Consider the following 114,058-nt stretch of genomic DNA (forward strand, 5'->3'; position numbering starts at 1 on the left):
GGTAACGAAGCCGGCGCCGTTGTGCTGCTGGATGAAACCGGCGATCCTGCGGCCGGCACGTCTGCGATCCGGGGGGTGTCGGGGGCTGCGCCGGTTGCCGAGGGCGCATCGGGTGCACGAGGTGCGACGCGCGCCGCGCGTGCCGCCAGTCGTGCTTCGCGTTGCGCCTTGTCCTTCGCGAGCCGCGCCTGGTGCGCCTCGAAATGGGCGCGGGCTTCGTCGGCCTGCGTCTGTGACCAGGCGTCCCAGCCGGTGCGCTCGCCAGTGACCGGCACCATGTCGATGCAGTCGACCGGGCAGGGCGGCACGCACAGGTCACAGCCGGTGCAGCGGTCTTCTATGACCGTGTGCATCAACTTGGCGGCACCGACGATGGCGTCGACCGGGCAGGCTTGCAGGCAGAGCGTGCAGCCGATACACAGCGATTCGTCGATGACGGCGCGTGGACGCGGGCGTGCTGCGCCGTTCTCCGGATTGAGCGGAATCACGGGGCGGCCGAGTAGTTTGGCGAGACGCTCGACGCCCTCGGCACCGCCCGGCGGGCACTGGTTATAGCTGGCTTGCCCGCTGGCGATGGCGTCGGCATACGGACGGCAACCGGCGTAACCGCACTTGGTGCACTGCGTCTGGGGCAATAGGGCATCGATGCGCTGCGCGAGCGCGCTGACTTCGGACACGTCTTATGTGGGGGATTCAGCGGAAAGTCGAATTATCCTGCATTTTGCGGAAACACTGAAACCGTTGTGCCATAATTCCGCCCGTTGAGAACGACCGTCCGATCATGACAACACCAGAAACCAAGATCAAACGGGACCCCGAACGCACCCGGCAGCGCATTCTCGCCGCTGCGATCGAGGAGTTTGCCGAACGTGGTTCGAGCGGTGCGCGCGTGGATAGCATTGCACGCCGAGCAGATATCAATGAACGCATGCTGTATTACTACTTCGGCAATAAGGACCAGCTCTATCTGGCCGTGCTCGAAGAGGTCTATGGCGAATTCAATCGCGCGGAACACGCGCTGAAGCTGGACGTTCTCGCTCCGCTCGATGCGGTGGCCGAACTGGCCCATTTCGTTTGGGATTATTACGCCGAGCATCCGGAACTGATTCAGCTCATCAACAACGAAAATCTGCACGAAGCGAAGTCGATGCGTCAGTCGACGGAGATTCGCCAGCAGGTCTCGCCGATTGTCGAGTTGCTTGCGCAGACGCTCAAGCGCGGCGAAGCCAGCGGCGAAATCCGTGTGGGCGTCGATCCGGTGGATCTGTACGTGACGATCTCGGCAATGGGTTATTACGTGATGTCCAACCGTCACACGCTATCCATTGTGATGGGGCGCGACGTGATGGCCGCCGATTCGCGCAAGACGTATTCGGCTTTCAATACGCAAATGCTGCTGGATTCGCTGCGTACGCGCTAAACGCACAGCCGCGACCTACGTCGACTGTACGACCTGTCAAAAACAAAACCGCCGCGTGGGCCTGAGCCCTCGCGGCGGTTTTGGTATGGCACGCCGGAAAAGCGAATACTGTTCAGGCGTGCTTGGCGATGAAATCGCGGATCTGCGGATAGATCACGTTGCGCCAGCGGCTGCCGGAGAAGATCCCGTAATGCCCGCACGACGGCGCGGTGAAGTGCAACCGGCGCTTGGCAGGAATGCCGGTACACAGATCGTGTGCAGCCTGCGTCTGGCCACTGCCCGAAATGTCGTCCAGTTCGCCTTCGATGGTGAAAAGCGCGGTCGTCTTGATGTCCTGCGGACGCACACGCTGGCCGGCCACGTCCCAGGTGCCGCGCGCGAGGCTGAAATCCTGGAACACCGTTTTGATCGTGTCGAGGTAATACTCGGCCGCCATATCGAGCACAGCGTTGTACTCGTCGTAGAAACGGCGGTGCGAGTCGGCATCGTCGTTGTCACCGCGCATCAGATCGAGATAGAAGTCCCAGTGCGACTTCAGATGGCGATCCGGATTCATGGCAACGAACCCTGCGTGCTGAAGGAAGCCCGGATAGACCAGTCGACCCGAGCCCGGATAGTTGGCCGGCACCGGATGGATTACGTGGTTTTCGAACCACTCGTAGGACTTGTTCGTCGCGAGCGAGTTGACCGACGTGGGGCTCTTTCGTGCATCGATCGGGCCGCCCATCATCGTCATGGTCTTGGGCGTCTTTTCGCCATTCGACGCCATGAGCGAGATTGCGCCGAGCACCGGCACCGTTGGCTGACACACCGAGATCACGTGCAGGTTTTCCGCGCCGATGTGGCGAATGAAGTCCTGGATGTACGCGACGTAGTCGTCGAGATGAAACTCGCCGTCTTCCATCGGCACCATGCGGGCATCGACCCAGTCGGTGATGTAGACCTTGTGATCCTTGAGCAGCGTCGTGACCGTGTCGCGAAGCAGCGTGGCGTGGTGCCCCGAGAGCGGTGCGACCACCAGCACGACCGGATCGTCCTTGAGTTGCCCCACGGCGCTCGCGTCGTCTGCGTAGCGCTTGAATCGCAGCAAACGGCAGAACGGTTTCTCCATCGCCGTCATTTCCACGACGGGGATGTTGTGACCGTCGACCTCAACGGCCTTGATATTGAACTCAGGTTTTTCGTAGTCCTTGCCGAGCCGGTAGAGCAATTCGTAACCGGCGGCAATGCGGGGCGCGCCCGGCATCATGGCAAGCAGGCTGCCCGGGTTGACGAAAGTCGTCGCCGCTGCCTTTGCCCACGTGGTGAGGGGATTCAGCCACGCGCGGTTGTACTCATGAATCTGATACAGCATGTTATGTGCCCTGGGGCGGATGATGAGGGAATTATGCAACCGTTTATCGCGGCGGTGCAACGCAGCATAACCCTGATATATGGCATTTCCGCATCAGATCGATAGTTTTAGCTTATTCCGGCGATTGTTATTAACTATCGTTGCTGCGTTGCAACAATTCGAGCGCAAAAAAAGCCCGCCGGAGGGGCGGGCTTTTTCAGCGTTGACGCCAGCGGCGATCAGCGAAGCACTTTGGCGATGGCCGCAGCGACGACGTCGATGTTCTTGTCGTTGAGCGCGGCCACACAGATACGGCCGGTGCTCACGGCGTAGATGCCGAATTCTTCGCGCAGACGCTCGACCTGATCGGCCGTGAGGCCCGAGTACGAGAACATGCCGCGTTGCTTGATCACGAACGAGAAGTCGCGTTCCACGCCGTGGGCGCGCAGCTTCTCGACCAGTGCCAAACGCATGGCGCGGATGCGCTCACGCATTTCGGCCAGTTCCTCTTCCCACAGGGCGCGCAGTTCGGCGTTGCCCAGCACGGCGGCGACGACCGAGCCGCCATGCGTCGGCGGGTTCGAGTAGTTGGTGCGAATCACGCGCTTGAGTTGCGAGAGCACGCGGGTCGATTCGTCCTTGCTGCTCGTCACGATGGACAGGGCGCCGACGCGCTCGCCATACAGCGAGAACGACTTGGAGAACGAGCTGGACACGAAGAAGTTCAGGCCGGCGGCGGCGAACAGGCGCACCACGGCCGCGTCAGCGTCGATGCCGTCACCGAAACCCTGGTAAGCGATGTCGAGGAACGGCACCAGCTTGCGGGCCTTCACGACTTCCACGACCTGCGCCCACTGATCCATCGTGAGGTCAACGCCGGTCGGGTTGTGGCAGCACGCGTGCAGGACGACGATGGTGCCTTCCGGTTCCTTGCCAAGCATGTCGAGCATGCCCGGCAGGTTCACGCCGTGCGATTCGGCGTCGTAGTACGGGTACGAGACGACGTTGAAGCCGGCTTGCGTGAACAGGGCGCGGTGGTTTTCCCAGCTCGGGTCGCTGATCGCGACGGTGGCGTTCGGGTTGAGTTGCTTCAGAAAGTCGGCGCCAATCTTCAGGGCGCCGGTGCCGCCCAGTGCCTGAGCGGTGATCACGCGGCCTTCGGCCAGCACGGGCGATTCCTTGCCGAACAGCATTTCCTGCACGGCCTTGTCGTAGGCAGCAATGCCTTCGATCGGCAGATAGCCACGCGGCAGACCGGCGGCCACGCGTTGTTCTTCCGCTGCCTTCACAGCCTTGAGCAGGGGCAGTTTGCCTTCCGCATTGAAATACACGCCGACGCCCAGATTCACTTTTTCGGTGCGGTGATCGGCGTTATAGGCTTCGTTCAGACCAAGGATGGGGTCGCGCGGGGCGAGTTCGACAGCGGAAAAGAGAGTCATTTCGACGGCTCGAGGCAGGTAGTAGGAAAATGCAGCGGGTCGGCTGCAACTGACGCAGGATCGGCCCAACGAAGCATTTTAGCGAAGATTGCCCGCGCTTGTGGGAAACACCGCCTCGCAAAACGCGAATTCGTGCCATTTCGGCACGAAAACTGCCACGTATTGCCAGAATTTGACGAAATTTCAGCGAGCTGTGCCGCACAGAATCGTTGCTGCCGGTTCGCCATGCCGCCGATGGTCAGGCGGTCACCCATCGGACTCAGGGAATCGTCCGACGCGCTAGAATGCCAGATTACGTCTCTCGCGCTCGCACCTGCCATGACCCCTGCGGCTGAACACGTCCTGGACGAAAGCAAGTTCCTGACGTTCCCGGATTCGCCTTACCAGCTCTACTGCCCATTCCCTGCCGCCGGCGACCAGCCCGCCGCCATTGCGCAGTTGACCGAGGGGGTGGAAGACGGGCTTGCGTTCCAGACCTTGCTCGGCGTAACCGGGTCGGGCAAGACGTTCACGATGGCAAATGTCATCGCGCGGCTTGGCCGCCCGGCCATTGTCTTCGCCCCCAACAAGACGCTCGCCGCCCAGCTCTATTCGGAGTTCCGCGAATTCTTCCCGCGTAATGCGGTGGAGTACTTCGTGTCGTACTACGACTATTACCAGCCGGAAGCGTATGTGCCGCAGCGCGATCTGTTCATCGAGAAGGATTCGTCCGTCAACGAACACATCGAGCAGATGCGCCTCTCGGCAACGAAGAGCCTGCTCGAACGCCGCGACGTGGTGATCGTCGCCACCGTCTCCGCCATCTACGGTATCGGTAATCCGAACGAATACCACCAGATGATTTTGACGTTGCGCCAGGGCGACAAGATGGGGCAGCGCGATATCATCGCGCGCCTGATCGCGATGCAATACAGCCGTAACGAGACGGATTTTGGACGAGGTACCTTCCGCGTTCGCGGCGACACCATCGATATCTTCCCGGCAGAGCACGCCGAACTCGCGTTGCGCGTGGAGTTGTTCGACGACGAAGTCGACACGCTGCAACTCTTCGATCCGCTCACGGGGCGCGTGCGTCAGAAGGTGCCGCGATTTACGGTGTATCCGTCCTCACATTACGTAACCCCGCGAGATACGGTGTTGCGCGCCATCGAGACGATCAAGGACGAATTGCGCGACCGGCTCGATTTCTTCTACAAAGAAGGCAAGCTGGTCGAGGCGCAGCGTCTGGAGCAGCGCACCCGATTCGATCTGGAAATGTTGCAGGAGCTGGGCTTCTGCAAGGGCATCGAGAACTACTCGCGGCATTTGTCCGGCGCAGCGCCGGGAGAGCCGCCGCCTACCCTCGTCGACTATCTGCCGCCCGACGCGCTAATGTTCCTCGACGAGTCGCACGTGCTGATCGGTCAGTTCAACGGCATGTACAACGGCGACCGGGCGCGCAAGGAGAACCTTGTGAACTACGGCTTCCGTCTGCCGTCGGCTTTGGATAACCGGCCGCTCAAGTTCGCCGAGTACGAACGCAAGATGCGTCAGGCCATCTTCGTCTCTGCCACCCCTGCGGATTACGAGGCGAAGCGTACGGGCCAGGTGGTGGAACAGGTGGTGCGGCCGACCGGGCTGATCGACCCGGTCATCGACGTTCGCCCGGCACGTACGCAGGTAGACGACGTGCTCTCGGAAATCAACAAACGTGTGGCGGTGGGAGAGCGTGTGCTTGTCACCACGCTCACGAAGCGCATGGCGGAGCAGCTCACCGACTATTTGTCCGATAACGGTGTGAAGGTCCGCTATCTGCACAGCGATATCGATACCGTAGAACGCGTAGAGATCATCCGCGATTTGCGCTTGGGCGCATTCGACGTACTCGTCGGGATCAACTTGCTGCGTGAGGGGTTGGATATTCCGGAAGTGTCGCTTGTGGCAATTCTCGACGCGGACAAGGAAGGTTTCCTGCGTTCCGAGCGGTCATTGATTCAGACGATCGGGCGGGCGGCGCGTAACGTCAACGGGACGGCCATTCTCTACGGCGACAAGATGACCGACTCGATGGCGCGCGCGATCGGCGAAACGGAACGTCGCCGCGCGAAGCAGATGGCGCATAACGAGGCGCACGGCATTGTTCCGCAAGGGGTCAAGAAGCGCATCAAGGACATCATCGACGGGGTCTACGATCCGCAGGACGCCAAGGCGGAACTGGCTGAAGCGAAGGAGCAGGCGCACTACCAGGACATGTCGGAAAAGCAACTGGCGCGCGAGATCAAGAAGCTCGAGAAGCAGATGCAAGAGCATGCGCGCAATCTGGAGTTCGAGAAAGCTGCGAAGGTGCGCGACCAGTTGCTGCATGTCAAGGCGCTGGTGTTCGGCACCGATGGCGCGAGCGAGGCAGAACTGGGGCCGAAACTCTGATGGCCGTTCGTCTTCCGATCGGCCGTGAACCAGAAGAGGTCGTCGGGGCGTCAGGAGCGACGGCATTTCTACAGCGCTGACTATAGCGCTGACGTTTGCGCGCAGGCGTTGGCCGGTCGCGTCATAAGCATTCCATAAGCGATTCGTTCCCATCGCGCCGGTGGCCGATTAGTCTGGATGGCACTGTCACCCTCGACGGACTTGCCATGTCTGCACAATTCTCTGCCCCTCGCCGCCGCCTGCTCACGACGGGTGCTGCCGCGCTGGCCTGCGCGCTTGCCGCGCCGGCGGTGTTGGCGCAATCGGGCGCAACCAGCGCAACCAGCGCAGCCGGGGGCGGGCGGGTGCTGCGAATTGGCCATCAAAAGGGCTTGCTGACGCTGCTCAAGGGGCGCGGCACGCTTGAGCGGCGGCTGGCTGCGCTTGGCGTGCATGTGACATGGACCGAATTCCCCTCGGGCCCGCCGCAGCTCGAAGCCCTCAACGTGGGTTCCATCGATTTTGGCGACGTGGGCGAAGCACCGCCGGTGTTTGCGCTCGCCGCCGGTGCGCCGTTCGTCTATTACGGGCAAAGCGTGCAGCGCCCCAGGAGCGAGGGGTTGCTCGTGCCGAAGGGATCGGCGATTGCATCGTTCGCGCAGCTCAGGGGCAAACGGGTGGCGTTCACGAAGGGTTCGAATACGCACTATCTGTATGTGCGCCTGTTGCAACAGGCGGGACTCAAGCCGCAGGACATTACGCCGGTGTTCCTGCAACCTGCCGATGCGCGTGCCGCGTTCGAGCGCGGCTCGGTCGACGCGTGGCTGGTGTGGGACCCGTTTCTCGCCGTCGCGCAGAAGTCGCTCGATGCACGCCTCGTGACCGACGGCACAGGCCTCGTCGGCAATCGCTTGTATTTCTTCACGTCACGAACCTATGTGCAGCACAACGAAGACGTGCTGCGTGCGGTCATTGAGGAACTCAACACCGTCGACAAGTGGGTTGAGGCCAATCGTGCGGACGCTGCTTCCGAGTACGCCCAATTGTGGGGGGTACCGCGCGACGCCGTCGAATTGGTACTGTCGCGTCAGCGCTTCGGCATCGAACGCATCACGCGTGCCACGCTGGCTGAGCAGCAGCAAATCGCCGACGCATTCCTTGAACTCAATTTGCTGCCCCGGCGCATTGACGTCGTGCAAGCGGCGCCACCTTCGCTGGGTTGAGCGCGGCACGGCAGACGTTTTCTGAGAAGTCTTGCGTTCAACCTGCCGCGTGGGGACTAATGAGACAATCGTGAGCGTTCGATACGGTGCTGCAAGTCACCGATCGGATCGGACCCTGTGAGAGGCTTGTTCCTGTCTCGTGGGGTGGTTTTCCGGATTGTCACGTTGATTTCCATGAGAAAAACCTCCGTCTTGTTCGTCTGCATGGGCAATATCTGTCGTTCGCCCAGCGCGGACGGCATTTTTCGTCACCGTCTGGCCCAGAGCGGGCTGGCCGACGTGGTCGCCGTGGATTCGGCGGGCACGCAAAGCTATCACATCGGCCACGCGCCCGACGCCCGCACGCAAGCGGCGGCGCTGCGGCGCGGGTACGATTTGAGCGAACTGCGCGCTCGACGCGTCGAGTCTGCCGACTTCGAGCGCTTCGAATGGATCGTGGCGATGGACGACGCCAATGTCGCCGAGCTCGTGGCGCGCTGTCCGGCCGAGTTTCGCCACAGGATTGTGCGGCTGATGGACTTTGCAACGCGTCACGACGCTACCGAAGTGCCCGATCCGTATTACGGCGGTGCGCAAGGTTTCGAGACCGTGCTCGATTACATAGAAGACGGCCTCGACGGCCTGCTCGCACGACTGGAAAAAGACGCCTGAAGCAGGCGTCCGCACGTGTCACGCGCGGCCGGGCATCTTTCGCGACAAGCACCGTTGGGGCTATCATTCGCCCCAACGCCGGTGCAGTTACGCCGGTTCGGCGCTCCCCCCGGTCTTGCCTCACCCCGCCTGTTTCTCTTCACCCGCTTTCCAATCGATGCTCAATTCGCTCACTTCGTACTGGCGTAAATGGCGCGCCTCGCGTCACGCCGGCCATCAACTCGACGAACTGCTCGCGCACGCCGATCCGTCGGCCTCGCTGGGCGTACGTAACCAATGGTTGATCGAACTGGCGCATTGGGTGCAAAAGCGTGGCGCACTCGTCAACGAGGTGCGCGAAGCGGGCGAGGCGGCCCGCTATCGTCCGCACACCCGTTTGCGCTATCTGCTGCAGATGCTTGAGCGCAATCCTGCTTGGCGTCTGCCTGTTGCGCGTACGTTGCGCAGTGTCATCAACGAGAGCGATGCGATCTCGCTGCTGTGCGACACGGGTATGCCGGTTCGCCCGGGGTTCTGGGGGGCGCTGGTCGAGCGCATCGAGAAAGCGTTGATTCCGCCGCCGCCGACGCGGCGCGATCTCTCCGCGTTATGCTCGCTCATGTTCCCCGACGGCGACGCGGCCGATTGGATCGCCGCCATGCCGCCCGAACTGCTGACCGATCTCATCGCGCTGCTGCATTACGGCGAAGCAGAAGATGACGACGCCGACTGGAATCCGTTCGCCGAAGATCTGCTGGCTGCCATGCATCATCTTGTCGACCAGATTGCGTCGACCGGCCTGTCGCAGGCGGTGCGTTCGCGTTTGCCGTATCCGCGCGTGACCGAATCGCCGTTCTACCGGCTGGGACGCGCCATGCAGGAACTCGAGGAGGCGGGGCAGGATTTTGCCCGCGGCGCGCCGCCGTCGCAGAACTTCGTGCAGCGCATCAATGTGTTTCGTGCGCTGCTCGACGATTGTGGCCACGCTGCGCGTCAGGTGTACGCGCACCTCGACGAGAACGGCGTAAGCGTGGACATTGTGTTTCAGGTGGAGCGGGCCAAGTCGCGCGTGCGCCGCCTCGAGCGGCTGCTGGAGGCGTGGCTGACACAGGGCGACGACGACCGTGCCACGGCGCGCGTGCGACTGTTCGCCGATCTGGTGCGAGCGAATCAGGCGAGCCAGAGCGTGGGCGAACTGGCGCGCACCTCGTTCGGGCTGCTGGCGCGCAAGGTGGTGGAGCGCAGCGCGGAGACGGGCGAGCACTATATCGCCCGTAATCGCAGCGAATACTTCACGATGCTGAAGATGGCCTGCGGCGGCGGCCTCGTGACGGTAGTGACCGTCTACGTCAAGTTCCTGATCGTCAGTGCGCATCTGCCGAACGTGGTGGAAGGCTTTCTCGCGGGCGCCAACTACGCGATTTGCTTCCTGTTCATGCATTTCTGTCACTTCACGCTGGCGACCAAGCAACCCGCCATGACCGCGCCTGCCATTGCCAGCAAGCTCGACGACGTGGATACGCCCGCGGGCATGGACGCTTTCGTCGGTGAGGTGATCGCTCTTGTACGCACGCAAGCGGCGGCTATCTTCGGCAATCTGGCGATGGTATTTCCGTTCTGCTTGCTAGTGCAATGGGCGGCCTCGGCGGTGCTCGGTATGAATACGATTTCGCCCGAGAAGGCCCACGCCACGCTCAATTCGTTCTCGATTCTTGGCGTGACGCCGCTCTTTGCTATCTTGACCGGGGTGTTGTTGTGGTTCTCGAGTCTGATATCCGGCTGGGCGGACAATTGGTTTGCGCTGCATGGCATTGGGGATGTGCTGGCCTATAACCGTCGCCTGCGCTTTGTCTTTGGTCGCAGCGGGGCGGCCCGTCTGGCGGACTGGTGCCGTCGCCACATCGCCCCGGTGCTTGGCAACCTGACGCTCGGCTTCATGCTGGGGCTGGTGCCCGCAGTGCTCACGGCGTTTGCGTTGCCTTTCGAGGTGCGTCACGTAACGCTCTCCACAGGCTCGATCGCGACGTCCATCGGCGTACTGGGCATGCCGGTGCTGCGTGATCCGGCCCTTTGGCTTGCGGTGGCCGGTGTCGGATCGATGGGCCTGCTCAACGTCGGCGTCAGTTTTGCGTTAGCATTCCACATGGCGCTTCGATCGCGTCCACTACGATTGGGCGACCGTCGGCAAATCCATCGCGCCATCTGGCGCGCCGTGCTGCGCAACCCTCTGGTGCTGCTGTTTCCTCTGCGTTCCCCGCCGATGGAAGCTCGTCCCGAAAAATAAGAAATTTCTCAAACGGACGAGGGAACTTCCGCAAAAAATGGGCCAGAAGTACTTGACTAAATTCGTAGGGAATTTATACTTGACGAAAATAGTCGAGATTAATCCCCTGCATCATCATGAGACTTACCACGAAAGGCCGTTTCGCCGTTACGGCGATGATCGACCTGGCCCTGCGCCAGGACGCGGGTCCCGTGACGCTTGCGGGCATTAGTCAGCGTCAGCGGATTTCCCTGTCTTATCTGGAACAGCTGTTCGGTAAGCTGCGCCGCCACGAAATCGTGGAGAGCGTGCGCGGCCCGGGGGGCGGTTACAGTCTTGCGCGTCGAGCGGAAGAGGTGACGGTCGCTGACATCATCATTGCGGTCGACGAGCCGCTTGACGCCACCCAGTGCGGCAGCAAGGGCAACTGCGAGAAAGGCCAGGACGGCCATCGCGGCCATTGCATGACGCACGAGCTGTGGGCGACGCTCAACCAGAAGATGGTCGAGTATCTCGATTCGGTTTCGCTGCGCGACCTCGTCGAGCAGCAGCGTAGCAAGCAGGCCCAGCAGGCCGTCCTGCGCGATACCCGCGAGTCTGGCGCCAGCAGCCAGACCATCGCTACGCGCATCCCCAATTCGGTCTTCGATATGGCCCGTTCATAACAGGCGCCACGGCACGATCCTGGAGCACCCCATGAAAAACGACACCCTCAACCTCCCCATCTACATGGACTACAGCGCCACGACGCCGATTGACCCGCGCGTCGTGGACAAGATGTTGCCGTACCTGCGCGAGCAGTTTGGTAACCCGGCGTCGCGCAGCCACTCGTTCGGCTGGGCTGCCGAGCAAGCGGTGGAAGAGGCGCGCGAGGAAGTGGCCAAGCTGGTGAACGCCGATCCGCGCGAGATTGTGTGGACATCGGGCGCCACCGAGTCGAACAACCTCGCCCTCAAGGGCGCCGCTCACTTCTACCAGGGTAAGGGCAAGCACCTCATCACGGTGAAGACTGAGCACAAGGCGGTGCTCGACACGATGCGCGAGCTTGAGCGTGAAGGCTTCGAAGTCACGTACCTGGATGTGAAGGACGACGGTTTGCTCGATCTGGAAGTGTTCAAGGCAGCGTTGCGCCCGGACACGATCCTCGTTTCGGTCATGGCGGTGAACAACGAAATCGGCGTGATTCAGGATATCGCAACGATTGGCGAGATCTGCCGTGAGAAGGGCATCATTTTCCACGTCGACGCCGCACAGGCGACCGGGAAAATGCCGATCGATCTGAACACGCTGAAGGTCGACCTGATGTCGTTCTCGGCACACAAGACGTATGGCCCGAAGGGTATTGGCGCACTGTACGTGCGTCGTAAGCCGCGCGTGCGTATCGAGGCACAGATTCATGGCGGCGGTCACGAACGCGGCATGCGTTCGGGCACGCTGGCCACGCACCAGATCGTCGGCATGGGCGAGGCGTTCCGTCTTGCGCGTGAAGAAATGGCAGCGGAGAACGAGCGCGTGCGTATGTTGCGCGACCGTCTGCTGCGCGGTCTGACGGAAATGGAAGAGGTGTATGTGAACGGCGACATGGAGCACCGTGTGCCGCATAACCTGAACATCAGCTTCAATTTTGTCGAAGGCGAATCGCTGATCATGGCGATCAAGGATGTCGCGGTGTCGTCGGGTTCGGCGTGCACGTCGGCCTCGCTGGAGCCTTCGTACGTATTGCGGGCGCTGGGTCGTAACGACGAACTGGCGCATAGCTCGATTCGCTTCACGGTGGGGCGTTTTACGACGGAGCAGGAAGTCGATTACGTGATCGAACTGCTCAAGGGCAAGATCGGCAAGCTGCGCGATCTGTCGCCGCTGTGGGAAATGTACAAGGACGGGGTCGATCTGAATTCGATCCAGTGGGCCGCACACTGAGCATTCAAGGAGTTAGCCATGTCGTACAGCAAGGAAGTTCTGGATCACTACGAAAACCCGCGTAACGTTGGCTCGTTCGAAAAGGGCGATGACGCCGTCGGTACCGGTATGGTCGGCGCCCCGGCTTGCGGTGACGTGATGAAGCTGCAGATTCGTGTGAACGAAGCCGGCGTGATCGAAGACGCCAAGTTCAAGACCTACGGCTGCGGTTCGGCGATCGCTTCGTCGTCGCTCGTGACCGAGTGGGTCAAGGGCAAGACGCTGGATCAGGCGCTCGACATCAAGAACACGCAGATCGCGCAAGAACTGGCGCTGCCGCCGGTGAAGATTCACTGCTCGATTCTGGCTGAAGACGCCATCAAGGCGGCTGTGGCCGATTACAAGCAGAAGCACGGCCAGTCGGCCGAGCCGGCAAAGGCCGCCTGAGCGGCGCGACGGATAAAGGAATCAGGCAAGATGGCCATTACATTGACCGAGAAGGCCGCGCAGCACGTTTCGCGTTATCTGACGCGGCGCGGCAAGGGCGTGGGCCTGCGGCTGGGCGTGAAGACGACCGGTTGCTCGGGCCTGGCCTACAAGCTGGAATACGCCGACGACGTTGCGGGTGAAGACACGGTCTTCGAGAGCCATGGTGTCAAGGTGATCGTCGACCCGAAGAGTCTGCCGTACATCGACGGCACCGAGCTGGACTTCGCTCGCGAAGGCCTGAACGAAGGATTCCGCTTCAACAATCCGAACGTCAAGGATGAGTGCGGCTGCGGCGAGTCCTTCCGCGTCTGACACCGCGCCGTTGCGCGAGATCGCCGGTTTTCGGCTAGACGACGAAAACCAGTGGGTCGCGCGACTGGTGTGCGGGCATGGGCAACATGTCCGGCATCTTCCCCCGTGGCAGATCCGGACATGGACGCAAACCCCCGCAGGCCGTGACGCGATGCTCGGCACCCGCCTGCCTTGCCGCAAGTGCGAGCGAGGCGAGCCGCCGGACGCATGAGGTGCATTGGCACGCCGGCACTTCAGACACCGTTTGCGATGCAGTGTGATCGCGCCTGACGCGCCCGGTGAGGGCAAACGGGGCGAGCTTGCCGGACGGTGAGTAGCAGCGTAGGCAGCAAGGCGGCGCGAGCCGCTTTTTTTACGGGCCGAAGGCGGGCCGGGGCGGGCGAAAGCACGCGATGAGCTATCGCATCGACGTCCGTAACGAATAAAGAGTGCGATGAGTGCGTTGACTGACAACTATTTCACGCTGTTCGATCTGCCGCAGCGCTTTGCGCTCGATATCGAGGCGCTAGAAGCGGCTTATCGTGCGGTGCAATCGCGTGTGCATCCGGATCGATTCGCGAGCGCGAGCGACGCCGAACGGCGCGTGGCCATGCAATGGGCCGCGCAAGCGAACGCCGCCTATCGCACGTTGCGCGACCCGCTGCAACGCGCGACGTATCTGCTCACGCTGCAAGGCATCGATGTGGGCGCGGAGAACAACACCGCGATGGCCCCCGATTTCCTGATGCAGCAGATGGAGTGGCGCGAAGCGATCGACGATGCAGTCGCGGCACGTAATATCAACGCGCTCGAGGCACTTGCCCGATCCTTGCGCGACGACCGTCGCGTGCGGCTCACCAAACTTGGCGACTGGCTCGATAGCGGCGCTTGGCAGCCGTCGGCGGAAGCCGTGCGGCAACTGATGTTCATTGCGCGCGCGGAAGAGGATATCGCGCAGCGCATCGAAATGCTGGAAAACGCGTGACGGCCCGGTGCGGCGCCGCCACATGTCATTGAGAACTGCTTGAGAACAGGGCGCGCGCGCCAGCGCGTCGCCCGCATTGCAAAGTCATGGCCCTTCTGCAAATTTCCGAACCCGGCATGTCCCCCGCGCCGCACCAGCGGCGACTCGCCGTGGGCATCGACCTGGGCACGACGCATTCGCTCGTGGCCTCCGTGCGCAGCGGTGTGGCCGAAGTCCTCCCCGACGAACAGGGCCGCGTGCTGTTGCCGTCCGTTGTGCGTTATCTGGGCGGCCCCCGCACGCAGATCGGTTACGACGCCAAGGCGGCGGCGGCTACCGACCCGCGTAACACCATCGTCTCCGTTAAGCGCTTCATGGGCCGCGGGCTGGCCGATGTCGCTCACGCCGACAACGCGCCGTACGATTTCGTCGATGCACCCGGCATGGTGCAGATGAACACCGCCGGCGGCGTGAAGAGCCCGGTGGAGGTGTCTGCCGAAATTCTGGCCACGTTGCGTCAGCGCGCGGAAGATACGCTCGGCGACGATCTGGTGGGCGCGGTGATTACCGTGCCCGCGTATTTCGACGACGCTCAGCGTCAGGCGACCAAGGACGCTGCGCGTCTGGCCGGTCTGAACGTGCTGCGCCTGCTCAACGAGCCGACGGCGGCGGCCATTGCGTACGGCCTCGATAACGGCGCGGAAGGTCTTTATGCCGTCTACGATCTGGGCGGCGGTACGTTCGATATTTCGATTCTTCGTCTGACGAAGGGCGTGTTCGAAGTGCTTGCGGCGGGTGGCGATTCCGCGCTCGGTGGCGACGACTTCGATCAGGTGATCTACCGCTGGGCGCTGGACGCCGCGGGGCTCGACGCGGCATCGCTCACGCCTGAAGACGTGCGCGGCCTGCTCGATCACGCGCGCACCGCGAAGGAAGCGTTGACCGACGCCGAACAAGCGCCGATCTCGCTCGCATTGTCCGGCGGGCGCACCGTTGCGCTGCAACTCACGCGCGAGCAATTCACGGCGCTGGGCGCACCGCTCGTGCAACGCACGATCGGCCCGATGCGCAAGGCGTTGCGCGATGCAGGAATGGGGCAGGAAGACGTGAAGGGCGTCGTCCTTGTGGGCGGCGCGACGCGCATGCCGCAAGTGCGCGAGGCCGTGGCGAACTTCTTCGGTCGCGAGCCGCTGGTCGATCTCGATCCGGATCAGGTCGTGGCGCTCGGCGCCGCCGTGCAAGCCAACCTGCTGGCGGGCAATCAGGCGGAAGGGGAAGACTGGCTGCTGCTCGACGTCATTCCGCTCTCGCTCGGTGTCGAGACGATGGGGGGCCTTGTCGAAAAGATCATTCCCCGTAACGCGACCATTCCGGTAGCCCGCGCACAGGAATTCACCACCTTCAAGGACGGCCAGACGGCGATGGCCATTCATGTGCTGCAAGGTGAGCGGGAACTGGCATCCGATTGCCGCTCGCTGGCCCGCTTCGAGTTGCGCGGCATCCCGCCGATGACGGCAGGTGCGGCACGTATTCGCGTGACGTATCAGGTGGACGCCGACGGTCTGCTGTCCGTCTCCGCACAAGAAATGCACTCGGGGGTGGCCGCGTCTATCGAGGTCAAACCGTCGTACGGTCTGGCAGACGACGACATTTCACGCATGCTTCAGGACAGCTTCGGCTCGGCCGAGCAGGACATGCGGGCCCGCGCACTGCGCGAGCAACAGGTGGAAGCCGAGCGCCTGCTGGTGGCGATCGACAGCGCCCTGCATGCCGACCCGGAATTGCTCGACGCCGACGAGCGCGCAAAGATCGACGGCCTGCTGGCCGATTTGCGCCAGAAGGCTTCCGGCGACGATCAGACCGCGATCAAGGCGGCGACCGAAACGCTCTCGCACGCGACGGACGAGTTTGCCGCACGCCGCATGGACAAGAGTATCCGCGCAGCGCTGGCCGGCCGGCGCGTGGCGGACATCGACAAACTGTAAGACACACACGGAAACCGAAAGCCATGCCTCAAATCGTTGTATTGCCTCACGTCGAGCTGTGCCCCGAGGGCGCCGTGCTGGATGTTCCGACGGGCACTTCCGTGTGCAGAGCGTTATTGGATAACGGCATCGAGATCGAGCATGCGTGCGAATTGTCGTGCGCATGCACTACGTGCCACGTGATCGTGCGCGAGGGCTTCGAGTCGCTGGAGCCGGCGGAAGACGAGGAAGAAGATCTGCTCGACAAGGCGTGGGGCCTGGAGCCGACGTCGCGGCTGTCGTGTCAGACCTTGGTGCCTGCCGATACGGATCTGGTCGTTGAGATTCCGAAGTACACGATCAACCACGCCAAGGAAAACCATTGAGCAACGCCACCGGCGTTGTGGTGACAAGTCAGGAGAAAAGGAGCCTGCCCCATGAAATGGACTGACATTCAGGACATCGCGATTGCGCTCACCGAAGCCCATCCCGATGTCGACCCGCAGTACGTTCGCTTCACCGACCTGCACAAGTGGGTCATGGCGCTCGACGGTTTCGACGATTCGCCGGACCGTGCCGGCGAAAAGGTGCTGGAAGCCATTCAGATGGCGTGGATCGACGAAGTCTGACGATTGCGTATCGCGCGGATATCGCGTTGATCGATGCCAAGAGGAGGAACCTTCTTCGTGTCTTGGCAACGGTGCAGGCAAAACAAAAGCCGCTCGAAAGAGCGGCTTTTGTACTTTCTGCGGTGCCCGTCACGGCGAATGCAGGGATGACAGCGGCTGGCACCCAACCCCCCAATCATCCGGCTCGCACCAACCCGTTGTTCTCAAGACGTACGCGGTCTCCCGGCTGCACGCCAGGTGCCGATTGATACGTCCAGTAGCGTGTCTTGCCCGTGTCCATGCGGACATACACGCGATAGACGGTCTCGGAGCGGACGCGCTTTTCGACTTCGTTGCCCGCCAGACCACCGCCCAGCGCGCCCACTACGGTCATTGCAGTACGGCCGTTACCTGCGCCGAACTGATTACCCAGCAGACCACCGGCGACCGCTCCACCGACGGCGCCAAGACCCGAGGCGCTACCCTGCGTGCGGATCGGCTCGACCGACTGCACGGTGCCGCACGTCGAGCAGGTCGCTGCCTTCTGCTGCGAGGGCGCGGCCGAGGTTTGTGCATACGAAGGCTGCGGGGCAGGGGCGCGCTGTACGGGCGCTTGCGGTGGCGCATATTGCGCTTGCTGCGGGGCTTGCTGCTGAGCCGGCTCACCTTGTTGCGAGACTTGCGACTGCCCCTGCGGGGATTGCAGCGACGACGACGATTGTTGCGTCGACGTCAATGCGTACTGCGAATTGTTGCCGGTCGGCGCGGGGCCGTCGGTGCTTTTGGCCACAGGCAGCACGCCCGTGATCGCGGCGACACCGAGCAGACTGACAACTACGATGCTGCCGGCGGCGGCAGCGATCAGCGGATGCATGCGACGCGGTTGCAGATCGTTATCCATATTGTTTTCTCCATCGTGCGGTTGGCGCGAACCCCTTTCTGCGTGCTGGCGTGCACGGGGGCTTCGCATGGGAAAAGTTTCCTTCACCGCAGGCGCGGCGTACGTTTCATTTTGTAACGCGATGTAAGATGTGCGTCGCAGCGACACCTTGCGCGCGTGCTGCAATGGCACGATAAATCCATGAAAAATATAGATATTTGATTTGTTTGGCCTCATTCCTCGCGCCATTCGCACGAGGGGGGCTTAACAAATGAAACAAGTCGTGCGGGAGGGCAGACGTGGGTCGTCGGGCAGGGTCATCCGTTGTGCCGCTGGCATCCGAGAGCGTTGGCTCAGGCCGCCCTGTCGTGTCGCGTGGCGTCGTCGTGGCGGCGAGCGTCGTCATGTTTGCCCAGTGGTTGGCGTTGGGCGCATGGGCCGTGAGCTGGTTGACGGGTCTCGCCACTGGCGTGCAAGGCATGCCGCCGCTGGGACACGACTTACGCGTTTTCTGGACCGTATCGTGGCTCACCCGTCATGTCGATGCGCTTGCGGCATTCGATCCCGCGACGTTCGTGCCCACTATGCTCCGGTTCTTTCCCGCCTATCCGGAGGCTGGATACTGGCTCTATCCGCCCACATTTCAATGGCTCATCCAGCCACTGTCGTGGGTCACCTATCCGTGGGCCTATGCGGTGTACGTGATCGTTAGCGTGACGGCATTCGCCGTGGCGGTGCGGGAGTGGCGGCGGCGGGCGCGTTGGCCCTGGGTTGTCGCGATGGCGTTTCCGGGGTTATGGGCCGCGTTACTCGCCGGTCAGAACTCAATCGTCACACTGCTGTTGATGACCGTAGCGCTTACCTATTCGGGCTCTCGGCCGCTGCTGGCGGGATTTTGCGGCGGGTTGCTGGTCATCAAGCCGCAACTGGCGATATTACTGCCGCTGTGGTGGCTTTGCGCGCGGCAATGGCGCGCTTTGGGGGCGATGGCCGTGAGCGGCGGTCTCTGTTGCGTGCTCTCGTTGGCCTGGTCGGGATGGCCATTGTGGGCCGCATTCTTCGCCGCCGTGTCGCAGTTCAATGCGGAGGTGGTGCAGCGCGGCGCAGGCGGCATCTGGCACGCGATGCCAACAGTGTTTGCGGCGGCGCGCCTGCACGGTGCGTCGTTGCCTGTTGCCTACGTGCTTTACGCCTTCGTGGCCAGCCTGTCGGTGTTGCTCTGCTCGTGGTTGTGGGTGAAGCGTGCGCCGCTGTCGTTGCGAGTTGCCGCCGGTATGATGGCAACGCTGCTGGTTCAACCCTATCTCCTGTATTACGAACTGGCGTGGCTGATCGTGCCGCTGATGTGTCTTTCGATGTTGCGCGACGCGGCACGCACGAGCGAAGGTCATGCTCCCGGTGTGCGACTCGCCGACGGACTGCTCGCCGCCATGTGGCTGCTGCCGCTGCAAGCCTATCTGGCGGTGCTCTGGATGCCGCTGGGGCAGTGGGGTGTCGTACTGTTGCCGTTGACGGTGCTACTGATCGCCGCGCATGCGCGGCGATGGTGGCGCGCGCATAATGGCACGCATTGCCTGTGAACGTCGTCTTTGTCGACTCGTCCAAACCTCATGATCGATACATTGCCCCCGCTGGATACACCGCTTGATGCTGCCGCCCATCTGCACGTCTACCCGTACGTAGTGTCACGTCCCTGGGTCGATGCGCACGATCCGGAGGGCGATGTCAGCGAGCCATTCTCCGATGATGTCTTCGTCACGCTCGTGCTCGATGGCCCGGGAGGACTACGCAGGCTGCAATCGCAGGATCTGCACGAGGCGGGTCTGACGTTCGAGGCGACGTTCGCACAGGCGGCGTCGAATCTTTCGCGGGCGTGGTCGGCGCGTCACTTCGAGTTCGGCATTGCGCGGCTGGACGACGGTACGCTCATCGGTGGCTGCCGTGGCAACTGGATGGCGCCTGCCGGTGGCCTGGTGCTGGGGAATCTCTACCAATCGATGGTCGAGCATTTCCAGGTGCCGGAGTTCGCTGCCGTGGCCGTCAACCGTACCTTTCTTCTCGCGTTTCCGACCGACGAGAAGACACTATCCTCGCTGGCACTGCGCCAATTGGTGGAGGAGGGGGCGAGCGGCGCGATCCTGCCCATTTCGCGTAGCTGGCTGCGACTTGATGGCGACTGGCCGTCCGCTTATCACGGTGAACCGGCATTTTAAGCCGGGTGTCAGGTCGCACACGGGGAGGCGACAAACGTGGGGCGTTGGCGTTTCTCGTCTGCTAGACGGCACAGTCCGCTGCTGTCACAGGAGAGAACACATGCTTGCCTCGGCCCCCATATTCGATGGGTCTTATCGTTGAGGGCAGTCGCCAGACGAAAAATGCCGCAGCCCTTGAAGGAACTGCGGCATTTTTGATTCTCTTGTGCCGTAAGGCACGAGGCGAGGCTACTCGCCTTGCACGCTGGGCTCAGTCTTCGCGGCGCAAGTGCGGGAAGAGCAGCACGTCGCGAATGTTCGGACTGTCGGTAAGCAGCATGATCAGACGGTCGATGCCGATACCGCAGCCGCCCGTCGGGGGCATGCCGTATTCGAGCGCACGAATGTAATCGGCGTCGTAGTACATGGCTTCTTCATCGCCAGCGTCTTTTTGCTCGACCTGTGCCTGAAAGCGCGCGGCCTGATCTTCGGGGTCGTTCAGTTCCGAGAAACCGTTTGCGATCTCGCGGCCCGTGATGAACAACTCGAAGCGCTCGGTGATGCCCGGCAGCGTGTCTGACGCGCGTGCCAGCGGCGAGACTTCCACCGGGTAATCGACGATGAAGGTCGGCTCCCACAGTTGGCTCTCTGCCGTCTCTTCGAACAGCGCCAGTTGCAACGCGCCAAGACCGGCGTTCTTGAACTGGGGTGCATCGACCTTCACACCGTACTTGCCTAGCGCACCCCGCACGAAGTCGATGTCGGCGAGTTGCGCATCGGTGAATTCCGGCGCGTACTTGCGGATCGCTTCCACAATCGTCAGACGATGGAACGGCTTGGACAGATCCAACTCGCGGCCTTGATATTCGATGGTCGCGGTGCCGCGTGCGTCGACGGCGGCGTTACGGATCAGCGCTTCGGTGAAGTCCATCAGCCAACGGTAGTCCGTATAGGCCGCGTAAAACTCCATCATCGTGAATTCCGGATTGTGACGCGGCGACACGCCTTCATTGCGGAAGTTACGATTGATCTCGAACACACGCTCGAAGCCGCCGACGATCAGGCGCTTCAAATACAGTTCCGGTGCGATACGCAGATACATCTGCATGTCGAGCGCATTGTGATGCGTGATGAACGGCTTGGCCGCGGCGCCGCCCGGAATCGGGTGCAGCATCGGGGTTTCGACTTCCATGAAGTCGGCGTCCGTCATGTGCTTGCGGATCGAGGCGATGGCCTTGGCGCGTGCACGGAACGTGTTGCGGGTTTCGGGCGAGGTGATCAGATCGACATAGCGTTGGCGGTACTTCGTTTCCTGATCCGACAGGCCGTGGAACTTGTCCGGCAGCGGACGCAGCGCCTTGGCGAGCAAACGCAGTTCCTTCACCTTGACCGACAGTTCGCCGGTGCGGGTGCGGAAGAGCGTGCCGGTCGCGGCAATGATGTCGCCGATGTCCCAGCCCTTGAAGGCCGTCATGGCGTCAACGCCGACGTCGTCGCGGCTGATGAAGAACTGGATCTGACCGCTGCCGTCCTGCACTGTGGCGAACGCGGCCTTACCCATTACGCGCTTGAGCATCATGCGCCCAGCCACCGACACCGGGACGGGTTCGGCTTCGAGCGTTTCGTTTTCCACGTTCTCGAAACGCGCTTGCAGATCGCCGGCGTGATTCCCGGGGCGGAAGTCGTTAGGGAACGCCACGCCGTTGGCACGCAGTGCCTGCAACTTCTCGCGACGCTCTGCGATGAGCTTGTTTTCGTCCTGCGGCGGGTCGCCAGCCGGAGTGGCCGCTTGGGCCGGAGTGTTTTGATCGGTCATGATGCGAGCGATGAGGTTATTCGGTAAAACGCAGCGTGTGCAGCAGGGCATTCTTGAGCGAGCCGTCGGGCGCGCCCAGCCAGATCAGTTCAGTGCGATCCTGACGCGGCCCGGCGTTGGCCGCCGCACTCGGGTCTCGCACGAACAGTGCCGCGATCGCCTGTGAGCGCGGCTCATACAAAATGTGGACGTACTCGCTAGGGCAGTCGTGCGGCTTGCAGCTCTGTACCAGCAACCACGGCTTGCCTGCCACGCTCACGCGTTGCGACGGCGTGGACGTACCCCCCTGACGCACCCACGCGGGCACACCGCGCGGCGCGACGATGCGCGCATAAGCGCCTGAGAAGTCAGGGCGCTTGAGCAGTTCATGCAGGTACGGTCCCGTCTCGGGATTTGCACCGGGTGCGCCCGGCGTGCTGGCCGGAGCGGCAAAGGCGGCGCGCTGCATACACAGCGCGCTCACCACCCACACGGCTAGCGTGCGGACAAACGCCATTCCTTACACTCCCTGCTTGAGACTCGCGGAGATGAAATCGTCCAGATCGCCGTCGAGGACCTTGCCGGTATTGCCGGTTTCCACGCCAGTGCGCAGGTCCTTGACTCGAGACTGGTCGAGCACGTACGAGCGAATCTGATGGCCCCAGCCCACATCCGTCTTGCTCGACTCCAACTTGTCCTGTTCGGCGCGGCGCTTGCGCATTTCGTGTTCGAACAGGCGCGAGCGGAGCATGTCCCACGCTTCGGCGCGGTTGCGGTGCTGCGAACGGTCGTTCTGGCAGGCCACGACGATGCCGGTCGGGATGTGCGTCAAACGCACGGCGGAGTCGGTCTTGTTGATGTGCTGTCCGCCTGCACCGGAGGCGCGATACGTGTCGGTACGCACGTCGGCCGGATTGATATCGATCTCGATCGAATCATCCACTTCCGGGTACACGAACAGGCTGGCGAACGACGTGTGGCGGCCGCCCGACGAGTCGAACGGCGACTTGCGCACCAGACGATGCACGCCGGTTTCGGTGCGCAGATAGCCGTATGCGTAGTCGCCAGTGACCTTCAGCGAAGCGCTCTTGATGCCGGCGACGTCGCCGTCCGACACTTCGAGTACTTCGGCCTTGAAGCCTTTGCGTTCGCAGTAGCGCAGGTATTGGCGCAGCAGCATGCCGGCCCAGTCGTTGGCCTCGGTGCCGCCGGCGCCGGCCTGGATGTCGATGAAGCAGTTGTTCGGGTCGGCCGGATTGTTGAACATCCGGCGGAACTCCATATCGCCCACGCGCGCGGCGAGACCCTGCGTGTCGCTCTCGAGCGCCAGCAGCGAGTCTTCATCGCCCTCGTCGCGAGACATTTCGAACAGTTCCTGCGTATCGGAAAGGCTGGCGTCGAGTTCGGTCAGATTGGTGACGATGCTGTCGAGCGCCTTCTTTTCCTTGCCCAGTGCCTGCGCACGCTTGGAATCGTTCCAGATGTTGGGGTCTTCGAGTTCTTTGTTGACTTCAATCAGGCGAGCTTGCTTGACATCGAAGTCAAAGATACCCCCTGAGCTCGCCAACGCGAGTGCGCAGGTCGGCGAGCAGGGATTCAAGTGCGTTAAGGCGTTCGGCTTCCATGAGCTATGACGATTGCGAATTCGGGAAAACCGCAATTATAGCGCAGCGAAGCCCCCGTTCCCCCTACATTTCAGGGATGGCTCAGCGTGCAGCGTGACGCAGACCGAAGGCGTCGCGGGCATAGCCGACATCGGCGAGCGAGGTGTCGTCCAACGAGGCGAGGGCTTCCGCCTGCAGCGTCTGTTCATAGTGCAGGCGCCATTGATCGATGGCGCGGAAGAACAGGCCGAGTGGCGTGACCGGCGCGGCAACCACCGGGGCGGGGGCGTTGACTTGAGCTGCGGCGGACAGAGGGCGGAACATGATGTGACTTCCTTCGGAATTGGCGCGTACTGACCGAGGGGCGGGATGCCGTGGCAGACGTCGCACTAGGGATAACCCGGATCTTATGCCTTTCCGTTGTGCTAAAAAAGTGAAATATTCAGGCTGTTTAATTCACTATTATTGAAGTGTTGCCGCTCGTCGCTTAACATTCTTCAGTTCACTCCCTCTCTTCACCTTGTTTTCGCGATCCGGCCCGGGAGACGCTCATGGATTTTCTGCAACTTCAGACCTTCAAGGCCATCGTGGACGAGGGCAGCGTACTGGGCGCGGCCGAGGCGCTGCATTGCGTGCAGTCGAATGTGACGGCCCGCATCCGGGCGCTCGAGCATACGGTGGGGGTAAAGCTCTTCCATCGGCAGGGGCGGCGTTTGCAACTCACGCCCAGCGGGCGCACGCTGCTTGGCTATGCCGATCGGATTCTGGCGCTTTCGCGCGAAGCCAGCGCCGCGCTCAATCCGGCAAGCGAGCCGTCCGGCGACTTTTCGCTGGGTGCCATCGAGTCGTCGGCCACGTCGCGGTTGCCGGCGGTGCTGGCGCGGTTCCATGCGGCGTATCCGAAAGTCCGGCTCAATCTGGTGACGGACACGTCGCTCAATCTGCTCGACGAGATCCAGCACGGTCGCGTGGATGCGGCGCTGATCGCGGGGACCGCCTGCCTCGAAGCGCAGGCGCAAACGGTGGTCGTGTCCGACGAGGTCTATCGAGAGCCGATCGTACTGGTGGCGCCGGCGAGGGCGGGAGAGGTGCGCCAAGCATCGGACCTGTCGGGTGCAACACTTCTGATGTGGCCGCTGGGTTGCCCGTATCGCGCCACGATGGAGCAATGGCTGGCGGCAAATGCCGTTACGCCGGGGCGCATTCTGAGCTACGGCAGTTACGCCACCATCGTGGCGTGTGTCGGCGCTGGCGTTGGTTATTCGCTCGTGCCACGCGGCATCTATCAGCGGTACCGGCAGGAGGCGAACATCGTGGGGCACGCGATGGAAGATCTGGCGGCCGTGCCGAACTTCTTCGTCCGGCATCGGGGCGTCGACGTGCACCCCGCGCGCGACGCCTTCTTGCGCGTCATGCATGAGTACGTTGCCGAAGCGCAGCCCGCTTAGTTTTCCCGCCGGACCGGAACCCAGGCGACACATTGCCTAAATCGGATCATAAAATGATAATGTGTCTCATTATCATTTGAGTTGAGGATGATCCGGAGATGGTTGATGCTCAACCTTGGCGGCACGTCGTCGATATCGAAGGGCTGTCGCTCGTGCGGGGTGTGGTACGCCCGCAGGCGGGCGAGTCGGTGCGCGAAGTGCTCGCCGGAGGCGATATCAAGATCGTGTTTCTGCTCGACGGGGCGTTGCAGTGGGGCGCAGGTGGCACACCGCTCCTGAGCGCGGAGGGAGGGAGCGTGAACGTCTGCTTCGGTGCGGCTGCGCTCGATATCGATAACGTTTATGGCGAGTCGGACACGTTGCGCTACTGTAGTCTGCGGCTCTCGGAGCGTTACCTGCAAGCGACCTGCGGGCTGGATGCACATTCGCTGACCCGCCGGTGGCGCGAGGCGGTGAGCGGCGGGGCGCGCGTAAAGGGGAATCCGGGGAATCCAGGGAATCGGGGGAATCGGGGCGATTGGTGCGAGAGCGGCGCGGTGCTCTCGCGCGCGATGAGCGCGCACGAGTGGCAGTGGGCTACCGCAATGACTTCGCAAACGGACGACGATGGCGACGCATCGTGGCAACGCCTGGCGCTTGTGGGGCAGACATTCGATGCGTTGGCGCGATGTGCGGCCTATATCCCCGATTCGGCAACGTTTCCGCATGCCCGGCATGCCCCCGGCAAGGCGCGTGGCCAATCCGCCTTCTCTCCTGCGCCAAAGATCGCCGCCGAGTCTGCTCGCGAGCGGGTCACGCGCCGCGCAGTATTGGCGGCGCGCGATGTGCTCGACGAGCGTTTGCAGACGCCCCCATCGCTGCCCGTACTGGCGCGTGAGGTCGGCATCAACGTTAATAAACTGTGTGCCGGTTTTCGCGCGCAATTCGGCACGACGGTACACGGTTACGTGCGTGAGCGGCGTCTCGCGACCGCGTTCGAACTGCTTAGCGCACGACGTATCAGTGTGAGTGAGGCGGCGTGGCAATGCGGCTACACCGATTCGCATTTCGCGAAGGTTTTCCGTGCACGCTTCGGCATGTTGCCCAACACCCTCGCGCGCGATGGCGTTTCGGCGAGATAGTCCATCGGAACGACGAATGTGCCGACGCCTCACTTTGTGATGCCATCGCCAGCGTTGGTGATGCAAACGCGAGTGGCGGCGACGCACCCCCGGCACGATAACGAGATCGATTCTCAGTCTCGTTTGTGTGTTGCCGATGTCTTCCAATATCAAAAATCGTTCTTGCGTCAACTCTCGGGAATCTCTGGAATCTCGATTTTCGACGGTCGTGCCCGGGGTGTGGCGCGCCGTCGCCATCGCGGCGGTTGCCGTCGTCGCGGGCGTGGCTGTGACGCCAGCGCTCGCACAAAGCGCTTCTGCGGCAGCTGTCGCTTCGCCGTCATCACCTTCGCCCGACGCGTCCGATTCGTCGCCGCAAACGGCGGCGTTACCCGTCACGCAGGTCAGCGGCACGCCTGAGCGCGACGCCGCCACGCAAGGCTCGTTGCTTGGCAGAGTGGCGCCGTCGGTGCGCGACATTCCGCAGACCGTTACGGTGGTCGACGAGAAGCTCATGCAGCAACAGGGCGCGCACTCTATCGAGGACGTCCTGCAAAACGTCCCCGGTATTACTGTGCAGCCCTACGTGTTGCTCACCACGGCGTTCTACTCGCGTGGCTTCAAGCTCGATGCTTTCGAGCAAGACGGCGTTCCCGTGCTCATGGCGAACACCGCGGCCGGGCCGCAGGATATGACGCCCTACGAACGGGTCGAGGTCATTCGGGGCTCGACCGGGTTATTTCACGGCACGGGCAATCCCGGGGGGCTCGTCAACCTGGTACACAAGCGTCCGGGCAAGACGTTCGCTGCCTCCGCCGCCGTCACGCTGGGCAGTTGGGACCGCTATCGAGAGGAGGCCGACATCGGCGGCCCGCTCAACGCCAGCGGATCGTTGCGCGCTCGCGTGGCAGTGTCCGACGATCGGCAACGCATGGCCTACGATGTCGGCCGGCAGCATGCCACGACCGTCTACGGGGTGGCCGAAGCCGATCTCACGTCGTCAACGCTGCTGCGCGTGGGCGTGCAGCATCAGCGCACGACATCGACGCCAAACCTTGCCGGCGTGCCGTTCTCGAACACCGGTGGCGATTTGCACTTGCCGCGCTCGACCTTCCTCGGTTCGTCGTGGGACACCTTCGACTGGACCGAGACCCGCGTGTTCGGCACGCTCGAACAGCAACTCGGCAACGGCTGGGCGGCCAGGCTCTCGGCAAATTATCTCGATGCGGGCGGCGATCTGAAGTACGGCGTGGCGTTCGGGGCGATCGATCCTGCAACGGGGGCCGGCAGCCAGCTGACCGGCGCCGCGTATCGCTTCGACAACACGCAGACGGGGGTGGATTTGCAGGTCGACGGCCCCGTGAGGCTGTTCGGTCGCGAACACCATCTGCTCTTCGGATTGCAACGCCTCGAAGCGACTACGCAGCAGCGCAGTGCCGCGTTGATCCCGTCGGTGAACGGCAAGCCGGTCAACATCTTCCGTTGGGACCCGAATGCCGTGCCCGAGCCCGCCACCGGGCCATTTTCGAACGTGACACCCACGCGTACCGTGCAGAACGGGGCCTACGCGATGGGGCGCATACGTTTGGCGCAGCCGCTGACCCTCGTGCTCGGCGCGCGGGTGTCGTGGTGGGATCAGCACGCGCCGTCGAGCCGCTATCAAACGGGCGCGAAGGCTACGCCCTATGGCGGCGTGGTGTTCGATCTCAACGACAAGTGGTCGCTGTACGCGAGCTATGCGGACATCTTCCAGCCGCAAACCGTACTCGATGCGGGCAACAATTTGCTCAAGCCGATCACGGGGGCGAGCTACGAGGCCGGGGTCAAAGGACAGTTGTTCGACGGCGCGCTGGACGTCTCGCTCGCGGTCTTCCGCATTCGCCAGAAGAATCGGGCGCAAACCGATCCGAGCGTGCCGTGCGTGGGCACGACGTGCCGCTATATCGCGTCGGGCGAAGTGCAGAGTCAGGGCGTAGAGGTGCAGGCCAACGGCCAGATTACAGACGCCTGGAACGTGTTCGCAGGCTACACCTTCAATACCACGAAGTATCTGCGCGACGCCACGATGCAAGGTCAGTCGTTCGCGGATTTCGCGCCGCGTCACTTGCTGCGGCTGTGGACGAACTATGACCTGCCGTTCGATGGGCGGCGCTGGAGCGTGGGCGGCGGTGTCGACGTGCAGAGCGAAACATCGGCGACATCGAACGGCATACAGCTACGGCAAGGCGGCTATGCGACGGTAAATCTGCGCGCGGGCTATCGCTACAACAAGCATGTCTCGGCGTCGCTCAACCTGAACAATCTGTTCGACCGCAGCTACTACCAGAGTCTGTCGAATACGAGTTGGAACAACCACTACGGTACGCCGCGCAGTGTGATGCTGACCTTGCGCGCCGATTACTGACCTCTTGGGCGAGCGCGCAGGAGATTCCGGTCGCGTTCGTCTCTCATTCTCGAAGGAGTGAATACATGAACAAAACAACGATGTTGACGCGGGGCGTGCGTGCAGCGGCAATGGCGATGACGATGATGATGATGGGGGCGACCGGGTTGGCAGGTGTCTCGATGGCGCAGGCGCAGGTGGCGTCGCCTGTCGCCGGGGCGAGTCTGTGCGAGGCACCGGCGACGGTGTTGGCGCTGCGAGGCACTTACCAGCTTGACGGCGAAGGGCCGCTGCCAATCGAGCTGGTGCTCGTGCCCCGTGAGGGCGCGTCGGCCCGGCTGTTCGAGGTGACGGGGCTGGTCTCGGAGGGCGAGCACCGGTTTGGCGTGACCGGCATGGCGTACTGCACGGGGGCCGGGGATGCCACGCTGGCGTTCGACGTGACGATGAGCGGGGGCTTTCACGACACGCCGGTCGACGATGAGTTGCGCCGCGCGTGGCCTGCCGGCAAGGCGCCGAAACGCGCCAGTTCGGCGGGCACGAGCGTGGTTCACGCGGAGGTGGCGCTGGCGTCGATGCGCGGCTGGGCAGAAGCCATGCGCACCATTGTGCTCACCGGTCAGCGGGTGATGGGACCGCGCCATGTGTCGGCGACACTCGTGTTTAACGGGGCAAGTGCTACCGGGGAGGCCGGCCGTGGACACTGATGAAGGAGACGGCGCGTTGGGTGCGCGCCTGCCCTGGATCTGCGGGAAGGGCCGCGATGCGCTCGTCGGCCTCTATGACGACGGCATGCTTGCAAGGCTTCCCACCCGTGGTGGCGCCCGTCGCATGATCGGCATGTTCGATGCACCGGACGATGCGTCGGTGCACGCGGACATCTGGGAGTGCCACGACGCGGGCGACGAATTGCTGATGGTCGCGCGGGGAACGCTGGCCGTCGATTACGTGGACCAGGCGGGCGTGTCGAGAACGCTAGAGATCGTGGGGCCGCGACTAGCGGTGGTGCCATCGCGCTGCTGGCACCGAGTGCGGGTGCTGGTACCCGCCGTGCTGGCCTTCGTCACGCCGACAGGGCGAACACGTCGCGCGGCGCAACCGTTTGGGTGATTCCGGGATTGGGCTTGCCGGGAAACGGCGATGTGGAGGAAGGCGACGGTGTGTGCCGATAGGGCATGAACACCGTCGCCGCGAGGCGCGTCAGGCCTGAGCGTGTTCCACGATCATCTGCACGCGCGAGACGCCGTTGAAGGTGTCCGCCGCCAATCGATACGCGAACTGCGCGCGACTTGGCAACGTGTCCGCGTGATTGAACCAGATGGCATTGAAACGCATACGTCCACGACCGAGTTGCAGCTTCAGATGCTTGTCCTTGAGGATGGCTTGCGAGAGGACGTCGAATTCGCCCGAGAACACCGGGGGCGGAAAGCCTTGCCCCCACACCTGCGCGTCGAGCAATGCGACGAACGGCGGCACGAAGCACTCGTCGCCGATATCGCCATCGGTTTCGATCACGCGTGAGAGCGTCTTCTCGTCGAGCCACGCCTGTCCGACCGCCTCAAACGCGGCTTGAAAGCGCGGCAGGGCGTCGGCGGCAATCGTGAGGCCCGCTGCCATTGCGTGTCCGCCGAATTTGGCGATCAGACCCGGTTCGCGCTTGGTGACGAGATCGAGCGCGTCGCGCAGGTGGAAGCCTGGAATCGAGCGGCCGGAGCCCTTGATCTGGCCGTCGTCACCAGGGGCGAACACGATGGTCGGACGGTAGAACTTCTCTTTCAGACGCGCAGCCACAATCCCGATCACGCCTTGATGCCACGTCTCGTTGAATGCGCAGAGCGTGGTCGCGGCCCGGGGATCGAAGCGTGCCAGGTCGGCCAGCGCTTCCTGCTGCATGCCCGCTTCGATTTCGCGGCGTTCGCGATTCATCGCGTCGAGTTCTTGCGCAAGCGTCCACGCACGGCCGTCGTCGTCCGTCAGAAGACATTCGATGCCCAGCGACATATCGGCGAGGCGTCCGGCGGCGTTCAGGCGCGGCCCCAGACCGAAGCCCAGATCGAAGCTGCCCGCCTGCCGGGCATTGCGGGCGGCTGCACGAAAGAGCGCGTTGATGCCCGGGTGCATGCGACCGGCGCGCATCCGTGCGAGTCCTTGCGCCACCAGAATGCGGTTGTTGGCGTCGAGTTTGACGACGTCCGCAACCGTTCCCAGCGCGACCAGATCGAGCAGCGTGTCGAGACGCGGTTGTTCGCGTGAATCGAACGCACCGCGTGCGCGCAATTCGGCGCGAAGCGCGAGCAGCACGTAGAACATCACGCCGACACCGGCCAGATGCTTGCTCGGAAATTCGCAGCCGGGCTGGTTCGGATTGACGATGCAGCGCGCGTTGGGCAATTCGTTGCCCGGCAAATGGTGATCCGTCACCACGACTTCGATGCCGAGCGTCTGCGCGGCGGCCACGCCATCGAGGCTGGCAATGCCGTTATCGACCGTAATCAGCACGTCGGGCGGCCCTTGCTTGCCTTGCGCGGCCAACGCTACGATTTCCGGCGTCAGGCCGTAACCGTATTCGAAGCGGTTCGGCACCAGATACTCGACTTTGGCGCCAAACATCCGCAGGCCGCGCACGGCCACGGCGCACGCGGTCGCGCCGTCGCAATCGTAATCAGCCACCACCAGCATGCGCTTGCCGGCGGCAATGGCGTCCGCAAGGAAGGCGGCGGCGTCCTGCGCCCCCTTGAGTTGCGTGGGGGGAATCAGACGGGCGAGGGCTGTTTCGGTCTCTGCGCTCTCGGCCACGCCGCGCGCGGCGAACAGGCGGGCGAGTACCGGGTGGACACCGTCGCGCGAGAGGGCTTCGGCCGTCGCGTCGTCGACAGGGCGGGTGACGATGTCGGTCATGCCACTTCCTCACCCAGCCGGGCGAGCGGCACCATGCGGGCTTCGAGCGACTGGCGGCGCCAGAACTTGCGCAGATCGCTGCTGCGCGAGCGGATCGTCACGCTGTGGCTGTCGCCGCACAGGGTGAGGGCGACTTCGCGTGCCTGGCCCTTGGTCACGCGCTCCAGCGCGGGCGCCAGCCAGTTCTGATCGATGGCGACCAGCGCATCGCGCCAGCGCGCCCAATCCTCCATGAGGAAATGCGGCGTCAAGGTGTCGATTTGCACGAACGTCCGCCCGTTTGCCGCTGCAAGGCCTGCCTGCGTGCCGTGCAGGGCGATTTGCAGATGGTTTGCCAAACCGCGCGTGGCGGGGTCGTCCGCCAGAATGGTCACGCACGGCCGGTTCAGGCGCGGGGCGGCGATGCGCTGGCCGCCCGCATATAGCCAGATGGCGTTGACGGGCGGCAGGCGGCGCGCTTCGCGAGCCTGATTGGCCGGATGGTCGTACCAGGCCATTTGCACTTCGTTCTGCCACTTACGCCACGTTAGTTCGGCCTTGCCTTGCGGCAGCCAGATATCGACGTTACGGCCGGCGGCGCGGGCGGGCGATGCCGTGAGCAGGTCACCCAGCGCCGGCGCGCTCAGATACCACCGGTCGGCACGCGGAGCGATCAACTCGCCGCCTTCTTCAGCGAACAGCGCGCGCGCCGTGGCGAAGAGGGCGGCCGATTCCTCGGTGCTCAGTTCCAACTCGGCCGGGTTCGTCAGTACCAGGTGATCGGTGGCGATATGGATGTGCGCGGGCTGCGCGCAGTACCAGAAGCGGGTGTCGAGCGAGCCACTGTCTTCGAACAGCATGAAGGGGGCCAGCGGCGCGCGCGAAGGCACGCCGGGCAGGCCAAAAGCGTCGGCCAGCCAGCGTTCATGCGGTAGCGTGGGGACAAACGGGTCTTCCGGCACGTCCTGCGCCGACTGAACGCCGCGCGCGAGCAACTTTTCGAGCGCGGGCAACTCCAATCCGGCCAGCAGTGCGGGCATATGGGCCGACGCGGGCAACGCGAACGGCAAGAGAAAGTGCAGGGCAGGTGTATCCATGTCGAGGCGAATTGTATGGCAAACTTCGCGCTGGCAGTTGGGTGACCCTGACGTCAGGTACGGAACGTACCGTCCTTCGCGCCGGGCAGGGGCCGGGCGCGGGGCCCGGGCACCGGTGCAGACCGGTGCCGCTACGCTCCGATCGATCCTTATCAAGAATCAGGAATCCGTTTGAAATTCCCATACGAATGGCAGATCGGCTGGCGCTATACGCGCACCGGCAAGCGATCATCCGGCAACGGTTTCATTTCCTTCATTTCCTTCATCTCCATGGCCGGCATTGCGCTGGGTGTGGCGGCGCTCATTGTGGTGCTCTCGGTGATGAACGGCTTTCAGAAGGAAGTTCGGGACCGCATGCTCTCCGTGCTGGCGCACATCGAGGTCTTCGCGGTTGACGGCAATCTGCCCGACTGGCAGCGCACGGCCGCCGAAGCGCTTCAGAACAAGAATGTGATTGCCGCCGCGCCCTACGTGGGCGAGCAGGCCATGCTCACGCGCGAGGACAACGTGCGCGGGGTGGTGCTGCGCGGTATCGTCCCCAGTGAGGAAGCCAAGGTTTCCGACCTTGGCAAGCAGATCACGGACGGCACGCTGGCCAACCTGACGCCAGGCAGCTTCGGTATCGTGCTCGGGCGCGAACTGGCGCGGGCGCTGGGGGTAACCATCGGCGACAAGATCACGCTCGTGGCGCCGCAAGGAACGATCACACCCGCCGGGGTGCTGCCGCGGGTGAAGCAGTTCACCGTGGTGGCGATCTTCACGGCGGGACACTACGAATACGATAGTTCGCTCGCGCTCATCGATCTGCACGATGCCGAGACGTTATTCCGTCTCGATGGGCCGACGGGGGTGCGTCTGAAAATTCAGGATATGGAGCAGGCGCCGCTGGTGGCGCGCGATCTGGCGAAGACACTGACCGGCAACATGTGGGTACGCGACTGGACACAGCAGAACAAGAACTGGTTCATCGCGGTGCAGACCGAGAAGCGCATGATGTTCATCATTCTGACGCTCATCATTGCGGTGGCTGCCTTCAACCTGGTGTCCTCGCTCGTGATGACGGTGACCGACAAGTATGCGGACATCGCCATTCTGCGCACGCTCGGGGCCCAACCCGGCTCGATCATGAAGATATTCATCGTGCAGGGGGTGACCATCGGTTTCGCCGGGGCGTTGCTCGGGGTGGGGCTGGGGTGTCTTGTGTCGGTCAATATCGGCACCATCGTGCCGTTTATCGAGCGTCTGCTTGGCATTCACTTCCTGCCGCAAGACATTTATTTCATCTCCGAATTGCCTTCGGATCTGCAATCGTCGGACGTGATCCGCATCGGGGTGATTTCCTTCATCCTTTCGGCGCTGGCGACGATTTACCCGAGCTGGCGTGCTTCTCGCGTCAAGCCGGCGGAGGCCCTGCGCTATGAGTAACCCAAACCAATCCCTGGCGCCGGTGCCGAATCTTGCCTACGACGGTCCGGTGCTGCGTGCGCGCGACCTGCACAAGACCTTCCGGCAAGGCCAATTGAATGTGACGGTGCTTAGCGGCGCGAGCCTCGACGTGATGGCAGGCGAGAAGGTGGCGATCGTCGGTGCATCGGGATCGGGCAAGAGCACGCTGCTGCATGTGCTGGGCGGGCTCGATGATCCGTCGCGCGGCGAGGTGTCGCTGCTTGGTAAGCCGTTCTCGTCGCTCAAAGAGCGCGACAAGACAACGCAGCGCAATCAGTCGCTCGGCTTCGTCTATCAGTTTCACCATCTGCTGGCCGAATTTTCGGCGCTCGATAACGTGGCGATGCCGCTGCGGATTCGTCGCTTGCCGACCGAGCAGGCGCGCAAGACGGCGCAGGCAATGCTCGAGCGTGTCGGGCTGGGCTCGCGCATGAAGCATCGTCCGTCGGAGTTGTCGGGGGGCGAGCGTCAACGTGTCGCCATGGCGCGAGCGCTGGTTACGCAGCCCGCATGCGTGCTCGCCGACGAGCCGACCGGCAACCTCGACGGGCATACCGCCGAGACGGTGTTTGAACTGATGCTGGAGCTGTCCGAAACGCTGAAGACCAGTTTCGTGATCGTGACGCACGATATCGATCTGGCCCGTCGATGCGACCGCGCGTTGCGCCTGCGTGACGGGGTGCTGGAACCGGCGTGAGCGGACGACCGTAAGCACTTGCCCGCCAACGTTGGGCGATATTGGCGACGCGCCGGGGGAAACCCCGGCGTTTTGCTTTTCGGCCACGTCCTAGACCGTAACGCGGTGTTGTCCGATGGTCATCGACGGCGCGGCGTGCGAGCCTTGTCATCGTAGAATTGACGCTCAAGGACACCTGACCATGTGGATTGATACCCATTGCCATCTCGATGCGGCCGAGTTCGACGCCGACCGGGCGACTGTAATTGCCGACACTGCTGCTGCGGGCGTGGCGGGCCTGGTGGTGCCCGCGGTCGAATGCGCGACGTTCGATAGCACGCGTGCCGCGGCGGGAGCCATTCCCGGCGGCGCTTACGCGCTGGGGATTCATCCGCTCTACACACCACGGGCGCGAGACGAGGATCTTGTTACGTTGCGCCGTGCCGTCGAGCGCGCGATGAGCGATCCGCGTTTCGTCGGCATCGGCGAGATCGGGCTCGACTTCTTTGTCAGGACACTGGACCCCGAGCGCCAGCAGTGCTTCTATATCGAGCAGTTGAAGATTGCCCGCGACTTCGATTTGCCCGTCATTCTCCATGTACGGCGTTCGCAGGATGCTTTGCTTAAGCAACTGCGAATCTTCACGCCGCGCGGTGGCATCGCTCATGCCTTCAACGGTAGCCGCCAGCAAGCGGAAATGTTTGTCGAGCGCGGCTTCTGTCTCGGATTCGGCGGGCAGATGACGTTCGACCGTGCGCTGCAAATTCGTCGTCTTGCGGTCGATATGCCGCTCGATGCCCTTGTGCTGGAAACCGACGCCCCCGACATCGCACCGGAATGGCGCTACAAGCAGCGCAACAGTCCGGTCGAACTGCCACGTATTGCGCATGTGCTGGCCGAGTTGCGCGGTGTGTCGCTTGACACTCTGTCGCAGGCGACGTGTGCCAACGCGTGGCGGGTGCTGCCGCGGCTGTCTGGGGCCATGGCCATGACACCCGGTGACGGGCTTGCCAGCAGCACTTCCCTAATCTCCAACGAACCTGCGCGCTAACGCCGCGGCGTCGTGCGGTCTTCGAGACATGACGTGGAGACGTCATGAGACTAGTCCTGCTTGCGTGGGTCGCCGGGGTCTGGTGGCTGCAACATGCTTCGGCGCTCCCCGGCGGAGGGCTATTCGCACTGGCGATCGGCGTTGCCGGGGGCGTGTTCGCAGCGTGTGCCTGCTGGGCACTAACGCGAGCAACGCGAGCAAGGCGAGACGGAACGGGCGTGTCGGTGCAGTTCGGCGGCGTTGACTACACCGGGGGCGGCGCGCGTGCAGGCAACGGATTGCGTCAACGGTGCGTGGTGATAGTGCTTGCCCTTTGTGCCGGGGTACTGGGGTATTCGTGGGCGGCGCTTCGTGCGGACGCGCGAATGAGCGATCGGTTTTCGGTCCAGCTTGAGGGGCGAGACCTGATGGTCGTCGGTATCGTGGCCGAGTTGCCCGTCTCGACAGGCGACGGATTGCGATTTGCGCTCGACGTGGAGCGCGCGTATGTCGCTGGCGGCGCTGGCGACTGGTGTGGGGTGTCGTCGTCGGGAGCGACAGCGGCGACATATGGGGCCGGCAGTCGGGTGGATTCCAAGACCGGTTTGACGCCGTGCCCTGCGGTGCATGTACCGAAGCACATCGAATTGGTCTGGCCAGGGCGCTCGTCTTTTGGACGTCGATCGGACGCGCGCATAGACCCCGTCGAGCAAGCACAGCGATTATCGACGCAGCGCACGGGGCCGGCAAATGCCCGGCGTCCGCGGGCAGGCGAGCGATGGCGATTGCCGGTGCGATTGACGTCTCCCAGAGGCTTCGCAAACTGGCACGGATTCGACGCCGAATTGATGGCGCTGGCCCGGGGTATTCGTGCCACGGGATACGTTCGCGCCTCCTTTGGCGGAAGCCAGGCGTCGAAGGCGGGCGGGGCGCAGCGGTTGCAATCCGGGCCACTGCCGGGATACCGGTTTGCCGCTTGGCGAGAGCGATTGCGTGACGACTTCAGGGCCGCTCTTGGGCCATCGGCACGATATGGCGGCGTGTTGATGGCGCTCGCGCTGGGAGAGCGCGGCGACATTGCCGATGACGACTGGCAAGTGTTTGCCGATACCGGGGTAAGCCATTTGCTGGCGATCTCGGGATTACACGTCTCGCTGGTTGCGGGAGTGTTCGGGGCGCTCGTCGGAACACTGTGGCGACGGGCATGCGGGCGGCGTTTCAGTTTGCCGCTGTGGTGGCCGGCGCCGAAGGCTGCCGCGATTGCGGGGCTGCTTGCCGCTGTGGCGTACGGTGCGGTGGCCGGGTGGGGCGTGCCTGCACGTCGGGCGGTCGGCATGGTGGCCATTGTGGTGCTGGCGCTGCTTAATGGTCGATTCGCCGCGCCGTCTTACGTGCTCATGTGGGCGCTGGCCGTCATTGTTACGCTTGATCCGTGGGCCGTCGTCGCACCGGGCCTTTGGCTCTCATTCGGTGCCGTGGCTGCGCTGGTCATGGCGGCGAGACGTCGCGAGCGAGGGCAGGCTGCACAGCGGCGCGTGCCATTCGTGGTCCTGTGGCAGGCGGCGCGCGCGCAATACGCGGTCACGATCGGGCTGGTGCCGTTGACGCTTGCGTGGTTCGGCGCGGTGCCGCTGCTGGGACCGCTGGCGAACGCTGTCGCTATTCCTGTCATGACGTTGATCGTGACACCGCTGGCGCTGGCTAGCCTGCTCCTGCCCGCGACGTTGGCGCATTGGGCCTTGGCACTCGCCCATGGTGTCGTCGTCTGGCTGGCGGAATGGCTCGGCGTGCTGGCGGCATTGCCCTGGTCTGTGTGGCGAGCCGCGGTTGCGCCTCCTTGGGCCCAGGCGGCTGCCGTCGGAGGGGTAATCATGTGTCTCATGCCGCTCCCCCTTGCGGTGCGCCAGACATGGGCTTGGCGGGTCGGCATTCGCTTCGCGGGGTTCGCGCTGATGGGGCCGGCATGGCTGGCGTCCTCTCCCCGGCCCGCAGCGGAAGGGTTTCGCGTCACCATGCTCGACATCGGACAAGGCAACGCCGTGCTTGTCGAAACGGCAACGCGTACGGTGCTCTTCGACGCCGGACCGCCTTTGGGGCAGCGCAGCGACGCGGGACGCCGCGTGATCGTGCCCTATTTGCGAGCGCACGGCATCAGCCGGCTCGACCGTCTGGTCGTTAGCCACGCTCACGACGATCATTTTGGGGGTGCGCTGAGCGTGATGAAGGCATATCCCGATGCGCAGGTGTTTTCTTCGCTACCGGTAACGCACCGGGTGCGTCGCGCTGCGGGGGCACATCGAACTTGCCTTGCGGGTCAGCAATGGACGTGGGACGGCGTGACGTTCCGCTTCCTGCATCCCGACACAGCGACGCTGCGGGAGGGGTGGGCCGGTCGCATTGGGCCGAACGGCGTGAGCTGCGTGTTGCGCGTATCGAACGGGAAGTACAGCGCGTTGCTCGCGGCAGATGCCGAGGCGCCCCAGGAGCGCGCCATGCTTGCCCGATTCGGGGAGCGCTTGCGTGCGGACATTCTGCTCGTGCCCCATCACGGGAGTTTCACTTCTTCGACAGCGGCATTTGTAGCCGCAGTGTCGCCCGCCCACGCAGTGTTTCAAACGGGCTATCGCAATCGATTCGGGCATCCGAGGTCCACTGTCGTTGCCCGTTATCGGGCAGCAGGCGCGCGGATCTGGCAAACCGTGGCGCACGGCGGCATCCGGTTTTCGATCACTCGGGATGGGGTCGAGCCACAAGCGTATCGTGAACATTACCGGCGCTATTGGCACGAGGACTTGCCAGATGTATCGAGCCTGTCGAACGTCCCGAACGTCCTGAACGTCCCGAATGCCTCGACAACCTCAACCGAGTCGGAACTCGACAGCGCTTCGCGGGGTATCGGCGGCGTGTGAACGTGCCGGCGGATCGTCGCCGCCGTTGCGATTCGACGGAAACCTCTACCGGCGCGTGACAGGCGGTTCGATAGAATGGTCCGGCAAACGCTGCGCGGCGGGATCTTGTAACGCTTGCTTCAGGGGACTGGGCCGGGTGAAACGGGCTGGGGAAACGGACCGGTGAAACGGACCGGTGAAGCGGACCGGTGAAGCGGACTGGGGAAGCGAGCAGGGGATATGGCGGCAACGAGCTTGCCGTGCCGGGCGAGACCGGAAAAACACCGGCCGGGGCCGTGTGGCAACACAAAGAATTCCATGACAAGAGACATCATCCATTTTTCGCACGGCAATGGTTTTCCTGCTGGCGTCTATCGCAAGATGCTCGGCGCATTGGCCGACGAGTACGACGTGCGCGCCATCGACCGTATTGGTCACGATCCGCGCTATCCGGTTACGCCGGGCTGGCGCTATTTGCGCAACGAATTGGTCGACACGCTGGAGCGCCAGTACCAAGGGGAACCGGTCTGGCTCGTCGGGCATTCTCTCGGCGGTTTCCTGAGCCTCATGGCGGCGCTCAAGGCGCCCCAGTGCGTGCGCGGTGTGGTGATGATCGATTCTCCTATCGTCACGCCGGGCTGGCGCACGCAGATGCTGCGGCTGGGCCTGCTCACGGGGCTCTACGAGCGTCTCTCGCCCGCCGGCGTGACCAAACGGCGGCGTGATCGCTGGCCCGACTGGGAGGCGGCGTGGCAGCACTTCGCCAGCAAGCCTGCTTTCGCCAGTTGGGATCCGGACGTGCTGCGTGACTATATCGATTGCGGCACGTTGCCGACGGGGGACGGCGAGGCCCGGCGTCTGGCGTTTGCTCGCGAAATCGAATACCGGATCTACCTGACGCTGCCACCGCTGCTCGCCGTTCGGGCATTGCGCGGTGTGCCGGTGCCCGTCGGCTTTCTGGCCGGCACAGAATCGCGCGAATTGCGGCAAGCGGGTATCGGTGCCACACGTCGAATTGTTGGCACCCACTTGCGTTATGTCCACGGCACCCATCTTTTCCCGATGGAGCGCCCGCTGGAGACGGCCGGCGCTGTACGGGACATGCTCGCCGAGCTGCGCGGCGAGCACCGCCGCCCGCTCGCGGCATGACGCTCGCGCGGGCTGCCCGCGCGCCGGGATAGCCAAGCCGGGCAGATTCGCGTCGGGGCGCGCGATGCCTGTCAAGGCCAAAATTTGCCGCGCCGCACGTCGAGGGCGGGGCGGCTTTCGGGTATAATCCGGCTTTCCCGCGAGCAATTACTGCGATGACCAAATTCGTTTTTGTCACGGGCGGCGTGGTTTCCTCTCTTGGTAAGGGAATTGCTGCCGCATCTCTGGCCGCGATTCTCGAATCGCGTGGCCTCAAAGTCACCCTCCTCAAGCTTGATCCCTACATCAACGTCGACCCGGGCACGATGAGCCCGTTTCAGCACGGCGAGGTGTTTGTTACTGAGGATGGTGCGGAAACCGACCTCGATCTGGGCCATTATGAGCGCTTCATCAGCGCCAAGATGCGTCGTGCGAACAACTTCACGACGGGCCAGATTTATGAATCGGTGATCCGCAAGGAGCGCCGTGGCGAGTATCTCGGCAAGACCGTTCAGGTCATTCCGCACATCACCAATGAAATTCAGGCCTTTGTCGAGCGCGGTGCGCGTTCGACGTGGGATGGCCATCCGGATGTGGCCATCGTCGAAATCGGCGGTACGGTCGGCGATATCGAGTCGCTGCCGTTCCTCGAAGCCGCACGTCAGATGAATCTGCGCCTGGGCCGCAACAGCGTGGCCTTCGTGCACCTGACGCTCGTGCCGTACATCGCGACGGCAGGCGAACTCAAGACCAAGCCGACGCAACACAGCGTGCAGAAACTGCGCGAAATCGGTATTTCGCCGAACGTGCTACTGTGCCGTGCCGACCGTCGGATTCCGGAAGACGAGTGCGCCAAGATCTCGCTGTTCGCGAACGTTCCGCAGGACGCCGTGATCTCGGTCTGGGACGTCGACACGATCTACAAGATCCCGCAGATGCTCCATGACCAGGGCATGGACAAGATCATCTGCGACGAACTGAAGATCGAAGCCAAGCCGGCGGACCTGTCCATGTGGACGCGTCTGGTCCATGCTGTCGAAAATCCGAAGCACGATGTCACCATCGGCATGGTCGGCAAGTACGTCGATCTGACCGAATCGTACAAGTCGCTCATCGAAGCACTGCGTCACGCCGCGATCCACACGGAAACGCGCGTGAACATCGAGTACATCGACTCCGAACAGATCGAGAAGGACGGCACCGATGCGCTCAAGCATCTGGACGCCATTCTCGTGCCGGGCGGTTTCGGTCGCCGTGGCACCGAAGGCAAGATCAAGGCCATCCGTTACGCTCGCGAGAACCGTGTGCCGTATCTCGGCATCTGCCTCGGCATGCAACTCGCCGTGATCGAATTCGCCCGCGACGTGGCCAAGCTGGCCGAAGCCAACAGCACGGAGTTCGATCCGTCGACGCCGCATCCGGTGGTCGCCCTCATTACCGAGTGGCAGGATCGCGATGGCAAGATCGAGCAGCGTACCGAAGATTCGGATCTGGGCGGCACGATGCGCCTGGGTTCGCAGCGCGTGCCGATCAAGACCGAAACGCTCGCCTCGCGTATCTATGGCGACACGGTCAACGAGCGTCACCGTCACCGTTACGAAGTCAACAACCACTACGTCCCGCAGCTTGAAGCTGCCGGCATGGTGATCTCGGCACGTACGCCGACCGAAAACCTGCCGGAGATGATGGAACTGCCGCAGCAGGTGCATCCGTGGTTCGTGGGCGTTCAGTTCCACCCGGAATTCACCTCGACGCCGCGTGACGGTCATCCGCTCTTCAAGGCTTATGTCGAAGCGGCGCTGGCAGGTCAGCAAGCGCGCAAGAAAGCTGCCTGATACTGAGCCGCCGCGAGCGAGAGACAAGGAGTTCCCATGAAACTGTGCGGTTTCGAGGTTGGCCTGAATAAGCCGTTTTTCCTGATCGCAGGCACCTGCGTCGTCGAGTCGGAGCAAATGACTATCGATGTCGCAGGGCAGCTCAAGGAAATCACGAGCGCGCTTGGCATTCCGTTCATCTACAAATCGTCGTTCGACAAGGCGAATCGCAGCTCGGGCAGGTCGTATCGCGGCCCCGGGCGCGAAGCTGGCCTGAAGATCCTCGAGGAAGTGCGTCGTCAACTCGGTGTGCCGGTGCTCACCGACGTGCACACCGAAGAGGACGTGGCTGTCGCTGCGCCCGTCGTCGATGTGCTACAAACGCCCGCGTTCCTGTGCCGTCAGACCGATTTCATCCGTGCCTGCGCCCAATCGGGCAAGCCGGTGAATATCAAGAAGGGACAGTTTCTCGCACCGCACGACATGATCAACGTCATCGACAAGGCCCGCGACGCCGCGCGCGAAGCCGGTCTGCCCGATGATGTCTTCATGGCTTGCGAGCGCGGTGTCTCGTTCGGTTACAACAATCTGGTCTCGGACATGCGCTCGCTGGCGATCATGCGCGAGACCGGTGCGCCGGTCGTGTTCGACGCCACGCACTCGGTCCAACTGCCCGGCGGTCAGGGCACCAGCTCGGGCGGTCAGCGCGAGTTCGTGCCGGTGCTCTCGCGTGCAGCCGTGGCCGTAGGCGTGTCGGGCCTGTTCATGGAGACCCACCCTGACCCGGCCAATGCGCTGTCTGACGGCCCCAACGCCGTGCCGCTCGGGCGCATGCGAGAACTGCTCACCACGCTCAAGACCATTGATGCGGCGGTGAAGCAGGGTGATTTTCTGGAAAATAACTTCAACTGAAATGAGACACGCCGTCCTTGGGCCAATATCAGTACGCCCACAGGACGGGTATAGCGCTTCGACGCCTTGGCAGTACGGCGTCGAATCGTTAAGCTTGTCGCGCAGCGGTCGTCAGTGGCCGCGGCAAGGGCGAGCCCTCGAGGAGATGCCCGTGTGCCGTACGCCGAGCGCACCGTCCATCGATGTTACCCACAGGCCGCCGTGCCTCATTTCGAGGCGCCGTTGTTTCCCCGTCCATGTATTGACCTGCCGGTGCACGCGCGAGCGCGGCATCGGTGCTCACGTCAGGATTCGGCGCGTGCGCCCGACGTGCGCGCGGCATGTCACGGGCTGCGGCGCGATGCAGGATCCCTTTAGCGTTTTTGTCATTCAGTTACCGAGGAATACATGAGTGCAATCGTAGATATCATCGGGCGCGAAGTGCTGGACTCGCGCGGCAATCCGACGGTCGAGTGCGACGTGCTGCTGGAGTCGGGCGTGATGGGCCGTGCGGCAGTGCCGTCGGGCGCGTCGACCGGCTCGCGCGAAGCGATCGAACTGCGCGACGGCGATAAGGATCGCTATCTTGGCAAGGGTGTGCAAAAGGCAGTCGAGCACATCAATACCGAGATTTCGGAAGCGATCATGGGCCTGGATGCAGCAGAACAAGCCTTCCTGGACAAGACCCTGATCGAACTCGACGGCACGGACAACAAGTCGCGCCTCGGTGCGAACGCCATGCTGGCCGTGTCGATGGCCGTGGCCAAGGCCGCAGCCGAAGAAGCCGGTCTGCCGCTGTACCGCTATTTCGGTGGTTCGGGCGCCATGCAAATGCCGGTGCCGATGATGAACATCGTCAACGGCGGTGCGCATGCCAACAACAGTCTCGACATTCAGGAATTCATGGTGATGCCCGTCGGCCAGACGAGCTTCCGTGAAGCCCTGCGTTGCGGCGCTGAAATCTTCCACGCGCTCAAGAAAATCATCGCCGAGAAGGGCATGAGCACGGCCGTGGGCGACGAAGGCGGTTTCGCCCCGAACTTCGCGTCGAACGAAGAGTGCCTGACGACCATTCAGCAAGCGGTCGAGAACGCGGGTTACCGTCTGGGCGACGACGTGCTGCTGGCGCTCGACTGCGCGTCGACCGAGTTCTTCAAGAACGGCAAGTACGAACTGGCCGGCGAAGGCCTGTCGCTGAGCTCGGAAGAGTTCGCCGACTACCTCGCCAACCTGTGCGACAAGTTCCCGATCGTCTCGATCGAAGACGGCATGTCGGAAGACGACTGGGCCGGCTGGAAGATCCTGACCGAGAAGCTGGGCAAGAAGGTGCAACTGGTCGGTGACGATCTGTTCGTGACCAACACGAAGATCCTGAAGCAGGGCATCGAGCAAGGCGTCGCCAACTCGATCCTCATCAAGATCAACCAGATCGGCACGCTTACCGAAACCTTCGCCGCCATCGAAATGGCCAAGCGCGCCGGTTATACGGCCGTGGTGTCGCATCGTTCGGGCGAAACCGAAGACTCGACGATTGCCGATATTGCCGTGGGCACGAACGCCGGTCAGATCAAGACCGGTTCGCTCTCGCGCAGCGACCGTATCGCCAAGTACAACCAGTTGCTTCGTATCGAGGAAGATCTCGGCGATATCGCTTCGTATCCGGGCAAGGAAACGTTTTACAATCTGCGCTAATTCCGTTTCCCCGGGAAGTTGAGTCGCGACGTCGGTCGTGACACACTTCCCGGAATTCTTGCCAGGCGAAAGCATGCGAATGGTGACCTTGGTACTGGTGCTGCTTCTGTTAGCGATCCAGTATCCGCTCTGGTTCGGCCACGGTGGTTGGTTGTACGTGCACGAACTGCGCGACGAGTTGAGCGCCGAACAGCAGAAGAACGAGCAGTTGAAGGAACGTAACGATCGCCTTGCCGGCGAAGTGCAGGATTTGCAGGAAGGCACGGCGGCGATCGAGGAGCGCGCTCGTTTCGAACTGGGCATGGTCAAGGACGGCGAAGTGTTCGTGCAGTTCGTCGCCCCTGACGGCACGGGTGGTCCGCAGGCGGCATCCGGCGCCGACGCTCCGCTCGTATCGTCGACCGAGCCCGCGCACAAGTCAGTCGCGGCTGCGCCGCCGGCGGCGCAGCCGTCGTCGCAGACGAAGGGCAAGGCGCAATCGGCGCACAAGACGCAGCATCACTGATCGCCGCCGGCATGACGCGCGGACGGTAAAACGAAAAGGCGTTCCCGAGGGAACGCCTTTTTTATTGCCTCTCGCCGTCCCGGTCAGAAGCCGATGCCAATGCCGACCGACGAGCGTGGGCCATACCCACCTGGCCCATACCATCCCGGACCATACCATCCGGGCCCGTACCACCCCGGACTTCCCCAGCCACCGTAGAAGTAGGCATTGCTGTTATAGCTGCGCAAGGCATCGTCGAGGGCGCGCTGTGCGCGTTCGCGCTCGATGGCCGTCTCCTGCTCGTCGTAGATGCGCTTGTTCAGCCGCGTCAGGTCTTGCTTCTGCGCGTCGGTCAGAGCGGGGGTGTCTTGTGTCTGCGGAAGACGGGCCGCCGGAGCGTCTGGCGGCGGAATCTGGAGTTGCGCGCAACCGGCGACCAGCGACAGCAGTAGCGCGCCGGTTGCCCCGATGATCGGTCGAATTGGGTGAACTGAGCGAATCTTGCGCGCGCGGGGCGAGGCGGCGGCGTAGGTATTGGAAGTGAGTCGCGACATGAACAAATCCCCGTGGATTGACAGCGTGGCGGTAAGGCCGGGGGCTCACCGCCACGTCTGACGTGAGATTCGCGGTCGTGCCGGTCGTTCCATACCCCGTGAATCTCCGTGTCTTTAATGCTGTGCAGACGGCGCCGCGTGCGACTGCTCGGCGAAAAGCTGTGCAGCATCCACCTTGTCGAAGTGATAGGTCTGGCGACAGAACTCGCACGCCACCTCAACGTTAGGGCGTTCGTCGAATACGCTCATGACTTCGGCTTCGCCGAGTGTGCGCAACATATTGGCGACCCGCTCCCGCGAGCATGTGCAGCGGAAGGCCACGACCTGCGGCTCGAACACGCGCACCGTCTCTTCCCAGAACAGGCGATGCAGCAGCGTTTCACGGTCGGTACTCAGCATTTCGTCGCGCTTGAGCGTGTTGCCCAGTTGGCAGACGCGATTCCACGTGTCTTCGTCAAGCTCGGGCGCGCGCTCCGCACCGGCACCTGCCGTGCCGCCGTGACCCGGCAGCTTCTGCAACAGGATGCCGACCGCATGGTTCTCGTCCGACGCCAGCCACAGGCGTGTGTCGAGCTGCTCCGAATGGTGCATGTAGTGCTCGAGCACCGACGCCATATCGGGCAACGGGCCGTGCTCGTCGGACAGCGGCACGATGCCCTGATAGGGCTGCTGTCCCGGTTGCTTGACGCGCGGGTCGAGGGTAATGGCGAAGTGCGCGCGGCCATTGACGTTAACGAGCGACTTGAGCGTTGCATTCTCGGGAATCTCGCCGCTGTACTTCGCCGTCGCGCGCATCGTCAGGTCGGCGTTGCATTCGACCACGATCATGGTGACGGGGCCGTCGCCGTGCAATTGCAGGATCAGGGCGCCGTCGAACTTGACGTTGGCCGTAAGCAGCGCCGCAGCGGCCATCATTTCGCCGAGCAGATGGCGTACCGGCAGCGGGTAGTCGTGACGCTCGAGCACCGCGCGCCAGGTGGCGTCGAGGCTGACGTATTCGCCGCGCACCGGGGCGGCGTCGAACATGAATTTCTGAAGTTGATCGGACACGGTTGAATTCCTGAAAAATGCGGCAACGGCGGTCAGTGTGGCGGGCTTCGGTGCAGGAAATGAAAACCGCACGAACGAGGCCGATTTCGCACAAAAGCCGATGATTGGCGCGTCAATATTGCGTTATCTGGGGGCGCGCACCGCATTTTCAACACGCCGGCAGCGGGGGCTTGCGCGCCGCAGAATGCCAACGCGCGCCGCCGCCGGTGATTCGCTTAGCCGATGCGCACCAGTTGTTCCTTGAAGACCTGACGGCGCGTCGCGTAGACGTCCGCGTTACGTTTGAGGTTGGCGACTTCCTCGTCTGTCAATTCGCGCACGACCTTGGCCGGCACACCCAGGATCAGGGAGCGGTCGGGGAACGTCTTGCGTTCGGTGACCAGCGCACCTGCACCCACCAGACTGTCGCGGCCGATGACCGCGCCATTGAGCAGTACCGCCTGAATGCCGATCAGCGAGTTTTCTCCGACCGTGCAGCCGTGCAGCATGGCCTGATGGCCGACGCTCACCCCATTTGCCAGCGTGAGCGGATAGCCCGGGTCGGCATGCAGGACGGCGCCTTCCTGGACATTGGTGCCCACCCCGACCTTGATCGGCTCGTTATCGCCGCGAATCGCCACCCCCGGCCAAACGCTGCTGTTCTCGGCGAGGATCACCTCTCCAATGATGGTGGCAGTGTCGGCCACGAAAGCACTCTCGTGGATCTGCGGGGTCTTGTCTCCAAGTTTATAGATCGGCATGGCGGCTTCGGTTCGCGGTTAAAATCGACGAAATAGCTATTGTAACGTCATGGCCGATTTCACTCCCGTGCCCGGCGGCGAAGCCGCCCGCAACGCCATATCTGGCAATTCCACCGAACGCTCCCGGGCTGACGACGCTTGCGTTGTGCCCGGTTGCGCCCGGACGCGCGCACTCGCACTCCTGAGGCTGTGCGATCCGTATGAGAAGGCGGCAGGGGTCACTGCGCTTCGCGATGCAGTGCGTGAAGGGGCGGCGCACTGGTATCCGGCGCGCCGCTTTTCGGCGGCTGAAGCAGCTGAAGGGGCTGAAGCGATCGACGAGGCTGGTTCGCCCGGCATGACGGACGTTCCCAGCGATGCAGCGGCGCACGACGCCCGTATTCCCGGGCGTCCCGCATTGCCCCGGTTGGTCTCCCCGCGCGAGTTGAAACACCGTGCCGTTACGTCGGTGGAAGGGCGAGCGGCACTCCTGCACGCGCTCGCTCACATCGAGTTCAATGCGATCAATCTCGCGCTTGACGCCCTGTGGCGTTTCGACGGCCTGCCCACCACGTATTACGACGACTGGTTGCAGGTCGCGGCGGAGGAGGCATACCACTTCGCTTTGCTCGCGGCGCATCTGAAAACCCTGGGAGATGCCTACGCCTATGGCTGCTTCCCGGCACACGACGGCTTATGGGAAATGGCGCGCAGGACGTCCGGCGACTGGCTGGCGCGCCTCGCGCTGGTGCCGCGCACACTGGAAGCCCGCGGACTGGATGCCAGCCCGCCGATCAAGGCGAAGCTGGCCGGCGCAGGCGACGCCGCCGGTGCCGCCATTCTCGACATCATCCTGCGCGACGAAATCGGGCATGTCGCCATCGGCAACCGTTGGTTTCGCTGGGGCTGCGAGCGTGCCGGGTGCGATCCTGTCGAGACATACGCCCGGCTGGCGGCCCAATACGGTGCACCGCGCTTGCGAGGGCCGTTCAATCTGGAGGCGCGCCGGGCGGCGGGCTTCGACGACGACGAACTCGCGGCCCTTCAGGCGGGTGAGTAGCCGTGCGGCCGATGGGCCAATTTTGATGCCGATATACTCGGCATTCCTCAATCGTTTCGATATTCACTATCTGCCAGTGTCATGACCGATTCGCGATCCGAGTTTCTGACTGTGCGTGGCCTGCGCCATCATGTCCGGCAGTGGGGCGCGCCCGGTGCGCCGAAGCTGTTCTTGTTGCACGGGTGGATGGACGTGTCGGCGTCATTCCAGTTTGTGGCGCAAACGCTCGCACAGCGCTGGCATCTGCTTGCGCCCGACTGGCGCGGTTTCGGCCTCACGGACTGGCCGGTGGCCGATGGCCGCTGCGGCAGTTACTGGTTTCCCGACTATCTAGCCGATCTTGAGGCGTTGCTCGACGTCTACACCGAGCCCGGCGAAGCCATCAACCTGATCGGTCACAGCATGGGCGGGAACGTTGCCTGCCTGTATGCCGGTGTGCGACCGGCGCGCGTTCGGCGGCTTGTCAATCTGGAGGGCTTCGGTCTGCCGCCGTCTCAGCCGATCGCGGCGATCCGTCAACTCGGGCGGTGGCTCGACGACTTGCAGAGTGCGCCGACGCTGCGTCCGTACGCCTCGCTGGACGACGTGGCCGCGCGCTTGCGCAAGACGAATCCGCGACTCCTCCCCGAACGGGCGGCGTGGCTGGCTCAGCGATGGGCGCGTCAGACACGCGACGGGCAATGGCACTTGCTTGCGGATGCGGCTCACAAGATTGCCAATCCGTACCCTTACCGGCTCGACGAGGCAATGGCCGTGTGGGGCAATGTCAGCGCACCCGTGTTGCATGTCGAGGCGACGGATTCGGAGGTGTTGCAGCACTTCGTCGGGGCGCAGGGCAAAGAGGCGTTCCGTGAGCGTTTCGAGGTCTTTCCGAATTTGACGGAGGCCTTCGTGGCTGACGCGGGCCACATGCTGCATCACGATCAACCGGAAGCCGTGGCGCGGCTGATCGACGACTTCTGCCGGGAGTAGGCCGGCTCCGGCATGCAGGCAACTCGCGTCGCGTGCACTTGAGCGGTAGAATGAAGCCGTCATTACAACGTCATGTGCCGGCCTGTGGCGGGTCAGACGTGTCACAGCCTGGCGGCTCATCATGCTCAACGCGGATCTTCATTGTCATTCCAAGGTGTCGGACGGTACGCTTAGCCCGTCTGAAGTGGCGCAGGTCGCTTTCGAGGCCGGTGTCGACCTTTGGGCGCTGACGGATCACGACGAGATCGGTGGCCAGCGCGAAGCGCGTGCGGCGGCCGAGGCGCTGGGCATGCGGTATGTGAGCGGTGTGGAGATTTCCATCACCTGGGCCAATCGCACCGTGCATATCGTGGGGCTGAACATCGACCCCGACAATCCCACGCTGATCGACGGCCTCGCGGCAACGCGCGGCGGGCGGGCGGCGCGAGCCGAGCAGATGAGCGAACAACTGGCGGCGGCGGGTATTCCGGGGGCCTACGAAGGGGCACTGCGCTACGTTGGCAATCCTGACCTGATTTCGCGCACGCACTTCGCCCGCTATCTGGTGGAGATCGGCAAATGCGCGTCGGTCTCGGACGTGTTCTCGAAATATCTCGCGGAAGGGCGCCCTGGGTATGTCCCGCATCGCTGGGCGACGCTCGAGAATTCCGTGAAATGGATTCGCGGCGCGGGCGGCATTGCCGTTGTGGCGCATCCGGGCCGCTACAAATTTTCGCCGCTGGAATTCGGGGTACTGTTCGATCAGTTCCGCGAATTGGGCGGCGAAGCGATCGAAGTGATTACCGGCAGCCACACGCCGGAGCAGTATCGCGAGTACGCCGAGGTCGCGCGTCAGTACGGTTTTCTGGCGTCGCGCGGCTCGGATTTCCATGGACCGACCGAGAGCCGTGCGCTGCTCGGTAAGCTGCCTGCGCTGCCCGACGATCTCACCCCGGTCTGGAGCCGCTGGCAGTAACCTTCGGACGCTATGTCGCAATTCTTCCAGATTCATCCGGAAAATCCTCAGTCACGACTCATCAAACAGGCCGCCCAGATCATCGACAAGGGCGGCATCGTCGCGTTGCCGACCGATTCGAGCTACGCGATTGCCTGTCATATCGACGACAAGCTGGCCGTCGATCGTCTGCGCCGTATTCGCGGCCTCGACGAGAAGCAATTACTGTCGCTGCTGGTGCGCGATCTGTCGGAACTGGCGGAGTTCGCGATCGTGGACAACCGGCAATACCGCCTGATCAAGGCGACTACGCCGGGGCCCTATGTGTTCATTCTCGAGGCAACGAAGGAAGTGCCGCGCCGCCTCTCTCATCCTTCGCGAAAGACCATTGGCCTGCGGGTGCCGGAGCATGCCATTACGCTCGCGTTGCTTGAGGAACTGGGTCAGCCGCTGCTTGCCACCACGCTGATTCTGCCGGGCGAAACCGAGCCGCTGAACGACCCTGAGGAGATCCGCGAGCGACTGGAAAAGCAACTGGATCTGGTGATCGATGGCGGCGCCTGCCCGAAAGAACCGTCGACGGTGCTCGATCTGACGGTCACGCCGCCCGAGGTGTTGCGCAGGGGGCGCGGCTCACTGGCACCCTTCGGGCTATCGTGAGGGGACAAGCCCCCCCCCGCTTTGCAATGCGCGGTAATACTTGCGCACCGGTCTGCTTGTTACAATAGTCGGCTATGAATGCAGACCTGATCCAGACCATTGCGGTCTACGCGCTCCCTGTCCTCTTTGCGATCACCTTGCACGAGGCCGCGCACGGCTACGTCGCGAAATATTTCGGCGACCCCACCGCCTTTCTGATGGGGCGCGTAACGCTCAATCCCCTCAAGCATATCGATCCGATCGGCACGGTACTCGTGCCGCTCGCGCTTTACTTCATGACGAGCGGGGCATTCCTGTTCGGTTACGCGAAGCCGGTGCCGGTCGCGTTCGGCAGCCTGCGCAATCCGCGCGTCGACACAATCTGGGTGGCGCTTGCGGGGCCGCTCTGCAACTTCATTCAGGCCATTCTCTGGGCCGTGTTCGGCCTCGGCCTGCAAGTGGTCGGCGTACACGAGCCATTCTTCATGATGATGGCGCAGGCCGGGCTGCTGGTGAACCTTGTGATGTGCATGTTCAACCTGTTTCCGGTGCCGCCGCTCGACGGTGGGCGCGTGCTTGTGTCGCTGCTGCCGGCGCGCGCAGCCTACGCGCTCTCGCGCGTGGAACCTTTCGGCTTTTTCATCGTGATGGCGCTGGTGGTGAGCGGCGTGCTCGGCCGTGTGTGGCTGTGGCCGCTCATTCAATGGGGGCGAGACGTCATCGTCTGGATGCTCACGCCGCTGCTGTCGCTGGTTTCCTGAAGTTTTTGCAGAACATAACAACACCATGTACCCCGAACGCGTTTTTTCCGGCATGCGCCCGACAGGTCGCCTGCATCTCGGCCACTATCACGGTGTGCTCAAAAACTGGATTCAGCTTCAGTCGGAGTACCCGTGCTACTTCTGCGTGGTCGACTGGCATGCGCTCACGACGCACTACGAAACGCCGGAAGTCATCGAGCAGAACGTATGGGACGTGCTGGTCGATTGGCTGGCCGCCGGGATAGATCCGAATCAGGCCACGCTCTTCATCCAGAGCAAGGTGCCTGAGCACGCCGAACTGGCGTTGCTCATTGGCATGAGCACGCCGCTGGGCTGGCTGGAACGCGTGCCCACGTACAAGGAGCAGATCGAGAAGCTCAAGGAAAAGGACCTCTCGACGTATGGCTTCCTGGGGTATCCGGTGCTGATGGCGGCCGACATTTTGCTCTATCGCGCGTTGCATGTGCCGGTGGGTGAGGATCAGGTGCCTCATGTGGAAATGACGCGTGAAATTGCGCGGCGCTTCAACTATCTTTACGGCCGTGAAGCCGGCTTCGAAGAGAAGGCGCTGGCGGCGGCGCGCAAGCTGGGCGGCAAGCGCTCGAAGCTGTATCTGGAGCTGCGTACGGCTTATCAGGAGCAGGGTGACGACGAAGCGCTGGAGCAGGCCCGTGCAATGCTCTCCGAGTCGCAATCGTTGTCGTTGGGCGACCGCGAGCGGCTCTTCGGTTATCTCGAAGGCGCGCGCAAGCTGATTCTGGTCGAGCCGCAGGCACTGCTTACGCCGGCGTCGCGCATGCCGGGGCTCGACGGCCAGAAGATGTCGAAGTCCTATAACAACACCATCGGTTTGCGCGAAGACGCCGAATCGATCACCAGGAAAGTGCGCACAATGCCCACCGATCCGGCGCGTGTGCGTCGCACCGATCCGGGCGATCCGGAGAAGTGCCCGGTGTGGCAGTTGCATCAGGTCTATAGCGACGACGATACGCGCGAGTGGGTGCAGAAGGGCTGCCGCAGTGCCGGCATCGGTTGTCTCGAGTACAAGCAGCCGGTGATCGAGGGCATTCTGCGCGAGCAGCAGCCGATGCTCGAACGTGCGCAAAAGTACATGGACGATCCGTCGCTGTTGCGCGCCATCGTGGCCGACGGTTGTGAGAAGGCTCGAAAATCCGCGCAGGAAGTCATGCGCGACGTGCGCGAAGCCATGGGGCTGCAATATTCATGACGCATTCTGCCGTTCCCGGCATGTTGCACGGCGTTGGCGCACCGTCGCCGTGGCTGGTGCGTTGGGCGCATCTCATTGCGCCCGGCGCGCGCGTGCTGGATCTGGCGTGCGGCCACGGGCGCCACGCGCGCTGGCTTGCCGCTCGCGGGGCACAGGTTACGGCCATCGATCGCGATGAGGCGGCGCTTGCCACGATGTCAATGCTGGCGAACGTCACGACACTGAAGGCCGATCTCGAGGAGGCGCCGTGGCCGTTGGCCGAACGCGCGACATTCGATGCCGTGGTGGTCACGAACTACCTGCACCGGCCGCTGCTTTCGCGCATTGCCGAGAGCGTGGGACCGGGCGGCGTACTGATTTATGAGACCTTTGCGCAGGGAAACGAAAGATACGGAAAGCCGTCCAATCCGCTGTTTCTGCTGGCTCCCGGTGAATTGTTCGACGCGGCGCGTGCAGCGAATCTGCGTGTCACGGCATACGAGGACGTCACGTTGCCGTCACCGCGTGCGGCGTGTGTGCAGCGCTTGTGCGCTACGCGTGCCGCCCCCGGGGAAAACCCCGGCACTGCCGCGCTGTACGAGGCGGGCACGTAATCCGCTACAATCCACCCTTATCGCTGAATTGTTCGATCAACCATGACTACCCAAACTCCGATTCAAGGCAGTATCGTCGCGATTGTCACGCCGATGGCAGAAGACGGCAGCCTTGACCGTGAAGCACTGCGTAACCTCATCAACTGGCATGTCGACGAAGGCACCGACGGCATTGTGATCGTCGGTACCTCGGGCGAATCGCCGACGGTGAACGTCGAGGAGCATTGCGAACTCATCGAGATCGCCGTGCAGCAAGCGGCCGAAGCCGGCAAGTCGCGTGGCCGCAAGGTGCCGGTGATCGCAGGCACGGGCGGCAATTCGACGGCGGAAGCCATTGAGCTGACGAAGCATGCGAAGCAGGTGGGCGCCGACGCGTCGCTGCAGGTCGTGCCGTACTACAACAAGCCTACGCAGGAAGGTCAGTACCAGCACTTCCGCGCCATTGCCGAAGCCGTTGAGCTGCCGGTCATCCTCTATAATGTGCCTGGCCGTACCGTGGCAGACGCCAGCAACGATACGTTGCTGCGTCTGGCGCAAGTGCCTGGCATCGTTGGCGTGAAAGACGCCACGGGCAATCTGGATCGTGGCATCGACCTGATCCGGCGTGCCCCGAAGAGCTTCGCCGTGTACAGCGGCGACGACCTGACGGCTGTGGCGCTCATGCTCATGGGCGGTCAGGGTAATATCTCGGTCACTGCCAACGTGGCACCGCGTGCGATGCACGAGTTGTGCGTCGCTGCGCTGGCCGGCAATGTGGCCAAGGCACGGGAACTGCAATTCCAGTTGTTCGAACTGCACCGTGCCATGTTCGTCGAAGCCAATCCGATCCCCGTGAAATGGGCGCTGCAACAGATGGGCATGATCGCGTCGGGCATCCGCCTGCCGCTCACGCCGCTTGCGCAGGCGTATCAGGACACGGTGCTGGGTGCCCTCAAGTCGGCGAACATCGCCGTTGTCTAAGCTGTCGTTCAAGCACCCGGGTTCGATTGCCCACCCTTTTTTTGCGACTCATGAAACGAATCGTCAGTAATTCCGTAGCTCGTCCCGTGCTGGCATGGGCCGCTATTGCCTCGTTGGCCCTCGTCGCCGGATGCAGCTCCCTCTCGAGCGCCTTGTCCTCGGATAAGGTGGACTACAAAAGCTCGAAGACCGGCCCCTCGCTCGACGTTCCGCCGGATCTGACGAACGTTCAGGCCACCGACCGTAAGTACGTTTCTCCGGCCGGTACCGCCACGCTGTCGACTTACGAGACGCAGCAGAAGGTCGTGGCGACGAATCCGACGGATACCGTGCTGCCGGCGGTGCCGGGCATGAAGGTCGTGCGCGACGGCAACGAGCGCTGGCTCGTGATTCAGAAGGCCCCGGGCGATCTGTGGCCGACGCTGCGTGAATTCTGGCAAGAGAACGGCTTCGTACTGACGATCGATTCGCCGGACACGGGCGTGATGGAAACCGACTGGGCCGAGAACCGCGCAAAGCTGAATCAGGACATCATCCGCGATCTGCTTGGCAAGGTGCTTGATGGCCTGTATTCGACCGGCGAACGCGATCGTTTCCGCACCCGCGTGGAGCGTGATCCGAACGGCGGCACGGACGTCTACATTACGCACCGCCGTATGGTGGAAGTGTTCACGAACTCGCAGAAGGACACGACCAAGTGGGAGCCGGCGCCGAACGATCCGGGCCTGGAGGCAATCTTCCTGACCAAGCTGATGCAGCGTTTCGGTGCGCAAACCGAACAGGCGCAGGCGCAGGTCGAGAATGCCAAGTCGGGTGTGCCGACGAGTCAGGTCGTGAAGACGGCAGACGCTGCTTATCTTGACATCAACGAGCCGTTCGATCGCGCGTGGCGTCGTGTTGGCGTTGCGCTCGATCGCGGTAACTTCACCGTGGACGATCGCGATCGTGCGAAGGGGCTGTACTTCGTGAGCTATGTCGATCCGGCAACGCTCGCCAAGGATAATGGCTTCTTCTACAGCCTGTTCCATGCGAAGGAAGTGCAGGACAGCAAGAAGGCCAAGAAGTACAGCGTGAACGTGCAGGGTCGTGGCGACAGCCAGACGCGCGTGCAGGTGCTCGACGACAAGGGTAACGTCGATAATTCGCAGATCGCGCAGACGATCATCGGTGTGATCAGCAACCAGCTCCGTTAAGGCGGGGTGTGCGGTTCGCTAGTTTAGGCAGCGGCAGCGAAGGCAATGCCCTGCTGGTGGAGGCGTCGGAAGGCGCCTCCACGACACGCATTCTCCTCGATTGCGGTTTCTCGATGCGAGAGGTTGAGCGACGCCTGGCGGCTCGCTCGATCGACGTGGCGTCACTCGACGCCATCGTCATTACGCATGAGCATGCCGATCACATCGGCAGTGCCCTTTCCCTCACGCGCAAGTACCGGATTCCCCTCATCATGAGCTGGGGAACGGGGCAGGCTGTCAAAGTCCACGCGACGCTCAAGACGGGCGAAGACGACGCACTCGTGCGCTGGTGTCGTTCCGACGAGCGGCTGGCCGTGGGCGGAATCGAGCTGCATCCCTACACGGTGCCTCACGACGCCCGCGAGCCGCTCCAGTTTGTATTCTCCGACGGCGCACGCCGTCTGGGGGTACTCACGGATGCCGGGTCCCCGACGGCCCATCTGATCGCCACACTGGGCGGTTGTGACGCTCTGGTGCTCGAATGCAATCACGACCGTGAAATGCTGGCCAACAGCAAGTATCCGCCCTCACTCAAGGCGCGCATTGGCGGCACATATGGTCATCTGGCCAACGAGGCGGCGGCTGAGATACTTGGCGCGATCGACAGGACGAAGTTGCAGCGTGTGATTTGTGCGCATTTAAGCGAGCAGAACAATACGCCCGAACTGGCCATGGCGGCGATGTCCGCAGTCATCGGTACTGAGGCTACGGAGATCCTCGTGGCAACGCAGTCAGGGGGCTTTGACTGGCTGACGTGCTAGTGCTGCGAGCGTTTTGCGCAGGGCGCCGTCTGAAAGGGCGACGTGCCTGGAGCGAATGCGAAGTGTGTGAAACGCGGGGACAACAAAAAAGCCGGTCGAAAGACCGGCTTTTTTTGCTCAACTGCCTTGCGGCAGCGAGAGCTTACTTGCTTGCAGCAGCGTCAGCAGCCGAAGCAACGGCGTCAGCAGCAGCGCCAGCAGCCGAAGCGGCCGTGTCAGCAGCAGCACCGGCAGCCGAAGCAGCCGAGTCAGCAGCAGCGCCAGCAGCCGAAGCAGCGTCCGAAGCAGCCGCAGCAGCCGAAGCGGCAGCGTCAGCGGCCGGAGCAGCGGCTTCTTCCTTCTTGCCGCAGGCGGTCAGAGCCATGGCAGCCAACAACGAAGCGACGAGGAGAGACTTCTTCATGATCACGTCCTTTTATGGTAGAAGACAAGCGAATGAATATTAGTTACGGTAATACGCTCTTGCCAGCGCAAAGCCGATTGCGAGACTTTGGCAATTGAGGATTACCCTTGGTCATGCAAGCTGCTTGGCGAGAAATTATATTGGGTTTTCCCCAACGCGTCACGTCAATCTCGCGCATTTACCCCGCTTTTTTCCTTACGGCGCGCAACTTTCGCACGGTCTTCGAGTCTGGTTCGAGTTGCAGCCATCCCGAAGCATACCAATCGTACAGAATTTCGACGATTTCTTGGCTATTTTGCTCGAAATTCGTACATTCCTCAGCATTCAGCTTACGCTGGTCGGCAATGCGTCGTAACGTCGATCGCGCACCGGCGGGCACTTCAAGCGGCTCGCCGTTGACGTAGTATCGGTTGCGTCGATACAACAATTGCGTCTTTGGCGAGAGCGTCAGACCACGCAATGCGGCTTCGCGCACGAAGCGTGCCTCCGAAAGCGGCGTTTCCGGCGGGTCGAAAAACACATGAGACTTCGGTTCACTCAGCCAGCGACCAAGGAAATCCTCTACCTCTTTCTGTCCCCAGCGCACCTTCTCCAGTTGCGAGACGAGCGTGTCGATCATGGCGTCGGGCAAGGCGGCCGGGTGTTTGACGGCAGGTTGCGACGGATCGGCGTATCGGCCAGCGAAATGGCGTGCAAACGACAATTCCGGGGCGTTCTCCGCAAGGTAGTACAGGAAGTTCTGCAACATCTCTTGCTCGAGCGGTGCGCGAAAACCGATCGAGTACGTCATGCACTCGCCCTCGGCCACGCCGTCGTGCGCATAGCCTGGGGGCAGGTACAGCATGTCGCCCGGCTCGAGTACCCATTCCTCTTCCGCTTCGAAATGCTTCAGGATGCGAAGTGGTACATCCTCAAGCCACGTCGTGTCACGTTGTGGCCCGATGCGCCAGCGCCGCTTGCCATGCGCTTGCAGTAGAAATACGTCGTAAGAGTCGAGGTGCGGGCCGACACCGCCGCCGTCGGTGGCGTAGCTGATCATCACGTCGTCGAGACGCGCGTCGGGAATGAAGCGAAACTGTTGCATGAGCGCGTCGACGGCCGGCGCGTGCAGATTCACGCCTTGCACGAGCAGCGTCCACTGCTTGCGCGTCAGCGGCGGCAGATCGTCGGCATCGAACGGGCCATGCTCGAGTTGCCAGCGCTTTCGCGCGTGGCTGACAAGTCGAGACTCGACGTCGTCCTGTGCGGCAAGAGCGAATAGCGCGTCGCGCGAGAGGGGCGCGGTGAAGCCGGGGATCGCCTGCCGGATGAGCAGCGGGCGCTTGTGCCAATAGCGCTTCATGAAGGCCTCGGGGGCGAGGCCGCCGAGCAGGGGCGATGTGGGGCGGGATGTCGTCATGCGAAGTTCGATGCTTTAAAAGTGACGGCGGAGGTGACGGCAGCGTCTCGCGTCATCCGATTGCGATCTGAGACGAGCGAACGGCAAGGTGCTGCGATGCGCGCAATACTGCGGTGCAATTCGCTCGGGACAGGAGCGCGCGATACACGCGTTTGTGGTCGCCGATACCGCTTCGGGTCGTTGCCGGGTCGCTGTCATACGGCTGCGCGTATAATGCGGGCTGTTTTCCGGAGAGTTTGATGAAGATCGAAAAGAATACCGTCGTCTCGGTGACTTATAAGTTGTCGGACGCTCAGGGCAACCTGATCGAAGAAAGCGGCGCCGAGCCGATGGTTTATCTGCACGGCGGCTATGATGGCACGTTCCCCAAGATCGAGGAAGCGCTCGATGGTCAGGACGTCGGCTATGAGACCCAACTCCAACTGGAACCGGATGACGCATTCGGCGACTACGATTCCGAGTTGGTGAAGATCGAAGAGCGTGGCCGTTTCCCGGAGCCGCTCGAAGTCGGCATGCAATTCGAAGGCACGCCGGAAGATGGCGACGAAGAGTCCGACACGCTGATCTACACGGTGACGGACGTCGCAGACGACAAGGTCGTGCTCGACGGCAATCATCCGCTCGCCGGCATGGCGCTGCGCTTCGAGTTGAAGGTGACCGACGTGCGTCAGGCGACGGAAGAGGAAGTCGAGCACCAGCACGCGCATGGCGCGTCGGGGCTCGAAGTCGTCGACGAAGACGAAGACGACGCACCGACGCTGCACTGAGCTGCCGGCAGTTGCATGGCCGCTTCAGGGGCGGCAGGTAACGCACGACGTGCAAGCGTCTTGGCAGGACATTCGCCGGGTCAGGCGCATTGCACAACGCAATGCGTCAGGCCCGGCGTTTGCATTTCGAGCGCCGGATTCAGCGACCGGGGGCGGCGGGGTGCGGAGTGGTATTGGGCGGGAGTGCCGGTCCGATGGGCATGACCCCCTGATTGGGATCGGAGCTGGTCGCGCTGCTCGAACCGGCGCCGGTAGCGACGCCGGACGACGGATAGAGGGCAGAGTAGGGCGCTGCGTGGGGCACAGTGCCTGTCGCGGTTCTGCCCGGCTCGGGATTCAGCGGGACGGCCGCAGCCGGTACCGCGCCGTTGCCGCGTTGACTGCCGGGCGCAGGCGAGCTGCCGACGGGCAACATCATGCCTTCGAAACGGAACAGTTGCGGTGCTCGCGGGTCGACACGCACGCGTACCCAGCGGTTTGCTGCGGGAGAGCCGAAACTGCTCAGTTGCGTGAACGACCTGACCGGCGCGCCATGGGCGTCGCGCAACGGTTGCGTGTGACGCATCGTTTTGCCGCTGTCGATCAGCAGGATCGGCCCTTTGAAGCGGCTGGCGAGTCGTTGCAATTGCGTCCTGAAATCCTTGTAGCCGTCAATGCCGCGTCGCCCGGAGCGATCCGAGAAAATGCCGCCGAGGCCGCCACTGCGCGCCGGCTCGAACTCGGGGTCCGCCTGCGCGACGATGACCATGCCAATGGCGTCCTTCTGCTGGGCGTAGACAGCCGCGTGCTGCAACCACACGCGCGTTGCAATCACGCGATCTTCATATTCGCCGTTGCGCCCGCCTGCCGAGCGGTAATTGTTGTTATTGCCGGGAAGGTTCAGGCCAACGAACACCACGCCGCGATAGAACCACCGCACGTTTTCTCGATACTGACGAAAGCGCGCCATTTCGCTTTGACGCGTGAGATCGAACTGTGCGAAACCCACCGGGCCGGGACCGAGCAGCGCGTCGTCGTCGAAGGCGTGATCGCGTAGAAAATCAAGGCGCTCCACGGGGTTGTAGTTCCCCTCGCCGGCGCGTTGGCAATCGGCCCAGTCGTTGGCGCCGGGCACATACATCAGTGGTTTGGGGGAGCTGGCGAGCAGACTCAGACGTTGCGTGACGAGTTCGTCGCGGCACGACTCATTGATGTCTTTGAAATTTCCCGCGTGAATAACGAAGGCGGCCTGCGTGTCGCCAATGTTGGCCAGCACGCTGCGCACCACCGGCACTTCGGTATTGCCGAACGGGGTATTGCCGAGCACGGCAAAATCGAACGGCGGTGGTTTGGGCGGGCTTTTGGCCATGGTTTTTGCCGCCGGCTTCGCAGTACTCTGTGCCGCTGCCGCAAATGCCGAACCCGACGCCAGCGCGAGTGCCACAAGGCACACGGCAAATAAGCCCGTGCCGGATCGGCGAGGCGCGCGTAGGCGGCGCAGGGTCGACATGGTGGCTCAGGGCGTGGCGCGGCCGTCCATCAGGCCCCGCAGTTCGTACAGCAGGTCGAGTGCCTCGCGCGGGCGCAGGTCGTCCGGATCGATGCTGGCCAGACGCGCCAGCGCGGCCTCTGCCGCGGGATCGAGGGCTGCGGCGCGATGCGAATTGCCTTGCGCCCCTTGCGGTGCCGCCGCGTTGTCGGCATCGTCGTCGAGATCGTCTTCGACGCTCGCTCGCGTTGCAAACAGATCGAGCTGAGGCGCCGCTGGATCCAGCGCCTGCTGTTCGAGCAACGCCAGATGTTTGCGCGCTGCACGAATGACCGGCATCGGCACACCAGCGAGCTGCGCGACCTGCAAACCGTAGCTCTGGCTCGCGGGGCCGTCCTGCACCGTGTGCAGGAACACGATGCCTTCGCCATGCTCTACGGCCGACAGATGCACGTTCGCGCATTGCGGGAATTCATCGGGGAGTTGCGTCAGTTCGAAATAGTGTGTGGCGAACAACGTGTAGCAGCGGTTATGGCCGAGCAGATGGCGCGCAATCGCCCAGGCGAGCGCGAGACCGTCGAATGTCGACGTGCCCCGGCCGATCTCGTCCATCAACACCAGGCTCTGGTCGGTCGCGGTGTGCAGAATGGCTGCCGATTCGGTCATCTCGACCATGAAGGTCGAGCGGCCGCCCGCGAGGTCGTCCGACGCGCCGATACGCGTAAAGATCGCGTCGAGCGGCCCGAGGCGTACAGCCTCGGCGGGCACGTAGCAGCCCACGTAAGCGAGCAGGGCGATCAGTGCCGTCTGACGCATGAACGTCGACTTGCCGCCCATGTTCGGGCCGGTGATGAGCAGCAGGCGGCGGGCATCGCCCAGCGAGCAATCGTTGGCGATGAAGCGCTCCACCTGTTGCTCGACGACCGGATGACGACCCTGGCGAATATCGACGACGCGGTCCTGCACCAGCTCGGGCTTTACCCAGCCCAGCGTCTCGGCGCGTTCGGCCAGCGCAGCGAGCACGTCCAACTGGGCGAGTGCCTGCGCAATGCGCTTGAATTCGGTGATGTGCGGCAGCAGGGCTTGCAGCAATGCGTCGTACAACACTTTTTCTCGCGCGAGCGAGCGCTCCTGCGCCGAGAGTGCCTTGTCTTCAAACGTCTTCAGTTCCGGCGTGATGTAGCGCTCGGCGTTCTTCAGGGTCTGGCGGCGGCGATAATCGTCGGGCACCTTGTCGGTCTGGCCGCGAGTGACTTCGATATAGAAGCCGTGCACCTTGTTGAACTCGACCCGCAAATTGTTGATGCCGGTACGTGCGCGCTCGCGCGTTTCCAGATCGACGAGAAACTGCCCGCAGTTCTCCGAGATATCGCGCAATTCGTCGAGATCGGCGTCGTAGCCGCGAGCGATAACGCCGCCGTCGCGCACCATCGCTGCGGGCTCTTCCGCCACGGCGCTCGTGAGCAGGGCGAGCGCAGCGTCGGGAATGGCGAGGTCTTCGTGCAGAATCGCCAGCAGCGGCGAGTTCGCTTCGACGGCGCGCAGCGTGGTGTGCAATTCGGGCAGACGGCGCAGGGCGTCGCGCAGGCTCGACAGATCGCGCGGCCGCGCCGTGAGCAGCGCCAGACGCGCCGTAATCCGCTCGACATCCGCCACATGCCGTAATTCACTATTCAGTGCGCGCCACGTGCCAGCGCCCTCGAGCAGCGTGGCGATGGCCAACTGGCGCGCTTGCGGCACTTGTTGGTCGCGCATCGGGTGATGAAGCCAGTGACGCATCAGACGGCTGCCCATCGTGGTGCCGCAGGTGTCGAGCAACGAGAGCAGCGTGGGCGATTCGGTGCCGCGCAGCGTTTCGGTGAGCTCCAGATTGCGGCGGGTCGCGGCGTCCAGACCAATATAGGCGGCTTCCCGCTCCACGTTCAGACTTTGCACATGGCGCAGCGACTGGCCCTGCGTGGCGGCTGCGTACTGAAGTAACGCGCCTGCCGCGCCCAGCGCCGGGTTCAGGCCATCGCAGCCAAAGGCCGTCAGGCTGGCGACACCGAGTTGATCGCGCAGGCGCTGCGTACCGGCGGCGGTGTCGAAATGCCAGTCGGGCACGCGGGTCGTGGTGCCGAGGGAGAAGTCCTTGAAGTCTTCGAGCGCGCTGTCGGGCACCAGCGTCTCGGCGGGGCGAATGCGCTCGAGTTCGCGCGGCAGCTTGTCGGCAGCCACTTCCATGAGACGCAATTCGCCGCTCGCGAGCGACAGCCAGGCCAGACCGGCCATGCGCTCGCTGGCGCGCCGCGCCGGCGGCATCTGCACGGCAAGCAGATACTGATCGACCTTATCGCTGAGCAGGGCGGCGTCGGTAAGTGTGCCGGGGGTGACGATGCGCACGACCTTACGCTCTACCGGGCCTTTCGAGGTGGCCGGATCGCCGATCTGTTCGCAGATGGCGACCGACTCGCCGAGCTTGACCAGCTTGCCGAGATATTGCTCCACGGCGTGATGCGGAACCCCGGCCATGCGAATCGGCTGACCGCCGGACTGACCGCGTGCGGTCAGGGTAAGGTCGAGCAGGCGCGCGGCTTTGGCCGCGTCGTCATGGAACAGCTCGTAGAAGTCGCCCATGCGGTAGAAGACGAGCATGTTCGGATGCTCGGCCTTGATGCGCGTGTACTGCTGCATCATCGGCGTCATCGGTGCGGTGGCGGCTGGGGCGGGAGTGGCTTGGGTGCTCGTCATGAATGAATTCGGGTCGGGCGAGTCGGGTCACGATGCTCCCCGGCGGGTTGCCCCTGCCGGGAATATCTTGCGATGAGCCGGCATGCGGCATGCCGGTTCGCACCATCGTGGCGCGTTGGATGCGCAATTTTACGACGGCTTTGACACGCAACGTCATATGACGTGCTGCGATGTCGCCTGCGCGTGTCGATGAGACTGGCACACGAAGGCGACGAATTATTCTCAAGTTTCCTGAAAATGTGCCGTTTCGGGTGGTAAGCTCTCGCAAAAATTACCAAAAGCAGTACAAGCTACTCTCGCACGGGCCAGTATGGTGAAGTCGTTGAAGGGACGAGTCGCGTTGGCGACAGCGCTCGTGTCCATGATATTGATCGTCGGTTTGGCCGTGGGTATCGAGTTTTTCGTCTATGGGGAATTGCGAAGCTCGATGCAGGCGCAGCTTGACTCGCAGGTCAAGCTCGTCGCCGATCAACTCGACGACAAAATGCGCGGCAAGTTTCTCGCATTGCATCGCATGTCCCGCCATATCGGCGATCCTCGCACCATGACACCCGCGCAGTTCGACGCCTTTGCCAATGTGTCGGTGTCGGTGCCCGAGACGTTCAACACGCTTTTCGTGGCTGCAACCGACGGCCAGATGCTCTACGACTCGACGTTTTCGTCCACGCCCATCAATATTTCCGATCGCGATTACTTTCGGCAATTGCTCGCAGGCGCACCGCAAGCGGCGTCGAGCGTGATCGCGGGCAGGATCACAAACTCGCCGGGCATGGTGCTCGCGGTGCCCATCACCAACGCCCAGGGCGAGGTGACGGCCGTGATCGGCGGGGCGGTCAATCTGCTGCGGCAGAACTTCATCGTCGATCTGGCAAGCAATGCCATCGGGGAGACCGGGCGCTATTGCCTGGTGACCAATGAAACACCGCCGCGGTACGTGATTCAGGCGGACGTGACGAAGATTCTCACCCCCGTAGGGCCGGCGCAGACATTGTGCGGCATTCGCGACGCCGACTCGCACGAACTCCTGCACATGCACCCGCTCGTTGCACGCGCGCCCATGACGACAACCGGCTGGTCGGTCGTGGCGGTAGTGCCGGGGGCGGAAGCCTTCGATCCTCTCGCGCGGGTGCGGCGCCGTGTAGTCATTCTCGCGATTGCCGCGATCGGCGTGGCGGCGTTCGCCATGTGGTGGATGGCGCGGTGCATGCTGCGTCCGCTCGATACGCTGCGTGATCTCGTGCAGCGCAGCGCCGGCGATATGCGCGCCGTGCAATCGCTGCCCGTGCAGCGAGCCGACGAGATCGGGGCGCTCGCGAATACGTTTCGCAACATGATGGAGCAGTTGGGGGATCGCACGGAAGCGCTGGAAATGTCGCGCGAAGCGGCGCGCGCGAACGTGCGTCGCATGCAGGAGATCGCAGACCGTGTGCCTTATCTGGTGGCGTTTCTCGATGGCGACGAGCGCTTCGCGTTTGTCAATCGTGCCTGCGAGTTGCGATTGCGCCGTTCGCGCGAACGCATTCTCGGTGCCACGGCGCGCGAGTTGCTCGGCCCGTCGCTCTATCGCGAATTCGCCCCCTACCTATCGAGGGCTTTTGCGGGCGAGGCGGCCACTTTCGTCTGGGACTTTGGCGAAGACGCCGCGTATCGCTGCTTCGAAGTGAGCTATCAGCCGGAGTGGGCGACACATAATGTTCTCGCTGGCGTTCACGTGTTCGTGCGCGACATTACCGTCGAGCGCTCGAACGAGCGCCGCTGGCGGCGCGAGTCGCACACCGATCATCTGACCGGGCTGCTCAATCGTAAGGGCTTCGATCAGGCGCTGGCCAATGCCGTGCGGCGTGCGCGCGAAGGTGCCGGTGCGCAGGCGCTGTTGTTCGTCGATCTGGATCGCTTCAAAGTGGTCAACGACACCTGGGGGCATGCGTTGGGCGACGAGTTGCTGCGTCGTCTGGCCAAACGGCTTGTGGCCAGTGTGCGGGAAAGCGATGCCATCGCCCGCTTCGGCGGCGACGAGTTCGCCGTCATCATGGGCGATGTGCAGGACGTCGACGACGTGGAGCGTACGGCGATGTCGATTCTCGATCTGGCGTCGCGGCCGATGGTGCTGTCCGTGGGCGAGGTCACGGTGGGGGCGTGTGTCGGCGTGGCGATGGTGGCGCGCGGCGAGGATCTGACGCCCGACATGTTGTTCGAGGCGGCGGACCGTGCGCTATACAACGCCAAACATGGCGGACGCGGGCGCTTTGTGCTCAGCGACAGTGTTGCCGGACGTCTGGTGTAAGCGGGCGCTCACCGGGGCAGCGCGATGCCTTGCGGGTATCGGGCGGCATGCGTTGGTTTTTATCGCGAAGAGAACCCTTCGAGGGCCGCTGTGCATTAGGAAACGGCAATCGAACATGCTGTCGCGATGAGCTTCTGTGAAGTTACGAGCGTGAATTGTCTGACGCACAATGAGCGACGCCGGCCGTTGGTTGCTCACCGTGCTCGACGGTTTTGGCGTGAGGAAGTCTTCATATAGGAGGCGAGTATGAAACTTGAGGGCGGACGAAGCCGGGCAACAACGCGGGCGGTTTCCGACGCAGGATGGCGCGAGACTGGCGTGCGCCGTGAGCCGCCGCGGGCATCGCATCGGGGGCCGCGATCGCGGCAGGGTACCGATGCGCGCGAAGACAAACCGAGGCATCTGAGTTTGTCGGTTCGCGAGAACGAAGTGTTTCACATGCTGGTCGACGGCCTGGCCGTCAATGAAATTGCGCATGCAATGCACTCGAGCGAGCGAACGATCGCAGCGCATGTCGCAAATATTCTGCACAAGCTCGCGCTAGACGACAGTGCAGACCTGATCGGCTATGCCATCCGGCACGGGCTGATCGACGAAGGGGTGGAAGGCGTCGCCTGACGGTCCTTCCGGGGCGGGTGTCGCTGGCTTGCCCCAAACAGCCGGCTCTCTCCTTTCGGGGCTAATCCGGCGCGTCGCGCAAGGTCGTCACGATCCCACGCGACGCGCCCGCCAACGGGAGGCGAACGTCGCCGACTACGCCTGCAAAAATGACGATCGCCAGTCGTCCGCCCAAGCGCGATCCGTCTCTCGAATGGCCTTTGTGCCCGACCTCAGCGTTCCGAACGGGGTCGACGAGTCTCGAATATTCCCGATTGTGTCCAAACTGGGGCAAAGCCCGATTGGGCAGCCAACACGATCGCGCAGTCGGTGATAAGGTACCGGCTCGACACAATTTTCCCGGAGGGCGAGTGTTGCTGCGGGCACACCTTGATGTGCGCGGTGGTGGCATTGCCCTCACGACCCCAACGAGACAGGCGGCCCGCGATAACGCGAGGACATCGCCCCGAGAACCGAGGACAAACACATGAAGGCGATCGAGATCACCCAATACGGCGCACCCGAAGTGCTCAAACTCACCGAGCGGCCGCGTCCCGAGCTGAAGCCGGGCGAAGTGCTTATCAAGGTCACGGCGTCGGGCGTGAATCGCCCCGATGTGCTGCAACGCATTGGCCAGTACCCGGTGCCGCCGGGGGCCTCGGATCTGCCGGGGCTGGAGGTGGCGGGAGAGATCGTCGAAGGCGCACTTGATGGCGCTGACAATCGCTGGGGTCTGAAGGTCGGCTCGCGCGTGTGCGCGCTGGTGCAGGGTGGCGGCTATGCCGAGTACTGCGCGGCGCCGCTCGCGCAGGTGTTGCCAGTGCCGGAAGGGCTGTCGGACATCGAGGCGGCGTCGCTGCCCGAGACGTTCTTCACCGTTTGGAGCAACGTGTTCGATCGCGCCCGTCTTGGCGAGACCGAGGCCGGCGAGAAGGAGACGCTGCTGGTGCAGGGTGGCACAAGCGGCATCGGCGTGACGGCCATCCAGCTTGGCGTAGCGCTTGGCCACCGTGTGTTCGCGACGGCGGGGTCCGACGAGAAGGCCCGGGCGTGCGAAGCGCTCGGCGCGGAACGAGGCATCAATTACAAGACCGAGGATTTCGTCGCTGTCGCCAAGGCGTTGACCCAGGACCGCGGCGTGGATGTCGTGCTCGACATGGTGGGCGGCGATTACCTGCCTCGGGAAGTGCAGGCGCTGGCGTTTGACGGCCGCATCGCCATCATCGCATTGCTCGGCGGAAGCAAAGCCACGCTGGATATGGGGGCGCTGCTGCGTCGCCGTCTGACGGTGACCGGCTCCACGTTGCGCCCGCGCTCGGTGGCATTCAAGGCGGCGATTGCCAAGAACCTGTACGAGAAGGTCTGGCCGTTGTTCGCCGCAGGCAAGATTCGTCCGGTGATTTATCAGACGTTCCCGGCCGAACAAGCAGACAAGGCTCACGCTTTGATGGAAACCAGTACGCACGTTGGCAAGATCGTGTTGACCTGGTAAGCGCGCTGGCGTCGATTGGTGGTGTGAATCCGCGTGAAATACTTGTTTCATGCGGATTTGCACGCCCCAAAGCCGCCGAAATTGACCCCCATGCCCCGGACACACTAGAATGAGAGGTTTTTCGTCCATACGCATCGGGGGATAAGGCGTGACAACTGGTACTGCAGCTTCGGCTCGCACCATCAGCCGTAAGGCTGGCAAGCTCGTCGTGGGCAATTGGAAACTGCATGGCAGCCTGGCCGGCAATGAGGCGCTTTTGGGCGACCTGCTGGCATCGCCGGTGCTGAGTGCGCCGGGCGTGATTGCGGCCGTATGTGTGCCGTTCCCCTATCTCGCGCAATGCCAGGCCCGCCTTTCGGGGCAGGTATTGGGTTTCGGTGCGCAAGATGTTTCGGCGCAAGTCGGTGGCGCGTTCACGGGCGAGGTCGCGGCAAAGATGATTGCCGAGTTCGGCGCGCAGTTCGTGATCGTGGGGCACTCGGAGCGCCGTACGTATCACGCCGAGACCGACGCGAATGTCGCTGCCAAGACGGTGCGCGTGATCGACGCGGGCATGACGCCGATCGTGTGTGTGGGCGAAACGCTCGCCGAGCGCGAGGCGGGCGAGACGAAGGCCGTGGTCACGCGTCAGCTCGAAGCGGTACTCGCTTCGTTGACGGCGGAGCAGGCTGGGCAAATCGTCGTTGCCTACGAGCCGGTCTGGGCGATCGGTACAGGCAAGACGGCAACGTCGGCCGAGGCGCAGGAAGTGCACGCCCATTTGCGCTCGCTGTTGCGCGCGAAGGGTGAGGCGGTCGCGGATGTGGCGGTGTTGTACGGTGGAAGTGTGAAGCCGGACAACGCGGCGGAGCTGTTTTCGATGGCGGATGTCGATGGTGGTCTGATCGGTGGCGCGGCGTTGAAGGCGGCAGATTTTCTGGCAATTTGCGAGGCGGGACTGTCGCGCTGATGGCCAATGCCATTTTGTAATGGCATGAAATAGTCATGATGCGGTGCATCAAAAATGCACCGCAAATCGGATTCTTCTATACGGGTGATGAGATGGGGTTGTTGAAAACGTTGTTGATCGTGGTGCAGGTGCTTTCCGCGCTGGGCATCATCGGTCTGGTGTTGCTTCAGCATGGCAAGGGTGCCGACATGGGCGCTGCATTCGGTAGCGGTTCGTCGGGCAGTCTCTTCGGTGCTTCGGGGTCTGCGAACTTCCTGTCGCGTACCACGGCGGTGCTGGCGGCCGTATTTTTCGTGACCACGCTGGGTCTCACGTATCTCGGTTCGTACAAGCCGGCGGCAAATATCGGTGTCCTTGGTAATTTGCCTGCGGCGACTTCGCCGTCGGCGGCGTCGGCACCGGGGGCGGCAAGTGCTCCGGCGCCGGCTTCCGTAGCGAATCCGCAAGACGTGCCCAAGTAATTGGCAACGCGTTTGTGACAAGTAATAAGCCGTAAAGAAAATCGAAAAAAATTCGATTTGTGCATTGAACAAAATGCCGAAGGGCGCTACTATAGCGGTCTTGAAGCGATTCGTAAGTGACAGCGGATTGCAGACTATGAATGCCGACGTGGTGAAATTGGTAGACACGCTATCTTGAGGGGGTAGTGGCGAAAGCTGTGCGAGTTCGAGTCTCGCCGTCGGCACCACAGTTCTACGATGCCAGCCTTGCGTTTATGCTTTGGCTGGCATTTTATTTTGTGCTCACCGTTCATCCGCTTTCCGGTCCCCACACCATCGACGAGAGCGGTTCTTTGAACTAACCGAAAGAGGGTAGAGTTGAACCTCGGAACCTATTATCCCGTCCTGCTGTTTCTTCTGGTAGGTGGCGGTCTTGGGGCGGTACTGATTGGCGTCGGTAAATTTCTCGGCCCCAACAATCCCGACAGCGAAAAACTCTCTCCGTACGAGTGCGGCTTCGAGGCATTCGAAGACGCGCGCATGAAGTTCGATGTGCGCTACTATCTCGTCGCCATCCTTTTCATCCTGTTCGATCTCGAAACGGCATTTCTGTTTCCGTGGGGCGTTGCTCTGCGCGATATCGGCTGGGTGGGCTTTATCTCCATGATGGGTTTCCTGCTTGAACTGCTCGTCGGTTTCGTGTTCCTGTGGAAGCGCGGTGCGCTTGACTGGGAATAAGACCGTCAACGTATTTGGCAGCATTGCAGAAGGATTCAGGGTAAGCATATGAGCATCGAAGGGGTTTTGCGCGAAGGGTTTGTCACCACCACGGCTGACAAACTCATCAACTGGACGCGCACGGGTTCGCTTTGGCCGATGACGTTCGGCCTCGCGTGTTGTGCCGTTGAAATGATGCACGCTGGCGCGGCGCGTTACGATCTGGACCGGTTCGGCGTGGTATTCCGCCCGAGCCCGCGTCAGTCGGACGTGATGATCGTGGCCGGTACGCTGTGCAACAAGATGGCACCCGCGCTGCGCAAGGTGTACGACCAGATGGCCGAGCCGCGTTGGGTGATCTCGATGGGGTCGTGTGCCAACGGCGGCGGCTACTATCACTATTCCTACTCGGTGGTGCGCGGTTGCGATCGCATCGTGCCAGTCGACGTCTACGTGCCGGGCTGTCCGCCGACGGCCGAGGCGCTCGTCTACGGCATCATCCAGTTGCAGTCAAAGATCAAGCGGACTGCGACGATCGCGCGTAAATAACCGTTACCGCCATGTCTAAACTAGAACAACTCAAGACCACCCTGCAAAACGTGCTTGGCCCCCGTGCCGAGCAGTTGGTGGAAGCCCTCGACGAGCTGACGCTGACCGTCAAGGCGAGTGACTATCTCGAGGTGGCGCGCACGCTGCGCGATCATCCCGATCTGAAGTTCGAGCAACTGATGGACGTTGCCGGCATGGACTACTCGGCTTACGGCGACGGTCTCTACGACGGTCCGCGCTATGCCGCCGTCTCGCATCTGCTCTCGCTGACCCACAACTGGCGTCTGCGTGTGCGCGTGTTCGCGCCGGAAGACGATCTGCCGGTCGTGGCGTCGTTGATCGATCTGTGGAGCTCGGCGAACTGGTTCGAGCGCGAAGCCTTCGATCTGGTCGGTATCGTGTTCGAAGGTCACCCGGATCTGCGTCGCATTCTGACGGACTACGGCTTCATCGGTCACCCGTTCCGCAAGGACTTCCCGACGTCCGGTTACGTCGAGATGCGTTACGACCCGGAACAGAAGCGAGTGATCTACCAACCGGTGACGATCGAGCCGCGCGAAATTACGCCGCGCATCATCCGCGAAGAGCATTACGCCGGTCTGAAACATTAAGGTGGCCTTGTGGCAGACATCAAGAACTACACCCTGAACTTCGGTCCGCAGCACCCGGCAGCGCACGGCGTGCTGCGCCTGGTGCTCGAGCTGGACGGCGAAGTGATTCAGCGCGCCGATCCGCACATCGGCCTGTTGCACCGTGCGACCGAAAAACTCGCCGAATCGAAGACGTTCCTGCAATCCGTGCCGTACATGGATCGTCTCGATTATGTGTCGATGATGTGCAATGAGCACGCATACGTCATGGCGATCGAAAAGCTGCTCGGCGTAGATGTGCCGATTCGCGCACAATACATCCGCGTGATGTTCGACGAAATCACGCGCGTTCTGAATCACTTGATGTGGATCGGTTCGCACGCACTCGACGTGGGCGCGATGGCAGTGTTCCTGTACGCCTTCCGTGAGCGCGAAGATCTGTTCGACGTGTACGAAGCCGTCTCGGGCGCCCGTATGCACGCGGCTTACTACCGTCCGGGAGGGGTGTATCGCGATCTGCCGGACGCCATGCCGAAGTATCGTGCGTCGAAGTTCCACAACGAGCGCGCGATCAAGAAGATGAACGAAGCACGCGAAGGTTCGCTGCTGGACTTCATCGAAGATTTCGCCATTCGCTTCCCGAAGTGTGTCGACGAGTACGAAACGCTGCTCACCGACAACCGGATCTGGAAGCAGCGTCTGGTCGGTATCGGTGTGGTGTCGCCTGAGCGCGCCATGCAGCTCGGCTTCTCCGGCGCGATGCTGCGCGGTTCGGGCATTGCCTGGGATCTGCGCAAGAAGCAGCCGTACGAAGTGTACGACCGCCTCGAATTCGATATTCCGGTGGGTAAGGAAGGCGACTGCTATGACCGTTACCTGGTGCGTGTGGAAGAAATGCGCCAGTCGGCCAGCCTGATCCGCCAGTGCGTGAAGTGGCTGCGTGCCAATGAAGGTCCGGTGATTACGGACAATCACAAAGTGGCCCCGCCGTCGCGCGTTGAAATGAAGTCGAACATGGAAGAGCTGATTCACCACTTCAAGCTCTTCACCGAAGGCTTCCACGTGCCCGCCGGCGAGACGTATGCCGCTGTCGAGCACCCGAAGGGCGAGTTCGGCATCTATCTGGTGTCGGACGGTGCCAACAAACCGTACCGCCTGAAGATTCGAGCACCGGGCTTCGCCCACCTTTCTGCGCTCGACGAGATGGCAAAGGGTCACATGATTGCAGATGCTGTCGCGATCATCGGTACCCAGGACATCGTGTTCGGCGAGATCGATCGCTAAATGCGCAGCGGGCGCCTCAGGCGCCCGCAAGTTTTAAGTCGGCAGGGTTTCGCAGGTCGATACCATTGCCGTTCCAGTTGCCGTGCCTGTGAGTTGCGGGCAGTCGAGATGATCGACTCGCCCGCGCTGGCACGAGCGGGGATAACGTTTTAGAGAACCGTCGGATCGGAAATGCTTTCTCCCGAAGCCCTGAAGAAAATCGACCGTGCCGTTGCCAAATACCCTGCCGAGCAGAAGCAGTCGGCGGTAATGCACGCACTTGCCGTAGCGCAGGTCGAGAAAGGCTGGTTGTCGCCCGAAGTGATGCAATTCGTGGCGGACTACCTCGAGATGCCCGCAGTCGCGGTGCAAGAGGTCGCAACCTTCTACACCATGTTCAACACGAGCCCTGTGGGTAAGTTCAAGTTGACCGTGTGCACGAACCTGCCTTGCCAGCTCACGCGCGGCGAAGAGATGGCCAAGTACCTGAAGGAGAAGCTGGGTGTCGAGTACAACGACATCACGCCGGATGGTCTCTTCACGGTCAAGGAAGGCGAGTGCATGGGCGCTTGCGGCGATGCCCCGGTCATGCTGGTGAACAACCATCGCATGTGCGGCTTCATGAACGAAGCCAAGGTCGACGCGCTCATCGACGAGCTCAAGGCCAAGGGCGCTGCGGGAGAGAAAGCATGACGTCGCTGCATAACCGTCACATCAAGCCGCTGATTCTCGCCGACCTGAATGGCGAAAACTGGCATCTGGAAGACTACGTCAAGCGCGGTGGTTACCAGCAGCTCACACGTATTCTGAAGGAAGGCCTCACGCCGGAGCAGGTCATCGCCGATGTCAAGGCATCGGGCCTGCGTGGTCGTGGAGGCGCAGGCTTCCCGACCGGTCTGAAGTGGAGCTTCATGCCGCGTGCGTTCCCGGGTCAGAAGTACCTCGTCTGTAATTCGGACGAAGGCGAACCCGGCACGTTCAAGGATCGCGACATCCTGCGCTACAACCCGCATGCGCTGATCGAAGGCATGGCCATCGGCGGTTTCGCCATGGGCATCACCGTCGGCTACAACTACATCCACGGCGAAATCTACGAAGTGTACGAACGCTTCGAAGAGGCGCTCGAGGAAGCCCGCGCTGCCGGTTATCTGGGCGACAACATTCTCGGCACGGACTTCTCGTTCCAGTTGCACGCTCACCATGGCTATGGCGCGTACATCTGCGGCGAAGAAACGGCGCTGCTCGAGTCGCTCGAAGGCAAAAAGGGCCAGCCGCGCTTCAAGCCGCCGTTCCCGGCGAGCTTCGGTCTGTACGGCAAGCCCACGACGATCAACAACACCGAGACGTTCGCTGCCGTTCCGTTCCTGCTGGCCACTGGCCCGCAGCAGTATCTGGAAATGGGCAAACCGAACAATGGCGGCACCAAGATTTTCTCGGTGTCGGGCGACGTCGAGCTGCCGGGTAACTACGAAGTGCCGCTGGGCACGCCGTTCCCCGAACTGCTGGAACTGGCAGGCGGCATGCGCGGCGGCAAGAAGCTCAAGGCCGTGATTCCGGGCGGCTCGTCGGCACCGGTCGTGCCGGCCGGGCTGATGATGGAAACCACGATGGACTACGACAGCATCGCCAAGGCCGGATCGATGCTGGGTTCGGGGGCAGTGATCGTGATGGACGAGACGCGCTGCATGGTGCGTTCGCTGCTGCGTCTGTCGTACTTCTACTACGAAGAATCGTGCGGTCAGTGCACGCCTTGCCGCGAAGGCACAGGCTGGCTGTGGCGCGTGGTCAATCGTATCGAGCACGGTGAAGGCCGCAAGGAAGATCTGGACCTGCTCAACTCGGTGGCCGAGAACATCATGGGCCGTACCATTTGCGCGCTGGGCGACGCCGCAGCGATGCCGGTGCGAGGCATGCTCAAACACTTCTGGGACGAGTTCGCCTACCACGTCGAGCACAAGCATTGCTTGGTCGGCGCTCACTAATCCCTTTTGACGGTTGGCATTGAACCGCTATGGTTGAAATCGAAATTGACGGCCAAAAGGTCGAGGTGCCCGAAGGCAGCATGGTGATCCAGGCTGCCAAGAAAAACGGCACCTATATTCCCCACTTCTGCTACCACAAGAAGCTGTCCATCGCTGCGAACTGCCGCATGTGCCTGGTCGAGGTCGAAAAAGCCCCGAAGGCTGTGCCGGCTTGTGCAACGCCGGTGGCCAACGGCATGATCGTGCGCACCAACTCCGAGAAGGCTGTGAAGGCACAGCAATCGGTGATGGAGTTCTTGCTGATCAATCACCCGCTCGACTGCCCGATCTGCGATCAGGGCGGCGAGTGCCAACTGCAGGACTTGGCCGTCGGTTACGGCAAGTCGGCGTCGCGCTATCAGGAAGAGAAGCGCGTGGTGTTCCACAAGAATGTGGGCCCGCTCATCTCGATGGAAGAGATGTCGCGCTGCATCCACTGCACCCGCTGCGTGCGTTTCGGTCAGGAAGTGGCCGGCGTCATGGAATTCGGCATGCTGGGTCGTGGCGAGCACTCGGAAATCACCTCGTTCGTCGGCAAGACGGTGGACTCGGAACTGTCGGGCAACATGATCGACCTGTGCCCGGTCGGCGCCCTGACGTCCAAGCCGTTCCGTTACAGCGCCCGTACGTGGGAACTGTCGCGCCGCAAGTCGGTGAGCCCTCACGACGGCGTGGGTGCGAACCTCGTGGTGCAAGTGAAGAACAACAAGGTCATGCGTGTTGTGCCGCTCGAAAACGAAGCGGTCAACGAATGCTGGATCTCGGACAAGGATCGTTTCTCTTACGAAGGTCTGAACAGCGACGATCGTCTCACCAAGCCGATGCTCAAGCAGGGCGGTGAGTGGCACGAAGTCGACTGGCAGACGGCGCTCGAGTATGTCGGTCACGGTCTGACCGATATCATCCGCGACTTCGGCGCCGACGCCGTCGCCGCGCTGGCGTCGCCGCACGCCACGATCGAAGAACTGCACTTGCTGCAAAAATTCGTGCGCGCGCTGGGTAGCGATAACGTCGACTTCCGTCTGCGTCAGACGGATGTGTCGGGTGGCACGCAGGGCGCCCCGTGGCTCGGCCTGCCGATCGCTGAACTCGACAAGCTGCAAAGCACGCTGGTCGTGGGCTCGTTCCTGCGCAAGGATCATCCGCTGTTCGCTTCGCGTCTGCGCTCCGCAGTGAAGGCCGGTGGCCAACTCAACGTGTTGCATGGCTCGGACGACGATCTGCTGGTGAAGCTCGCCAACAAGATCATCGCGGCACCGAGTGCCTGGGTGAGCGAGCTGGCCGGTATTGCCGTGGCCGCTGCCGCCGCCAAGGGTGTTGCCGCGCCCGCGGAACTGGCCGGTGTGAGCGCCAGCGATACCGCCAAAGCCATCGCGGCTTCGCTGGTGAAGGGGGAGCGTCGCGCGATTCTGCTGGGTAACGCCGCTGTGCAGCATCCGCAGTTCTCGCAACTGCATGCCATCGCGCAAGTGATCGCCGACATCACCGGCGCCACGCTGGGCTTCCTCACCGAAGGCGCCAACACGGTCGGCGGCTACGTAGTGAAGGCGACCAATGCGAAGGGCGCTGCCGGACTGTTCGCGCAACCGCGTCAGGCCTATCTGCTGCTGAACACCGAGCCGGAGTACGACTCGGCAGATGCGAAGCAAGCACTCACGGCATTGACTGCCGCGAAGATGGTCGTCTCGCTCTCGCCGTTCAAGCACGGCCTCGAGTACGCCGATGTCCTGCTGCCGATCGCCCCGTTCACGGAAACTGCCGGTACGTTCGTCAACGCCGAAGGTTTGCCGCAACACTTCAACGGTGTGGTGCGTGCGCTGGGCGAAACGCGTCCGGGCTGGAAGGTGCTGCGCGTGCTGGGCAATCTCCTCAAGCTGCAAGGCTTCGAACAGGACACGGCCGAGCAGGTTCGCGACGAAGCCCTCGCCGGTTTCTCGGCGGCAACGCTCGACAACCGCGCCAAGGCTGCACTGACCGCGCCCAAGGCGGCGGGGCAGGGCCTGGAGCGTCTGGCCGATGTGCCGATCTACGCTGCCGACGCGCTGGTGCGCCGCGCCCCGTCGCTGCAATTGACGAACGATGCCAAGGCGGCGCTGCGCGCCACGCTGCCGGCAGCGCTGTTCGACAGTCTGGGCCTCGCCGCCGGCGACGCCGTGCGCGTACGTCAGGGCGATGCTGTGGTTACGCTGCCGGCCGCTCGTTCGGAAACGCTGCCTGCCAATGTGGTGCGTGTTCCGGCAGCCACGCCGGCGTCCGCCGCGCTTGGCGCGATGTTCGGTGAAATTTCGGTGGAGAAGGCGTAAATGAGCCTGAACGAAGTCATCAATCAATACGGCACGCAACTGCTGGGCGTGGCCTGGCCGACAGTGTGGGCGCTGGTCCGTATTCTCGTCGTGGCCGTGATCCTGCTGCTGTGCGTGGCGTACCTGATTCTGTGGGAGCGCAAGCTCATCGGCTGGATGCATGTGCGTCTCGGTCCGAACCGCGTGGGCCCGGCGGGTCTGCTCCAGCCGATTGCCGACGTGTTGAAGCTCCTGCTCAAGGAAGTCATCACACCGTCGCAAGTCAGCAAGGGTATTTACGCCATCGCTCCGGTGATGGCAGTGCTGCCGGCCTTCGCGATCTGGGCGGTGATCCCGTTCCAGCCGGGCGCGGTGCTGGCGGATGTGAACGCCGGTCTGCTCTACGCGATCGCGATCTCGTCGATCGGTGTGTACGGCGTGATTCTCGCCGGCTGGGCATCGAACTCGAAATACGCTTTCCTCGGCGCTATGCGCGCGTCGGCCCAGATGATTTCTTATGAAATCGCCATGGGCTTCGCGCTGGTGACGGTGCTGATGACGGCCGGCTCGCTCAACCTGTCGGACATCGTGCGCTCGCAGGAGCACGGCATGTTCGCCGGCATGGGGCTGAACCTGTTGTCGTGGAACTGGCTGCCGCTGCTGCCGATGTTCGTCGTCTACTTCATCTCGGGCATTGCGGAAACGAACCGCCACCCGTTCGACGTGGTGGAAGGCGAGTCGGAAATCGTGGCCGGTCACATGATCGAATACTCGGGCATGGGCTTCGCGCTCTTCTTCCTGGCCGAGTACATCAACATGATCATCATCTCGGCGCTCGCGTCGGTGTTGTTCCTGGGTGGCTGGAGTGCGCCGTTCGGCTTCCTGTCGTTCATCCCGGGCGTGTTCTGGCTGGCGTTCAAGGTGTTCCTGCTGCTGTCGGTGTTCATCTGGGTGCGCGCGACGTTCCCGCGCTACCGCTACGACCAGATCATGCGTCTGGGCTGGAAGGTTTTCCTGCCGTTGACGATCGTTTGGGTGATCGTGGTGGGTGGCTGGATCATGTCGCCCTGGAACATCTGGGGCTGAGGCGAACGGAGTAGAGGAATCCCATGGTAAGGGCAATCAAGGACTTTTTCGGCAGTTTCCTGTTGTTGGAACTGCTCAAGGGCATGGCGCTCACGGGGCGTTACACGTTCGCTCGCAAGGTGACGGTGCAGTTTCCCGAAGAGAAGACGCCGCTGTCGCCGCGTTTTCGCGGTCTGCATGCGCTGCGCCGTTATCCGAACGGCGAAGAGCGCTGCATCGCTTGTAAGTTGTGCGAAGCGGTGTGCCCGGCAATGGCCATCACGATCGAGTCGGATGTGCGTGACGACGGCACCCGCCGTACCACGCGTTACGACATCGATCTGACCAAGTGCATTTTCTGCGGCTTCTGCGAAGAAAGCTGCCCGGTGGACTCGATCGTCGAGACGCACATTCTCGAGTATCACGGCGAGAAGCGTGGCGATCTGTACTTCACCAAGGAAATGTTGCTCGCGGTGGGCGATCGTTACGAAAACGAAATCGCGGCGGCCAAGGCGGCCGATGCGCCGTACCGTTAAGCAGGGCAGGGCGCGGCAGCTCGATGGCGCGCCCGGTACGGCAATTGACGTTGGCTAATTCTCGCGACACCCGGTGATTATGGAATTTACAACCTTTCTTTTCTACGTGTTTGCGCTGATCCTCGTGGTCTCGGGCCTCAAGGTCGTGACCTCGCGCAACCCCGTACAGTCGGCACTGTTCCTGGTGCTGGCCTTCTTCAACGCCGCGGCGATCTGGATGCTGCTCGAGGCCGAGTTTCTGGCAATCATGCTGGTGCTCGTCTACGTCGGCGCGGTGATGGTGCTGTTCCTGTTCGTGGTGATGATGATCGACATCAATCTCGACGAACTGCGACGCGGCTTTGGCAAGTTCATTCCGCTGGCAAGTGCTGTCGGCGCGATCATGATCGTCGAAGCATCGCTGGTCCTGATGCGCGGCTACGGCGCCACGCGCGCCCCGGTCAAGGCCGTGTCGGCGCCCGATGTGCCGAACACCAAGGCCCTCGGTATCGCGTTGTACACCGACTATATCTTTGCCTTCGAAGTGGCAGGTCTGATCCTGCTGGTGGCCGTCGTGGCAGCCGTTGCGCTCACGATGCGTAACCGCAAGGACCACAAACAGACCGACCCGAGCAAGCAGGTGCGCGTGAAGGCGCGCGACCGCGTGCGTCTGGTGTCGATGCCCGCCGAAGCCCGGCAGCAATCCACCGGCACTGACAAGCCGGCGGCGGAATAAGGAGACAGCATGATGTCGTTGTCGCTAGCGCATTACCTGGTGTTGGGCGCGATTCTCTTCGCGATCAGCATTACCGGTATCTTCCTCAACCGCAGAAATGTGATTGTGCTGCTGATGGCCATCGAGCTGATGTTGCTCGCGGTCAATCTGAACTTCGTCGCGTTCTCGCATTACCTGGGCGACATTGCCGGTCAGGTATTCGTGTTCTTCATTCTTACGGTGGCCGCCGCGGAAGCCGCGATCGGTCTGGCCATTCTGGTCACGCTGTTCCGTAAGCTCGAAACGGTCAACGTCGAAGATCTCGACCGCCTTAAGGGTTAACAAAAGCGAACGCTGTTATGGCATCCACATTGAATCCCAACCTGCTGCTCGCGATCCCGCTGGCGCCGCTCGCCGGCTCCCTGATTGCCGGTCTGTTCGGCAAGCAAGTCGGTCGCGCGGGCGCCCACACGGTCACGATCCTCGGCGTGCTGGTCGCGTTTGTCCTGTCGGTCATGACCTTTATCGATGTCATGAACGGGGCGAGCTTCAACGCCACTGTTTATGAATGGGCTCGCATCGGCGAACTCAAACTCGAGATCGGTTTCCTCGTCGACACGCTGACCGTCACGATGATGTGCGTGGTCACTTCCGTCTCGCTGATGGTGCACATCTACACCATTGGCTACATGGCGGAAGATCCTGGCTACCAGCGCTTCTTCTCGTACATCTCGCTGTTCACGTTCTCGATGTTGATGCTCGTAATGAGCAACAACTTCCTGCAACTGTTCTTCGGCTGGGAAGCGGTGGGCCTGGTCTCGTACCTGCTGATCGGTTTCTGGTACACGCGTCCGACCGCGATTTACGCCAACATGAAGGCGTTCCTGGTCAACCGTGTCGGTGACTTCGGCTTCCTGCTCGGTATCGGCCTGCTGCTGGCGTTCACCGGCACGCTGAACTACGGCGAAGTGTTCGCCAAGGCCAACGATGTCGCGGCCCTGTCGTTCCCGGGCACCGACTGGCGCCTGATCACCGTGGCCTGTATCTGCCTGTTCATCGGCGCGATGGGTAAGTCGGCGCAGTTCCCGCTGCACGTCTGGCTGCCGGACTCGATGGAAGGCCCGACCCCGATCTCGGCGCTGATTCACGCGGCCACGATGGTGACGGCGGGTATCTTCATGGTGAGCCGCATGTCGCCGCTGTTCGAACTGTCGGACACCGCGCTGTCGTTCATCACGATCATCGGGGCGATCACGGCGCTGTTCATGGGCTTCCTGGGCATGATCCAGAACGACATCAAGCGTGTCGTGGCCTACTCGACGCTCTCGCAGCTCGGTTACATGACGGTCGCGCTCGGCGTGTCGGCCTACCCGGTCGCCATTTTCCACCTGATGACGCACGCGTTCTTCAAGGCGCTGCTGTTCCTCGGTGCGGGCTCGGTCATCATCGGCATGCATCATGATCAGGACATGCGCAACATGGGCGGCCTGTGGAAGTACATGCCGATCACCTGGATCACGTCGCTGCTCGGTTCGCTGGCACTGATCGGCACGCCGTTCTTCTCGGGCTTCTACTCGAAGGACTCGATCATTGAAGCGGTGGCGGCGTCGCATCTGCCGGGTTCGGGCTTTGCTTACTTCGCAGTGGTCGCCAGCGTGTTCGTCACGGCGTTCTACTCGTTCCGCATGTACTTCCTGGTCTTCCACGGCAAGGAGCGTTTCGGTCAGGCACATCATGACCACCACGATGCCCATCATGAGGAAGAGGAAGACGCGCACGGCGAGCATCATGGCCTGGCCCCGGGTCAGAAGCCGCACGAGTCGCCCGCTGTCGTGACGATTCCGCTGATTCTGCTGGCGATCCCGTCGGTCATCATCGGCGCCATTGCGATTGCCCCGATGCTCTTCGGCGAGTTCTTCAAACAAGGCGTGGCGTTCAAGGACGTGATCTTCATCGGCGAGAATCACCCGGCGATGGAAGAACTGGGCCATGAGTTCCACGGCTGGGTGGCGATGGCGCTGCACTCGTTCGGCACGCTGCCGATCGCACTGTCGGCACTGGGTATCGTGCTCGCGGCGTTCTTCTACCTGAAGCGTCCGGACATTCCGGAAGCGTTGAAGAATCGCTTCTCGGGTATTTACGCGCTGCTCGACAACAAGTACTACATGGACAAGATCAACGAAGTGGTCTTCGCGAAGGGCGCGCTCAAGATTGGCCGCGGTCTCTGGAAGGCGGGCGATCAGGGTCTCATCGACGGTGCCGTCGTGAATGGCAGCGCGCGTCTGGTGGGCTGGTTCGCCGGTGTCATCCGCTTCGTGCAATCCGGTTACATCTACCACTACGCGTTCGCCATGATCATCGGCATGCTCGGGCTCCTGACGCTGTTTGTGACGTTGAACGGCAAGTAATAGGGGGAGCCAACAATAATGCAATCGCTACCGCTTCTGAGTCTGGCCATTTGGCTGCCCATTCTGTCGGGGATCGTTGTCCTCGCTGTGGGAAATGACCGTAACCCGACGGGCGCACGCGTGCTGGCGCTCATCGGTTCGCTGGTGAGCTTCCTGGTCACGCTGCCGCTGATCTCGAACTTCGACGCCAATACGCCGGCGTTCCAGTACGTCGAAAAGACGAGCTGGATCGAGCGTTTCCACATCAACTATTTCCTGGGCATCGACGGCATCTCGCTGTGGCTGGTCGTGCTGACCGCGCTCATCACGGTAATCGTGGTGATCGCGGGCTGGGAAGTGATCACGGAACGCGTCTCGCAGTACATGGCCGCCTTCCTGATCCTCTCGGGTCTGATGATCGGTGTGTTCTCGGCGCAAGACGGCCTGCTGTTCTACGTATTCTTCGAAGCCACGCTGATCCCGATGTACCTGATCATCGGCGTGTGGGGTGGCCCGAACCGGGTGTATGCAGCGTTCAAGTTCTTCCTGTACACGTTGCTCGGCTCGCTGCTCATGCTGGTTGCGCTGATTTATCTGTACAACGCAACGGGCTCGTTCACGCTGACCGACTGGTACGCGGTGAAGTTGCCGATGGACGCGCAGATACTGCTGTTCGCCGCCTTCTTCATGGCCTTCGCCGTGAAGGTGCCGATGTGGCCGGTGCATACCTGGCTGCCGGACGCCCACGTGGAAGCGCCGACCGGCGGCTCGGTCGTGCTGGCCGCGATCATGCTGAAGCTGGGTGCGTACGGTTTCCTGCGCTTCTCGCTGCCGATTGCACCGGACGCCAGCCACTACCTGTCGGGCTTCATGATCGCGCTCGCGCTGATCGCCGTGGTCTACATCGGCCTCGTGGCGCTGGTGCAGACCGACATGAAGAAACTGGTGGCGTACTCGTCGATCGCTCACATGGGCTTCGCGATCCTCGGTTTCTTCATGTTCAGCGAAATTGGCATGCAGGGCGCGCTGGTGCAGATGATCTCGCACGGTTTCGTGTCGGGCGCCATGTTCCTGTGTATTGGTGTGCTGTATGACCGTATGCACTCGCGCAACATCGCCGATTACGGCGGTGTGGTGAACACGATGCCGAAGTTTGCCGCGTTCTTCATGCTGTTCGCGATGGCCAACAGCGGTCTGCCGGCAACGTCGGGTTTCGTGGGTGAATTCCTGGTGATTCTGGGTGCTGTGAAGCTGAACTTCTGGGTGGGCCTGCTGGCGGCCACCTCGCTGATCACCGGCGCGGCTTACTCGCTGTGGATGTACAAGCGCGTGATCTTCGGCGCCATTGCCAACGACCATGTGCGCGAGCTGATCGATATCAACAAGCGCGAGTTCTTCATGCTGGCCGTGTTGGCTGCACTCACGCTGTTCATGGGTATCTATCCGAAGCCTTTCACGGACCTGATGCACACCTCCGTGGTTAACCTCCTCGCCCACGTGGCGCAGACCAAGCTGCCGTAATCGGGGAGGACATCTAGATCATGCAAAACATTAATCTGCTGCCTGCGTTGCCGGAGGCCATCCTGCTGCTCATGATCCTTGTGATCATGATGTGCGACGCGTTCCTCGGCCAGACGCGTAAGCTGAACTACGTTCTGGCACTCATCACGTCTGCGGTCGTGTCCGTGCTGTGGGCGTGCAATGCCGGAGACCCGGCATCGCACTACATGTTCGGCAATGTGTTCATCGCCGACCCGATGTCGAACCTGCTCAAGGCCTTCGGCGGTCTGGCAACGTTCGTCACGTTCATCTACGGCCAGAAGTATCTGGAAGCGCGCGGCCTTGCGCGTGGCGACTTCTATGTGCTCAGCCTGTTCTCGTTGCTGGGTCTGTCGGTGATGATTTCGGGCAACAACTTCCTGACCCTTTACCTGGGTCTGGAATTGATGTCCCTGTCGCTGTACGCCCTCGCTGCCGTGTGGCGCGATTCGACGAACGCGACCGAGTCGGCCATGAAGTACTACGTGCTGGGGGCGCTCGCATCGGGCTTCCTGCTGTACGGTATGTCGATGATGTACGGCGCGACCGGTTCGCTCGAACTGGCCAAGGTCTTCGAAGTTATCGCCTCGGGTGCCGTGAACAAGATCGTGCTGGTGTTCGGCGTGGTGTTCGTGGTGGCGGGTCTGGCATTCAAGCTGGGCGCGGCTCCGTTCCACATGTGGGTGCCGGACGTCTACCAAGGCGCGCCGACGCCCGTCACGCTGCTCATCGGTGGCGCGCCGAAGCTGGGTGCTTTCGCACTGCTGTTGCGTTTGCTCGTCGAAGGCATGCTGCCGCTGGCGATCGACTGGCAACAGATGCTGATCATTCTGGCGGTGCTCTCGCTGGTGATCGGTAACCTGACTGCTATCGTTCAGACCAACGTCAAGCGTCTGCTGGCGTACTCGACGATCTCGCACATGGGCTTCGTGTTGCTGGGCATGCTCTCGGGCGTGGTCGGCGGCAAGATCGACGGTATCGCCGATGCTTACGGCTCGTCGCTCTTCTACAGCGTGATCTACCTGCTGACGACGCTGGGCACGTTCGGTATCGTGCTGCTGCTCTCGCGCAAGGGCTTCGAGGCCGAGAACCTCTCGGATCTGAAGGGCCTCAACCAGCGTAGCCCGTGGTTTGCTTTCGTCATGCTGATGCTGATGTTCTCGCTGGCCGGCATTCCGCCGCTGGCGGGCTTCTACGCCAAGCTGGCCGTGCTGCAAGCCGTGGTCAACGCCGGTATGGTGTGGCTGGCCGTTGTGGCGGTGATCGCCTCGCTGATCGGCGCCTTCTACTACCTGCGTGTCGTCAAGCTGATGTACTTCGACAAGCCGGAGGACGCCAACGCGCTGGAAGGCAGCGGTACGATGCGTTTCGTCCTGTCGCTCAACGGTCTGGTGCTGGTGTATCTGGGCCTGATGCCCGGCCCGCTGATGGACTGGTGCCTGCGCACCATCAAACTGACGCTGGCGAGCTAAGCGGCCGCCGATTCAGAAAGACGACGTCGGCGAAGGCAACAACGTCGACAGAAGACCGGGCAGGGCGGCCGAGAGGATTGGCCGGCCCGGCGCAAGAGAAATCAACCGACGAACGGTGGAGGCACGAACGATGGGCATGTCGGCAGGGGGTACGCTTGTGATTCTGCTGGCCGTGCTGGGCGCGAACCTGCCGTTCGTGAACCAACGCCTGTTCTGCGTTGTCGCACTCAAGCGAGCGATCAAGCCGCTGTGGCTGCGGCTGATCGAACTGGTGGTGACCTACTTCGTGGTGGGCGCCCTCGGTTATTTGATCGAGTCGAGCATTGGCAACGTCTTTTCGCAGGGCTGGGAGTTCTATGCGGTCACGGCGAGTCTGTTTGTCGTGTTCGCGTTTCCGGGCTTCGTTTACCGGTATTTGTGGCGTCATCGACCGGCGGCTGCCGCTTGATATGTCTGCTTTGCAAGACGCCGCCTTTGGGCGGCGTTTTGTTTTGGGTTCGCCAATTTTCAGCCGTGGAGGGCTTATGACCCAAGGTCAAACCGACGATCAGCATCTGATCGAGACGCGTGTTACGAGTGAAACGGTCTACGAGGGCGCGTTTCTGACGATCAAGCGCGATCGCATTCGTTTGCCCGACGGCAAGACCGCTGTGCGCGAGTACACCACCCATCCGGGGGCGGTCATGGTAATTCCGCTCTTCGAAGACGGTCAGGTGCTCATGGAGCGCCAGTATCGCTATCCGCTCCAGCGCGTAATGACGGAACTGCCGGCGGGCAAGCTCGATGACGCCGAAGGCGGTCTGGCCTGTGGTCAGCGCGAACTGCTCGAAGAGACCGGATATCATGCCAAGCGCTGGGATTACCTCACGCGTATTCATCCGGTGATCTCGTATTCGACGGAATTCATCGATATTTGGCTCGCGCGCGATCTCACACAGGGCGAGCAGCGTCTCGACGACGGTGAGTTTCTCGACGTGTTCAAGATGCCGGCGACCGAATTGCTGCAATGGGTGCGCGACGGGCGAATCACCGACGTTAAATCGATCATCGGCGCGTTTTGGCTGGAAAAGATAATATCGGGAGTCTGGCAGCCGAACGAACGTTCGCCGCTGCGCTGATCCATCGACATTTTATGAGCCCGGGCCCGGCATAGGGCGGGGCCGGGACACATTCATCGCGTCATGAAGGTTTTTGATTTGCGTTGTGCGCACGAGCACACCTTCGAGGGCTGGTTCGGCTCGGAGGACGATTACCTTTCGCAGCAAACACGGGGGCTGGTGACATGCCCCGTTTGCGGCGATACGGCGATCGTTCGCATGCCGTCGGCGCCACGTCTGAACCTCTCGGGGGCGACCTCGCGTGCCGATGCCGCACCGGCAGGCACGCCGAGCCAAGGGGCTGTCTCCGGCGGCGCCATCGAAGCGAAACGCGAATTGCAAACGCTCTGGATGAAGGCCGTGCGCCACGTCATGGCGAACACGGAAGACGTCGGTAGCAATTTTGCCGAGGAAGCCCGCAAGATCCACTATCGGGAAGCCCCTGAGCGCAACATTCGCGGCACGGCGTCTCGGGAAGAGACCGAGGCGCTGGCGGAGGAGGGTATCGACGTGATGCCGCTCCCCATTCCCGACGGCTTCAAGGATACGTTACAGTAAGCCCATCGCCGGGTAGGTAGGTCCAGTTGCAGGGCACTGCGAGTCGCTGACGCCGTTCTTGTGCGTGCTGACGATCACCGCGCTACTTTCACGGACTTTCAGGCAGTTCCACGCATTTTCACGCATTCCCATTTCGCGCGCCTGTCAGGCGATACCGGCGCGCCGCACGGAGGAGTTCGCGATGGCAACGTTCGAGTACTACTTCGAAGACTTCGCAGTGGGCGACACCTTCGATCTGGGCGAATATACGTTCACGGCAGACGAGATCGTGCATTTCGCCCGGCAATTTGATCCCCAGCCGTTTCACGTCGATGAGCTGGCCGGACGCGAGTCCCATTTCGGCGGACTGGTGGCCAGTGGCTGGCATACGTGCAGCATCATGATGCGGATGAACGTCGACAAGCTGCTCTCGCGCTCGGCCAGCATGGGCTCGCCGGGGGTAGAACAGATCGAATGGCTCAAGCCGGTGCGCCCGGGAGACACGATTAGCGTGACGAGCAGCACGCTGGAAGTCCGGGCGTCGAAGAGCCGTCCCGACCGCGGTATCGTACGGCAGCTCTGGACAGCCACGAACCAGCATGGCGAGGAAGTGTGCCGGTTCCGGGGCACGGGGCTTTATCTGAAGCGCGTTGCCTGAAGGGCCGCGGCAGACGTCGGACGTCGTTACCGGCGGGCGAGTCAGCCGATTCAGCCCGCCCCGCCAGACGCAACGAAACTCAGTGCGACAAATCACTCACCGATGCCGCCGGGGCGTCGCGCTTGACCTGAGTGATGCCGTCTTCCATTTGCTCCGCCGTCGAGAACATCTGGCTCTGGCCGATGATCTCGCCATTGCGCGCCTTGAGCACGAAATAGGGACGGCCGGACGTCGAGGTCTTTCGCTCGAAACGATGATCCTCGACCGAGTTTTTGCGAACGGACTCGATACCGTTCTGCGCGGAGGCCCGCGCCTTGTAAGTCTCGGAGGAGAGGATGATGTGCCCGCTGTCGGCCAGCAGGTGAAAGTGGAATTCACCGTTCGGGCTACGCTTGAGTTCGAACTTGCCTGACATATGTGGATCTCCCGGATCTTCCAAAAGCCAGCGGCGAGGGACTGCGAACTGCAAGAGACGACGGCTGCCAGCCGCGTCGGAGAAACCTTGAAACTCTGGGTATGCGTGCCCGATGACGCCTACGTATCGAGCGGACTGCGCTTAGATTAGCACCGCCCGCGTCCTGGCGATACCGCAGTTTGTTTCGAAGTGTAAACCACTTCCCGCCACGCCATACCGAACCGAGGCTTCAGGCGTGACAAGGCATGCACGGAGGGGGCGGTGCGGGCCGGCCTGTCGAGGCCGGCGCGCGGGGCGAGGTTTTTGGGGCCTTAGCGGCGTGCGTACTGCGTGGCGCCGAACAGCATTTCGCGGGCCTTGTCGTCTTGCAGCGGCTTGCGGGCGTCGGCCAGCACCTTGATACCACGCTGCACCGCCGGACGTGCCTCAATGGCCTCGAACCATTTCTGCACGTTGGGGAAGTCCGAAAGCTCGACCCCTTGATTCTTCCACGAGCGCAGCCACGGCCAGATGGCGATGTCCGCAATGGTGTACATATCGCCTGCGACGTACGGATGGCTGCCCAGCCGCTTGTCGAGCACGCCGTACAGACGCCGCGCCTCATTCGTGTAGCGCTTGATCGCGTAATCGATCTTCTCGGGGGCGTAGATCCGGAAATGGTGCGCCTGACCGAGCATCGGCCCCACACCGCCCATCTGGAACATCAGCCACTCGAGCGTTTCGTATTTGCCGCGCACATCTTCCGGCAGGAAGCGCCCCGTCTTGCCCGCCAGATACAGCAGGATCGCGCCGGATTCGAACAGCGAAATCGGTTTGCCGTCCGGACCGTCCTCGTCGACGATGGCCGGAATCTTGTTGTTCGGCGAGATGGCGAGAAAGGCATCCTTGAACTGATCGCCCGCGCCGATATCGACGGCATGGGCATGGTACGGCAACCCGCACTCTTCGAGCATGATGTGGACTTTGTGGCCGTTAGGCGTAGCCCAGGAATAGACCTGAATCAATTGCGGCTCCTCGTAGGGGCGTCGCTCGACGCCGTTCTCCGCCAGGCGCGGCGACGATCGCGTCAGGCGCCCGGCACGGTGATATCACGGAAAACGAAACAGGCCCGGGGCCGCGAGCGTCGCACCCCCGGGAAAAACTGCCCGGAAATTACACCACAGAACGTTTTCCCCTGCCGGGCGAGGGGTCAGCGAGGGGTGTCGGGCGCTGCGTCGAGGTAACGCGCCAGTTCCAGCTTGGCAATGGCGTTGCGATGGACTTCGTCCGGGCCGTCCGCGAAACGCAGGGTGCGGGCGCTGGCATAGGCATAAGCCAGCGGGAAGTCGCCCGAAAGCCCTGCTGCGCCGTGCGCCTGCATTGCCCAGTCGAGCACCTGGCACGCCATATTCGGGGCGACGACTTTGATCATCGCGATTTCGGCTCGGGCGGCTTTGTTGCCGACCGTGTCCATCATGTAAGCCGCTTTGAGCGTTAGCAGACGTGCCTGCTCGATTTGGCAGCGTGCTTCGGCGATGCGCTCGCGTGTCACCCCCTGCGCAGCGATCGGCTTGCCGAACGCCACGCGCGAGAGTGTGCGTTGACACATCAGCGCGAGGGCGCGCTCGGCCAGACCGATGAGTCGCATGCAGTGGTGGATACGCCCAGGGCCGAGACGCCCTTGCGCGATCTCGAAGCCCCGTCCCTCGCCGAGCAGGATGCTGCTCGCAGGCACGCGAACCTCATCGAGTTCGATCTCCATGTGACCGTGCGGCGCGTCGTCGTAACCGAACACGGTAAGCGGACGCACGCGCGAGATGCCTCGGGCGTTGGACGGCACGAGAATCATCGACTGCTGCGCGTGTTTGGGTGCCTCGGGGTCGGTCTTGCCCATCACGATATAGAGCGCGCAACGTGGGTCGCCGGCACCGGTCGACCACCATTTGCGGCCATTGATGACGTAATCGTCACCGTCCCGACGAATCCGGCATTGCACGTTGGTGGCATCGGACGAGGCGACGTCCGGCTCCGTCATCAGAAACGCGGAACGAATCTCGCCGCGCAGCAGCGGTTCGAGCCATTGCGCCTTTTGCGCATCGGTCGCGTAGCGCTCGAGCGTTTCCATGTTGCCGGTGTCGGGCGCATTGCAGTTGAAGACTTCAGGGGCCCACGGCACCTGCCCCATGATCTCGCACAGCGGTGCGTATTCGACGTTGCTAAGGCCTGCGCCGCGCCCGGAGTCCGGCAGGAAGAGGTTCCAGAGCCCTGCCTGCTGCGCAAGCGGCTTGAGGCGCTCGATAACCTGCGATGGCTGCCACGCGTCGCCGTGGCGGCGTGCGATCTCGATCTCCTCGAGATAGCGATGTTCGTTCGGGAAGATGTGTTCGTCGAAAAAGGCGGACAGACGCGCGCGCAGGGCTTCGACTTTGGGGCTGTAGCTGAAATCCATGAGGTCTCCGTTCAGTGACTGCCAGCGTGGCCGGCAGCGGTACTGCGCTGTGCATATTCCCACGCGAGTTCGGCCATCGGGCGGGCGCGCTTGCCGGCGTCGAGGGCCTGCTGGCTGGCGGCGGTGCCGTCGGCCACGCGTTTCATGATCCCTTGCAGAATCGCGGCAATGCGGAACATGTTGTACGCGAGATAGAAATGCCACTGCGCGGGCGGGTGGATACCCGTGCGCTCCCCGTACCGGGCGACGTAGGCACTTTCATCGGGAATGCCGAGTGCTTGCCAGTCCAGTCCGGCAATGCCGCGAAACACGCCAGGGCTCACATGCCACGCCATGCAGTGGTAGCTGAAGTCGGCGAGCGGGTCGCCCAGCGTCGAGAGTTCCCAGTCGAGCACAGCAAGTACGCGGGGCTGTGTGGGATGGAAGATCAGATTGTCGAGACGGAAGTCGCCGTGCACGATGGTGGTTCGCTCGGGCGAATCGGTCGGCAGGTGCGCAGGTAGCCACTCGATGAGCCGATCCATCGCGTCGATGGTTTCCGTCTCCGATGCACGGTATTGCTTGCTCCACCGGGCGATCTGCCGCGCGATGTAGTCGCCGGGCTTGCCATAGGATTCGAGTCCGACGGCGCGATAGTCGAGTCGGTGCAGCGCCGAGATCACGCGGTTCATTTCGTCGTAAATGGCGCCGCGCTCGGCCGCCGTCATACCGGGGAGCGACGGGTCCCATAACACGCGTCCCGAGACGAAATCCATGACATAGAATGCCAGCCCGATCACGCTCTCGTCCTCGCAAAGGCCACGCATGCGGGGCACGGGAACGTCGGTGCCTTCGAGGGCGTGCATCACGCGGTATTCGCGCTCGATGGCGTGGGCCGAGGGGAGAAGTTTGGCCGCTGGCGCGGGCTTGGTGCGCAACACATAGGCGGCACCGGGCGTCGTCAGGCGATAGGTGGGATTGGACTGGCCGCCGTTGAATTGGGTGAGGGTCAACGGCCCGGCGAAGCCGTCGACGTGTGCGGCGAGCCAGCGCTCGAGCGCGGCGGTATCGAAGGGCGCTTGTTCGCCTAGCGCCCGTTCGCCTGCAAATGCGGAAAAGTCCTGCGCAAGCTCCTCGGCCATGCTGTCTCCTGCATTTCCGGTGCTACGTTGATCGTGACGATTCTACGGCGTAGTGCACTTGCTGCACGGCCGCAACGAGTCGCGCGGCCGCTGAACATCCTGATCCTGCCGTTGTGCGCTGATTCGCGCTGATTCGAACTTATCCGAACTTATTCCCGGTTTCGCGTGCGGAGGAACGACGCGAAGATCTTCTCCATCACGGTCAGCCGGTTGTCGCGATGCAGCGGCTGCGGCGGGGCAAAGTTCATCAGGCGCACCACCCAATCTTCGGGCTTGTCGCCCACGTCGAGCGCGTTGATGCAGGCGGGTGTCTGGGCGAGTTGCCCCAGAAAGAGGCGTCCGCGCGGGTGCATGGCATGCGAGAGAATCGCGCGATTCACACCGCCATGCAACACCAGCAGCACCGTGTCCCACGAGGTATCGGCACGCAGTTCGGCCAGCGGCGGCACCACGCGGTCGAGTAGTTCGCGGACCGACTCGCCGTTCATGAAGCGTGTGTCTTCGGGCACGAGTCCGTCGAAGGCGCTGAGGAACGCCTGAGCGAGTTCGGCCGGCGGCAGGTCGGACAAGCTGCCCGCGCGAATCTCTTCCCAGCACGACCACGTCTCGATATCGATCTGTTGCCCTGTCTCGTCCAGCACGCGTTGTGCCGTCTCACGGGTACGCGGCAGGCCGCTCACGATCACACGATCGAAACGAATGTTCTCGGCAGCGAAGGCACGTCCGGCGGCGCTGGCCTGCGAACGGCCAAGCGCGTTGAGCGGGACGGTATTGGCGTCGATGGGCTTGCCGCTGTCGTCGAAGTACGTCACGTCGCCGTGGCGCATCAGATAGATGCGCCGGCGCTGCGGCGGCGTGAAGGTCAAGGGGCTGGTAGTGGGGCCCAGTTGGCCGAGTGAACTCATGCGGAAACTCTCCTGAATGGGCCGGCAGCCGATTGGCGGCTGCGGCAACGCATTGACAGACGGCGCGCGTCGAAGGTTCGCGTGCGCCGCGTTTTCGTCACACGCTCAGGCGTATTTTGCCGGACGTTTCTCGAGGAAAGCGCTGATCCCTTCCAGACCGTCGGCATGATGCAGCGACGCAACGAAGCTGTCGCGCTCGGCGCCTAACTGCGATGTCAGCGTCTCGCTGGCGCCGCTCTCGATGAGCGTCTTGATGCGGCCTACGGCATTTGGAGAGAGCTGAGCGAGATCGGTGGCCCAGTTCAGTGCCTCGGCACGAGCCTGTCCGGGCGCCACCACGCGGTTGACGAGCCCTGCGGCAGCCAGACGCGTGGCTGCCACGGGCTTGCCCTCGAGCAGGATCTCGGTGGCGAGCGGGCGGGGCAGGGCTTGCGAGAGGAACCACGAGCCCCCACCGTCGGGCGTGAGGCCGACCTTGACGTAGGCCATCACGAACTTGGCGTTCTCTGCCGCGACGAGCAAATCGCACGCGAGTGCGAGCGAGAAACCCGCGCCGGCGGCAGCGCCTTCGACCGCGGCGATGATCGGCTTCGGGCAAGCCCGCAGCGCTTCGATCCACTCGGCCAGCGCATCGATACTCGCCGCCTGCACCGATGGATCTTTCTGACGATTCTCCAGCAACCGGTTCAGGTTGCCCCCGGCGCAGAAGAAGTTATCGGCACCGGTGAGCACCACGGCTCGCACGGACGGATCGCGCTCGGCGGTGGCCAGCGCTTCGACGCCGGCGGCATACATGTCCGGATGCAACGCGTTGCGCGCCCCGGGGTTGGATAGCGTCAGCACCAGCGTTTGGTCGACGCGTTCGGCAAGCAGTTCGGCGCTCATGAGTCGAGTCTCCGGATCACTGTTCTTCGGTGAGCAGCGACACGCCAAGTTGCGCGCGGCGCGTCAGCCACGGCGACGGGCGATAACGCGGGTCGCCATAGAACGATTGCAGGTTACGCAGGACGGTGAGCAACTGGCGCGTGCCGACGGCGTCGCCCAGCGCAAGCGGGCCCTTGGCATAGCCAAGACCCAGTGTCACGGCGCGATCGATGTCGCCCGGCGTGGCGATGCGCTGCTGCGCAATGTCTGCACCGATGTTCACAATGGTGGCGATCACGCGTTGCGCAACGAAGCCTGCCGAGTCGCGGATCACCGTCACCGGCGTGCCGCCGTGGGCAAACAGCGCATGGGCGGCGTCACGCGCGTCGGGCGTTGTGACCGGCGTGGTCATCAGCGTATGGCGCTTAGCGCCCGCGAGTGGCAGCAGCGTATCGATTGCCACCGTGCGCGTGGCGTCCAGACCTTGCTCGACGGCGCAGGTTGTGGCGTCGAGGCCGAGCGGCGTGACCACGATCAGCGCCGACGCCGACGGCTTGTCGCCACTCTCGATGGGCACGCCTGTCGCCCCCAGCAGTTCGGCCACGGCAGCAAAGCCGCGCGTGTCGGCACGACTGATCCAGACACTGGCGGGCAGGGTGTCGGGCGCCGGGACTTCGGCGGGTACCTGCTGTTTGCCGTCGACATAGCGATAGAAACCCTCGCCCACTTTGCGCCCCAGCAGCCCGCCTGCGAAACGCACGGCGGTGATAGGCGACGGGCGGAAGCGCGCCTCTTCGTAGAACTGGTGGTAGATCGACTCCATGACCGGGTGCGAGACGTCGAGCGCCGTGAGGTCGAGCAGCTCGAACGTGCCGAGACGGAAACCCGCCTGCTCGCGCAGGATCCGGTCGATATCGGCGAAACTTGCCACGCCTTCGCTCGCTACGCGCAGGCCTTCGGTATTCATGCCGCGTCCGGCGTGATTGACAATGAAGCCCGGCATGTCCTTGCAGCGCACGGCCGTGTGGCCCATGCGCTGGCCCAGTGCAAGCAGGGCGTCGCCGACTTCGGGAGCCGTGCGCAGGCCGTCGATGACTTCGACCACCTTCATGAGCGGCACCGGGTTGAAGAAGTGATAGCCGGCCACACGTTCCGGACGCTCGCATGCAGCAGCAATGGCCGTGATCGACAGCGACGACGTGTTCGACGCGAGGATCGCGTCGGCCGCGACGATCGTTTCCAGCGAGCGGAACAGGTCGCGTTTGATGTCGAGCTTCTCGATGATGGCTTCGACCACCAGTTGGCAGTCGGCCAGATCCTCGAGCGCGTTGCATGCCTGCAGTCGGCCCATCGTTGTCTCGACGCTGGCCGCCTCGATCTTGCCCTTCGCGGCGAGCTTGCTCAGCGTGTCACGCAAGGCCTCCAGCGCGGCTTGCACAGCCTTGGCGTTGGTGTCGTATAGCTTCACGCGCAGACCGGCTTGAGCGGCGATCTGGGCGATGCCACGGCCCATGGCGCCGGCACCGACGATGCCTAGCACATCGATAGCCTTGGCCGGAGCGTTCGCGGATGCCGGGGAGGAGGATGCAGTCATACGGAGTGTCTCGAAGTTGATGTCGATTGTCGTCGATCGGTGTCGTTCTTTCGGCGCGCGTGGCACAGCGCGGCGTGACTTGCCATTCTATCGTCCGACCGGTCGGTCGGGAAATGAATTTCCTGCCGAGTGGCGCGGCGATGCAAACCGGTGCCCCTGTCGCATTGCCGCTATTGTCGCCGATCTCGTCGCGGCTGCCAGCGCTTGTTCCGCTGGGCGGTCGGTGGCGGGGCGGCACGCCGCGCGTCCCGCTCGTCCCGCTCATCCCGCTTGTGCTGACTCGCTGACGAATTTCGGGACGCGGTTCGTGTCACATGTCTCGCGAACGGTCGTGCGATACCGTTACACTTCGGGTAGCCGCCAGTCGCCCCCTCGCTGCTTTGTTGCCTTCGTTGCGCTCATTGCCCTTATCGCCATCGTCGCCCTCGCAGAAATCCGTGGCGACGACACAGGGGACGCGAACCACAACGAACCACAAGCACGGGCCGGCACTGGCCGCCAACGACACGTCGCTAGCGTTAAGGGCGGCGCACCAGGGACGCATCATGAAACTGCGCACGGACCAAGCCGCCTTTCCGACAACCGCGGCGCTGGCCATGCCGCATGGGAGACATCATGTTGAAGCTGTATGGCTTTCCGATCAGTAACTACTACAACAAGGTCAAGGTTGTGCTGTACGAGAAGGGCTTGCCCTTCGAGGAGTTGGAATCGATTCCTTGTCAGGACGAGTCATTGCTGCAATGCTCGCCGCTTGGCAAGGTGCCGTATTTGCAGACGGAACAAGGTTTTCTGTCCGAGTCGCAGGTGATTTGCGACTTCCTCGAGGCAACGCATCCGTCTCCCGCGCTCTTCTCGAGCGACCCGTGGCAGCAGGCCAAGGAGCGGGAACTGATCACAATGACAGAGTTACATCTGGAACTGGTGGTGCGAGAGGTGTACACGCAGGCATTCTTCGGCGGCTCGGTGTCGGAGGGCACGCGCAATCGCACGGAGAAGCTGCTGCGCCGGAACATCGTGGCATTCAAGCGGCTGGCGAAGTTCGCCCCGTATGTGGCAGGCGATACGTTCTCGATGGCAGACATCGTCGCCGGCATCCACCTGCCGATCCTCGGCATGGCCACGCAAGCCGTCTATGGAGAGGACTTCCTGCAAACGGCAGGCATCGACTGGAAGGCGTATGGCAAGCATCTTGCCGAACGCGAGTCGTTCCAGCGCATGCGCGCAGAGCAGAAGGCCTACCAGCAGGCGCAGCAGGCAAAGAAGGCGGGATAAGCTCGCACTCGGGGCGCAGAGATCCGGAGAGGGTACGGGTACCTCCATCCCGAATGACGCCCGCCTTTCCGAGGTAAAACGAAAGGGCCGCAATGTTGTCGATTGCGGCCCTTCTTTCTTCTGAATTCTGGCAATAGCCGGCGATCAGATCTTCGCCAGTCGTGCCAGTGCTTCGCGCAGCGTGTCGTCTTTCTTGGCGAAGCAGAATCGCACAACGCCCGATTCGTGCGGCTCGTGGTAGAACGCCGAGACGGGAATGGCCGCCACGCCGATCTCACCGGTCAGCCACAGCGCGAAGTCGCCTTCGCTCATATCGCTGATCGCACTGTAATCCACGCACTGGAAATACGTGCCCTCGCACGGCAGCAGCTTGAAGCGCGTACTCGCCAGCCCGTCGCGGAACAGATCGCGCTTCTTCTGGTAGAAAGCCGAGAGCCCGAGGTACGGCGCAGGGTCGCGCATGTACTCCGCCAGACCCACTTGCATCGGCGTGTTGACGGTGAACACGTTGAATTGATGCACCTTGCGGAATTCCGCCGAGAGGGCAGCCGGTGCGGCAACGAAGCCGACCTTCCAGCCCGTCACGTGATATGTCTTGCCGAAGCTCGACACGATGAAGCTGCGGCGCGCGAGTTCCGGATGGCGCGCCACACTCTCATGTCGCTTGCCGTCGTACACCATATGTTCGTAGACCTCGTCAGAGATCAGCAGAATGTCGGTGCCCGCCACGATCTCGGCCAGTTTCGCGAGATCCTTCTCGTGCCACACGGTGCCGCTCGGGTTGTGCGGTGTATTGAACAGAATGAGACGCGTGCGGGGCGTGATCGCGGCGGCAAGCTTGTCGAACGGAATGCGGAACTCGGGAGCTTCGAGCGTAATAAATACCGGCTTGCCGCCGGCCAGCTCGATCGAGGGCACATAACTGTCGTACGTCGGCTCGAACACGATCACTTCGTCGCCCGGATGCACGCTCGCGAGAATCGCCGTGAGCAACGCTTGCGTAGCGCCGGCCGTGACCGTGATTTCCGTGTTCCAGTCGTACTGCTGTCCGTAGAGCCTGCCGATCTTGTCGGCGATGGCCTGACGCAGCGCCGGCACGCCCGCCATCGGCGGGTACTGGTTGTGGCCCTCGCGCATGGCGTGCGACACGGCATCGACGATCTTCGGATCGCAGGCGAAATCGGGGAAGCCCTGACCGAGATTCACCGCCCGCTTTTCGGCCGCGAGCGCCGACATGACGGTGAAGATGGTGGTGCCGACGTTTGGCAGACGCGAGGCGAGCAGCGGGGCAGCCAACGCCTGAGCAGCGGGCGTGGCGGAAGCGGTGGAGGCGGTGGCGGCGGTGTGATGCGCGTTCATTTAAGCGATGGACGATGCAGTGGTCAGGCCGTCATTCTACCGCTGCTGCGCGCGGCATGCGGCCGCTGGCCCGTGGGGCCGGCGTTCGATTTCAGCGATTCCTGAGTCTTTTCCCCGGCGATTCCGACCGGGCTTCGGACATTACGCCGCCGGCAAGAGCAGCGACGTGAAGGCGCTGGCCGTGACGATACGAAAGCCGAACTGCCGCGCCACCCGGCTGCGTAGTTTCAGCACGGCCTTGTCCTTACTGACGAGCCAGTGCGCGTGCCCGTCGCGGGCGGCTTCGAGGAATTTCTGATCGTCGCGGTCGCGGCATAGCGGCAACTGCGCGGGGGGCGGGGCATCGTCCGGCACCACGATACGGTGGGTGTGAGCGTCGACCCAGGCGAGGGCGGCGGTGTTGTCGATCTCGCGCGACGAGAATTGCGGGTACGTCAGCACCACGGCAAGTTCGTCGCGGCAGCGCGGCGCCATGAGTGCCGTGAGGCGGCGCTCGACGAGGGCGTCGCGCACGGGACGCGCCACCGGATCGTCGAAGACCAGCAGATCGATCCATACATTGGTGTCGAGTACCACGCGCGGTGGGGTGGCGAGCGTATCGAGGTGCTCGGCGAAGGCCCGTTCGGCGGGCGTGGCAACAGCGTTTTGAAGCATTGGATAGAATGTCGGTTTCTCGTTTTCGCAGGAACGCTGCACCCGATATGATAATTGTTCTCTCGCCGGCCAAATCGCTCGACTACGAAACGCCGCCGCACGTGAGCACGCACACCGTGCCACAGTTCGTCGACGACGCTGCCGAATTGATCGAGGGCCTGCGTGAACTGAGCCCCGCTCAGGTCGGCTCGCTCATGAGCATTTCCGATCAGCTCGCGTCGCTGAACGCCACGCGCTACGCCGAGTGGTCGCCCCGTTTTGACACGAGCAACGCCAAACAGGCTGTGCTTGCATTCAACGGCGACGTGTACGAAGGACTTGCCGCCCGCTCCCTGAACGCTACGCAGCTCGACTTCGCCCAGAAGCATCTGCGAATCCTGTCGGGCCTGTATGGCGTGCTGCGTCCGCTCGATCTGCTGCAACCGTACCGTCTGGAGATGGGCACGCGCTTCGTCAACAAGCGCGGGCGCGATCTGTACGCGTTCTGGGGCGAACGCGTGACGCAGACGATCAACGCGTCGCTCGCGGAACATCCCGAGACGCATCGCGTGCTCGTCAATCTCGCGTCCGAAGAGTATTTCAAAGTCATCAAACGCCGTCTGGTCGCCGCCCCCGTGATTACGCCGGTGTTCGAAGACTGGAAAGGCGGCAAGTACAAGATCATCAGCTTCTACGCCAAGCGCGCGCGCGGTCTGATGGCGCGTTATGCCATCGAGCGTGGCGTGACCGACGTGCAGCAGTTGAAGGCTTTCGACAGCGAGGGCTATGCGTTCGACGACAGCGTGTCGAACGATTCGCTCTGGGTGTTCCGCCGTCGCGTGGCCTGACGCCAGCCGACCTCCGGCCCCGTGGCAATGTCCCCGGGGCTTTTCATTTCTGCCAGCGAGATAAGCCATGACCGTCCAGATCAGCAGCAGGTTCGACAGCGGTGCCATCCAGGTGGTGAGCGCCGAGCGCGCCGACGACATTCACGTTCGCGTGCCGCAGGACGGCGCCGCCGAGTTTGCCCAATGGTTCCATTTTCGTGTGCAGGGCGTGGGCGGCGCACCGTGCCGTATCGTGTTCGATAACGCGGGGCAGACGTCCTATCCGCGTGGCTGGGAGAACTATCGCGCGGTCGCGTCATACGATCGCGTGACGTGGTTCCGTGTGCCGACTTCGTACGACGGGCAGGTGATGACGGTGTCGTTTACTCCCGCGCACGACAGCGTCTATCTGGCGTATTTCGAGCCGTACGCAGAGGAGCGTCATCTGGCGTTGCTCGGCACGGCGCAAAACTCGCCACGCGTGAGTTCGCGCTCACTGGGGCAGACCGTCGACGGGCGCGATATGACGCTGCTCACCGTGGGCGAGCCGCGTGCCGGCAAGCGCAACATCTGGGTGATCGCGCGTCAGCATCCCGGAGAGACGATGGCCGAGTGGTTCGTGGAGGGGTTGCTGCGACGTTTGCTCGGCGCCGGAGATTGGGCGGGTGATCCGCTCGCCACGGCAGTGCTCGACGAGGCAGTGCTGCACATCGTGCCGAACATGAATCCCGACGGATCGGCACGAGGGAACCTGCGCACTAACGCCATGGGTGCGAATCTCAATCGCGAGTGGCTCGAGCCGGATCTGCAGCGTAGTCCCGAGGTGTATCACGTACGCGCAGCCATCGAAGCCGTGGGCTGCGACATGTTCTTCGACATTCACGGCGACGAAGCGCTGCCCTATGTCTTTCTCGCCGGGAACGAGGGTGTCGAGTGGGCGACCGACGCGGTGTTGGCCCGCGAGAAGGCGTTCGGCGAACGTCTGAAGGCCGCGAGTCTCGACTTTCAGGACAAGTTCGGATATCCGCCGGGCAAGCATGGCGCCGAGTCGCTCAAGCTCGCGTCGAAGTGGATTGCCCATCGCTTCGGTTGCCTGTCGCTCACGTTGGAAATGCCCTTCAAGGACAACGCGAACCGGCCGGACGCGCACGTCGGTTGGAGCGGCGCGCGAAGCGCTGCGCTGGGCGCATCGATGCTCGCCGCGATCTGGTCGCAGATGCAGGCGGACAACGCTTGATGCGCAAGGCCCGCTAGTCCATCGGGCCTGCCGGGTCGAACCGGCCGCGCGACGACACAACAAAGCACGACGCGCGATGCGTCGTGCTTCACTTCATGAACGCGATCGCGCGGCAGCGATCAGTTCGACTTCTTTTTCGTTGTCGTCTTCTTGGCGGTGCTGCTGCCCGACTTGGCCGAGGACGCTTTCGCCGACGACTTCGTGCCCGACGATTTGGCCGTCGTGCTGCGCTTGCCCGACTTCGCGGTGGCGTGCGACGCTTTGCCGCGGGTATTGCCGCGTGCGGCCCGCTTCACGGGTTGTTCGACCTGCGGCAGCGGCGACGTGTAATCGAAGCCCATCATGCGGCCATCGGCGTAACCACAGCGAATGTGGATGTTGTCGGTCTGACCGTTGGTGCGCTTGCCTACGCCGTCGAGTTCGACCATCTGCGTCACATCGACGCGCTGCTTGCGATCATCGAACGGACCGGACCAGGGCGCGACCTTGGCGTGTTCCGGATCGAGTGCGTTCTCTCCGTATTCGACACTCTCGTAACCGGGTAGTGTAGCGACGACAAAGCTGGCGTGCGCGGCGCAATCCGCCACGAGCGGATCGGCGTGACGCGTGTTGATGAACTGCTCGACCAGTGCGCGATGCTGTTCGAGCGTAAAGGCCTGTACAGGGGCCGTAAAGGCCGTCAGGCAGAGCGGTGCAGCGACCGCGGCGATGCCGGCGACCTGGCGCACGGCTCGCAACACGACGCCTGCAGCGCGTTGAAAAAATCGATTCGACATTCTGTGACGTATTCTCGGGGGCGTAAGAGTCTGCTCGCGTGAATACCGGACGGATACCTTTGGGGTTATCTGGTATTTACGCGAGCAGACGCTAAGCATTGCAGAGCAATGTGGGCATGCGACGACTCATCGTGTGAGTCTCTGGCACGCGCCGCTCGCGAAGGGGTTTGACCGCATTTTGAAAATCGACGGCAAAGCGACCCTCATCTTAACCGAAAAAAAGTCGCTGACGCCCGCTGGGTAAGCGCGCACACGTAACACCGCACGTAGCGAAAGTTACAGCGCGCTACAATGCATGCCTGACCGACACGTCGATATCGCGATGACCGTGCCTATTTCACGCGAACCACTGCTGTCCGGCGACGATAAGGGGGCGCATTGTGCCATCGACCGTGGCAGCACAATCGCTCGAATAGCGGCGCATTTCGGCGTTTTTCGAGCGATTCGCACGATACGCGCTCTGGCATCGACTGCCTGCGCCCCACGTTTTCTCTTCTCGCATGTTTGCAAATTCGCGCACTGTTGATAGTGCTCAAACCGGGCCGCACGACAAACTGGCGGATCTCGTTCGCCGTCATCGCGATGCGGTGTTTCGTAAGCCGCTGGCTGCCTACAGCGCGGGGGTGTTCGATGCCGCCATCGCTGCATGGCGCGACGCGGGCGCGGCACCCCTGATCATCGACGCGGGGTGCGGGGTCGGTGAAAGCACCTTACGCCTGGCCACGCAGTTCCCCGATCACTTCGTCATCGGTATCGATCAATCGGAGAGCCGTATCGTGCGCGGCAAGGATTGGTGGGACGGTGTGTGGCCCGAGAACTTTGTATGGGTGCGCGCCGATCTGGTCGATTTTTGGCGGCAATTGTTCGACGCGGGTATTCGCCCGGCACGTCACTACATTCTCTATCCGAATCCGTGGCCGAAGATTGGTCAACTCGCGCGACGCTGGCACGCACACGCCGTTTTCCCCACAGTCGTGGCGCTGGGTGGGGTGCTTGAATGCCGAAGCAACTGGAGCATCTACATCGACGAATTCGCGTTGGCGGTTGAGTGGCTCAGTGGCGTGCGTCCGGCTGTGGAGGCTTGGTCGCCTGCGCCGGGTATCGCCCCTGTCACACCGTTCGAGCGCAAATATCTGGCATCGGGCCATGGCTTGTATCGGTGTGTGGTGACATTACCGCCGGCTTCGGCTTCGGCTTCGGCTTCGGCTTCGGCGTGAGACGGCACGCGCGTTGCGCGTCGCAGAAATAAAAATGGCCGGGCGCGGAAAGCGCTCGGCCATTTTTGCCGTCAGCACGCGTCAATGCGACGCGGTGACAATCGTTGCGATCGATCCGATCAGTGAAAATGCGGACGGTTTGGCTCGGCGTCTTCCGGCATTTCCGCGTGAACGACTTCACCCACGGGATCCGGATACAGCGGCACGCCGCAATCGTCGCAATACTCCGGATCGAAACGACCCGGATGCTTGCGGATTTCGGTCACGCCGCATGACTTGAGCAGATCGGTGACTTCGTCCAGCGCACCGCCTTCGACTTCGCCATTTTCACGGCCGTAAAGTGGCCACACGACGCCGTAGATCACATCGTTGCTGCCGCGTTGCGTAAAGCCGATGCGGTACTCGTCGATGTTTTGCTCGCCGAAGCCGGCTACGACAGCCCGCAACTCGGCAGGCGTGAGCGTCAGCACATCTTCGAGATAGCGCAGCGCCGTGCGGATCGTGTGCGGACGAATGCGCTCGTCGGCCTCGCGGCAGCTTGCGTAATACGCGTCGGGCAGCAGGCACTCGATTTCGCAGCCCGGCAGCAGGGCATTCAGATTCGGGCCGCCCTGAGCCGTCCATGCCTCCTGACACTGGCCACGCTCGGCGTGACGTGCGCCGTCTTCCTGCCAGCGGAACATCGGCGCTCCCTTGGGCACGGTGACGGCCGCCAGCAGGAAGCGCGGGTCGGCGAGTATCGGTGCCGTTTCCGGCAGATCGTTGCCGGGCTGTTTGACGTCGGCGTTATCGACGGCCGCGCGTACAAGTTGCTGTGTGACCTTCCACGACTCGCAATGCGTGCGTGGCAGTTGATCGATGCTGTACAGGTACGGCGAGATGGCCACGCGTGCGGATTCCGCCAGCACATGGGCGTGCAGATGCGCGCGAACGGGCATGAGCGCGTCGGTCTTCACCGGGCCGGACGGGATGGCGTAGCGCGTCCAGGCGAGGATCGGAATGGCAACGAGCAAACCGTCCCACACCGCGCCTTCGGCTTCAGGTTCCGCAGATTCGCTTTGCGATTCGATCAGGTCCGCCAGCGCTCCATAAGCCTCGCTGTGATTGGCCTGAAGATGATCGAGCGCTGCGTCGATAGCCGGTTGGTTACCCGTGCGCAGCACGCGCGTGAGCAACGTGTCGAGCTGGGCTTCCCAGAAGCGGTCCTCGATACGGCTGCCTGAGGCGGCGAGCGCAAGCGCGTGGCCGACCAGTTTTTCAGCGTCGGGAGTCAGTCGTTTGGCGGTGCGTGAGCGCATAGTGTGCAAAGCAGAAATACATGAACTCACGATTGTACGGCATGCGTGAACGCGATTGATGGGACGCGTTCGCCAATCTCACGAATCGCGTGCCCCCGGCGCGGCTCCCCGACCCGTCGCGTCGCCACTGGCGATCAGTCGGCTATCGTCAGAAATCGAAGGCGAGATTGGCCGGCGCCGACAGTCGCGTGCGACGTGTTGCCCCGGTGCCGACGCCCGCGCCGCCAACGCTGGCCCATGCAGCCCCTTCGAGCGAGAGCAGCGCGAGCTTGCGCTCGACGCCGCTGGCGTAGCCGGTGAGGGTGCCGTCTGCGCCGATCACGCGGTGGCAGGGAACGATGATCGATATCGGATTTCGCCCGTTGGCAGCGCCGACCGCACGCGACTTGTTTGCGTCACCCAACGCATGGGCGAGATCGCCATAGCTGCGGGTCTCGCCAAACGGAATACGCAGCAACTCGGCCCAGACACGCTGCTGAAACGGTGTGCCTTCGGGGGCTAGCGCCAGGTCGAAGACGCGGCGTCCTTCGTGAAAATACTCGTCGAGCTGACGCTTAGCGTCGTTGAGAACGGCCATGTCGCCGCCATCGCGGCGCACGTCTCCGTCTTGCGGAAAGTACTTCTGATGCGAGAAATACACCCCGGTGACAGCATCGCCGTTCGCAACGAGCAGCATGTCGCCCAGAGGGCTGTCGTAATATGTTTCGTAGCGGATCATGCCAACACCTCCTGCAAAGTCTCGACCGGCTGCCCCGCCGGCCCCTGGGCCGCCGCTCGCCAGATATGCAGCGCCGCATACGCGCGCCATGGCGCCCATTGGGCCGTGCGTGCGGTCACGGCGCGCCCGTCGCGCACGCCAAGCGCCTGACGCAGCACCAGATCGTCAACGGGGATCGCGTCGGGCGAGCCGAGGGCGCGCATGGCGATGTACTGCGCTGTCCATGGGCCGATGCCCTTGATTGCGAGCAGTGCCTTCACAGTGGTCTCCAATGGCGCCAGCGGATCCAACCTCAGGTGGCCATCGACGATCGCCTGCGCGACCCCGTGAATCGCGGCACTTCGGCTCCGAATGATACCGGCTTCGCCCAATGACTCAGGTGGCACGGCGAGCAGTTGCGCGGCGCTGGGAAACGTATGCGTCAAGCCGTGCGCCGGTGCGCTTAGCGGCGTGCCGAAGCGTTGCGCGAGCCGACCGAGCAAGCGTCGTGCGCCCTTGACGGTGATTTGCTGGCCGACGATGGCGCGCACGGCAATTTCGAAGCCGTCGACCCCTCCCGGCACGCGCAGGCCCGGTGTCGTCGTGGCAAGCGGCCCGAGATGCGCGTCGATGACGTCGGGACGGGCGCCCAGATCGAAAAGATGACGCAGCTTGCCCAGGACCTGCGGCACACTGCCGGCCAGCACCGGGGGCAGGGTGACTTGCAGCACATGGCGATCCGGCCGCGGAGTCACGCGACACCAGCCCGCGACGGTTTGCCCGTCTTGCCGCTCGATGTTCAGCGTACGGGTGTAGATATCGCCCTCAAGCAGTTCAACACCCTCGATCGCCCGGTCGCCAAGGAAGTCGAGCAGCGCGTGCCATGCAAACGGCGGCCGGTAGGCCAACTGGAATACGAGATCGCTGTCGGGCAGGGCGGCGTGGCGGGCGTTCAGGCGGAGCCGGCCGGGGGCGAAGCCGTAGCGGGTCTTGAACAGACCGTTGAAGCGCCGAACGCTGCCGAAGCCGGAGGCGAGGGCGATTTCCGTGACCGGTAAGGCCGTGTCGGTGAGCAGCCGTTTGGCGAGCAGCAGCCGTTGTGTCTGCGCGTACTCGATAGGCGAGACACCGAATTCGTCGGCGAAGATGCGGCGCAGATGACGCTCGGTGATGCCGATGCGGGCGGCAAGTGCGGGCAGTCCGGCCCGGTTGAGGAAGCCTTCGTCGATCATGGCCGCGGCGGCGTCGGCAAGTTCGCGGGTGGCGTCGAAACGCGCGCCGCCGGGGGCGAGTTCGGGGCGGCACTTCAGGCAGGGGCGGAAGCCGGCCTTCTCGGCCGCGGCGGCGCTGCCGTAGAACGAGCAGTTTTCGAAGCGAGGCGTACGCACGTTACATACCGGGCGGCAGTAGATGCCGGTGGACGACACGCCGACGAAGAACCAGCCGTCGAAACGCCGGTCGCGGGCGGAGACAGCCTTGTAGCAGACTTCGGGGTCGAGCGTCATGGGCAGGCAGCCGACAGGCCGGAGACAGGGAACATGGCTGTCACTCTACGCGGGAGAGCGGGGCGGTGCTAGTCATTTTCGGACATGACAGGGCCGCTGCCATGCGCGGCCCAGAACGACAAAACCCGGCACGAGGCCGGGTTTTGCGTGCTGCCGGACGACGCTACGTCGCCCGGCAGCCTGAGTCACTGGCGAACCGCCAATCAGGCAGCGGCGAGCAGTTGACGCAGCACGAACGGCAGAATGCCGCCGTGCTTGTAGTAATCCACTTCGATCGGCGTGTCGATACGCAGCAGGACTTGCACCTTTTGCGTGTCGCCGTTCTTGCGATGGATCACCAGCGTGACATCCTGCTGGGGCTTGATGTCGGCCGTCAGACCTTCGATGTCGAACGTCTCTTCGCCCGTGATACCCAGCGACTGTGCGCTGTCCGTGCCCTTGAATTGCAGGGGCAGCACGCCCATGCCGACCAGGTTCGAACGGTGGATACGCTCGAAGGAACGCGCGATGACCGCCTTCACGCCCAGCAACTGCGTACCCTTGGCTGCCCAGTCGCGCGAGGAACCCGTGCCGTACTCTTCACCGCCGAACACCACCGTCGGGGTGTTTTCGCCAACGTACTTCATTGCGGCGTCATAGATCGACAGTTGTTCGCCGGACGGCTGGTGAATCGTCAGACCCCCTTCGACGCGCGAGCCGTCTTCCTTCGCCGGAATCATCAGGTTCTTGATCCGGACATTGGCGAACGTGCCGCGCATCATCACTTCGTGGTTGCCGCGGCGCGAGCCGTAGCTGTTGAAGTCGGCCTTGAGCACGCCGTTTTCGAGCAGCCACTTGCCTGCCGGCGACGTTTCCTTGATCGAACCGGCCGGGCTGATGTGGTCGGTCGTAACCGAGTCACCGAATACGCCCAGCGCGCGTGCGCCGTGGATCGGCTCGATATCGGTCTTGGGATCCATCGAGAAACCGTCGAAGAACGGCGGTTCGGCGATGTACGTCGACGTCGGCCAATCGTAGACCTGCCCCTTCGAGCCCTTGACCTTGGCCCACAGCGGGCTCGGTTCCTTGACCGTGTCGTAGTTGGTCTTGAAGACCTTCGCGTTCATCGCGAACTTCATCAGCTTGTGGATTTCTTCGCTGGTCGGCCAAATGTCGCCCAGGAAGATTTCGCGGCCGCCGTGGCCCTTGCCGACCGGTTCGGTCATGAGGTCGCGGCGCACGTTGCCAGCAATGGCGTAGGCCACGACGAGCGGGGGCGAAGCGAGGAAGTTGGCGCGAATGTTCGGGTGAATACGCGCTTCGAAGTTACGATTGCCCGACAGCACGGCGGCGGCGACCAGATCGTTCTTCACGATGGTGTCGTTCAGCTCGGCCGTCAGATCGCCGGCATTGCCGATACAGGTCGTGCAGCCGTAGGCCGTCACGCCGAAGCCCAGCTTCTCGAGATACGGCAGCAGGCCGGCGGCTTCGAGGTACTCGGTCACCACGCGGCTTCCCGGGGCGAGCGAGGTCTTGATGTGCGGTGCGACCTTCAGGCCGGCTTCCACGGCCTTCTTGGCCAGCAGACCTGCGGCGAGCAGCACGCTCGGGTTCGAGGTGTTCGTGCACGACGTGATGGCCGCGATCAGCACGTCGCCGTTTTTCACGTCGATGCCGCTGTCGGTCTTGTAGGTCGTGTCGAGTTGTTCTTCGGTCTTGTTGAAGCCGTTCTCTGCCACCGGCTTGGTGAACAGATCGTTGAAGGTCGACTTCACGTTACCGATTTCGATACGGTCTTGCGGACGCTTCGGACCGGCCAGCGACGGGGCGACCGTGCCCAGATCCAGCGTAAGCGTCTTCGTGTAATCGATTTCGTTCGTCTTCGGAATGCCGAAGAGCTTCTGCGCCTTGAAGTACGACTCGAAGGCGTCGATTTCGCTCTTCGTGCGGCCCGTGCCCTTGAAGTAGTCGATGGTCTTTCCGTCGACCGGGAAGAAGCCCATGGTCGCGCCGTATTCCGGTGCCATGTTGGCGATGGTGGCGCGGTCCGGCAGCGCCAGGCTGGCCGTGCCTTCGCCGAAGAATTCGACGAACTTGCCGACGACCTTCTCACGACGGAGCATTTCCGTGATCGTGAGCACCAGATCGGTGGCGGTCACGCCTTCGCGCAGACGGCCCGTCAGTTCCACGCCAACGACGTCGGGCGTGAGGAAGTACACCGGCTGGCCGAGCATGCCGGCTTCGGCTTCGATACCACCGACGCCCCAGCCCACCACGCCGATACCGTTGATCATGGTCGTGTGGCTGTCGGTACCCACCAGGGTATCCGGGTAGAACACGTTGTCCTTCTTGTGCACGCCGCGTGCAAGGTATTCCAGGTTCACCTGGTGCACGATGCCGAAGCCCGGTTGGACCACGCCGAACGTGTCGAACGCCTGCATGCCCCACTTCATGAACTGATAACGCTCGTTATTGCGCTGGAATTCCAGCTTCATGTTCAGGTCGAGCGCTTTCTTCTCGCGGAAGTGATCGATCTGAACCGAGTGGTCAACCACGAGATCCACCGGCACGAGCGGCTCGATGCGCTTCGGGTTCTTGCCCTGACGTTCGGCGACGTTACGCATGGCGGCCAGATCGGCCAGCAGCGGCACGCCAGTGAAATCCTGCAGCACGACGCGCGCCACGACGAACGGGATTTCGTCGGTGCGCTCAGCGTTCGGCTTCCAGTTAGCCAGTTGCTTGACGTGCTCTTCCGTCACTTTCTTGCCGTCGCAGTTGCGCAGCACGGACTCGAGCACGATACGGATCGACACCGGCAGGCGCTCGACATTCACACCCAGGGCTTTACCCAGTTGGGGCAGCGAGTAGAACTTGCCTTTCTTGTCGCCGCTGAGTTTGAACTCTTTAAGCGTTTTGTGGAGGTTGTGGGCCATGATCTTTCCTTGAGTGATACAGAAAAACGAAGCGGTGGTGATGCGATTAGTGAGGAGCTGCATCGTGCGGGCACTCTCGAGGGTGCCCGCTGCGACGCCAGTGCGCCGGGTGTCCGGCGTACCGTGAACTACGGGTATGACTGAGGCTACAGCAGGAAAGCGGCTGGCGCATCATGCGATCGGCGGCCGGGGCACGCTTCAGTTGGTCACCTTGATCAATTCGACCGACTGGGTCGGGGCGAGCTTGTTTTGCTCCGACATCGCTTGCGTCATGCACTCGTCAGCCAGACGGCTGCCGCCATCGCGGTGCGTGAACAGCATGGCCTTGGCCGGAATCACGACCAGATCCATACCGCTGGCTGCGTCATAGAAACGGTCGGCGCCGGTCGTCGTCTGCTGACGCGGCAGACGGTAGTTGCGGCCTTCCCAGAACATCGTGAGAATCTGGTCGCGCTTCATGTCGCCCTTGATGAACAGCTTCTGGTTCTCCTTGCAGCTCCATTGTTCCGAGCCCTCGTCCGGCTGGGCCGGTGCAGCGGCCACAGCGGCTTTCTTCTTGGCCGGCGCCTTCTTCTTCGGGGCGGGTTTCTTGGCCGTCGTGGCGGCCGGCTCAGCGGCGAATGCGGCCGGCACAACGGCGGCGGAACACAGGGCAACCAACGCGGTCAGGCAAAGCTTCTTCATGGTGAGTCTCCAAACAATGGGTGAGAGCTGATAAAAGCGCAGATTATCGTACGAAGTCTGCGTCGTTCGGCGTCACCATACAAATTTTTTCAATTCCCTTGCGCCACGCACAGCGGGCGGCGGCGGTACGAACCGGCGTCGCTGGGAGGGAGTGTTGCGGTACGGAGGTCGGCGTTGCGCCGGATCGGACTGGGCGCGGACTCATCTTACCGCCGACAGGGGCGGTTGTGATGCGCAATGGGCGGGATACTTGGCGAAGCGAACGCGCGAGGGGGCGCGTCATGTTGCGCTGCACGCTCACCGAAGACACTACGCACAGGCCGGCCGTCCGGTCCGGTGCATGTTGTGCGGCAGTGAGGCGTTGCATTCGCTTGGCCAAGAAGTCGCTCGGTATGCCGGGTGTTGCTTGGGGTGGTGCCAGGGTCATAGCGCGATAGACGGCGCGGTCTTTTGCGCTCAATGTCGTCACTTCGATCATTGCTCTGGTCGACACGGTGACTGCTGGATGCGTTCCCTCTGTCGGGGTGGTTGCGCCGGCACTGGGGGTAAGCCGCCGGCGCAGTTTCAGCCCCGCGCCACGCTTTTGGCGTCGCGCGGGGCCAGTCCCCGGGGGGATTAGCCTTAGCCCAGCAGATGTGCCACGCCAGCGCGCTCTTCTTCGAGCTCGTTGAGCGTGATGTTCATCTTTTCGCGCGAGTAGGCATCAATCTCGAGGCCTTCCACGCGCTTGTATTTGCCGTTTTCGCAGGTCACCGGCACGCCGTAGATCACGTCTTCCGGAATACCGTACGAGCCGTCCGACGGGATACCCATCGTGACCCACTTGCCGTTCGTGCCCAGCACCCAGTCATGGATGTGGTCGATGGCAGCGTTGGCCGCCGAGGCCGCCGACGACAGGCCACGGGCTTCGATGATGGCGGCGCCGCGCTTGCCGACGGTCGGCAGGAACACGTCGTTGTTCCACACGTCGTCGTTGATCATCGACTTCACGCTCTGGCCGTCGATCGTGGCGAAACGGTAGTCGGCGTACATCGTCGGCGAGTGGTTGCCCCACACGGCCAGCTTTTCGATGCTGGCGACCGGCTTGCCGGTCTTGGCGGCGATTTGCGACAGCGCACGGTTGTGATCCAGACGCAGCATCGCGGTGAAGTTTTCCTTCGGCAGATTCGGCGCCGACTTCATGGCGATGTAGGCATTCGTGTTGGCCGGGTTGCCGACCACGAGCACCTTGACGTCGCGCTTGGCGACTTCGTCCAGGGCCTTGCCCTGCACCGTGAAGATTGCGCCGTTGGCTTCAAGCAGATCCTTGCGCTCCATGCCTTTCGAGCGCGGACGGGCACCCACCAGCAGGGCGACGTCGGCATCCTTGAAGGCGACCTTCGGGTCGTCGGTCACAACCACGCCGGCGAGCAGCGGGAACGCGCAGTCTTCCAACTCCATCACGACGCCCTTGACGGCGGCTTGAGCTTGCGGGAGGTCGAGCAGTTGCAGGATGACGGGCTGATCCTTGCCGAGCATGTCGCCATTGGCGATGCGGAACAGCAGGGAGTAGCCGATTTGGCCAGCGGCGCCGGTGACGGCGACACGCATTGCGGGTTTTGCCATGAGAATCTCTCCAGACGTGTACAAATTCCTGCGAAGCTCAAGATAAGCTCGCCGTCCGGGTGGCTATTTTTGCCAGGCTGACAGCGCCGCGTCACATGAAGCTTCTAAAATTCCTTGACCTACGGAAGCTTGCGGGCTGCGGGGTGTGCTGCCATTGATGAGTGCGAAGCACCGGACTCTCTTATATGATTGCCGTGCTGCGGCTGCAGGCCCCTGTTAGCCCGCGTCAGTGTAGGAGCCGTCACAACGAATGTCAACTCTATCTTATGTCTTATATAAGACATAGGATTATTGCTGTTATTCGATGGACGAAGGCCTTGATTTGTGGTCAAATCGCCGCCATGAATGCGAATGTTCGCGACACATCCAACACTACGCCGCCTGTCGATGCTCCGCAGCGACAGGACAGCGCGCGCGACGCCGCACCGGCCTCTCAGGCCCCGCAGGGTGCGGCTGCCGCAGGAGCGTCGCCAACCTTTAGTCCGCTGTATCAGCAGATCAAGGGGCTCATCACCCAGAGCCTGCAAGCCGGCGAATGGAAGCCCGGCGAAATCATTCCCAGTGAAGTCGATCTGGCCGCCCGTTATAAGGTGAGTCAGGGAACGGTGCGCAAAGCCATCGACGAACTGGCTGCCGAGAATCTGCTAGTGCGTCGTCAGGGGCGTGGCACGTTCGTCGCCACCCACCACGAAGACCGGGTGCAATTCCGGTTTCTCCGTCTTGCGCCCGATTCGGGCGAACCCCATCACCCGCCCAGCCGCCTGATCGAGTGCCGCCGCATGCGCGCACCGGCGGAAATCGCACGTCAGCTCGATCTGCGTGCGGGTGACGGTGTCATTCTTATTCGCCGCATGATGGATTTCTCGGACCGTCCGACGGTGCTCGACGAAATCTGGCTGCCGGGCGCGTTGTTCCGTGGATTGACGGCGGAGCGGCTCAATGAATACAAGGGGCCGATGTATGGCCTGTTCGAAGATGAATTCGGCACTCGCATGATTCGCGCTGTGGAAAAGGTCCGTGCTGTGGCCGCGGACGACATGACGGCGGATCTGCTCAAGGTGCCGAAGGGGTTCCCCCTGTTGAGTGTGGAGCGCGTTTCCTACACTTACGGGGACAAACCGGTGGAAGTGCGCCGGGGCTGGTACGTCACCACGGAACATCATTACCAGAACGAATTGAGTTGAGAGGGTAGGGCGACTCCCCAGGGGCGAGCTGGCGTCGTGGCCGGTGAGTGCCTGAGAGTCGAGGCATGAGGGGCGGCGTGTCGTGCGCCGTTGGCAGGAATTTCCGGAGCATTGGAACCGGTATGGTGCAACGCACTAGAATCGGCGCTAAAATCCGGGGCTGATGTAACTACATGGGGTCTAGCATGGCTGAAGTGGTAAAAAAAGAGCGGCCAGTCTACAGGAATATCGGTATCGGACAGCTTGTCACGTACCGACTCCCGCCGGCTGGTATCGTTTCCATTCTGCACCGTATTAGCGGTGCGATCTTGTTCCTTCTGTTGCCGTTCGCGCTTTATTTGTTCGAACAGAGCCTCACGTCGGAACTCAGCTTCGACGTTCTGCGAAGCATCGCCTCCAACTGGTTTGTCAAACTTGTCATCCTGGCATTGTCGTGGGGCTTCCTGCACCACTTCTGCGCCGGCTTGCGCCATCTGCGCATGGACTTCAATCACGACGCAGTGAGCAAGGAAAGCGGCAAGAACTCGGCAGTGGCCGTTCTGGCCGTGTCGCTGGTGCTGACGCTGGCCGTTGCCCTCAAGCTGTTCGGAGCGTTCTAAGATGGCACAGAACAATATCGGTTCGAAGCGCCTCGTCGTTGGCGCGCACTATGGTCTGCGCGACTGGATTGCGCAGCGCATGACTGCGGTCATTATGGCCGTGTACACCGTGATCCTGCTGGTGTGGTTCTTTACCGCCAAGGATTTCTCCTACGAAGGCTGGGCCGGCATCTTCGCGCATCAGTGGATGAAGTTGGCCACGTTCGTGACGCTGCTCGCGTTGTTCTATCACGCATGGGTCGGCATTCGCGACATCTGGATGGACTACGTCAAGCCCGTCGGTGTGCGACTGGCGCTGTACGCGCTGACGATCGTCTGGCTGCTGGCTTGTGCCGGCTATGCCGCACAGATTCTGTGGAGAGTGTAAAGAATGGCTGCAATTAAAAATTCGCTGCCGCGCCGCCGCTTTGACGTCGTCATCGTGGGCGCAGGTGGTTCGGGCATGCGCGCTTCGCTGCAACTGGCCAAGGCCGGTCTGTCGGTGGCCGTGCTGTCCAAGGTGTTCCCCACCCGTTCGCATACCGTTGCCGCTCAGGGCGGTATTGGTGCTTCGCTCGGCAACATGAGCGAAGACAACTGGCATTACCACTTCTACGACACGATCAAGGGCTCCGACTGGCTCGGCGACCAGGACGCGATCGAGTTCATGTGCCGTCAGGCGCCGAACGCTGTCTATGAGCTGGAACACTTCGGCATGCCGTTCGACCGTAACCCGGACGGTACGATTTACCAGCGCCCGTTCGGCGGTCACACGGCCAATTACGGCGAGAAGCCTGTCCAGCGCGCTTGCGCGGCCGCTGACCGTACCGGTCACGCCCTGCTGCACACGCTGTATCAGCAGAACGTGGCAGCCAAGACCCATTTCTTCGTGGAATGGATGGCGCTCGATCTGATCCGTAACGAAGAGGGCGATGTCCTCGGCGTGTCGGCGCTGGAACTCGAAACCGGCGACGTCTACCTGCTCGAAGGCAAGTGCACGTTGTTCGCGACCGGCGGTGCCGGCCGCGTGTACAACGCGTCGACCAACGCCTTCATCAACACCGGTGACGGGCTGGGTATGGCCGCGCGTGCGGGCATTCCGCTCGAAGACATGGAATTCTGGCAATTCCACCCGACCGGCGTGGCCGGCGCGGGCGTGCTGATCACCGAAGGTGTGCGCGGCGAAGGCGGTATTCTGCGCAACTCGAACGGCGAGCGCTTCATGGAGCGCTATGCCCCGACGCTGAAGGATCTGGCGCCGCGTGACTTTGTGTCGCGCTCGATGGACCAGGAAATCAAGGAAGGCCGTGGTTGCGGCCCGAACGGCGACTACGTGCTGCTCGATCTCTCGCACATCGGCGCCGAGACGATCATGAAGCGCCTGCCGTCGATTCGCGAAATCGCACTGAAGTTCGCCAACGTCGACGCGATCAAGGAACCGATCCCCGTCGTGCCGACCATCCACTATCAGATGGGCGGTATTCCGACGAACTACCACGGTCAGGTGGTCTTGCAGAAGAACGGCGAATCCACGCCGGTCAACGGCTTCTACGCTGTGGGCGAGTGCTCGTGCGTGTCGGTCCACGGTGCGAACCGTCTGGGCACGAACTCGCTGCTCGACCTCGTGGTGTTCGGCCGTGCGGCGGGTAACCATATCGTCGACTTCGTGAAGAACCACGGCGAACACAAGCCGCTGCCCGCCGATGCCGGCGAGAACGCATTGGCGCGTCTGGCTCGTCTGGAAGCCTCGAGCTCGGGCGAATATGCTCAGGACATCGCCAACGACATCCGCGCAACGATGCAGAAGCACGCTGGCGTGTTCCGCACCTCGGCGCTGCTCAAGGAAGGCGTGGAAGAGATCAAGCAAGTGGCCGAGCGTGTGTCGAGCGTCCACCTGAAGGACAAGTCGAAGGTGTTCAACACGGCGCGCATGGAAGCGCTGGAAGTGGATAACCTGATCGAAGTGGCCAAGGCCACCATGATCGCAGCCGAAGCTCGCAAGGAAAGCCGCGGGGCGCACGCGCACAGCGATTATCCGGAGCGCGACGACGCTAACTGGATGCGCCACTCGCTGTTCTTCAGCGAAGGCAACCGTCTGGATTACAAGCCGGTGCAGATGAAGCCGCTGACCGTCGACTCGGTTCCGCCCAAGGCGCGGACGTTCTAAGGGATTCGCAAGATCATGAAACGCATTTTTGAAGTCTACCGCTACGATCCGGACAAGGACGCCGCACCGTACATGCAGACCTACGAGGTCGAACTCGACGGTCATGAGCGCATGCTGCTCGACGCCCTGGTCAAGCTCAAGAAGATCGACGAAGGCATCGCCTTCCGCCGCTCGTGCCGTGAAGGCGTGTGCGGTTCGGACGCCATGAACATCAACGGCAAGAATGGTCTGGCCTGCCTGACCAACATGAACGATCTGCCGAACAAGATCGTGCTGAAGCCGCTGCCGGGCCTGCCCGTCATTCGCGATCTGATCGTCGACATGACGCACTTCTTCAACCAGTACCACTCGATCAAGCCGTACCTGATCAACCCCGAGCCGGCACCGGAGAAGGAGCGTCTTCAGTCGCCCGAGCAACGTGACGAGCTGGACGGTCTGTACGAGTGTATTCTGTGCGCATCGTGCTCCACGTCGTGCCCGAGCTTCTGGTGGAACCCGGACAAGTTCGTTGGCCCGGCCGGTCTTTTGCAGGCTTACCGCTTTATCGCCGACAGCCGCGATACGGCGACCAGCGAGCGTCTGGATAACCTGGAAGATCCGTACCGCCTGTTCCGCTGCCACACGATCATGAACTGCGTGGATGTGTGCCCGAAGGGTCTGAACCCGACGAAGGCCATCGGCAAGATCAAGGAGCTGATGGTGCGTCGCGCCGTCTGACCAAGCGATCATGCCGGATATCAATCACCAGTCCGATCCGGTCAAACGTGCCCGCCTTCGCTGGCGGGCACGCCGCGGTTTGCTGGAAAACGACCTCATCCTCGAGCGATTCTTCGCAAAGTACGAAGCGTCGATGACCGACGAGGATGTGGGCGCCCTCACAAAGCTGCTCGACTTGAGCGACAACGATTTGATGGATCTGCTGCTAGCGCGTAAAGAGCCCGAGGCGGATCTGGACGGGCCGGACGTGCAGCGCCTGCTGGCGCTTTTGCGTGCCGTGTAGGGGTTTAAGTATTTTTTTGAGGAAGCGATATGACTCCGTCTGATGTTA

108 protein-coding genes and 1 tRNA gene (2 of these 109 running past the window's edge) are annotated in these 114,058 nt (G+C 62.6%); 76 read left to right on the plus strand and 33 right to left on the minus strand.

The window, feature by feature from the left end:
* Positions 1-677 carry the 5' portion of an electron transport complex subunit RsxB gene (gene rsxB / locus AT395_RS10100; RefSeq protein WP_048629189.1) on the minus strand. The gene continues 247 nt to the left of window position 1, outside the view, so only the first 677 of its 924 coding nucleotides appear in the window; its start codon is at positions 675-677; its stop codon lies off the left edge, out of view.
* A gap of 104 nt (positions 678-781) precedes the next feature.
* Here rsxB and AT395_RS10105 point away from each other — a divergent pair, with 104 nt between their 5' ends.
* Entirely contained in the window at positions 782-1,420 is a 639-nt protein-coding gene (locus tag AT395_RS10105; protein WP_042115414.1) for a TetR/AcrR family transcriptional regulator, read from the plus strand.
* Positions 1,421-1,532: 112 nt separating this feature from the next.
* On the opposite strand, the gene AT395_RS10110 is transcribed toward AT395_RS10105, so the two are convergent.
* On the minus strand, positions 1,533-2,774 hold the full coding sequence (locus tag AT395_RS10110) for a polyhydroxyalkanoate depolymerase (RefSeq protein ID WP_042115415.1): 1,242 nt from the start codon (positions 2,772-2,774) through the stop codon (positions 1,533-1,535).
* 218 nt (positions 2,775-2,992) lie between these two features.
* Positions 2,993-4,192 (minus strand): amino acid aminotransferase, encoded by a 1,200-nt coding sequence (locus tag AT395_RS10115; RefSeq protein WP_048629190.1) that lies wholly within the window; start codon positions 4,190-4,192, stop codon positions 2,993-2,995.
* A 318-nt stretch (positions 4,193-4,510) separates the two neighbouring features.
* Between AT395_RS10115 and uvrB the strand changes: the two genes are divergently transcribed.
* The 13 genes from uvrB (at position 4,511) to iscX (ending at position 16,929) form a co-directional block, all read left to right on the plus strand.
* Positions 4,511-6,598 (plus strand): excinuclease ABC subunit UvrB, encoded by a 2,088-nt coding sequence (gene uvrB, locus AT395_RS10120; protein ID WP_042115417.1) that lies wholly within the window; start codon positions 4,511-4,513, stop codon positions 6,596-6,598.
* 206 nt (positions 6,599-6,804) lie between these two features.
* Complete coding sequence (locus AT395_RS10125; protein WP_048629191.1) at positions 6,805-7,800, plus strand: sulfonate ABC transporter substrate-binding protein; 996 nt, start codon at positions 6,805-6,807, stop codon at positions 7,798-7,800.
* A gap of 174 nt (positions 7,801-7,974) precedes the next feature.
* The gene (locus AT395_RS10130; RefSeq protein WP_048629192.1) at positions 7,975-8,451 is read left to right on the plus strand and encodes a low molecular weight protein-tyrosine-phosphatase; all 477 of its coding nucleotides are present in this window, start codon (positions 7,975-7,977) and stop codon (positions 8,449-8,451) included.
* A 157-nt stretch (positions 8,452-8,608) separates the two neighbouring features.
* Positions 8,609-10,714 carry a site-specific recombinase gene (locus AT395_RS10135; protein WP_042115420.1) on the plus strand — a complete coding sequence of 702 codons (2,106 nt, stop codon included), beginning with the start codon at positions 8,609-8,611 and terminating at the stop codon, positions 10,712-10,714.
* Between the two features lie 116 nt (positions 10,715-10,830).
* Positions 10,831-11,358 (plus strand): Fe-S cluster assembly transcriptional regulator IscR, encoded by a 528-nt coding sequence (gene iscR / locus AT395_RS10140; RefSeq protein ID WP_048629193.1) that lies wholly within the window; start codon positions 10,831-10,833, stop codon positions 11,356-11,358.
* A 31-nt stretch (positions 11,359-11,389) separates the two neighbouring features.
* Positions 11,390-12,613, plus strand: a complete 1,224-nt coding sequence (locus AT395_RS10145; protein WP_042115422.1) for an IscS subfamily cysteine desulfurase — start codon at positions 11,390-11,392, stop codon at positions 12,611-12,613.
* An 18-nt stretch (positions 12,614-12,631) separates the two neighbouring features.
* Positions 12,632-13,039, plus strand: coding sequence for a Fe-S cluster assembly scaffold IscU (iscU, locus tag AT395_RS10150; RefSeq protein WP_010807462.1), 408 nt, complete (start codon positions 12,632-12,634; stop codon positions 13,037-13,039).
* A 30-nt stretch (positions 13,040-13,069) separates the two neighbouring features.
* Positions 13,070-13,393, plus strand: a complete 324-nt coding sequence (gene iscA / locus AT395_RS10155; protein ID WP_010807461.1) for an iron-sulfur cluster assembly protein IscA — start codon at positions 13,070-13,072, stop codon at positions 13,391-13,393.
* Positions 13,359-13,604, plus strand: a complete 246-nt coding sequence (locus AT395_RS10160; RefSeq protein WP_072632812.1) for a DUF3565 domain-containing protein — start codon at positions 13,359-13,361, stop codon at positions 13,602-13,604. Before iscA ends, AT395_RS10160 begins: the two co-directional genes overlap by 35 nt.
* Before the next feature lie 222 nt (positions 13,605-13,826).
* Positions 13,827-14,357 (plus strand): Fe-S protein assembly co-chaperone HscB, encoded by a 531-nt coding sequence (gene hscB, locus AT395_RS10165; protein ID WP_042115423.1) that lies wholly within the window; start codon positions 13,827-13,829, stop codon positions 14,355-14,357.
* 86 nt (positions 14,358-14,443) lie between these two features.
* Positions 14,444-16,321 carry a Fe-S protein assembly chaperone HscA gene (gene hscA, locus AT395_RS10170; protein ID WP_042115424.1) on the plus strand — a complete coding sequence of 626 codons (1,878 nt, stop codon included), beginning with the start codon at positions 14,444-14,446 and terminating at the stop codon, positions 16,319-16,321.
* Positions 16,322-16,344: 23 nt separating this feature from the next.
* Entirely contained in the window at positions 16,345-16,686 is a 342-nt protein-coding gene (gene fdx, locus AT395_RS10175; protein WP_042115425.1) for an ISC system 2Fe-2S type ferredoxin, read from the plus strand.
* A 51-nt stretch (positions 16,687-16,737) separates the two neighbouring features.
* Positions 16,738-16,929 carry a Fe-S cluster assembly protein IscX gene (gene iscX, locus AT395_RS10180; protein ID WP_042115426.1) on the plus strand — a complete coding sequence of 64 codons (192 nt, stop codon included), beginning with the start codon at positions 16,738-16,740 and terminating at the stop codon, positions 16,927-16,929.
* Positions 16,930-17,104: 175 nt separating this feature from the next.
* On the opposite strand, the gene AT395_RS10185 is transcribed toward iscX, so the two are convergent.
* The gene (locus AT395_RS10185) at positions 17,105-17,809 is read right to left on the minus strand and encodes a glycine zipper 2TM domain-containing protein (RefSeq protein ID WP_042115427.1); all 705 of its coding nucleotides are present in this window, start codon (positions 17,807-17,809) and stop codon (positions 17,105-17,107) included.
* 383 nt (positions 17,810-18,192) lie between these two features.
* Here AT395_RS10185 and AT395_RS10190 point away from each other — a divergent pair, with 383 nt between their 5' ends.
* Both AT395_RS10190 and AT395_RS10195 read left to right on the plus strand, forming a co-directional pair.
* Positions 18,193-19,368: a glycosyltransferase family 87 protein gene (locus AT395_RS10190; protein WP_125347426.1), complete on the plus strand. Its 1,176-nt coding sequence runs from the start codon at positions 18,193-18,195 to the stop codon at positions 19,366-19,368.
* A 30-nt stretch (positions 19,369-19,398) separates the two neighbouring features.
* Complete coding sequence (locus tag AT395_RS10195; protein ID WP_048629195.1) at positions 19,399-20,001, plus strand: hypothetical protein; 603 nt, start codon at positions 19,399-19,401, stop codon at positions 19,999-20,001.
* Between the two features lie 250 nt (positions 20,002-20,251).
* Here AT395_RS10195 and lysS read toward each other — a convergent pair whose 3' ends face one another.
* From lysS to AT395_RS10215, 4 genes are all read right to left on the minus strand, one after another.
* Entirely contained in the window at positions 20,252-21,796 is a 1,545-nt protein-coding gene (gene lysS / locus AT395_RS10200) for a lysine--tRNA ligase (RefSeq protein WP_048629196.1), read from the minus strand.
* A gap of 16 nt (positions 21,797-21,812) precedes the next feature.
* Positions 21,813-22,292, minus strand: a complete 480-nt coding sequence (locus tag AT395_RS10205; protein ID WP_048629197.1) for an Ivy family c-type lysozyme inhibitor — start codon at positions 22,290-22,292, stop codon at positions 21,813-21,815.
* A 3-nt stretch (positions 22,293-22,295) separates the two neighbouring features.
* A protein-coding gene (gene prfB, locus AT395_RS10210; protein ID WP_172417164.1) for a peptide chain release factor 2 occupies positions 22,296-23,400 on the minus strand; the annotation gives its coding sequence in 2 pieces (ribosomal slippage) (positions 22,296-23,327 and positions 23,329-23,400; 1,104 coding nt in all).
* A gap of 81 nt (positions 23,401-23,481) precedes the next feature.
* On the minus strand, positions 23,482-23,703 hold the full coding sequence (locus AT395_RS10215; protein WP_042115430.1) for a DUF1127 domain-containing protein: 222 nt from the start codon (positions 23,701-23,703) through the stop codon (positions 23,482-23,484).
* Positions 23,704-23,930: 227 nt separating this feature from the next.
* Between AT395_RS10215 and AT395_RS10220 the strand changes: the two genes are divergently transcribed.
* The 5 genes from AT395_RS10220 (at position 23,931) to AT395_RS10240 (ending at position 29,420) form a co-directional block, all read left to right on the plus strand.
* A complete protein-coding gene (locus tag AT395_RS10220) occupies positions 23,931-24,827 on the plus strand; it encodes a LysR family transcriptional regulator (RefSeq protein ID WP_042115431.1) in 897 nt (298 codons plus the stop codon).
* 98 nt (positions 24,828-24,925) lie between these two features.
* Positions 24,926-25,948 (plus strand): helix-turn-helix transcriptional regulator, encoded by a 1,023-nt coding sequence (locus tag AT395_RS10225; RefSeq protein WP_048629199.1) that lies wholly within the window; start codon positions 24,926-24,928, stop codon positions 25,946-25,948.
* Between the two features lie 208 nt (positions 25,949-26,156).
* Complete coding sequence (locus tag AT395_RS10230; protein ID WP_231606132.1) at positions 26,157-28,331, plus strand: TonB-dependent siderophore receptor; 2,175 nt, start codon at positions 26,157-26,159, stop codon at positions 28,329-28,331.
* A 65-nt stretch (positions 28,332-28,396) separates the two neighbouring features.
* Entirely contained in the window at positions 28,397-29,017 is a 621-nt protein-coding gene (locus tag AT395_RS10235; RefSeq protein ID WP_048629200.1) for a hypothetical protein, read from the plus strand.
* Positions 29,007-29,420: a cupin domain-containing protein gene (locus AT395_RS10240; RefSeq protein WP_125347427.1), complete on the plus strand. Its 414-nt coding sequence runs from the start codon at positions 29,007-29,009 to the stop codon at positions 29,418-29,420. The genes AT395_RS10235 and AT395_RS10240 overlap by 11 nt, the downstream gene beginning before the upstream one ends.
* A gap of 90 nt (positions 29,421-29,510) precedes the next feature.
* Here AT395_RS10240 and recJ read toward each other — a convergent pair whose 3' ends face one another.
* Entirely contained in the window at positions 29,511-31,208 is a 1,698-nt protein-coding gene (recJ, locus tag AT395_RS10245) for a single-stranded-DNA-specific exonuclease RecJ (RefSeq protein ID WP_048629201.1), read from the minus strand.
* Positions 31,205-32,284, minus strand: coding sequence for a hypothetical protein (locus tag AT395_RS10250; RefSeq protein WP_042115435.1), 1,080 nt, complete (start codon positions 32,282-32,284; stop codon positions 31,205-31,207). Before AT395_RS10250 ends, recJ begins: the two co-directional genes overlap by 4 nt.
* Positions 32,285-32,455: 171 nt before the next feature.
* Here AT395_RS10250 and AT395_RS10255 point away from each other — a divergent pair, with 171 nt between their 5' ends.
* The 9 genes from AT395_RS10255 to ftsB all read left to right on the plus strand — a co-directional run bounded on the left by AT395_RS10255 (position 32,456) and on the right by ftsB (position 44,354).
* On the plus strand, positions 32,456-33,709 hold the full coding sequence (locus AT395_RS10255; protein WP_042115436.1) for a lipoprotein-releasing ABC transporter permease subunit: 1,254 nt from the start codon (positions 32,456-32,458) through the stop codon (positions 33,707-33,709).
* Positions 33,702-34,427 carry a lipoprotein-releasing ABC transporter ATP-binding protein LolD gene (gene lolD / locus AT395_RS10260; RefSeq protein WP_042115437.1) on the plus strand — a complete coding sequence of 242 codons (726 nt, stop codon included), beginning with the start codon at positions 33,702-33,704 and terminating at the stop codon, positions 34,425-34,427. Before AT395_RS10255 ends, lolD begins: the two co-directional genes overlap by 8 nt.
* A 181-nt stretch (positions 34,428-34,608) precedes the next feature.
* Positions 34,609-35,457 carry a TatD family hydrolase gene (locus AT395_RS10265; protein ID WP_048629205.1) on the plus strand — a complete coding sequence of 283 codons (849 nt, stop codon included), beginning with the start codon at positions 34,609-34,611 and terminating at the stop codon, positions 35,455-35,457.
* Positions 35,458-35,501: 44 nt separating this feature from the next.
* On the plus strand, positions 35,502-38,345 hold the full coding sequence (locus AT395_RS10270; RefSeq protein ID WP_072632813.1) for a DNA internalization-related competence protein ComEC/Rec2: 2,844 nt from the start codon (positions 35,502-35,504) through the stop codon (positions 38,343-38,345).
* A 297-nt stretch (positions 38,346-38,642) separates the two neighbouring features.
* Entirely contained in the window at positions 38,643-39,473 is an 831-nt protein-coding gene (locus tag AT395_RS10275) for an alpha/beta fold hydrolase (RefSeq protein ID WP_042115439.1), read from the plus strand.
* A 155-nt stretch (positions 39,474-39,628) separates the two neighbouring features.
* Entirely contained in the window at positions 39,629-41,287 is a 1,659-nt protein-coding gene (locus AT395_RS10280; RefSeq protein WP_042115440.1) for a CTP synthase, read from the plus strand.
* A gap of 36 nt (positions 41,288-41,323) precedes the next feature.
* Positions 41,324-42,178, plus strand: a complete 855-nt coding sequence (gene kdsA / locus AT395_RS10285) for a 3-deoxy-8-phosphooctulonate synthase (RefSeq protein ID WP_048629207.1) — start codon at positions 41,324-41,326, stop codon at positions 42,176-42,178.
* A gap of 387 nt (positions 42,179-42,565) precedes the next feature.
* The gene (gene eno / locus AT395_RS10290) at positions 42,566-43,849 is read left to right on the plus strand and encodes a phosphopyruvate hydratase (protein WP_042115442.1); all 1,284 of its coding nucleotides are present in this window, start codon (positions 42,566-42,568) and stop codon (positions 43,847-43,849) included.
* Between the two features lie 73 nt (positions 43,850-43,922).
* The gene (gene ftsB, locus AT395_RS10295; RefSeq protein WP_042115443.1) at positions 43,923-44,354 is read left to right on the plus strand and encodes a cell division protein FtsB; all 432 of its coding nucleotides are present in this window, start codon (positions 43,923-43,925) and stop codon (positions 44,352-44,354) included.
* An 83-nt stretch (positions 44,355-44,437) separates the two neighbouring features.
* On the opposite strand, the gene AT395_RS25550 is transcribed toward ftsB, so the two are convergent.
* The 3 genes from AT395_RS25550 to AT395_RS10310 form a co-directional block, all read right to left on the minus strand.
* Positions 44,438-44,887, minus strand: coding sequence for a hypothetical protein (locus AT395_RS25550; protein ID WP_048629208.1), 450 nt, complete (start codon positions 44,885-44,887; stop codon positions 44,438-44,440).
* Positions 44,888-45,001: 114 nt separating this feature from the next.
* Positions 45,002-45,937, minus strand: coding sequence for an Hsp33 family molecular chaperone HslO (gene hslO / locus AT395_RS10305; protein WP_042115445.1), 936 nt, complete (start codon positions 45,935-45,937; stop codon positions 45,002-45,004).
* 215 nt (positions 45,938-46,152) lie between these two features.
* Positions 46,153-46,677: a gamma carbonic anhydrase family protein gene (locus AT395_RS10310; protein WP_039373653.1), complete on the minus strand. Its 525-nt coding sequence runs from the start codon at positions 46,675-46,677 to the stop codon at positions 46,153-46,155.
* A 49-nt stretch (positions 46,678-46,726) separates the two neighbouring features.
* Here AT395_RS10310 and AT395_RS10315 point away from each other — a divergent pair, with 49 nt between their 5' ends.
* The 10 genes from AT395_RS10315 (at position 46,727) to AT395_RS10360 (ending at position 55,796) form a co-directional block, all read left to right on the plus strand.
* Complete coding sequence (locus AT395_RS10315) at positions 46,727-47,716, plus strand: ferritin-like domain-containing protein (protein WP_082164804.1); 990 nt, start codon at positions 46,727-46,729, stop codon at positions 47,714-47,716.
* A gap of 81 nt (positions 47,717-47,797) precedes the next feature.
* Complete coding sequence (locus AT395_RS10320; protein WP_048629209.1) at positions 47,798-48,688, plus strand: alpha/beta fold hydrolase; 891 nt, start codon at positions 47,798-47,800, stop codon at positions 48,686-48,688.
* 121 nt (positions 48,689-48,809) lie between these two features.
* Positions 48,810-49,643 carry a 3',5'-nucleoside bisphosphate phosphatase gene (locus AT395_RS10325; protein WP_048629210.1) on the plus strand — a complete coding sequence of 278 codons (834 nt, stop codon included), beginning with the start codon at positions 48,810-48,812 and terminating at the stop codon, positions 49,641-49,643.
* Between the two features lie 12 nt (positions 49,644-49,655).
* Positions 49,656-50,282: an L-threonylcarbamoyladenylate synthase gene (locus AT395_RS10330; protein ID WP_042115448.1), complete on the plus strand. Its 627-nt coding sequence runs from the start codon at positions 49,656-49,658 to the stop codon at positions 50,280-50,282.
* Between the two features lie 74 nt (positions 50,283-50,356).
* A complete protein-coding gene (locus tag AT395_RS10335) occupies positions 50,357-51,022 on the plus strand; it encodes a site-2 protease family protein (RefSeq protein WP_042115449.1) in 666 nt (221 codons plus the stop codon).
* Positions 51,023-51,047: 25 nt separating this feature from the next.
* Positions 51,048-52,250, plus strand: coding sequence for a tryptophan--tRNA ligase (locus AT395_RS10340; RefSeq protein ID WP_048629211.1), 1,203 nt, complete (start codon positions 51,048-51,050; stop codon positions 52,248-52,250).
* Positions 52,247-52,843: a class I SAM-dependent methyltransferase gene (locus tag AT395_RS10345; protein ID WP_048629212.1), complete on the plus strand. Its 597-nt coding sequence runs from the start codon at positions 52,247-52,249 to the stop codon at positions 52,841-52,843. The genes AT395_RS10340 and AT395_RS10345 overlap by 4 nt, the downstream gene beginning before the upstream one ends.
* 42 nt (positions 52,844-52,885) lie before the next feature.
* The gene (dapA, locus tag AT395_RS10350) at positions 52,886-53,803 is read left to right on the plus strand and encodes a 4-hydroxy-tetrahydrodipicolinate synthase (protein WP_042115452.1); all 918 of its coding nucleotides are present in this window, start codon (positions 52,886-52,888) and stop codon (positions 53,801-53,803) included.
* 50 nt (positions 53,804-53,853) lie between these two features.
* On the plus strand, positions 53,854-54,996 hold the full coding sequence (gene bamC, locus AT395_RS10355; protein WP_042115453.1) for an outer membrane protein assembly factor BamC: 1,143 nt from the start codon (positions 53,854-53,856) through the stop codon (positions 54,994-54,996).
* Between the two features lie 8 nt (positions 54,997-55,004).
* Entirely contained in the window at positions 55,005-55,796 is a 792-nt protein-coding gene (locus AT395_RS10360; RefSeq protein WP_042115454.1) for an MBL fold metallo-hydrolase, read from the plus strand.
* A gap of 142 nt (positions 55,797-55,938) precedes the next feature.
* Here AT395_RS10360 and AT395_RS10365 read toward each other — a convergent pair whose 3' ends face one another.
* Complete coding sequence (locus AT395_RS10365) at positions 55,939-56,199, minus strand: hypothetical protein (protein WP_042115455.1); 261 nt, start codon at positions 56,197-56,199, stop codon at positions 55,939-55,941.
* A 178-nt stretch (positions 56,200-56,377) separates the two neighbouring features.
* A complete protein-coding gene (locus AT395_RS10370) occupies positions 56,378-57,598 on the minus strand; it encodes a ribosomal protein uL16 3-hydroxylase (RefSeq protein ID WP_048629213.1) in 1,221 nt (406 codons plus the stop codon).
* Positions 57,599-57,837: 239 nt separating this feature from the next.
* Between AT395_RS10370 and AT395_RS10375 the strand changes: the two genes are divergently transcribed.
* Complete coding sequence (locus tag AT395_RS10375; protein WP_042115457.1) at positions 57,838-58,365, plus strand: FKBP-type peptidyl-prolyl cis-trans isomerase; 528 nt, start codon at positions 57,838-57,840, stop codon at positions 58,363-58,365.
* Between the two features lie 139 nt (positions 58,366-58,504).
* Here the strand turns inward: AT395_RS10375 and AT395_RS10380 are convergent, their stop codons facing one another.
* Entirely contained in the window at positions 58,505-59,713 is a 1,209-nt protein-coding gene (locus tag AT395_RS10380) for a hypothetical protein (RefSeq protein ID WP_156219738.1), read from the minus strand.
* Positions 59,714-59,860: 147 nt separating this feature from the next.
* On the minus strand, positions 59,861-62,563 hold the full coding sequence (gene mutS / locus AT395_RS10385; protein WP_048629215.1) for a DNA mismatch repair protein MutS: 2,703 nt from the start codon (positions 62,561-62,563) through the stop codon (positions 59,861-59,863).
* A gap of 361 nt (positions 62,564-62,924) precedes the next feature.
* Here mutS and AT395_RS10390 point away from each other — a divergent pair, with 361 nt between their 5' ends.
* The 24 genes from AT395_RS10390 (at position 62,925) to AT395_RS10505 (ending at position 85,732) form a co-directional block, all read left to right on the plus strand.
* A complete protein-coding gene (locus AT395_RS10390; protein ID WP_231606136.1) occupies positions 62,925-64,847 on the plus strand; it encodes a sensor domain-containing diguanylate cyclase in 1,923 nt (640 codons plus the stop codon).
* Between the two features lie 246 nt (positions 64,848-65,093).
* Positions 65,094-65,465, plus strand: a complete 372-nt coding sequence (locus AT395_RS10395; protein ID WP_048629217.1) for a response regulator transcription factor — start codon at positions 65,094-65,096, stop codon at positions 65,463-65,465.
* A 466-nt stretch (positions 65,466-65,931) separates the two neighbouring features.
* Positions 65,932-66,936 carry an NAD(P)H-quinone oxidoreductase gene (locus AT395_RS10400; protein WP_048629218.1) on the plus strand — a complete coding sequence of 335 codons (1,005 nt, stop codon included), beginning with the start codon at positions 65,932-65,934 and terminating at the stop codon, positions 66,934-66,936.
* A 181-nt stretch (positions 66,937-67,117) separates the two neighbouring features.
* Complete coding sequence (tpiA, locus tag AT395_RS10405) at positions 67,118-67,885, plus strand: triose-phosphate isomerase (protein WP_042118202.1); 768 nt, start codon at positions 67,118-67,120, stop codon at positions 67,883-67,885.
* Between the two features lie 92 nt (positions 67,886-67,977).
* On the plus strand, positions 67,978-68,346 hold the full coding sequence (secG, locus tag AT395_RS10410; RefSeq protein ID WP_048629299.1) for a preprotein translocase subunit SecG: 369 nt from the start codon (positions 67,978-67,980) through the stop codon (positions 68,344-68,346).
* A gap of 142 nt (positions 68,347-68,488) precedes the next feature.
* Positions 68,489-68,573, plus strand: a tRNA-Leu gene (locus tag AT395_RS10415).
* Between the two features lie 130 nt (positions 68,574-68,703).
* Entirely contained in the window at positions 68,704-69,063 is a 360-nt protein-coding gene (locus AT395_RS10420) for an NADH-quinone oxidoreductase subunit A (protein ID WP_039368621.1), read from the plus strand.
* Positions 69,064-69,111: 48 nt separating this feature from the next.
* Entirely contained in the window at positions 69,112-69,591 is a 480-nt protein-coding gene (locus tag AT395_RS10425; RefSeq protein ID WP_010807413.1) for a NuoB/complex I 20 kDa subunit family protein, read from the plus strand.
* 11 nt (positions 69,592-69,602) lie between these two features.
* A complete protein-coding gene (locus AT395_RS10430) occupies positions 69,603-70,202 on the plus strand; it encodes an NADH-quinone oxidoreductase subunit C (protein WP_042115461.1) in 600 nt (199 codons plus the stop codon).
* A 9-nt stretch (positions 70,203-70,211) separates the two neighbouring features.
* Positions 70,212-71,465 (plus strand): NADH-quinone oxidoreductase subunit D, encoded by a 1,254-nt coding sequence (locus AT395_RS10435; protein WP_039368609.1) that lies wholly within the window; start codon positions 70,212-70,214, stop codon positions 71,463-71,465.
* A 171-nt stretch (positions 71,466-71,636) separates the two neighbouring features.
* Positions 71,637-72,137: an NADH-quinone oxidoreductase subunit NuoE gene (nuoE, locus tag AT395_RS10440; protein WP_010807410.1), complete on the plus strand. Its 501-nt coding sequence runs from the start codon at positions 71,637-71,639 to the stop codon at positions 72,135-72,137.
* Complete coding sequence (gene nuoF / locus AT395_RS10445; protein WP_042115462.1) at positions 72,134-73,426, plus strand: NADH-quinone oxidoreductase subunit NuoF; 1,293 nt, start codon at positions 72,134-72,136, stop codon at positions 73,424-73,426. Before nuoE ends, nuoF begins: the two co-directional genes overlap by 4 nt.
* A 29-nt stretch (positions 73,427-73,455) precedes the next feature.
* A complete protein-coding gene (gene nuoG / locus AT395_RS10450) occupies positions 73,456-75,768 on the plus strand; it encodes an NADH-quinone oxidoreductase subunit NuoG (RefSeq protein ID WP_042115463.1) in 2,313 nt (770 codons plus the stop codon).
* The gene (nuoH, locus tag AT395_RS10455) at positions 75,769-76,833 is read left to right on the plus strand and encodes an NADH-quinone oxidoreductase subunit NuoH (RefSeq protein ID WP_042115464.1); all 1,065 of its coding nucleotides are present in this window, start codon (positions 75,769-75,771) and stop codon (positions 76,831-76,833) included.
* A 23-nt stretch (positions 76,834-76,856) separates the two neighbouring features.
* Positions 76,857-77,348, plus strand: a complete 492-nt coding sequence (gene nuoI / locus AT395_RS10460) for an NADH-quinone oxidoreductase subunit NuoI (RefSeq protein ID WP_010807406.1) — start codon at positions 76,857-76,859, stop codon at positions 77,346-77,348.
* 79 nt (positions 77,349-77,427) lie between these two features.
* Positions 77,428-78,063: an NADH-quinone oxidoreductase subunit J gene (locus tag AT395_RS10465; RefSeq protein ID WP_042115465.1), complete on the plus strand. Its 636-nt coding sequence runs from the start codon at positions 77,428-77,430 to the stop codon at positions 78,061-78,063.
* Between the two features lie 9 nt (positions 78,064-78,072).
* The gene (gene nuoK, locus AT395_RS10470) at positions 78,073-78,384 is read left to right on the plus strand and encodes an NADH-quinone oxidoreductase subunit NuoK (protein ID WP_023596640.1); all 312 of its coding nucleotides are present in this window, start codon (positions 78,073-78,075) and stop codon (positions 78,382-78,384) included.
* A gap of 17 nt (positions 78,385-78,401) precedes the next feature.
* On the plus strand, positions 78,402-80,450 hold the full coding sequence (gene nuoL, locus AT395_RS10475) for an NADH-quinone oxidoreductase subunit L (RefSeq protein WP_042115466.1): 2,049 nt from the start codon (positions 78,402-78,404) through the stop codon (positions 80,448-80,450).
* A gap of 18 nt (positions 80,451-80,468) precedes the next feature.
* Positions 80,469-81,950 (plus strand): NADH-quinone oxidoreductase subunit M, encoded by a 1,482-nt coding sequence (locus tag AT395_RS10480; RefSeq protein ID WP_042115467.1) that lies wholly within the window; start codon positions 80,469-80,471, stop codon positions 81,948-81,950.
* A 20-nt stretch (positions 81,951-81,970) separates the two neighbouring features.
* The gene (gene nuoN / locus AT395_RS10485) at positions 81,971-83,440 is read left to right on the plus strand and encodes an NADH-quinone oxidoreductase subunit NuoN (RefSeq protein WP_052765556.1); all 1,470 of its coding nucleotides are present in this window, start codon (positions 81,971-81,973) and stop codon (positions 83,438-83,440) included.
* A 136-nt stretch (positions 83,441-83,576) separates the two neighbouring features.
* Positions 83,577-83,888 (plus strand): DUF2818 family protein, encoded by a 312-nt coding sequence (locus tag AT395_RS10490; protein WP_042118207.1) that lies wholly within the window; start codon positions 83,577-83,579, stop codon positions 83,886-83,888.
* A gap of 76 nt (positions 83,889-83,964) precedes the next feature.
* Entirely contained in the window at positions 83,965-84,558 is a 594-nt protein-coding gene (locus AT395_RS10495) for an NUDIX domain-containing protein (RefSeq protein WP_048629219.1), read from the plus strand.
* 63 nt (positions 84,559-84,621) lie between these two features.
* A complete protein-coding gene (locus AT395_RS10500; RefSeq protein ID WP_042115469.1) occupies positions 84,622-85,095 on the plus strand; it encodes a DUF1178 family protein in 474 nt (157 codons plus the stop codon).
* Positions 85,096-85,276: 181 nt separating this feature from the next.
* Positions 85,277-85,732: a MaoC family dehydratase gene (locus AT395_RS10505; protein ID WP_047827184.1), complete on the plus strand. Its 456-nt coding sequence runs from the start codon at positions 85,277-85,279 to the stop codon at positions 85,730-85,732.
* Between the two features lie 79 nt (positions 85,733-85,811).
* Here the strand turns inward: AT395_RS10505 and AT395_RS10510 are convergent, their stop codons facing one another.
* The 7 genes from AT395_RS10510 to AT395_RS10540 all read right to left on the minus strand — a co-directional run bounded on the left by AT395_RS10510 (position 85,812) and on the right by AT395_RS10540 (position 93,059).
* The gene (locus tag AT395_RS10510) at positions 85,812-86,147 is read right to left on the minus strand and encodes a YegP family protein (protein ID WP_010807396.1); all 336 of its coding nucleotides are present in this window, start codon (positions 86,145-86,147) and stop codon (positions 85,812-85,814) included.
* 311 nt (positions 86,148-86,458) lie between these two features.
* Positions 86,459-87,151 carry a glutathione binding-like protein gene (locus tag AT395_RS10515; protein ID WP_042115470.1) on the minus strand — a complete coding sequence of 231 codons (693 nt, stop codon included), beginning with the start codon at positions 87,149-87,151 and terminating at the stop codon, positions 86,459-86,461.
* Between the two features lie 185 nt (positions 87,152-87,336).
* On the minus strand, positions 87,337-88,575 hold the full coding sequence (locus AT395_RS10520; protein ID WP_042115471.1) for an acyl-CoA dehydrogenase family protein: 1,239 nt from the start codon (positions 88,573-88,575) through the stop codon (positions 87,337-87,339).
* 11 nt (positions 88,576-88,586) lie between these two features.
* The gene (locus tag AT395_RS10525) at positions 88,587-89,696 is read right to left on the minus strand and encodes a phosphotransferase (RefSeq protein WP_048629220.1); all 1,110 of its coding nucleotides are present in this window, start codon (positions 89,694-89,696) and stop codon (positions 88,587-88,589) included.
* 149 nt (positions 89,697-89,845) lie between these two features.
* A complete protein-coding gene (locus AT395_RS10530) occupies positions 89,846-90,562 on the minus strand; it encodes a histidine phosphatase family protein (RefSeq protein WP_174554651.1) in 717 nt (238 codons plus the stop codon).
* 144 nt (positions 90,563-90,706) lie between these two features.
* The gene (locus AT395_RS10535; RefSeq protein ID WP_042115474.1) at positions 90,707-91,486 is read right to left on the minus strand and encodes an oxepin-CoA hydrolase, alternative type; all 780 of its coding nucleotides are present in this window, start codon (positions 91,484-91,486) and stop codon (positions 90,707-90,709) included.
* A gap of 16 nt (positions 91,487-91,502) precedes the next feature.
* On the minus strand, positions 91,503-93,059 hold the full coding sequence (locus AT395_RS10540; RefSeq protein WP_048629222.1) for a 3-hydroxyacyl-CoA dehydrogenase: 1,557 nt from the start codon (positions 93,057-93,059) through the stop codon (positions 91,503-91,505).
* A 615-nt stretch (positions 93,060-93,674) separates the two neighbouring features.
* Here AT395_RS10540 and AT395_RS10555 point away from each other — a divergent pair.
* On the plus strand, positions 93,675-94,331 hold the full coding sequence (locus AT395_RS10555; RefSeq protein ID WP_042118208.1) for a glutathione S-transferase family protein: 657 nt from the start codon (positions 93,675-93,677) through the stop codon (positions 94,329-94,331).
* Positions 94,332-94,475: 144 nt separating this feature from the next.
* Here AT395_RS10555 and AT395_RS10560 read toward each other — a convergent pair whose 3' ends face one another.
* Positions 94,476-95,690, minus strand: coding sequence for a pyridoxal phosphate-dependent aminotransferase (locus AT395_RS10560; protein ID WP_042115477.1), 1,215 nt, complete (start codon positions 95,688-95,690; stop codon positions 94,476-94,478).
* Between the two features lie 141 nt (positions 95,691-95,831).
* Positions 95,832-96,344: a putative toxin-antitoxin system toxin component, PIN family gene (locus tag AT395_RS10565; RefSeq protein ID WP_094068830.1), complete on the minus strand. Its 513-nt coding sequence runs from the start codon at positions 96,342-96,344 to the stop codon at positions 95,832-95,834.
* A 47-nt stretch (positions 96,345-96,391) separates the two neighbouring features.
* Between AT395_RS10565 and yaaA the strand changes: the two genes are divergently transcribed.
* Positions 96,392-97,171, plus strand: coding sequence for a peroxide stress protein YaaA (gene yaaA, locus AT395_RS10570; protein ID WP_042115478.1), 780 nt, complete (start codon positions 96,392-96,394; stop codon positions 97,169-97,171).
* Positions 97,172-97,238: 67 nt separating this feature from the next.
* Entirely contained in the window at positions 97,239-98,387 is a 1,149-nt protein-coding gene (locus AT395_RS10575) for a M14 family metallopeptidase (protein WP_048629225.1), read from the plus strand.
* Between the two features lie 119 nt (positions 98,388-98,506).
* On the opposite strand, the gene AT395_RS10580 is transcribed toward AT395_RS10575, so the two are convergent.
* The gene (locus AT395_RS10580; protein WP_042115480.1) at positions 98,507-99,163 is read right to left on the minus strand and encodes a BspC domain-containing protein; all 657 of its coding nucleotides are present in this window, start codon (positions 99,161-99,163) and stop codon (positions 98,507-98,509) included.
* A gap of 500 nt (positions 99,164-99,663) precedes the next feature.
* On the opposite strand from AT395_RS10580, the gene trmB reads away from it, so the two are divergent.
* The gene (gene trmB / locus AT395_RS10585) at positions 99,664-100,380 is read left to right on the plus strand and encodes a tRNA (guanine(46)-N(7))-methyltransferase TrmB (RefSeq protein WP_048629226.1); all 717 of its coding nucleotides are present in this window, start codon (positions 99,664-99,666) and stop codon (positions 100,378-100,380) included.
* Between the two features lie 119 nt (positions 100,381-100,499).
* On the opposite strand, the gene AT395_RS10590 is transcribed toward trmB, so the two are convergent.
* The 6 genes from AT395_RS10590 to AT395_RS10615 form a co-directional block, all read right to left on the minus strand.
* Entirely contained in the window at positions 100,500-101,678 is a 1,179-nt protein-coding gene (locus AT395_RS10590; protein WP_042115482.1) for a DUF2863 family protein, read from the minus strand.
* Between the two features lie 148 nt (positions 101,679-101,826).
* Entirely contained in the window at positions 101,827-102,396 is a 570-nt protein-coding gene (locus AT395_RS10595) for a methylated-DNA--[protein]-cysteine S-methyltransferase (RefSeq protein ID WP_048629227.1), read from the minus strand.
* The gene (locus AT395_RS10600) at positions 102,393-103,880 is read right to left on the minus strand and encodes a DNA-3-methyladenine glycosylase 2 family protein (RefSeq protein WP_042115484.1); all 1,488 of its coding nucleotides are present in this window, start codon (positions 103,878-103,880) and stop codon (positions 102,393-102,395) included. Before AT395_RS10600 ends, AT395_RS10595 begins: the two co-directional genes overlap by 4 nt.
* A 203-nt stretch (positions 103,881-104,083) precedes the next feature.
* Complete coding sequence (gene acnA / locus AT395_RS10605; protein WP_048629228.1) at positions 104,084-106,792, minus strand: aconitate hydratase AcnA; 2,709 nt, start codon at positions 106,790-106,792, stop codon at positions 104,084-104,086.
* 198 nt (positions 106,793-106,990) lie between these two features.
* Complete coding sequence (locus AT395_RS10610; protein ID WP_042115486.1) at positions 106,991-107,476, minus strand: hypothetical protein; 486 nt, start codon at positions 107,474-107,476, stop codon at positions 106,991-106,993.
* 621 nt (positions 107,477-108,097) lie between these two features.
* The gene (locus tag AT395_RS10615) at positions 108,098-109,081 is read right to left on the minus strand and encodes a malate dehydrogenase (RefSeq protein ID WP_042115487.1); all 984 of its coding nucleotides are present in this window, start codon (positions 109,079-109,081) and stop codon (positions 108,098-108,100) included.
* Between the two features lie 341 nt (positions 109,082-109,422).
* Here AT395_RS10615 and AT395_RS10620 point away from each other — a divergent pair, with 341 nt between their 5' ends.
* From AT395_RS10620 to gltA, 7 genes are all read left to right on the plus strand, one after another.
* A complete protein-coding gene (locus AT395_RS10620) occupies positions 109,423-110,265 on the plus strand; it encodes a GntR family transcriptional regulator (RefSeq protein WP_042115488.1) in 843 nt (280 codons plus the stop codon).
* A gap of 185 nt (positions 110,266-110,450) precedes the next feature.
* Positions 110,451-110,864, plus strand: a complete 414-nt coding sequence (gene sdhC / locus AT395_RS10625) for a succinate dehydrogenase, cytochrome b556 subunit (RefSeq protein WP_042115489.1) — start codon at positions 110,451-110,453, stop codon at positions 110,862-110,864.
* A 1-nt stretch (position 110,865) separates the two neighbouring features.
* Positions 110,866-111,231 carry a succinate dehydrogenase, hydrophobic membrane anchor protein gene (gene sdhD, locus AT395_RS10630; protein WP_039368519.1) on the plus strand — a complete coding sequence of 122 codons (366 nt, stop codon included), beginning with the start codon at positions 110,866-110,868 and terminating at the stop codon, positions 111,229-111,231.
* 3 nt (positions 111,232-111,234) lie between these two features.
* The gene (gene sdhA, locus AT395_RS10635) at positions 111,235-113,010 is read left to right on the plus strand and encodes a succinate dehydrogenase flavoprotein subunit (RefSeq protein ID WP_042115490.1); all 1,776 of its coding nucleotides are present in this window, start codon (positions 111,235-111,237) and stop codon (positions 113,008-113,010) included.
* A 12-nt stretch (positions 113,011-113,022) separates the two neighbouring features.
* Positions 113,023-113,727: a succinate dehydrogenase iron-sulfur subunit gene (locus AT395_RS10640; protein ID WP_039368514.1), complete on the plus strand. Its 705-nt coding sequence runs from the start codon at positions 113,023-113,025 to the stop codon at positions 113,725-113,727.
* Between the two features lie 10 nt (positions 113,728-113,737).
* The gene (locus AT395_RS10645) at positions 113,738-114,010 is read left to right on the plus strand and encodes an FAD assembly factor SdhE (RefSeq protein ID WP_042115491.1); all 273 of its coding nucleotides are present in this window, start codon (positions 113,738-113,740) and stop codon (positions 114,008-114,010) included.
* Positions 114,011-114,039: 29 nt separating this feature from the next.
* A protein-coding gene (gene gltA / locus AT395_RS10650; RefSeq protein WP_048629229.1) for a citrate synthase crosses the window boundary here: on the plus strand, positions 114,040-114,058 show its start. The gene runs 1,283 nt beyond the window's last position; only the first 19 of its 1,302 coding nucleotides appear in the window; its start codon is at positions 114,040-114,042; its stop codon lies beyond the right edge, outside the window.

Origin of the sequence: Pandoraea apista, assembly GCF_001465595.2 — a bacterium.
GTDB classification, from domain to species: domain Bacteria; phylum Pseudomonadota; class Gammaproteobacteria; order Burkholderiales; family Burkholderiaceae; genus Pandoraea; species Pandoraea apista.

What these genes read in the sequence shown, in the direction of transcription:
- AT395_RS10105 (WP_042115414.1), top strand. Translation starts at nt 782, where the DNA reads ATGACAACACCAGAAACCAAGATCAAACGGGACCCCGAACGCACCCGG.
- AT395_RS10110 (WP_042115415.1), bottom strand. Translation starts at nt 2,774, where the DNA reads ATGCTGTATCAGATTCATGAGTACAACCGCGCGTGGCTGAATCCCCTC.
- AT395_RS10115 (WP_048629190.1), bottom strand. Translation starts at nt 4,192, where the DNA reads ATGACTCTCTTTTCCGCTGTCGAACTCGCCCCGCGCGACCCCATCCTT.
- uvrB (WP_042115417.1), top strand. Translation starts at nt 4,511, where the DNA reads ATGACCCCTGCGGCTGAACACGTCCTGGACGAAAGCAAGTTCCTGACG.
- AT395_RS10125 (WP_048629191.1), top strand. Translation starts at nt 6,805, where the DNA reads ATGTCTGCACAATTCTCTGCCCCTCGCCGCCGCCTGCTCACGACGGGT.
- AT395_RS10130 (WP_048629192.1), top strand. Translation starts at nt 7,975, where the DNA reads ATGAGAAAAACCTCCGTCTTGTTCGTCTGCATGGGCAATATCTGTCGT.
- AT395_RS10135 (WP_042115420.1), top strand. Translation starts at nt 8,609, where the DNA reads ATGCTCAATTCGCTCACTTCGTACTGGCGTAAATGGCGCGCCTCGCGT.
- iscR (WP_048629193.1), top strand. Translation starts at nt 10,831, where the DNA reads ATGAGACTTACCACGAAAGGCCGTTTCGCCGTTACGGCGATGATCGAC.
- AT395_RS10145 (WP_042115422.1), top strand. Translation starts at nt 11,390, where the DNA reads ATGAAAAACGACACCCTCAACCTCCCCATCTACATGGACTACAGCGCC.
- iscU (WP_010807462.1), top strand. Translation starts at nt 12,632, where the DNA reads ATGTCGTACAGCAAGGAAGTTCTGGATCACTACGAAAACCCGCGTAAC.
- iscA (WP_010807461.1), top strand. Translation starts at nt 13,070, where the DNA reads ATGGCCATTACATTGACCGAGAAGGCCGCGCAGCACGTTTCGCGTTAT.
- AT395_RS10160 (WP_072632812.1), top strand. Translation starts at nt 13,359, where the DNA reads ATGAGTGCGGCTGCGGCGAGTCCTTCCGCGTCTGACACCGCGCCGTTG.
- hscB (WP_042115423.1), top strand. Translation starts at nt 13,827, where the DNA reads ATGAGTGCGTTGACTGACAACTATTTCACGCTGTTCGATCTGCCGCAG.
- hscA (WP_042115424.1), top strand. Translation starts at nt 14,444, where the DNA reads ATGGCCCTTCTGCAAATTTCCGAACCCGGCATGTCCCCCGCGCCGCAC.
- fdx (WP_042115425.1), top strand. Translation starts at nt 16,345, where the DNA reads ATGCCTCAAATCGTTGTATTGCCTCACGTCGAGCTGTGCCCCGAGGGC.
- iscX (WP_042115426.1), top strand. Translation starts at nt 16,738, where the DNA reads ATGAAATGGACTGACATTCAGGACATCGCGATTGCGCTCACCGAAGCC.
- AT395_RS10185 (WP_042115427.1), bottom strand. Translation starts at nt 17,809, where the DNA reads ATGGATAACGATCTGCAACCGCGTCGCATGCATCCGCTGATCGCTGCC.
- AT395_RS10190 (WP_125347426.1), top strand. Translation starts at nt 18,193, where the DNA reads ATGTTTGCCCAGTGGTTGGCGTTGGGCGCATGGGCCGTGAGCTGGTTG.
- AT395_RS10195 (WP_048629195.1), top strand. Translation starts at nt 19,399, where the DNA reads ATGATCGATACATTGCCCCCGCTGGATACACCGCTTGATGCTGCCGCC.
- lysS (WP_048629196.1), bottom strand. Translation starts at nt 21,796, where the DNA reads ATGACCGATCAAAACACTCCGGCCCAAGCGGCCACTCCGGCTGGCGAC.
- AT395_RS10205 (WP_048629197.1), bottom strand. Translation starts at nt 22,292, where the DNA reads ATGGCGTTTGTCCGCACGCTAGCCGTGTGGGTGGTGAGCGCGCTGTGT.
- AT395_RS10215 (WP_042115430.1), bottom strand. Translation starts at nt 23,703, where the DNA reads ATGTTCCGCCCTCTGTCCGCCGCAGCTCAAGTCAACGCCCCCGCCCCG.
- AT395_RS10220 (WP_042115431.1), top strand. Translation starts at nt 23,931, where the DNA reads ATGGATTTTCTGCAACTTCAGACCTTCAAGGCCATCGTGGACGAGGGC.
- AT395_RS10225 (WP_048629199.1), top strand. Translation starts at nt 24,926, where the DNA reads ATGGTTGATGCTCAACCTTGGCGGCACGTCGTCGATATCGAAGGGCTG.
- AT395_RS10235 (WP_048629200.1), top strand. Translation starts at nt 28,397, where the DNA reads ATGAACAAAACAACGATGTTGACGCGGGGCGTGCGTGCAGCGGCAATG.
- recJ (WP_048629201.1), bottom strand. Translation starts at nt 31,208, where the DNA reads ATGACCGACATCGTCACCCGCCCTGTCGACGACGCGACGGCCGAAGCC.
- AT395_RS10250 (WP_042115435.1), bottom strand. Translation starts at nt 32,284, where the DNA reads ATGGATACACCTGCCCTGCACTTTCTCTTGCCGTTCGCGTTGCCCGCG.
- lolD (WP_042115437.1), top strand. Translation starts at nt 33,702, where the DNA reads ATGAGTAACCCAAACCAATCCCTGGCGCCGGTGCCGAATCTTGCCTAC.
- AT395_RS10265 (WP_048629205.1), top strand. Translation starts at nt 34,609, where the DNA reads ATGTGGATTGATACCCATTGCCATCTCGATGCGGCCGAGTTCGACGCC.
- AT395_RS10270 (WP_072632813.1), top strand. Translation starts at nt 35,502, where the DNA reads ATGAGACTAGTCCTGCTTGCGTGGGTCGCCGGGGTCTGGTGGCTGCAA.
- AT395_RS10275 (WP_042115439.1), top strand. Translation starts at nt 38,643, where the DNA reads ATGACAAGAGACATCATCCATTTTTCGCACGGCAATGGTTTTCCTGCT.
- AT395_RS10280 (WP_042115440.1), top strand. Translation starts at nt 39,629, where the DNA reads ATGACCAAATTCGTTTTTGTCACGGGCGGCGTGGTTTCCTCTCTTGGT.
- kdsA (WP_048629207.1), top strand. Translation starts at nt 41,324, where the DNA reads ATGAAACTGTGCGGTTTCGAGGTTGGCCTGAATAAGCCGTTTTTCCTG.
- eno (WP_042115442.1), top strand. Translation starts at nt 42,566, where the DNA reads ATGAGTGCAATCGTAGATATCATCGGGCGCGAAGTGCTGGACTCGCGC.
- ftsB (WP_042115443.1), top strand. Translation starts at nt 43,923, where the DNA reads ATGCGAATGGTGACCTTGGTACTGGTGCTGCTTCTGTTAGCGATCCAG.
- AT395_RS25550 (WP_048629208.1), bottom strand. Translation starts at nt 44,887, where the DNA reads ATGTCGCGACTCACTTCCAATACCTACGCCGCCGCCTCGCCCCGCGCG.
- AT395_RS10310 (WP_039373653.1), bottom strand. Translation starts at nt 46,677, where the DNA reads ATGCCGATCTATAAACTTGGAGACAAGACCCCGCAGATCCACGAGAGT.
- AT395_RS10315 (WP_082164804.1), top strand. Translation starts at nt 46,727, where the DNA reads ATGGCCGATTTCACTCCCGTGCCCGGCGGCGAAGCCGCCCGCAACGCC.
- AT395_RS10320 (WP_048629209.1), top strand. Translation starts at nt 47,798, where the DNA reads ATGACCGATTCGCGATCCGAGTTTCTGACTGTGCGTGGCCTGCGCCAT.
- AT395_RS10325 (WP_048629210.1), top strand. Translation starts at nt 48,810, where the DNA reads ATGCTCAACGCGGATCTTCATTGTCATTCCAAGGTGTCGGACGGTACG.
- AT395_RS10330 (WP_042115448.1), top strand. Translation starts at nt 49,656, where the DNA reads ATGTCGCAATTCTTCCAGATTCATCCGGAAAATCCTCAGTCACGACTC.
- AT395_RS10335 (WP_042115449.1), top strand. Translation starts at nt 50,357, where the DNA reads ATGAATGCAGACCTGATCCAGACCATTGCGGTCTACGCGCTCCCTGTC.
- AT395_RS10340 (WP_048629211.1), top strand. Translation starts at nt 51,048, where the DNA reads ATGTACCCCGAACGCGTTTTTTCCGGCATGCGCCCGACAGGTCGCCTG.
- AT395_RS10345 (WP_048629212.1), top strand. Translation starts at nt 52,247, where the DNA reads ATGACGCATTCTGCCGTTCCCGGCATGTTGCACGGCGTTGGCGCACCG.
- dapA (WP_042115452.1), top strand. Translation starts at nt 52,886, where the DNA reads ATGACTACCCAAACTCCGATTCAAGGCAGTATCGTCGCGATTGTCACG.
- bamC (WP_042115453.1), top strand. Translation starts at nt 53,854, where the DNA reads ATGAAACGAATCGTCAGTAATTCCGTAGCTCGTCCCGTGCTGGCATGG.
- AT395_RS10365 (WP_042115455.1), bottom strand. Translation starts at nt 56,199, where the DNA reads ATGAAGAAGTCTCTCCTCGTCGCTTCGTTGTTGGCTGCCATGGCTCTG.
- AT395_RS10370 (WP_048629213.1), bottom strand. Translation starts at nt 57,598, where the DNA reads ATGACGACATCCCGCCCCACATCGCCCCTGCTCGGCGGCCTCGCCCCC.
- AT395_RS10375 (WP_042115457.1), top strand. Translation starts at nt 57,838, where the DNA reads ATGAAGATCGAAAAGAATACCGTCGTCTCGGTGACTTATAAGTTGTCG.
- AT395_RS10380 (WP_156219738.1), bottom strand. Translation starts at nt 59,713, where the DNA reads ATGGCCAAAAGCCCGCCCAAACCACCGCCGTTCGATTTTGCCGTGCTC.
- mutS (WP_048629215.1), bottom strand. Translation starts at nt 62,563, where the DNA reads ATGACGAGCACCCAAGCCACTCCCGCCCCAGCCGCCACCGCACCGATG.
- AT395_RS10390 (WP_231606136.1), top strand. Translation starts at nt 62,925, where the DNA reads ATGATATTGATCGTCGGTTTGGCCGTGGGTATCGAGTTTTTCGTCTAT.
- AT395_RS10395 (WP_048629217.1), top strand. Translation starts at nt 65,094, where the DNA reads ATGAAACTTGAGGGCGGACGAAGCCGGGCAACAACGCGGGCGGTTTCC.
- AT395_RS10400 (WP_048629218.1), top strand. Translation starts at nt 65,932, where the DNA reads ATGAAGGCGATCGAGATCACCCAATACGGCGCACCCGAAGTGCTCAAA.
- secG (WP_048629299.1), top strand. Translation starts at nt 67,978, where the DNA reads ATGGGGTTGTTGAAAACGTTGTTGATCGTGGTGCAGGTGCTTTCCGCG.
- AT395_RS10425 (WP_010807413.1), top strand. Translation starts at nt 69,112, where the DNA reads ATGAGCATCGAAGGGGTTTTGCGCGAAGGGTTTGTCACCACCACGGCT.
- AT395_RS10430 (WP_042115461.1), top strand. Translation starts at nt 69,603, where the DNA reads ATGTCTAAACTAGAACAACTCAAGACCACCCTGCAAAACGTGCTTGGC.
- nuoE (WP_010807410.1), top strand. Translation starts at nt 71,637, where the DNA reads ATGCTTTCTCCCGAAGCCCTGAAGAAAATCGACCGTGCCGTTGCCAAA.
- nuoF (WP_042115462.1), top strand. Translation starts at nt 72,134, where the DNA reads ATGACGTCGCTGCATAACCGTCACATCAAGCCGCTGATTCTCGCCGAC.
- nuoG (WP_042115463.1), top strand. Translation starts at nt 73,456, where the DNA reads ATGGTTGAAATCGAAATTGACGGCCAAAAGGTCGAGGTGCCCGAAGGC.
- nuoH (WP_042115464.1), top strand. Translation starts at nt 75,769, where the DNA reads ATGAGCCTGAACGAAGTCATCAATCAATACGGCACGCAACTGCTGGGC.
- nuoI (WP_010807406.1), top strand. Translation starts at nt 76,857, where the DNA reads ATGGTAAGGGCAATCAAGGACTTTTTCGGCAGTTTCCTGTTGTTGGAA.
- AT395_RS10465 (WP_042115465.1), top strand. Translation starts at nt 77,428, where the DNA reads ATGGAATTTACAACCTTTCTTTTCTACGTGTTTGCGCTGATCCTCGTG.
- nuoK (WP_023596640.1), top strand. Translation starts at nt 78,073, where the DNA reads ATGATGTCGTTGTCGCTAGCGCATTACCTGGTGTTGGGCGCGATTCTC.
- nuoL (WP_042115466.1), top strand. Translation starts at nt 78,402, where the DNA reads ATGGCATCCACATTGAATCCCAACCTGCTGCTCGCGATCCCGCTGGCG.
- AT395_RS10480 (WP_042115467.1), top strand. Translation starts at nt 80,469, where the DNA reads ATGCAATCGCTACCGCTTCTGAGTCTGGCCATTTGGCTGCCCATTCTG.
- nuoN (WP_052765556.1), top strand. Translation starts at nt 81,971, where the DNA reads ATGCAAAACATTAATCTGCTGCCTGCGTTGCCGGAGGCCATCCTGCTG.
- AT395_RS10490 (WP_042118207.1), top strand. Translation starts at nt 83,577, where the DNA reads ATGTCGGCAGGGGGTACGCTTGTGATTCTGCTGGCCGTGCTGGGCGCG.
- AT395_RS10495 (WP_048629219.1), top strand. Translation starts at nt 83,965, where the DNA reads ATGACCCAAGGTCAAACCGACGATCAGCATCTGATCGAGACGCGTGTT.
- AT395_RS10500 (WP_042115469.1), top strand. Translation starts at nt 84,622, where the DNA reads ATGAAGGTTTTTGATTTGCGTTGTGCGCACGAGCACACCTTCGAGGGC.
- AT395_RS10505 (WP_047827184.1), top strand. Translation starts at nt 85,277, where the DNA reads ATGGCAACGTTCGAGTACTACTTCGAAGACTTCGCAGTGGGCGACACC.
- AT395_RS10510 (WP_010807396.1), bottom strand. Translation starts at nt 86,147, where the DNA reads ATGTCAGGCAAGTTCGAACTCAAGCGTAGCCCGAACGGTGAATTCCAC.
- AT395_RS10520 (WP_042115471.1), bottom strand. Translation starts at nt 88,575, where the DNA reads ATGGATTTCAGCTACAGCCCCAAAGTCGAAGCCCTGCGCGCGCGTCTG.
- AT395_RS10525 (WP_048629220.1), bottom strand. Translation starts at nt 89,696, where the DNA reads ATGGCCGAGGAGCTTGCGCAGGACTTTTCCGCATTTGCAGGCGAACGG.
- AT395_RS10535 (WP_042115474.1), bottom strand. Translation starts at nt 91,486, where the DNA reads ATGAGCGCCGAACTGCTTGCCGAACGCGTCGACCAAACGCTGGTGCTG.
- AT395_RS10540 (WP_048629222.1), bottom strand. Translation starts at nt 93,059, where the DNA reads ATGACTGCATCCTCCTCCCCGGCATCCGCGAACGCTCCGGCCAAGGCT.
- AT395_RS10555 (WP_042118208.1), top strand. Translation starts at nt 93,675, where the DNA reads ATGTTGAAGCTGTATGGCTTTCCGATCAGTAACTACTACAACAAGGTC.
- AT395_RS10560 (WP_042115477.1), bottom strand. Translation starts at nt 95,690, where the DNA reads ATGAACGCGCATCACACCGCCGCCACCGCCTCCACCGCTTCCGCCACG.
- AT395_RS10565 (WP_094068830.1), bottom strand. Translation starts at nt 96,344, where the DNA reads ATGCTTCAAAACGCTGTTGCCACGCCCGCCGAACGGGCCTTCGCCGAG.
- yaaA (WP_042115478.1), top strand. Translation starts at nt 96,392, where the DNA reads ATGATAATTGTTCTCTCGCCGGCCAAATCGCTCGACTACGAAACGCCG.
- AT395_RS10575 (WP_048629225.1), top strand. Translation starts at nt 97,239, where the DNA reads ATGACCGTCCAGATCAGCAGCAGGTTCGACAGCGGTGCCATCCAGGTG.
- AT395_RS10580 (WP_042115480.1), bottom strand. Translation starts at nt 99,163, where the DNA reads ATGTCGAATCGATTTTTTCAACGCGCTGCAGGCGTCGTGTTGCGAGCC.
- trmB (WP_048629226.1), top strand. Translation starts at nt 99,664, where the DNA reads ATGTTTGCAAATTCGCGCACTGTTGATAGTGCTCAAACCGGGCCGCAC.
- AT395_RS10590 (WP_042115482.1), bottom strand. Translation starts at nt 101,678, where the DNA reads ATGCGCTCACGCACCGCCAAACGACTGACTCCCGACGCTGAAAAACTG.
- AT395_RS10595 (WP_048629227.1), bottom strand. Translation starts at nt 102,396, where the DNA reads ATGATCCGCTACGAAACATATTACGACAGCCCTCTGGGCGACATGCTG.
- AT395_RS10600 (WP_042115484.1), bottom strand. Translation starts at nt 103,880, where the DNA reads ATGACGCTCGACCCCGAAGTCTGCTACAAGGCTGTCTCCGCCCGCGAC.
- acnA (WP_048629228.1), bottom strand. Translation starts at nt 106,792, where the DNA reads ATGGCCCACAACCTCCACAAAACGCTTAAAGAGTTCAAACTCAGCGGC.
- AT395_RS10610 (WP_042115486.1), bottom strand. Translation starts at nt 107,476, where the DNA reads ATGAAGAAGCTTTGCCTGACCGCGTTGGTTGCCCTGTGTTCCGCCGCC.
- AT395_RS10615 (WP_042115487.1), bottom strand. Translation starts at nt 109,081, where the DNA reads ATGGCAAAACCCGCAATGCGTGTCGCCGTCACCGGCGCCGCTGGCCAA.
- AT395_RS10620 (WP_042115488.1), top strand. Translation starts at nt 109,423, where the DNA reads ATGAATGCGAATGTTCGCGACACATCCAACACTACGCCGCCTGTCGAT.
- sdhC (WP_042115489.1), top strand. Translation starts at nt 110,451, where the DNA reads ATGGCTGAAGTGGTAAAAAAAGAGCGGCCAGTCTACAGGAATATCGGT.
- sdhD (WP_039368519.1), top strand. Translation starts at nt 110,866, where the DNA reads ATGGCACAGAACAATATCGGTTCGAAGCGCCTCGTCGTTGGCGCGCAC.
- sdhA (WP_042115490.1), top strand. Translation starts at nt 111,235, where the DNA reads ATGGCTGCAATTAAAAATTCGCTGCCGCGCCGCCGCTTTGACGTCGTC.
- AT395_RS10645 (WP_042115491.1), top strand. Translation starts at nt 113,738, where the DNA reads ATGCCGGATATCAATCACCAGTCCGATCCGGTCAAACGTGCCCGCCTT.